The 115,343-nt window shown below is 65.6% G+C and carries 106 protein-coding genes, 1 tRNA gene and 3 pseudogenes (2 of these 110 cut by a window edge); 53 read left to right on the top strand and 57 right to left on the bottom strand.

Annotation, left to right across the window (positions count from 1 at the left end; translation table 11 throughout):
* Together ACZY1I_RS11055 and ACZY1I_RS11060 are read left to right on the top strand one after the other, a co-directional pair.
* A protein-coding gene (locus ACZY1I_RS11055; RefSeq protein WP_463754439.1) for an NAD(P)/FAD-dependent oxidoreductase crosses the window boundary here: on the top strand, positions 1-965 show its 3' portion. Its footprint begins 478 nt before the window's first position; only the last 965 of its 1,443 coding nucleotides appear in the window; its start codon lies beyond the left edge, outside the window; its stop codon occupies positions 963-965.
* Positions 966-974: 9 nt separating this feature from the next.
* Positions 975-1,160 carry a hypothetical protein gene (locus ACZY1I_RS11060; protein WP_463754440.1) on the top strand — a complete coding sequence of 62 codons (186 nt, stop codon included), beginning with the start codon at positions 975-977 and terminating at the stop codon, positions 1,158-1,160.
* Here the strand turns inward: ACZY1I_RS11060 and ACZY1I_RS11065 are convergent.
* The 3 genes from ACZY1I_RS11065 to purT are packed head-to-tail and all read right to left on the bottom strand — an operon-like array spanning position 1,157 to position 3,955.
* Positions 1,157-2,377 (bottom strand): O-succinylhomoserine sulfhydrylase, encoded by a 1,221-nt coding sequence (locus ACZY1I_RS11065; RefSeq protein WP_463754441.1) that lies wholly within the window; start codon positions 2,375-2,377, stop codon positions 1,157-1,159. The two genes, ACZY1I_RS11060 and ACZY1I_RS11065, sit on opposite strands and share 4 nt — an antisense overlap.
* 19 nt (positions 2,378-2,396) lie before the next feature.
* Entirely contained in the window at positions 2,397-2,813 is a 417-nt protein-coding gene (locus tag ACZY1I_RS11070) for a rhodanese-like domain-containing protein (protein WP_463754442.1), read from the bottom strand.
* Positions 2,810-3,955: a formate-dependent phosphoribosylglycinamide formyltransferase gene (gene purT / locus ACZY1I_RS11075; protein ID WP_463755084.1), complete on the bottom strand. Its 1,146-nt coding sequence runs from the start codon at positions 3,953-3,955 to the stop codon at positions 2,810-2,812. The genes ACZY1I_RS11070 and purT overlap by 4 nt, the downstream gene beginning before the upstream one ends.
* Before the next feature lie 439 nt (positions 3,956-4,394).
* Between purT and ACZY1I_RS11080 the strand changes: the two genes are divergently transcribed.
* Entirely contained in the window at positions 4,395-5,684 is a 1,290-nt protein-coding gene (locus tag ACZY1I_RS11080) for a PPE family protein (RefSeq protein WP_463755085.1), read from the top strand.
* Between the two features lie 8 nt (positions 5,685-5,692).
* Here ACZY1I_RS11080 and ACZY1I_RS11085 read toward each other — a convergent pair whose 3' ends face one another.
* The gene (locus ACZY1I_RS11085; RefSeq protein ID WP_463754443.1) at positions 5,693-6,343 is read right to left on the bottom strand and encodes a PaaI family thioesterase; all 651 of its coding nucleotides are present in this window, start codon (positions 6,341-6,343) and stop codon (positions 5,693-5,695) included.
* Complete coding sequence (locus tag ACZY1I_RS11090) at positions 6,340-7,638, bottom strand: adenylosuccinate synthase (RefSeq protein ID WP_463754444.1); 1,299 nt, start codon at positions 7,636-7,638, stop codon at positions 6,340-6,342. The genes ACZY1I_RS11085 and ACZY1I_RS11090 overlap by 4 nt, the downstream gene beginning before the upstream one ends.
* 120 nt (positions 7,639-7,758) lie before the next feature.
* On the opposite strand from ACZY1I_RS11090, the gene ACZY1I_RS11095 reads away from it, so the two are divergent.
* The 3 genes from ACZY1I_RS11095 to ACZY1I_RS11105 are packed head-to-tail and all read left to right on the top strand — an operon-like array spanning position 7,759 to position 10,156.
* Complete coding sequence (locus ACZY1I_RS11095; RefSeq protein WP_463754445.1) at positions 7,759-8,430, top strand: peptidase M50; 672 nt, start codon at positions 7,759-7,761, stop codon at positions 8,428-8,430.
* A 9-nt stretch (positions 8,431-8,439) separates the two neighbouring features.
* On the top strand, positions 8,440-9,219 hold the full coding sequence (locus ACZY1I_RS11100) for a site-2 protease family protein (RefSeq protein ID WP_463754446.1): 780 nt from the start codon (positions 8,440-8,442) through the stop codon (positions 9,217-9,219).
* Between the two features lie 40 nt (positions 9,220-9,259).
* Positions 9,260-10,156: a cation diffusion facilitator family transporter gene (locus ACZY1I_RS11105; protein ID WP_463754447.1), complete on the top strand. Its 897-nt coding sequence runs from the start codon at positions 9,260-9,262 to the stop codon at positions 10,154-10,156.
* 38 nt (positions 10,157-10,194) lie between these two features.
* On the opposite strand, the gene ACZY1I_RS11110 is transcribed toward ACZY1I_RS11105, so the two are convergent.
* Positions 10,195-10,608, bottom strand: coding sequence for a DUF3151 domain-containing protein (locus ACZY1I_RS11110; protein ID WP_463754448.1), 414 nt, complete (start codon positions 10,606-10,608; stop codon positions 10,195-10,197).
* Between the two features lie 81 nt (positions 10,609-10,689).
* On the opposite strand from ACZY1I_RS11110, the gene ACZY1I_RS11115 reads away from it, so the two are divergent.
* Entirely contained in the window at positions 10,690-11,499 is an 810-nt protein-coding gene (locus ACZY1I_RS11115; protein WP_463754449.1) for an Rv0361 family membrane protein, read from the top strand.
* A gap of 72 nt (positions 11,500-11,571) precedes the next feature.
* Here ACZY1I_RS11115 and fbaA read toward each other — a convergent pair whose 3' ends face one another.
* Positions 11,572-12,606: a class II fructose-bisphosphate aldolase gene (gene fbaA, locus ACZY1I_RS11120; protein ID WP_463754450.1), complete on the bottom strand. Its 1,035-nt coding sequence runs from the start codon at positions 12,604-12,606 to the stop codon at positions 11,572-11,574.
* Between the two features lie 63 nt (positions 12,607-12,669).
* Here fbaA and ACZY1I_RS11125 point away from each other — a divergent pair, with 63 nt between their 5' ends.
* Positions 12,670-13,365, top strand: a complete 696-nt coding sequence (locus ACZY1I_RS11125; RefSeq protein ID WP_463754451.1) for a DedA family protein — start codon at positions 12,670-12,672, stop codon at positions 13,363-13,365.
* Here ACZY1I_RS11125 and ACZY1I_RS11130 read toward each other — a convergent pair.
* Entirely contained in the window at positions 13,354-14,469 is a 1,116-nt protein-coding gene (locus tag ACZY1I_RS11130) for a glycoside hydrolase family 76 protein (RefSeq protein ID WP_463754452.1), read from the bottom strand. The two genes, ACZY1I_RS11125 and ACZY1I_RS11130, sit on opposite strands and share 12 nt — an antisense overlap.
* 44 nt (positions 14,470-14,513) lie before the next feature.
* Here ACZY1I_RS11130 and eat point away from each other — a divergent pair, with 44 nt between their 5' ends.
* On the top strand, positions 14,514-15,899 hold the full coding sequence (gene eat / locus ACZY1I_RS11135) for an ethanolamine permease (protein ID WP_463754453.1): 1,386 nt from the start codon (positions 14,514-14,516) through the stop codon (positions 15,897-15,899).
* Here eat and ACZY1I_RS11140 read toward each other — a convergent pair.
* The 7 genes and pseudogenes from ACZY1I_RS11140 to ttfA form a co-directional block, all read right to left on the bottom strand.
* Positions 15,865-16,335, bottom strand: a pseudogene (locus ACZY1I_RS11140) (adenylate/guanylate cyclase domain-containing protein); the annotation flags it as partial. The gene eat and the pseudogene ACZY1I_RS11140 overlap by 35 nt on opposite strands.
* Positions 16,316-16,732 (bottom strand): hypothetical protein, encoded by a 417-nt coding sequence (locus ACZY1I_RS11145; protein WP_463754455.1) that lies wholly within the window; start codon positions 16,730-16,732, stop codon positions 16,316-16,318. The pseudogene ACZY1I_RS11140 and the gene ACZY1I_RS11145, both read right to left, overlap by 20 nt.
* A 3-nt stretch (positions 16,733-16,735) precedes the next feature.
* Complete coding sequence (locus tag ACZY1I_RS11150) at positions 16,736-17,380, bottom strand: TrmH family RNA methyltransferase (RefSeq protein ID WP_463754456.1); 645 nt, start codon at positions 17,378-17,380, stop codon at positions 16,736-16,738.
* Entirely contained in the window at positions 17,377-18,273 is an 897-nt protein-coding gene (locus ACZY1I_RS11155) for a hypothetical protein (protein WP_463754457.1), read from the bottom strand. Before ACZY1I_RS11155 ends, ACZY1I_RS11150 begins: the two co-directional genes overlap by 4 nt.
* 10 nt (positions 18,274-18,283) lie before the next feature.
* Positions 18,284-18,817, bottom strand: a complete 534-nt coding sequence (gene pyrE / locus ACZY1I_RS11160; RefSeq protein WP_463755086.1) for an orotate phosphoribosyltransferase — start codon at positions 18,815-18,817, stop codon at positions 18,284-18,286.
* A gap of 7 nt (positions 18,818-18,824) precedes the next feature.
* Positions 18,825-19,598, bottom strand: a complete 774-nt coding sequence (locus ACZY1I_RS11165) for an SDR family NAD(P)-dependent oxidoreductase (RefSeq protein WP_463754458.1) — start codon at positions 19,596-19,598, stop codon at positions 18,825-18,827.
* 6 nt (positions 19,599-19,604) lie between these two features.
* Positions 19,605-20,465 carry a trehalose monomycolate transport factor TtfA gene (gene ttfA / locus ACZY1I_RS11170; RefSeq protein ID WP_463754459.1) on the bottom strand — a complete coding sequence of 287 codons (861 nt, stop codon included), beginning with the start codon at positions 20,463-20,465 and terminating at the stop codon, positions 19,605-19,607.
* 137 nt (positions 20,466-20,602) lie between these two features.
* Between ttfA and ACZY1I_RS11175 the strand changes: the two genes are divergently transcribed.
* The gene (locus tag ACZY1I_RS11175; protein ID WP_463754460.1) at positions 20,603-21,409 is read left to right on the top strand and encodes an enoyl-CoA hydratase/isomerase family protein; all 807 of its coding nucleotides are present in this window, start codon (positions 20,603-20,605) and stop codon (positions 21,407-21,409) included.
* Here the strand turns inward: ACZY1I_RS11175 and clpB are convergent.
* Positions 21,406-23,952 carry an ATP-dependent chaperone ClpB gene (gene clpB / locus ACZY1I_RS11180; protein WP_463754461.1) on the bottom strand — a complete coding sequence of 849 codons (2,547 nt, stop codon included), beginning with the start codon at positions 23,950-23,952 and terminating at the stop codon, positions 21,406-21,408. The two genes, ACZY1I_RS11175 and clpB, sit on opposite strands and share 4 nt — an antisense overlap.
* Positions 23,953-24,211: 259 nt before the next feature.
* On the opposite strand from clpB, the gene ACZY1I_RS11185 reads away from it, so the two are divergent.
* Together ACZY1I_RS11185 and ACZY1I_RS11190 are read left to right on the top strand one after the other, a co-directional pair.
* Positions 24,212-25,384 (top strand): FAD-binding oxidoreductase, encoded by a 1,173-nt coding sequence (locus ACZY1I_RS11185; RefSeq protein WP_463754462.1) that lies wholly within the window; start codon positions 24,212-24,214, stop codon positions 25,382-25,384.
* A gap of 14 nt (positions 25,385-25,398) precedes the next feature.
* The gene (locus ACZY1I_RS11190; RefSeq protein ID WP_463754463.1) at positions 25,399-26,289 is read left to right on the top strand and encodes an aldose 1-epimerase; all 891 of its coding nucleotides are present in this window, start codon (positions 25,399-25,401) and stop codon (positions 26,287-26,289) included.
* 235 nt (positions 26,290-26,524) lie between these two features.
* On the opposite strand, the gene ACZY1I_RS11195 is transcribed toward ACZY1I_RS11190, so the two are convergent.
* From ACZY1I_RS11195 to dnaK, 4 genes are read right to left on the bottom strand one after another with little or no spacing between them, the layout of a single operon-like run.
* Entirely contained in the window at positions 26,525-26,908 is a 384-nt protein-coding gene (locus ACZY1I_RS11195; protein WP_463754464.1) for a heat shock protein transcriptional repressor HspR, read from the bottom strand.
* The gene (gene dnaJ, locus ACZY1I_RS11200; protein WP_463754465.1) at positions 26,908-28,092 is read right to left on the bottom strand and encodes a molecular chaperone DnaJ; all 1,185 of its coding nucleotides are present in this window, start codon (positions 28,090-28,092) and stop codon (positions 26,908-26,910) included. The genes ACZY1I_RS11195 and dnaJ overlap by 1 nt, the downstream gene beginning before the upstream one ends.
* Before the next feature lie 36 nt (positions 28,093-28,128).
* Positions 28,129-28,803, bottom strand: a complete 675-nt coding sequence (grpE, locus tag ACZY1I_RS11205; protein WP_463754466.1) for a nucleotide exchange factor GrpE — start codon at positions 28,801-28,803, stop codon at positions 28,129-28,131.
* Entirely contained in the window at positions 28,800-30,680 is a 1,881-nt protein-coding gene (gene dnaK, locus ACZY1I_RS11210) for a molecular chaperone DnaK (protein WP_463754467.1), read from the bottom strand. Before dnaK ends, grpE begins: the two co-directional genes overlap by 4 nt.
* A gap of 350 nt (positions 30,681-31,030) precedes the next feature.
* Between dnaK and ACZY1I_RS11215 the strand changes: the two genes are divergently transcribed.
* The 3 genes from ACZY1I_RS11215 to ACZY1I_RS11225 all read left to right on the top strand — a co-directional run bounded on the left by ACZY1I_RS11215 (position 31,031) and on the right by ACZY1I_RS11225 (position 33,125).
* Entirely contained in the window at positions 31,031-31,756 is a 726-nt protein-coding gene (locus ACZY1I_RS11215) for a YoaK family protein (RefSeq protein ID WP_463754468.1), read from the top strand.
* Between the two features lie 71 nt (positions 31,757-31,827).
* Positions 31,828-32,466: a TetR/AcrR family transcriptional regulator gene (locus ACZY1I_RS11220; RefSeq protein ID WP_463754469.1), complete on the top strand. Its 639-nt coding sequence runs from the start codon at positions 31,828-31,830 to the stop codon at positions 32,464-32,466.
* A complete protein-coding gene (locus ACZY1I_RS11225) occupies positions 32,463-33,125 on the top strand; it encodes an enoyl-CoA hydratase-related protein (protein ID WP_463754470.1) in 663 nt (220 codons plus the stop codon). Before ACZY1I_RS11220 ends, ACZY1I_RS11225 begins: the two co-directional genes overlap by 4 nt.
* Positions 33,126-33,145: 20 nt before the next feature.
* Here the strand turns inward: ACZY1I_RS11225 and ACZY1I_RS11230 are convergent, their stop codons facing one another.
* Positions 33,146-34,057, bottom strand: coding sequence for a LysR family transcriptional regulator (locus ACZY1I_RS11230; protein ID WP_463754471.1), 912 nt, complete (start codon positions 34,055-34,057; stop codon positions 33,146-33,148).
* Positions 34,058-34,140: 83 nt separating this feature from the next.
* Between ACZY1I_RS11230 and ACZY1I_RS11235 the strand changes: the two genes are divergently transcribed.
* The 5 genes from ACZY1I_RS11235 to ACZY1I_RS11255 all read left to right on the top strand — a co-directional run bounded on the left by ACZY1I_RS11235 (position 34,141) and on the right by ACZY1I_RS11255 (position 39,779).
* A complete protein-coding gene (locus tag ACZY1I_RS11235) occupies positions 34,141-35,610 on the top strand; it encodes an aldehyde dehydrogenase family protein (RefSeq protein WP_463754472.1) in 1,470 nt (489 codons plus the stop codon).
* A 4-nt stretch (positions 35,611-35,614) separates the two neighbouring features.
* Positions 35,615-36,562: an amidohydrolase family protein gene (locus tag ACZY1I_RS11240; RefSeq protein ID WP_463754473.1), complete on the top strand. Its 948-nt coding sequence runs from the start codon at positions 35,615-35,617 to the stop codon at positions 36,560-36,562.
* A 109-nt stretch (positions 36,563-36,671) separates the two neighbouring features.
* Positions 36,672-38,129 carry an amino acid permease gene (locus ACZY1I_RS11245; protein ID WP_463754474.1) on the top strand — a complete coding sequence of 486 codons (1,458 nt, stop codon included), beginning with the start codon at positions 36,672-36,674 and terminating at the stop codon, positions 38,127-38,129.
* A gap of 153 nt (positions 38,130-38,282) precedes the next feature.
* Positions 38,283-38,852, top strand: a complete 570-nt coding sequence (locus tag ACZY1I_RS11250) for a hypothetical protein (protein WP_463754475.1) — start codon at positions 38,283-38,285, stop codon at positions 38,850-38,852.
* 72 nt (positions 38,853-38,924) lie between these two features.
* On the top strand, positions 38,925-39,779 hold the full coding sequence (locus ACZY1I_RS11255; protein WP_463754476.1) for a hypothetical protein: 855 nt from the start codon (positions 38,925-38,927) through the stop codon (positions 39,777-39,779).
* 270 nt (positions 39,780-40,049) lie between these two features.
* Here ACZY1I_RS11255 and ACZY1I_RS11260 read toward each other — a convergent pair whose 3' ends face one another.
* Positions 40,050-40,415, bottom strand: coding sequence for a hypothetical protein (locus ACZY1I_RS11260; protein WP_463754477.1), 366 nt, complete (start codon positions 40,413-40,415; stop codon positions 40,050-40,052).
* Positions 40,416-40,474: 59 nt separating this feature from the next.
* On the opposite strand from ACZY1I_RS11260, the gene ACZY1I_RS11265 reads away from it, so the two are divergent.
* Positions 40,475-42,259 (top strand): Hsp70 family protein, encoded by a 1,785-nt coding sequence (locus ACZY1I_RS11265; protein WP_463754478.1) that lies wholly within the window; start codon positions 40,475-40,477, stop codon positions 42,257-42,259.
* A 31-nt stretch (positions 42,260-42,290) separates the two neighbouring features.
* On the opposite strand, the gene iniC is transcribed toward ACZY1I_RS11265, so the two are convergent.
* From iniC to ACZY1I_RS11285, 4 genes are all read right to left on the bottom strand, one after another.
* Positions 42,291-43,778: an isoniazid-induced dynamin-like GTPase IniC gene (gene iniC / locus ACZY1I_RS11270; RefSeq protein ID WP_463754479.1), complete on the bottom strand. Its 1,488-nt coding sequence runs from the start codon at positions 43,776-43,778 to the stop codon at positions 42,291-42,293.
* Positions 43,775-45,667: a dynamin family protein gene (locus tag ACZY1I_RS11275; RefSeq protein ID WP_463754480.1), complete on the bottom strand. Its 1,893-nt coding sequence runs from the start codon at positions 45,665-45,667 to the stop codon at positions 43,775-43,777. Before ACZY1I_RS11275 ends, iniC begins: the two co-directional genes overlap by 4 nt.
* 98 nt (positions 45,668-45,765) lie before the next feature.
* Positions 45,766-48,921: an IniB N-terminal domain-containing protein gene (locus tag ACZY1I_RS11280; protein WP_463754481.1), complete on the bottom strand. Its 3,156-nt coding sequence runs from the start codon at positions 48,919-48,921 to the stop codon at positions 45,766-45,768.
* Positions 48,922-49,193: 272 nt separating this feature from the next.
* Positions 49,194-49,754: an Rv0340 family IniB-related protein gene (locus ACZY1I_RS11285; protein WP_463754482.1), complete on the bottom strand. Its 561-nt coding sequence runs from the start codon at positions 49,752-49,754 to the stop codon at positions 49,194-49,196.
* Between the two features lie 239 nt (positions 49,755-49,993).
* On the opposite strand from ACZY1I_RS11285, the gene iniR reads away from it, so the two are divergent.
* The 7 genes from iniR (at position 49,994) to ACZY1I_RS11320 (ending at position 61,109) form a co-directional block, all read left to right on the top strand.
* Positions 49,994-52,426 (top strand): isoniazid response ATPase/transcriptional regulator IniR, encoded by a 2,433-nt coding sequence (iniR, locus tag ACZY1I_RS11290; protein WP_463755087.1) that lies wholly within the window; start codon positions 49,994-49,996, stop codon positions 52,424-52,426.
* Between the two features lie 59 nt (positions 52,427-52,485).
* A complete protein-coding gene (locus ACZY1I_RS11295; RefSeq protein ID WP_463754483.1) occupies positions 52,486-53,151 on the top strand; it encodes an Abi-alpha family protein in 666 nt (221 codons plus the stop codon).
* Positions 53,152-53,153: 2 nt separating this feature from the next.
* Positions 53,154-54,416, top strand: a complete 1,263-nt coding sequence (locus tag ACZY1I_RS11300; RefSeq protein ID WP_463754484.1) for a DUF445 domain-containing protein — start codon at positions 53,154-53,156, stop codon at positions 54,414-54,416.
* Positions 54,417-54,425: 9 nt separating this feature from the next.
* Entirely contained in the window at positions 54,426-55,022 is a 597-nt protein-coding gene (locus ACZY1I_RS11305; protein ID WP_463754485.1) for a hypothetical protein, read from the top strand.
* Positions 55,023-55,026: 4 nt separating this feature from the next.
* The gene (locus tag ACZY1I_RS11310) at positions 55,027-56,430 is read left to right on the top strand and encodes a linalool dehydratase/isomerase domain-containing protein (protein WP_463754486.1); all 1,404 of its coding nucleotides are present in this window, start codon (positions 55,027-55,029) and stop codon (positions 56,428-56,430) included.
* Positions 56,431-56,585: 155 nt separating this feature from the next.
* On the top strand, positions 56,586-59,789 hold the full coding sequence (locus tag ACZY1I_RS11315) for a (Fe-S)-binding protein (protein ID WP_463754487.1): 3,204 nt from the start codon (positions 56,586-56,588) through the stop codon (positions 59,787-59,789).
* Between the two features lie 30 nt (positions 59,790-59,819).
* Positions 59,820-61,109, top strand: a complete 1,290-nt coding sequence (locus tag ACZY1I_RS11320) for a pyridoxal phosphate-dependent aminotransferase (protein ID WP_463754488.1) — start codon at positions 59,820-59,822, stop codon at positions 61,107-61,109.
* A 96-nt stretch (positions 61,110-61,205) separates the two neighbouring features.
* Here ACZY1I_RS11320 and rfbA read toward each other — a convergent pair whose 3' ends face one another.
* From rfbA to ACZY1I_RS11335, 3 genes are read right to left on the bottom strand one after another with little or no spacing between them, the layout of a single operon-like run.
* The gene (rfbA, locus tag ACZY1I_RS11325) at positions 61,206-62,072 is read right to left on the bottom strand and encodes a glucose-1-phosphate thymidylyltransferase RfbA (protein ID WP_463754489.1); all 867 of its coding nucleotides are present in this window, start codon (positions 62,070-62,072) and stop codon (positions 61,206-61,208) included.
* A gap of 30 nt (positions 62,073-62,102) precedes the next feature.
* Positions 62,103-62,477 (bottom strand): nuclear transport factor 2 family protein, encoded by a 375-nt coding sequence (locus ACZY1I_RS11330; protein WP_463754490.1) that lies wholly within the window; start codon positions 62,475-62,477, stop codon positions 62,103-62,105.
* An 11-nt stretch (positions 62,478-62,488) separates the two neighbouring features.
* Complete coding sequence (locus ACZY1I_RS11335) at positions 62,489-63,244, bottom strand: maleylpyruvate isomerase family mycothiol-dependent enzyme (RefSeq protein WP_463754491.1); 756 nt, start codon at positions 63,242-63,244, stop codon at positions 62,489-62,491.
* A 49-nt stretch (positions 63,245-63,293) separates the two neighbouring features.
* Here ACZY1I_RS11335 and ACZY1I_RS11340 point away from each other — a divergent pair, with 49 nt between their 5' ends.
* Positions 63,294-63,815 (top strand): hypothetical protein, encoded by a 522-nt coding sequence (locus tag ACZY1I_RS11340; protein ID WP_463754492.1) that lies wholly within the window; start codon positions 63,294-63,296, stop codon positions 63,813-63,815.
* Positions 63,808-65,058: a radical SAM protein gene (locus ACZY1I_RS11345; protein ID WP_463754493.1), complete on the top strand. Its 1,251-nt coding sequence runs from the start codon at positions 63,808-63,810 to the stop codon at positions 65,056-65,058. Before ACZY1I_RS11340 ends, ACZY1I_RS11345 begins: the two co-directional genes overlap by 8 nt.
* Here ACZY1I_RS11345 and ACZY1I_RS11350 read toward each other — a convergent pair.
* Positions 65,052-65,477 (bottom strand): tautomerase family protein, encoded by a 426-nt coding sequence (locus ACZY1I_RS11350; RefSeq protein ID WP_463754494.1) that lies wholly within the window; start codon positions 65,475-65,477, stop codon positions 65,052-65,054. The two genes, ACZY1I_RS11345 and ACZY1I_RS11350, sit on opposite strands and share 7 nt — an antisense overlap.
* Before the next feature lie 25 nt (positions 65,478-65,502).
* Entirely contained in the window at positions 65,503-66,204 is a 702-nt protein-coding gene (locus ACZY1I_RS11355; RefSeq protein WP_463754495.1) for an SDR family oxidoreductase, read from the bottom strand.
* Positions 66,205-66,301: 97 nt separating this feature from the next.
* On the opposite strand from ACZY1I_RS11355, the gene ACZY1I_RS11360 reads away from it, so the two are divergent.
* The 3 genes from ACZY1I_RS11360 (at position 66,302) to ACZY1I_RS11370 (ending at position 69,112) form a co-directional block, all read left to right on the top strand.
* Positions 66,302-66,808 (top strand): winged helix-turn-helix transcriptional regulator, encoded by a 507-nt coding sequence (locus ACZY1I_RS11360; protein ID WP_463754496.1) that lies wholly within the window; start codon positions 66,302-66,304, stop codon positions 66,806-66,808.
* Positions 66,809-66,900: 92 nt separating this feature from the next.
* The gene (locus tag ACZY1I_RS11365) at positions 66,901-68,388 is read left to right on the top strand and encodes an HNH endonuclease signature motif containing protein (RefSeq protein WP_463754497.1); all 1,488 of its coding nucleotides are present in this window, start codon (positions 66,901-66,903) and stop codon (positions 68,386-68,388) included.
* Between the two features lie 112 nt (positions 68,389-68,500).
* A complete protein-coding gene (locus ACZY1I_RS11370; protein ID WP_463754498.1) occupies positions 68,501-69,112 on the top strand; it encodes a TetR/AcrR family transcriptional regulator in 612 nt (203 codons plus the stop codon).
* On the opposite strand, the gene ACZY1I_RS11375 is transcribed toward ACZY1I_RS11370, so the two are convergent.
* Both ACZY1I_RS11375 and ACZY1I_RS11380 read right to left on the bottom strand, forming a co-directional pair.
* Positions 69,044-69,568, bottom strand: coding sequence for a hypothetical protein (locus ACZY1I_RS11375; RefSeq protein WP_463754499.1), 525 nt, complete (start codon positions 69,566-69,568; stop codon positions 69,044-69,046). The two genes, ACZY1I_RS11370 and ACZY1I_RS11375, sit on opposite strands and share 69 nt — an antisense overlap.
* Complete coding sequence (locus ACZY1I_RS11380; protein WP_463754500.1) at positions 69,555-70,127, bottom strand: hypothetical protein; 573 nt, start codon at positions 70,125-70,127, stop codon at positions 69,555-69,557. Before ACZY1I_RS11380 ends, ACZY1I_RS11375 begins: the two co-directional genes overlap by 14 nt.
* A 242-nt stretch (positions 70,128-70,369) precedes the next feature.
* On the opposite strand from ACZY1I_RS11380, the gene ACZY1I_RS11385 reads away from it, so the two are divergent.
* On the top strand, positions 70,370-72,145 hold the full coding sequence (locus tag ACZY1I_RS11385) for an N-acyl-D-amino-acid deacylase family protein (protein WP_463754501.1): 1,776 nt from the start codon (positions 70,370-70,372) through the stop codon (positions 72,143-72,145).
* Positions 72,146-72,334: 189 nt separating this feature from the next.
* On the top strand, positions 72,335-72,802 hold the full coding sequence (locus tag ACZY1I_RS11390; protein WP_463754502.1) for a VOC family protein: 468 nt from the start codon (positions 72,335-72,337) through the stop codon (positions 72,800-72,802).
* Positions 72,803-72,835: 33 nt separating this feature from the next.
* Here the strand turns inward: ACZY1I_RS11390 and ACZY1I_RS11395 are convergent, their stop codons facing one another.
* The 9 genes from ACZY1I_RS11395 to ACZY1I_RS11435 form a co-directional block, all read right to left on the bottom strand.
* The gene (locus ACZY1I_RS11395) at positions 72,836-73,768 is read right to left on the bottom strand and encodes a LysR family transcriptional regulator (RefSeq protein WP_463754503.1); all 933 of its coding nucleotides are present in this window, start codon (positions 73,766-73,768) and stop codon (positions 72,836-72,838) included.
* Between the two features lie 57 nt (positions 73,769-73,825).
* Positions 73,826-74,290: a hypothetical protein gene (locus tag ACZY1I_RS11400; RefSeq protein ID WP_463754504.1), complete on the bottom strand. Its 465-nt coding sequence runs from the start codon at positions 74,288-74,290 to the stop codon at positions 73,826-73,828.
* Between the two features lie 101 nt (positions 74,291-74,391).
* On the bottom strand, positions 74,392-74,736 hold the full coding sequence (locus ACZY1I_RS11405) for a metal-dependent hydrolase (RefSeq protein ID WP_463754505.1): 345 nt from the start codon (positions 74,734-74,736) through the stop codon (positions 74,392-74,394).
* A gap of 55 nt (positions 74,737-74,791) precedes the next feature.
* On the bottom strand, positions 74,792-76,123 hold the full coding sequence (locus ACZY1I_RS11410) for a UDP-glucose dehydrogenase family protein (protein WP_463754506.1): 1,332 nt from the start codon (positions 76,121-76,123) through the stop codon (positions 74,792-74,794).
* Positions 76,124-76,210: 87 nt separating this feature from the next.
* The gene (locus ACZY1I_RS11415; RefSeq protein WP_463755088.1) at positions 76,211-77,647 is read right to left on the bottom strand and encodes a DUF7159 family protein; all 1,437 of its coding nucleotides are present in this window, start codon (positions 77,645-77,647) and stop codon (positions 76,211-76,213) included.
* Positions 77,648-77,815: 168 nt separating this feature from the next.
* On the bottom strand, positions 77,816-79,558 hold the full coding sequence (locus tag ACZY1I_RS11420; protein ID WP_463754507.1) for a DUF7159 family protein: 1,743 nt from the start codon (positions 79,556-79,558) through the stop codon (positions 77,816-77,818).
* Positions 79,559-79,654: 96 nt separating this feature from the next.
* A complete protein-coding gene (gene dcd, locus ACZY1I_RS11425) occupies positions 79,655-80,227 on the bottom strand; it encodes a dCTP deaminase (RefSeq protein WP_463754508.1) in 573 nt (190 codons plus the stop codon).
* Between the two features lie 46 nt (positions 80,228-80,273).
* Complete coding sequence (locus ACZY1I_RS11430) at positions 80,274-80,945, bottom strand: hypothetical protein (RefSeq protein WP_463754509.1); 672 nt, start codon at positions 80,943-80,945, stop codon at positions 80,274-80,276.
* 130 nt (positions 80,946-81,075) lie between these two features.
* Positions 81,076-81,486, bottom strand: coding sequence for an SRPBCC family protein (locus ACZY1I_RS11435; protein ID WP_463754510.1), 411 nt, complete (start codon positions 81,484-81,486; stop codon positions 81,076-81,078).
* Positions 81,487-81,490: 4 nt separating this feature from the next.
* Between ACZY1I_RS11435 and ACZY1I_RS11440 the strand changes: the two genes are divergently transcribed.
* Positions 81,491-81,564: transfer RNA gene (locus ACZY1I_RS11440), tRNA-Gly, on the top strand.
* A 12-nt stretch (positions 81,565-81,576) separates the two neighbouring features.
* On the opposite strand, the gene ACZY1I_RS11445 is transcribed toward ACZY1I_RS11440, so the two are convergent.
* Complete coding sequence (locus ACZY1I_RS11445) at positions 81,577-82,062, bottom strand: DUF456 domain-containing protein (RefSeq protein WP_463754511.1); 486 nt, start codon at positions 82,060-82,062, stop codon at positions 81,577-81,579.
* A 58-nt stretch (positions 82,063-82,120) separates the two neighbouring features.
* Between ACZY1I_RS11445 and ACZY1I_RS11450 the strand changes: the two genes are divergently transcribed.
* Together ACZY1I_RS11450 and ACZY1I_RS11455 are read left to right on the top strand one after the other, a co-directional pair.
* Entirely contained in the window at positions 82,121-82,945 is an 825-nt protein-coding gene (locus ACZY1I_RS11450) for an endonuclease/exonuclease/phosphatase family protein (RefSeq protein ID WP_463754512.1), read from the top strand.
* A 93-nt stretch (positions 82,946-83,038) separates the two neighbouring features.
* Positions 83,039-85,618 carry a flavin-containing monooxygenase gene (locus ACZY1I_RS11455; RefSeq protein ID WP_463754513.1) on the top strand — a complete coding sequence of 860 codons (2,580 nt, stop codon included), beginning with the start codon at positions 83,039-83,041 and terminating at the stop codon, positions 85,616-85,618.
* A 15-nt stretch (positions 85,619-85,633) separates the two neighbouring features.
* Here the strand turns inward: ACZY1I_RS11455 and ACZY1I_RS11460 are convergent, their stop codons facing one another.
* The gene (locus ACZY1I_RS11460) at positions 85,634-86,110 is read right to left on the bottom strand and encodes a DUF3237 domain-containing protein (RefSeq protein ID WP_463754514.1); all 477 of its coding nucleotides are present in this window, start codon (positions 86,108-86,110) and stop codon (positions 85,634-85,636) included.
* Positions 86,111-86,122: 12 nt separating this feature from the next.
* The gene (locus tag ACZY1I_RS11465) at positions 86,123-86,863 is read right to left on the bottom strand and encodes a maleylpyruvate isomerase family mycothiol-dependent enzyme (protein ID WP_463754515.1); all 741 of its coding nucleotides are present in this window, start codon (positions 86,861-86,863) and stop codon (positions 86,123-86,125) included.
* Positions 86,864-86,961: 98 nt separating this feature from the next.
* On the opposite strand from ACZY1I_RS11465, the gene ACZY1I_RS11470 reads away from it, so the two are divergent.
* Complete coding sequence (locus ACZY1I_RS11470) at positions 86,962-87,588, top strand: winged helix-turn-helix transcriptional regulator (protein WP_463754516.1); 627 nt, start codon at positions 86,962-86,964, stop codon at positions 87,586-87,588.
* Here the strand turns inward: ACZY1I_RS11470 and ACZY1I_RS11475 are convergent.
* Positions 87,585-88,166: a TetR/AcrR family transcriptional regulator gene (locus ACZY1I_RS11475; RefSeq protein WP_463754517.1), complete on the bottom strand. Its 582-nt coding sequence runs from the start codon at positions 88,164-88,166 to the stop codon at positions 87,585-87,587. The two genes, ACZY1I_RS11470 and ACZY1I_RS11475, sit on opposite strands and share 4 nt — an antisense overlap.
* Positions 88,167-88,300: 134 nt before the next feature.
* On the opposite strand from ACZY1I_RS11475, the gene ACZY1I_RS11480 reads away from it, so the two are divergent.
* The 3 genes from ACZY1I_RS11480 to ACZY1I_RS11490 are packed head-to-tail and all read left to right on the top strand — an operon-like array spanning position 88,301 to position 91,169.
* A complete protein-coding gene (locus ACZY1I_RS11480) occupies positions 88,301-89,392 on the top strand; it encodes an alkene reductase (RefSeq protein ID WP_463754518.1) in 1,092 nt (363 codons plus the stop codon).
* On the top strand, positions 89,389-89,811 hold the full coding sequence (locus ACZY1I_RS11485) for a nitroreductase family deazaflavin-dependent oxidoreductase (protein ID WP_463754519.1): 423 nt from the start codon (positions 89,389-89,391) through the stop codon (positions 89,809-89,811). The genes ACZY1I_RS11480 and ACZY1I_RS11485 overlap by 4 nt, the downstream gene beginning before the upstream one ends.
* Positions 89,808-91,169 (top strand): FAD-binding oxidoreductase, encoded by a 1,362-nt coding sequence (locus ACZY1I_RS11490; protein ID WP_463754520.1) that lies wholly within the window; start codon positions 89,808-89,810, stop codon positions 91,167-91,169. Before ACZY1I_RS11485 ends, ACZY1I_RS11490 begins: the two co-directional genes overlap by 4 nt.
* Positions 91,170-91,177: 8 nt before the next feature.
* On the opposite strand, the gene ACZY1I_RS11495 is transcribed toward ACZY1I_RS11490, so the two are convergent.
* Positions 91,178-91,963, bottom strand: a complete 786-nt coding sequence (locus tag ACZY1I_RS11495) for a hypothetical protein (RefSeq protein ID WP_463754521.1) — start codon at positions 91,961-91,963, stop codon at positions 91,178-91,180.
* A gap of 82 nt (positions 91,964-92,045) precedes the next feature.
* Positions 92,046-93,611, bottom strand: coding sequence for a PE family protein (locus ACZY1I_RS11500; RefSeq protein ID WP_463754523.1), 1,566 nt, complete (start codon positions 93,609-93,611; stop codon positions 92,046-92,048).
* Positions 93,612-93,899: 288 nt separating this feature from the next.
* On the opposite strand from ACZY1I_RS11500, the gene ACZY1I_RS11505 reads away from it, so the two are divergent.
* The 4 genes and pseudogenes from ACZY1I_RS11505 to ACZY1I_RS11520 all read left to right on the top strand — a co-directional run.
* On the top strand, positions 93,900-95,000 hold the full coding sequence (locus tag ACZY1I_RS11505) for a ferritin-like domain-containing protein (RefSeq protein WP_463754524.1): 1,101 nt from the start codon (positions 93,900-93,902) through the stop codon (positions 94,998-95,000).
* Between the two features lie 224 nt (positions 95,001-95,224).
* A pseudogene (locus ACZY1I_RS11510) lies at positions 95,225-96,553 on the top strand (PE family protein); the annotation flags it as partial.
* A 261-nt stretch (positions 96,554-96,814) separates the two neighbouring features.
* The gene (locus ACZY1I_RS11515; RefSeq protein ID WP_463754525.1) at positions 96,815-98,215 is read left to right on the top strand and encodes a PE family protein; all 1,401 of its coding nucleotides are present in this window, start codon (positions 96,815-96,817) and stop codon (positions 98,213-98,215) included.
* 270 nt (positions 98,216-98,485) lie between these two features.
* Positions 98,486-99,793: pseudogene (locus tag ACZY1I_RS11520) on the top strand (PE family protein); the annotation flags it as partial.
* Between the two features lie 69 nt (positions 99,794-99,862).
* Here the strand turns inward: ACZY1I_RS11520 and ACZY1I_RS11525 are convergent.
* The gene (locus ACZY1I_RS11525) at positions 99,863-101,008 is read right to left on the bottom strand and encodes a sterol desaturase family protein (RefSeq protein WP_463755089.1); all 1,146 of its coding nucleotides are present in this window, start codon (positions 101,006-101,008) and stop codon (positions 99,863-99,865) included.
* 208 nt (positions 101,009-101,216) lie between these two features.
* Here ACZY1I_RS11525 and ACZY1I_RS11530 point away from each other — a divergent pair, with 208 nt between their 5' ends.
* Complete coding sequence (locus ACZY1I_RS11530) at positions 101,217-102,569, top strand: VWA domain-containing protein (protein WP_463754526.1); 1,353 nt, start codon at positions 101,217-101,219, stop codon at positions 102,567-102,569.
* A 14-nt stretch (positions 102,570-102,583) separates the two neighbouring features.
* Here ACZY1I_RS11530 and ACZY1I_RS11535 read toward each other — a convergent pair whose 3' ends face one another.
* The 3 genes from ACZY1I_RS11535 to ACZY1I_RS11545 are packed head-to-tail and all read right to left on the bottom strand — an operon-like array spanning position 102,584 to position 104,680.
* Positions 102,584-103,129 carry a chromate transporter gene (locus ACZY1I_RS11535; RefSeq protein ID WP_463754527.1) on the bottom strand — a complete coding sequence of 182 codons (546 nt, stop codon included), beginning with the start codon at positions 103,127-103,129 and terminating at the stop codon, positions 102,584-102,586.
* Positions 103,126-103,698, bottom strand: a complete 573-nt coding sequence (locus tag ACZY1I_RS11540; protein ID WP_463754529.1) for a chromate transporter — start codon at positions 103,696-103,698, stop codon at positions 103,126-103,128. Before ACZY1I_RS11540 ends, ACZY1I_RS11535 begins: the two co-directional genes overlap by 4 nt.
* Complete coding sequence (locus ACZY1I_RS11545; protein WP_463754530.1) at positions 103,691-104,680, bottom strand: phospholipase D-like domain-containing protein; 990 nt, start codon at positions 104,678-104,680, stop codon at positions 103,691-103,693. Before ACZY1I_RS11545 ends, ACZY1I_RS11540 begins: the two co-directional genes overlap by 8 nt.
* A gap of 97 nt (positions 104,681-104,777) precedes the next feature.
* Between ACZY1I_RS11545 and ACZY1I_RS11550 the strand changes: the two genes are divergently transcribed.
* Complete coding sequence (locus ACZY1I_RS11550) at positions 104,778-106,499, top strand: metallophosphoesterase (RefSeq protein ID WP_463755090.1); 1,722 nt, start codon at positions 104,778-104,780, stop codon at positions 106,497-106,499.
* Between the two features lie 20 nt (positions 106,500-106,519).
* Here the strand turns inward: ACZY1I_RS11550 and mug are convergent, their stop codons facing one another.
* From mug to ACZY1I_RS11565, 3 genes are read right to left on the bottom strand one after another with little or no spacing between them, the layout of a single operon-like run.
* Positions 106,520-107,044, bottom strand: coding sequence for a G/U mismatch-specific DNA glycosylase (gene mug, locus ACZY1I_RS11555; RefSeq protein WP_463754531.1), 525 nt, complete (start codon positions 107,042-107,044; stop codon positions 106,520-106,522).
* 59 nt (positions 107,045-107,103) lie between these two features.
* The gene (locus ACZY1I_RS11560) at positions 107,104-108,258 is read right to left on the bottom strand and encodes a PPE family protein (RefSeq protein ID WP_463754532.1); all 1,155 of its coding nucleotides are present in this window, start codon (positions 108,256-108,258) and stop codon (positions 107,104-107,106) included.
* Between the two features lie 43 nt (positions 108,259-108,301).
* Positions 108,302-108,601 carry a PE family protein gene (locus ACZY1I_RS11565; RefSeq protein ID WP_463754533.1) on the bottom strand — a complete coding sequence of 100 codons (300 nt, stop codon included), beginning with the start codon at positions 108,599-108,601 and terminating at the stop codon, positions 108,302-108,304.
* Between the two features lie 295 nt (positions 108,602-108,896).
* Here ACZY1I_RS11565 and ACZY1I_RS11570 point away from each other — a divergent pair, with 295 nt between their 5' ends.
* Positions 108,897-109,565: a YoaK family protein gene (locus ACZY1I_RS11570; RefSeq protein WP_463754534.1), complete on the top strand. Its 669-nt coding sequence runs from the start codon at positions 108,897-108,899 to the stop codon at positions 109,563-109,565.
* Here the strand turns inward: ACZY1I_RS11570 and ACZY1I_RS11575 are convergent.
* Positions 109,562-110,812 (bottom strand): hypothetical protein, encoded by a 1,251-nt coding sequence (locus tag ACZY1I_RS11575; RefSeq protein ID WP_463754535.1) that lies wholly within the window; start codon positions 110,810-110,812, stop codon positions 109,562-109,564. The two genes, ACZY1I_RS11570 and ACZY1I_RS11575, sit on opposite strands and share 4 nt — an antisense overlap.
* Positions 110,813-110,868: 56 nt before the next feature.
* The gene (locus ACZY1I_RS11580; protein ID WP_463755091.1) at positions 110,869-111,381 is read right to left on the bottom strand and encodes a M15 family metallopeptidase; all 513 of its coding nucleotides are present in this window, start codon (positions 111,379-111,381) and stop codon (positions 110,869-110,871) included.
* 117 nt (positions 111,382-111,498) lie between these two features.
* Between ACZY1I_RS11580 and ACZY1I_RS11585 the strand changes: the two genes are divergently transcribed.
* The 4 genes from ACZY1I_RS11585 to ACZY1I_RS11600 form a co-directional block, all read left to right on the top strand.
* Positions 111,499-112,263, top strand: a complete 765-nt coding sequence (locus ACZY1I_RS11585) for an alpha/beta hydrolase family protein (RefSeq protein ID WP_463754536.1) — start codon at positions 111,499-111,501, stop codon at positions 112,261-112,263.
* Between the two features lie 86 nt (positions 112,264-112,349).
* The gene (locus tag ACZY1I_RS11590) at positions 112,350-112,958 is read left to right on the top strand and encodes a TetR/AcrR family transcriptional regulator (protein WP_463754537.1); all 609 of its coding nucleotides are present in this window, start codon (positions 112,350-112,352) and stop codon (positions 112,956-112,958) included.
* A 98-nt stretch (positions 112,959-113,056) separates the two neighbouring features.
* Entirely contained in the window at positions 113,057-114,940 is a 1,884-nt protein-coding gene (locus tag ACZY1I_RS11595; RefSeq protein WP_463754538.1) for a S9 family peptidase, read from the top strand.
* 58 nt (positions 114,941-114,998) lie between these two features.
* Positions 114,999-115,343, top strand: partial view of an AbrB family transcriptional regulator gene (locus ACZY1I_RS11600; protein WP_463754539.1) — the 5' portion only. The gene runs 681 nt beyond the window's last position; only the first 345 of its 1,026 coding nucleotides appear in the window; it begins with the start codon at positions 114,999-115,001; its stop codon lies beyond the right edge, outside the window.

The following is a 115,343-nucleotide window of genomic DNA, read 5'->3' on the forward strand; positions in this document are numbered from 1 at the left end:
TCAGCACTGACCCGGCCGAGCGGGAACGTCGCCTGACCTTCGTCGTGGTCGGCGCCGGACCGACCGGCGTTGAGGTGGCCGGGCAGATCGTCGAACTCGCCGAACGCACGCTCGCCGGCGCGTTCCGGACCATCACACCCAGCGAATGCCGGGTGATCCTGCTCGACGCCGCGCCGTTGGTATTACCCCCGATGGGCGAAAAGTTAGGCGGCAAAGCACAACGGCGGCTGGAAAAGATGGACGTCGAGGTCCAGCTCAACGCAATGGTGAGCGCCGTCGACTACAAGGGCATCTCGGTGAAAGAGAAGGACGGCACCGAGCGCCGCATCGAATGCGCCTGCAAGGTCTGGGCCGCCGGCGTGCAGGCCAGCCCGCTGGGCAAGATGGTCGCCAGCCAGTCCGACGGCACCGAGACGGACCGCGCTGGACGGGTCGTCGTTGAGCCGGACCTCACCGTCAAGGGCCATCCGAACGTCTTCGTGCTCGGCGACCTGGCGTCGGTACCCGGGGTTCCGGGGATGGCACAGGGCGCGATTCAGGGTGCGCACTACGCCACCAAGTTGATCAAGAACGCCGTCAAAGGCAAGGACGACCCGGCGACTCGCGAGCCGTTCAAGTACTTCAACAAAGGCAGCATGGCGACGATCTCGCGGTACAGCGCGGTCGCGCAGGTCGGCAAGCTGGAGTTCGGCGGCTTCATCGCCTGGCTGGCGTGGCTGGTCCTGCACCTGGCGTACCTGGTCGGTCACCGGAACCGGGTTGCCGCCTTGTTCTCCTGGGTGATTTCCTTCGGGGGCCGCACGCGCGGACAGATGGCCATCACCAGCCAGATGATCTACGCGAGATCGGTGATCAATTGGATGACGGAAGCCCAAGCTCAGGGGGCACTGGCAGCTGCCGAAAAGGCCGAGCAGGCTGAACGGGCCGGCGAGGCCTTGCAGAGCGAACAGAAGGCGGCGGGTTAGCCAGCCCCCGTGCCAGGGCACCGCGGGTTGTTCGGCGACGGCGGGGACGGCGGCAGAATCGCCGGCGGCAGGGGTGGCGCGGGCGGTAACGCTGTCCTGTTCGGCAATGGCGGCCACGGCGGGGTGAGCGTTGGATCGCCTGGTCTCAACGGCGCCGGCGGAACCAAAGGGCTGCTCTACGGCACGCCGGGTTAACCCAAAGCCTGGTCGATATCGTCGATCAGATCGTCGGTGCCTTCCAGGCCGACCGAGATGCGCACCACGCCGTCACCGAGCCCGATGGCGGCGCGACCTTCCGGACCCATCGCGCGGTGCGTGGTCGTCGCCGGATGCGTAACAAGGGATTTCGTGTCGCCCAGATTGTTGGAGATGTCGATCAAGCGAAGTTTGTCCAGCACCTGGAAGGCGCGCTGCTTCGCTTTGCCTTCGGGGGCGTCCAGCTCGAAGGTGAGAACCGTACCGCCACCGGTCATCTGACGCTTGGCGAGATCATGCTGCGGGTGCGACGGCAGGAACGGATAACGCACCCAGCTCACCGCGGGATGGTCCTGCAGAAACTCTGCGATGCGCTGCGCTGAGTTGTTGCTGTACTCAACCCGAACCGCAAGCGTCTCAAGGCCTTTGAGCATCACCCAGGCATTGAAGGCGCTCATCGCGGGGCCGGTGTGCCGCATCAGCTTCTGCACCGGGCCGTCGATGTACTCCTTGTCGCCCAGAATGGCGCCACCGAGCACCCGGCCCTGACCGTCGATGTGCTTGGTACCCGAGTACACCACGACGTCGACCCCGAGCGGGAACCCTTGCTGCAGAAGGGGTGTCGCAAAGACGTTGTCCAGCACCACTTTTGCACCCGCGGCGTGTGCCATCTCGGTGACCGCCGCGATGTCGACCAACGATTGCATCGGGTTGGACGGCGTCTCGAAGAACACCGCCTGGGTGGGCACCGATAGGGCCTGCTCCCACTGCGAAAGGTCGTCACCGTCGACGAAGACGGTCTCCACCCCCCAGCGCGGCAGGATTTCGTTGCACACCACGAAGCACGACCCGAACAGGCTGCGTGCCGCGACCAACCGGTCCCCGGCCCCCAGCAAGGCGCCTAGCGAGACGAAAACCGCGGCCATCCCGCTCGCGGTTGCGAAGGCCGCCGGTGCTCCCTCGATCAGGCGCAACCGCTCCTGGAACATGTTCACAGTCGGATTGCCGTAGCGGGAGTAGACGTAGTGGTCGACCTCGCCGGTGAATGATTGCTCGGCGACGGATGCCGACGGGTACACGTAGCCCGACGACATGAACAGCGCCTCGGAGGTTTCTTCGAACCCCGACCGGGTCAGCCCACCCCGCACGCCGATGGTGGCCTGGCCGACGCCGTCGGGCAGTGCCTTGGGCGTGCGGATCGAGTCGCTGTCAGTCATTCGTGCTTCACCCCTGCTATCAGCCCTGTTTCCAGGGCAGCCCGACCGCGCGCCAGCCCGAATCACCGCGGTGCCCCTGCGCATCGAGTTGACCTTCAAAGCCGTCCAGCACGTTGTAAGACGGCGCAATGCCGGCCGCGGTGGCGACTTCGGCCGCGCCAATGGAACGGTTGCCCGAGCGGCACAGGAATACCACCGGCCGGTCCGCTTCACCGGAGGGGAGCTTGTCCTGCAGCTCGGCGAGGAAGTCGTTGTTGTGCTGTCCGTTCGACTTATTCCATTCGATGTAGACCACATCGCGGCCCAGACTCGACAGATCCGGGACTCCGACGAACCGCCATTCGGCATCGGTCCGCACGTCCACCAGCACGGCCTCTGGGTTGTCGGTCAACAATTTCCAAGCCTGGAGCGGCGTGATATCTCCTGCATAACTCACGCGCGAGAGTCTCGCACATTTAGCCGGGTGGCGACCTGTCGGGCGCGGTCACGGGCGGTGGACACGTCCGGCGCGGTGGCCAGCGCCAGCCCCCACTTCGGCGGCCCGTCGGTGCCTTCCGGGTCGAACACACGCAGGTCGCTTTCCGGCACGGCGAGCGCGGCGGCGAGTACGTCACCATTGGGCGCGGCCCCCGGCGCGGCCGGGCCATGGTCGATCACCCGCGCTGCCCCCGGGGAAACCATCATGGCGTCCACCGCTACCCCCAGGATGGCGCGGGCCTGCAATTCGAATGCCGAAAGTCGCTGGCTGCGCAGCGTCACCCAGGCGCTGTCCCGTGGACCCACGGCGACCTCAGCGAAGTACACCTCGTCGCCGTTGATCATCAACTCGACACTGAAAGCTCCGCGCCCACCCAGCGCCTTGACGATACGGGCGGCAATTGATTTGGCCGCATCAAGTGCCGCCGGGCTCATTTGCTGGGGCTGCCAGGATTCCAGGGCGCCCGTGTCGTCGCTGCGGTGCCCAATGGGGCTGCAGAACTCGATGATCGGACCCGACGAGCTTTCGCTGCGCACAACGATCAGCGTGACCAAAAACTCGACCTCGACGATCGTCTCCACCCAGACCCGACCACTCCCACCCGCAGTCACGCGTTCCCAGGCTCCCGCCACCTCACCGGCATCCCGAACCACGGCTCGACCCCGACCCTGCGGTCCGGTGGCAGGTTTGACCAACAACGGGAAACCCACGTGGGCGGCCACGGCCTCGAGTTCGGCGCGCGATTCGACAAACCAGAACGGCGCAGTGGGCAGGCCGAGTTCGTCGGCGGCCAACTTGCGCAGGCCTTCCCGATCGGCGGTCAGCCGCACACCGCGGGCACTCGGTACCAGTTCTGCGTCCCCGGCGTCGAGGCCGTCGACAGCAATCAGGTCGACGGCGTCGGCGAGGGTCACCACGAAGTCGGGTTGAAGCCCCTCCAGCGTTGCGGTGAGCTCGTCGGCGTTGGTCAAGCTATCGGCGTCGGCGGTGAACACCTCCGCGCCCAGTCGTTGCAACGCAACCGTCAGCTCCCGGCCGGACTCGTCGGATCCCAGCAGCAGTACTCGGGGCCCGACGTCGGCATCATCAACTTCGTCCAACGGCTCGAACGGCGCGGCGGGCGCCGGGGCGGGGATGGTCCCGACGGGGAAAACAGTGGTGGCGCCACCTTCAGCCGCCGCTGGGCGCTCTTGGTCGCCGGTCTTATCCTGCTGTTCAGCCAAACCGTCGGTCACCAGCTCACCCCCTCGCTCGGTAGTAGTCCGGCACTGGTCGAAGCCGCCTGCGGACTCAAGGATATGTGCGCCTGTGAGAACGACGCGTCTCGACTCATCAAATGAACTTTTGTGAAACTCTGCTTTACCGAGGGTGAACGAATCCCGTTCCAGAATTACTTGAGGAGAAGCTCATGTCATTCGTGACGACCCAGCCGCATATGCTGAGTGCCGCCGCGAGCGACTTCGCGAGCACCGGCTCGTATGCAGTCACCGAGTCCCTGAACACCGCCGAAGGCCCGGGAGGGGCGCCCCGATGTTAGGCATGGAGTTCAGCGCACTTCCCCCCGAAATCAATTCGGCCAGAATCTATTCCGGTCCTGGTTCGGCTCCGCTGATGCAAGCCGCGGCAGCCTGGGAGCGGTTGGCCAACGAGCTGAACGCGACGGCGCAGTCCTATGCCTCGGTGATTTCCAATCTCAACGGTCAGCAGTGGCTGGGTCCGTCGTCGCTGTCGATGGCCGCCGCGGCGGCACCTTACATGGCCTGGATGCGGGCGACCGCCGCCCAAGCGGAGCAGGCAGCTAGCCAAGCCCTGTCCGCCGCCGCCGCATACGAGGCGGCGTACGCGGCGACGGTGCCGCCAACGGCGATCGCATCCAACCGCACCACCACGAGGGCGCTGGCCCAGACCAATATTTTCGGGCAGAACACGCCGGCGATCGCGACCGGCGAGGCCGACTACGGCGAAATGTGGGCCCAAGACATCGTCGCGATGTCGAGTTACGCCGGGAATTCGGAAGCCGCCGCTCAGTTGGCGCCGTTCACCCCGCCACCGGGGACCACCAACGAGAGCGCTCTGGCCGTCGCAGCGCCCGCTGCCCCCGTTGCCGATGTGGCGGATGACATCGCGACAATCTTGAACGCGTTGCCAAATCCATTCGAGGATCTCGACATTCTGGTGCTCGCCACAGCGGGCCTCGCGGGCGCCAGCTTGATCGTCGCGTTGGGGCAGTTCAGCGAACAGGTACGCAGCGACGAAATGCAGGAAGAAGAACTCGAAGAGGGCAATGAGCTCGAAGAGGACGAGATCTTCGAAGGCAGAGGGAGCGCTCCCGAGCTGCCGCCGATTGTCGGCCGGGGTCAGTTCGCAACGAGGATGCCCGGCGCAGGGGCAGCTGCATTCTCCGGCACTTCAGCCGGTATCGGCGGCCTCTCGGTTCCGCAGAGTTGGTTCATGCCTCCGGCGGTGCGCCAAGTCGCCGCAATGTTCCCGGGCACGACTCCCATAGTGATGACAGGCGACGAGTCCGACGGCGGCTACGCGGCCATGGCGGTGGCCGGCTTGGCCGGCACCAGCCTCGCCGGCCTGGCGGCGAGGGGTTCATCGTCGACCCCAGCGGAGCAACCCACCCTCGCAGGCGGCAAGGGTGGAAGTCCGGCGGCCACCCGGCCCGCGGCCAACACCCCGGCGATCCCGGCCGCCGCCGCGGCAGCACAGTTTCCTGGCCTGCCCCAGGGACTACCACCCGGCGTGGTGGCCAACCTCGCGGCGACGCTGGCGGCGATACCCGGGGCGACCATCATCGTGGTGCCGCCGAATCCGAATCAATAGCCCGCCAACTAAGGCTGGCCGGGCAACAACCGCACCATCAGGCCGTTGCCTTCGGCCAGCACGGTTTCGTCACCGTCGACCAGTTCTGCGGACACGAACGCTTTGCGGCCCTCGGTGCTGGCGACCCGCCCACGAATGACCAGCGGCGTGTCGATCGGGGTGATCTTGCGGTAGTCGACGTGCAGGAACGCCGTTCGGCTGATCGGGCGATTGGCAGCGTGCGAGATCATGCCGAACATGTGGTCAAACAGCAGCGGCAGCACTCCCCCGTGCACGGCCATGTTGCCCCCGACATGGAACCGGCTGAAATATCCGGTCATCTCGACGCCGTCCGGCCCATAGCGGGTCAGTGTCCACGGCGGCATCAGCAGACTGCCCATGCCGGGCAGATCCGGCGTGCGCCCGGCGGGTGCCATGCCCTCACTGGCCTGAAACGGCCCTAACAACTCCACCAGCGCCGCCGCGTGTGCGGCCGCCTGGTCCCAGACGTCGTCATCCGGGTTGGCCGACACCGCCAGATCCTGCACCCGGCGCATGGACGTCACGAATTGGCGGAAACCCGCACCCGGATCAGCCGCGCCGTATTCCGGGAAACCGCCGTGGTGTTCGTAGTCGGGATCGAGTGCTGTGGGATCAGGGCTGGGATCAGAATCCGTCACGGCCGCGCTGCCAGGACATCGCGGCGCACAATGGTCTGGTCCCGTCCCGGACCGACGCCAATGCACGAAACATGCGCCCCGGCAAGCTCTTCCAGCCGCAGCACATAATCGCGGGCTTTGGCGGGCAGGTCGTCGAATTCACGTGCGTCGGAGATGTCTTCCCACCACCCGGGCAGTTCCTCGTAGACCGGTTCGGCGCGGCACAGGTCGCTCTGGGTCATCGGCATCTCCGGGGTCTGCTTCCCGTCGATCTTGTAGCCCACACACACCGGCACCGTCTCGAGGCTGGACAACACGTCCAGCTTGGTCAGGAAGTAGTCGGTGATGCCGTTGACCCGGGTGGCGTAGCGCGCGATGACGGCGTCGAACCAGCCGCAGCGGCGGCGCCGGCCGGTCGTGACGCCGAACTCACCGCCCGTCTTGGACAGGTATTCGCCGTTCTCGTCGAACAACTCGGTCGGGAACGGGCCGGAACCCACCCTGGTCGTGTAGGCCTTGAGAATTCCGAGCACCGCACTGATCCGGGTCGGACCGATACCGGACCCGACGGCGGCGCCACCAGCGGTCGGATTCGACGACGTGACGTACGGGTAGGTGCCGTGGTCAACGTCGAGCAGGGTCCCCTGCGAGCCCTCCAACAACACCGTCTCGCCGGCCTCCAGCGCGGAGTTGAGCAGCAGCCTGGTGTCGGCGATGCGGTGCTTGAATCCTTCTGCCTGCTGCAGCAGCGCCTCGACGATCTGGTCGTGCTCGAGCGCCTTGCGGTTGTAAATCTTCACCAGGATCTGGTTCTTGAGCTCCAGCGCGGCTTCGATCTTGTGCGCCAGCTGGTCGGGGTCGAGCACGTCGGCCACCCGAATCCCCATCCGGGCGATCTTGTCCTGATAACAAGGCCCGATGCCCCGCCCGGTGGTGCCGATCTTCTTGCTGCCCATGTAGCGCTCGGTGACCTTGTCGATGGCCACGTGGTAGGGCAGCAGCAGGTGCGCGTCGGCCGAGATGAGCAGCTTGGACGTGTCGACGCCGCGGTCTTCGAGCCCCTTCAGCTCGTCGAGCAGAACGCCGGGGTCGATCACCACCCCGTTGCCGACGACGTTGGTGACCCCGGGCGTCAGCACGCCCGACGGGATGAGGTGCAGGGCGAAGTTCTCGCCGGTCGGCAGCACCACAGTGTGGCCGGCGTTATTGCCGCCCTGGTAGCGCACGACCCATTGAACTCGGCCACCGAGCAGATCTGTGGCCTTACCTTTGCCCTCGTCGCCCCATTGGGCGCCGATGAGGACGATTGCCGGCATGACGCGCTCCCACCTGGTCTGGCGGGTTCCGCCCGCTTATTGTGGTCCAGCCGGTGACCAACCATACCCAGCAAGTAGCGGGGAGCCTGAGCAAAGGCATGCAAAAGCCATGAAAAATCTGTGAAAGCGGCCAATCAGGCGCCCAGCACGGCGGTATTGCAGTGCGGAGACGCACGGCTACCGCGTCCGTTGACGGATCTGCCCGCCCATCGCGCCGACGGTGACGAAGACGTCAAGGCCGTGGTCGACGCGCTGACGGGAAGCTATCGGCGGCTGGTAGTGGTCGGCGACGACGCCCAGCTGGCCATGGTGTTGACCCGGTTGTTGCGCACTGCTCGCCTCGATGTCGAGGTGGGTTACGCGCCGCGCCGACGCACCCCCGCGACCCGCGCCTACCGGCTGCCCGCTGGGCACCGCGCCGCGCGCCGAGCCCGGGGCGGGACCGCTCGCCGGGTGCCGTTGATTCGCGACGAGACCGGCACCGTGATGGTCGGCCGGGCCAGTTGGCTGCCGTCCGACGAGACGAGCTCGTTCCGCGGCGAGGCGGTGGTCGACGACACCGTGCTGTTCGACGGCGAAGCCACCGGTGTGTCGATCGAACCGACGTTGGCTCTGCCCGGCTTGCGGGCGGCACTGCACACAGGCCGACCGTTCCGAAGGTGGGTCGGTGGCCGCGCCGCCCAGTTGGGTACGACGGCCGCCGTTGTGGTGCGCGACGGCGTCGCCGTGCGCCGTCCGGTGCGACGGTCGACGTTCTACCGCAACGTGGAGGGCTGGCTGCTGGTCCGGTAGTTTTCGACCGTGAGCGGTAGGGGTGTGCACCAGTCAGTGCGACCCAGCCCGATCTTTCTCGGCCTGATCGGTTTGACGGCGGCCGGAGGGGTGCTGGCCTGGATGGCCGGATCCGCGGTGCGCCCGCTCGCCTACGCCGGGGTGTTCATCCTCGTGATCGCGGGCTGGTTGGTGTCGCTGTGCCTGCACGAGTTCGGGCATGCCTACACGGCGTGGCGCTTCGGCGACCACGATGCCGCGGTTCGCGGGTACCTCACGCTGGATCCGCGGCGCTACAGCAATCCCGGGTTGTCGCTACTGCTACCGCTGGTCTTCATCGCGCTCGGCGGGATCGGCCTGCCCGGCGCAGCGGTGTACCTGCGCACCTGGTTCATGACACCGACCCGGCGCACCCTGGTCAGCCTGGCGGGCCCGGCTGCCAATCTGGTGCTCGCGGTGCTGCTGCTGGCGGCAACCGAGGTGTTCTACGACCCGGCCCATCGAGTGCTGGCGGCCGGGTTAGCCTTTCTCGGGTTCCTGCAAATCACCGCGGTGCTGCTGAACCTGTTGCCGATCCCAGGCCTGGACGGCTACGACGCTTTGGAACCGCATCTGAGCCCGGAGACGCAGCGCGCGATCGCACCCGCCAAGCAGTACGGCGTCTTCGCTCTGCTGTTCCTGCTGTTGACCCCGGCAGTTAACCAGTGGTTGTTCGACATTGTGTACTGGCTTTTCAGCCTGTCCGGACTGCCGCCGACACTTGCGACAGCGGGCGGTGCTCTGACCCGCTTCTGGGGCGCCTGGTTCTGACCATTGCAATACATGCATAGATCCGCATATATTGCTTTCCATGGGAGCCGGACACAGCCACACCCCCGCTGAGGCGGACGCGTCGCGAATGATCCCGAAGATGATCGGCGCGGCGTGCATCCTGGCGACATTCTTCGTCATCGAGCTGACCACCTCGCTGCTGATCAACTCGATCGCGCTGCTGGCCGATGCCGGACACATGCTCACCGACGTGGTCGCGGTGTTCATGGGTTTGGTCGCGGTGATTCTGGCCAAGAAGGGCAGCTCATCGCCGGATCGCACCTACGGCTGGCATCGCGCCGAGGTGTTCACCGCGGTGGCCAATGCCGTGTTGCTGGTCGGGGTCGCGCTGTTCATCCTCTACGAGGCGATCGACCGGCTCGACAGTGGAGCGCCGGCGGTCCCCGGCGTACCGATGATCGTGGTGGCGCTGGCCGGCGTGACCGCCAACTTCGCGGTGGCCATGCTGCTGCGGTCACATTCCGAGGACAGCCTGGCGGTCAAGGGCGCCTACATGGAGGTCGTCGCCGACACGGTCGGCAGCATCGGCGTCCTGATTGCCGGCATCGTGACCGTCACCACCCGCTGGCCCTACGCCGACGTGGTGGTTGCCGTGTTGGTCGCACTGTGGGTACTGCCCCGGGCTGTCTCGCTGGCCCGCGCCGCACTTCGGATTCTTTCCGAGTCATCGCCGGCACACATCGACGTCGATGAGTTGCGGTCCGCGCTCGGCGGGCTGGACACCGTGAAAGACGTGCACGACTTGCACGTCTGGACACTCTCGCCGGGCAAGGACATGGTCACCGCCCACCTCACCAGCGACGGCGACTCCGCGCAGGTGCTGCGGGAGGCCCGTGCGGTGCTGACGGCGCGCGGGCTCGACCACGCGACCGTGCAGATCGACTGCCCGGACGGGCACTGCGAAGAGACGTTCTAGTGGCGAGCTAGAGGCCTTCATGGGTGCGCCGAAAGCTTCTAAAGACCCAGCGCCTCGCGGGCCGAGGTGTCGCAGTCGTCGAGCAGATCCAGGCAACGGCGATACTCGTCGGTCTCGCCGATGGTGTCCGCCGCCCGCGCCAGGGCCCCCACGCACCGCAGGAAGCCACGGTTCGGCTCGTGGGCATACGGCACCGGCCCGAAGCCCTTCCAGCCGTTGCGGCGCAACTGGTCCAGGCCGCGGTGGTAGCCGGTCCGGGCGTAGGCATAGGCGGTGACGGCCTTGTCGTTGTCCAGCGCCTCTTCGGCAAGCGCGGCCCAGGCCACCGACGCCGACGGGTGCGCAGCGGCGACGATGCTGGGGTTTTCACCGGCGCGCAGGCCGTCTTCCGCCTCTTTGTCGCCCGGCAGCAAGATCGGAGCAGGTCCCAGAAGATCACCCATCGGAGTCATGTCCTACATCTTGCCAATCCCGCAAACCCCGTCTCACTCCACGTTCGCACCAACGTCGTGGATGGTCGCTAAGCTCCATCCATGCCCAACGCACCCGAGCCCGAACGCGACGGCACCGGCCAACCGGGCGAACCCGGTACCGAACCAACCGAGGCCCAACCGCTGCTAGCCGGCGACTCAGAAACGGAGACCCTGGTGATCGCCAAGCGCGAACCGGAGCCCACTCCCGAGGCAGCCGCCGCGGACGCCGAACCCGAGCGCCGCTTCACCGCCCCCGGATTCGACGATAAGGAAACCCAGGTGATCGCCACCGCTCCGGAGGCGGCCACCGAGGCCTTCGCAACCCGCCCGGCACCGGCCACGCCGCCGCCCCCACCACCGCAGCCGTTGCCGCCGAAAACTGCGGTGCCACAAGCGATTCCGCCGCGCACCGGAGTCAAATCGGTTGCCAAGGGCCGCAACTTGGGCTGGGTGCTGGCGATCGTGGTGATCGTGCTGGCCCTGGCGGCGATCGCCATCTTCGGAACCATCCTGTTGACCGGCAAGAACAATTCCAAGCCCTCGCAAGAGGACCAGGTGAAGCAGACCATCCAGAACTTCGACATTGCGGTGCAGCGGGGCGATCTGACCGCGCTACGCAGCATCACCTGCGGCAGCACTCGCGACGGTTACGTCGAGTACGAGGAGAAGGCTTGGTCGGAGACCTACCAACGGGTGTCCGCGGCCAAGCAGTACCCGGTCATCGCCAGCATCGACCAGGTTGTGGTCAACGGACAGCACGCCGAGGCCAACATCACCACGTTCATGGCCTACGACCCGCAGCTTCGGTCGACCCGCAGCCTCGATCTGCAATTCCGCGACGATCAGTGGAAGATCTGCCAGTCCAGCTGACCCCGCAGACGGAATTTGCTGGCCGGTTACCGCCATTCAGGGTCTGTAGCCCCGCGGCGGGTCCTAAACCGCTTAGCCGGAGACGGACTTTCCGGAGCAGTGCAGGTCGTTGCAGGCCTCGATAACACGCTCGGTCATCGCGGCCTCGGCCTTCTTGAGGTAGCTGCGCGGGTCGTAGAACTTCTTGTTGCCCACTTCGCCGTCGATCTTGAGCACGCCGTCGTAGTTGGTGAACATGTGCGCGGCGAGCGGGCGAGTGAACGCGTACTGGGTGTCGGTGTCGACGTTCATCTTCACCACGCCGTACCGCAGCGCCTCTTCGATCTCCGACTTCGCCGAACCGGATCCGCCGTGGAACACGAAGTCGAACGGCTGAGCGTCGTCAGACAGGCCGAGCTTGGCCGCAGCCACCTTCTGGCCCTGGGCCAGGATGTCGGGGCGCAGCTTGACATTGCCGGGCTTGTAGACGCCGTGCACGTTGCCGAAGGTGGCGGCCAGCAGGTAGTGGCCGTGCTCGCCGTGGCCCAGCGCATCGATGGTCTTCTCGAAGTCTTCCGGGGTGGTGTAGAGCTTGTCGTTGATCTCGTTGGCGACGCCGTCCTCTTCCCCGCCGACCACACCGATCTCGATCTCGAGAACGATCTTGGCTTCGGCCGCCTTCTTCAGCAGCTCTTGGGCGATCTCCAGGTTCTCGTCGATCGGCACCGCGGAGCCGTCCCACATGTGTGACTGGAATAACGGATCGCGACCCGCCGCCACTCGTTCGGCAGAGATCGCGAGCAGCGGCCGGACGTAGGTGTCGAGCTTGTCCTTCGGACAGTGGTCGGTGTGCAGCGCGACGTTGATCGGGTACTTGGCGGCGATCACGTGGGTGAACTCAGCCAGCGCAACCGCCCCGGTCACCATGTCCTTGATGCCCAGGCCGGAGCCAAATTCCGCGCCGCCGGTCGAAAACTGAATGATCCCGTCACTGCCGGCATCGGCGAAGCCTTTGATGGCCGCGTTGACGGTCTCCGAGGAGGTGCAGTTGATGGCCGGGAAGGCATACGAATTCTTCTTGGCACGTCCCAGCATCTCGGCATAGATCTCGGGCGTTGCGATGGGCATGGAGGACTCCTCTTCAGAAGACTTGGTCTGATCAGTATTGCAACGCCGGTATGTTGAAGCACCATGAGCACCACCTTGGTGGCGTTGGGGGACATCCTCGACCCGATGTATTGGCTGGGCAAGAACGGTGTATTCGGGTCCGCCGTACTGCCCGGAATTCTGATCATCGTCTTCATCGAGACCGGCCTGCTGTTCCCGTTGCTGCCAGGCGAGTCGCTGCTGTTCACCGGCGGACTGCTGGCTTCACACCCAGAGCCGCCGGTCAGCATCTGGGTGCTAGCGCCGGCGGTCGCCCTGGTAGCGATACTCGGCGATCAGAGCGGGTACTTCATCGGCCGACGGATCGGCCCCGCGTTGTTCAAGAAGGAAGATTCCCGCTTTTTCAAGAAGCACTACGTGACCGAGTCACACGCCTTCTTCGAGAAATACGGACCGTGGGCGATCATTCTGGCCCGGTTCATGCCATTCGTGCGGACGTTCACCCCGGTCATCGCCGGCGTCTCCTACATGCGCTATCCGGTCTTCCTCGGTTTCGACATCGTCGGCGGCACCCTGTGGGGCGGCGGAGCAACCCTGGCCGGCTACTTCCTGGGCAATGTCCCGTTCGTGCACCAAAATCTGGAAAAGATCATCCTGGGCATTCTGTTCGTGTCGATGATCCCGGCATTCATCGGAGCCTGGAAGGGCTTGCGGTCGCGGCGGCGTGCGCCGAAGGATGAGGTGGACACCAAATCCGACCCGCTCCCGCTACCCGAGTGATTTGACCGCCGCCACGGTGTGGGCGGCTTCCATCAGCATCCAGCCCGACAACTGGACCGACAGGTCCCGCTCCGGGATCGCCGAGCTGTTCACCGCGCCCTCGATGAACTGCGCCTGCTGACCGCTGGCGGCGGGGACCTCGGCGTCGCGATCCCAGAACGCCCCGAACACCGGTAGCCCGTCCACCGTCTGGCGGTACTCCCACGCTGACTTCGCCGACGACAACACGATGTCGCGGGCCGTGTCGCGGGCGTGGGCGTCGTCGGTGGAGTCGCCGGGCAGATCGGTGGCGACCAGGGCCAGGTAGCGGGCGGTGATGCCGGAGAACAGGCCGCCGTCACCGCCACCGGCGCCCTTGAGCACACCGTTCGGTGCCATCTGCTCCTTGACGGCCGCGACCAGGCGGTGCACCCGAGGCGCGTGCCGGTCGTCATGCGTGCGCTTGGCCAGTTCGGTCTCCAGACCGAGCACCACGCCCTGGCAGTAGGTGTACTGCGCGCGCACCAGCGAACCTGCCTTGATGCCGTCGAAAACCAGATGCGTCTCGGGGTCGATCAGAGTCTCGTCGATCCAGTCGGCCATCTGCTGAGCCCGACGGAGGTGCCCCTCATACCTGGCCAGGAAGATTCCCGCCGGGCCGTTGCCGGGAGCGTTGAAGAACTGGTCCTGCTTGCGCCACGGGATCCCGCCGCCGTCTTCGGGCACCCAGGCGTTGACGAACTGCTTGGCGAGCGTGTGCAGGGCACGGCTGCGTTCCACGTCGACGAGGCGGCCCGCGCGCTCCAACGCCAGTGCCAGCCAAGCCATGTCGTCGTAATAGCTGTTGGTCCAGCGCAGCGTGTTGCGCAGCCGGTGCGAGCGGACCTGGCGGCTGATGCGAGTGCGCCGCTGCGGCTGCGGGTCGCGCAATTGGGCGTCGATCAGGCAATCCAGCAGGTGCGCCTGCCACCAGTAGTGCCAGGTGCCGAACAGCCGGTCCTTGCGCTCCGAAGGCCAGGCGACCACGCCCAGCTGGGTTCCGGGCAAGCCCCAGACCCGCGTCAGATTCCGTTGCGTGACGGCGGTTTCACAACTGCTGGCCCGGTTCGCCCATACCTGATCCATACCTGCTGATCCTGCCCTACGGTTTGCGGTGAGGGGAGGGCACCTTGACAGGTCAGGACAGCCAGCCGGATTCACGGACTTACCTCGACAAACGACAGCTGAAGACGGGTAGCGCGGGCTGGTTGCTGCTCGCGGGCCTGGGCGTCAGCTACGTGGTATCCGGTGACTATTCAGGCTGGAATTTCGGCCTGGCCCGAGGCGGCTTCGGCGGATTGGTAATCGCCACCGCGGTAATCGCCGCCATGTACCTGGCCTTGGTGTTGGGCATGGCCGAACTGTCGTCGGCGTTGCCGGCCGCAGGCGGCGGATACACGTTCGCTCGCCGGGCGATGGGCCCCTGGGGTGGATTCGCGACGGGTACAGCGGTGCTGATCGAGTACGCGATCGCGCCGGCGGCGATCGCCACCTTCATCGGCGCGTATGTGCAGTCACTCGGGCTCTTCGGCATTCGCGACGGCTGGTGGGTGTATTTGGCGATCTACGCCCTGTTCATCGCCATTCACCTGGCCGGCGTGGGCGAGGCGCTGAAGGTGATGTTCGTCATCACCGGCGTAGCCCTGGTCGGTATCGCGATCTTCGGCATCGCGGCGATCGGTCATTTCCAATCCGCGAATCTGACAGACATCACACCGTCGACGAATGCGCTGGGCTCTTCTGAGTTCCTACCGCACGGCTACCTCGGCGTGTGGTCGGCGCTACCTTTCGCCATCTGGTTCTTCCTCGCCATCGAGGGGGTACCGCTGGCCGCCGAAGAGACTGCGGACCCGGCGCGCAACGTTCCCCGTGGCATCACCGCCGCATTCGCGGTGCTGGTCGTCACGTGCGTGTTGGTGCTGGTGCTGGCCACCGGATCAGGTGGCGCACAAGCGATGTCGACCTCGGGCAACCCGCTGGTCGCAGCACTCGGACCGACCGGCGCGGCCAAGGCGGTCAACTACATCGGCCTGGCCGGCCTGGTCGCCAGCTTCTTCTCGATCATCTATGCGTATTCCAGGCAGCTGTTCGCACTGTCCCGGGCGGGTTACCTGCTGACGGCACTGTCGGTCACCAACGCGCGAAAAGCGCCGACGCTGGCACTCATTGTTCCCGGCGTCATCGGCTTCGCACTGTCGATGACCGGCAAGGGCGACCTGCTGCTGAACATGGCTGTTTTCGGCGCCACGCTAAGCTACGTGTTGATGATGGTCAGCCACATCGTGCTGCGCAGGCGGGCACCCGACATGGTCCGTCCGTACCGAACCCCGGGCGGCGTTGTCACCACTGGCTTCGCGTTGATCGTCGCCGCACTGGCACTCATCGCCACGTTCTTGGTCGACAGCGTGGCCGCGGTGTGCTGTTTGGGGGTGTTCGGTGCGTTCATCGGGTACTTCGGCCTCTACAGCAGGCACCGATTGGTCACCAACGCTCCGGATGAAGAACTGGCCGGGTAGAACTCCTGCGCTCCCCCGCCCTGGCGGCAAGGTCAGATGCGCGCTCGCCCACCAGAAACCAGGTGTGCAGCACTCCCTTACCCTTCACGGTCACCTCGCCACGTTCCTCGAAGACGAAGTCGCTGCTGAGCCGCTCGTACACCTCCGGCGCGACCTGAATCCGGCCCTCCAGGCAGGTCGACTCCATTCGCGAGGCCACGTTGACGGCGTCGCCCCACACGTCGTAGAAGAACCGACTGGTCCCGACGACGCCGGCCACCACGGGTCCCAGGGCCAGCCCGACGCGAATCTGTACCTGCTGACCGGCTTGATCGGTGAGGCCACCCGCTGATTCGGTGAGGTCGAGCGCAAAGCGTGCCAGCGCCTCGAGATGATCCGGCCGGGGCTGCGGCACGCCGCTGACCACCATGTAGCAGTCACCGCTGGTTTTGATCTTCCCCATTCATCAACGCGACGGGGCACATCCCTCTCGTCGCCACCTCGATCACGCTGAAACTCGCGCTGACCGCGGCGGCCATCCACGCAGCGATCGTCACGACTCGCCGGCGTCGGATCAAGCTGTCGGTATTCCGCCGCTTGCGGTCCGAAACGACCGACCGGGTACGCAGCATCGGGCCGCTGAAGGAGGGATTAAGGACATCCGCCACCGGCTTTGAGGACGCCAGACCGACGCCGTGTGCCACAGCGAAAAGCCTATCGAAGCGGCGCGTTTGAAGTAACCGGCTGACGTAGCTCGACGAATAACTGTTGCAGTCCTGCAAGCGAATTCGCGGGCAAGAGCAGGTTGCAGAAAGGTAGCGCAGCAGCCATCGTTGCGGCCAGCGCCGCAACATAATTCACCACGCTTGCGAGAGGTCACCGTGCTGGCGGACCCACGCGTGCATCGCGATCCCCGCTGCCACACCGGCATTGATGCTGCGGGTCGAGCCGAACTGGGCGATCGACACCGTCATCGACGCGCCCGTGCGGGTGTCGTCAGTGATACCGGGCCCCTCCTGGCCGAACACCAACAGGCATTCCCGCGGCAGCAACGCCTCTTCCAGTCGCGCGGCCCCGGGAACGTTGTCCACCGCGACGACGGTTAAACCGGCGGTCGCCGCGAAATCCATCAACTCCGAGGCGCTGTCGTGATGGCACAACCGCTGATAGCGATCGGTGACCATGGCCCCGCGGCGATTCCATCGCCGTCGACCCACGATGTGCACGGTCTCGACCGCAAATGCGTTGGCAGTACGCACTACTGAGCCGATATTGGCGTCGTGCCCGAAGTTCTCGATCGCGATGTGCAGCGGATGGCGGCGACGGTCGATGTCGGCGATGATCGCCTCCCGAGTCCAGTACCGGTAGGCGTCGACGACGTTGCGAGTGTCGCCGTCGCGCAACAGATCTGGGTCATAGCGGGGGTTGTCGGGGGGTTCACCCACCCAGGGGCCGACACCATTGGTCGGCGCACCCCATTCGGTGGGCCCCGGTTCGCTCACTTCGTCGTCCACACCGCAGCGTGGGTTCCGACGATCGCGACCGTCGCGACCAGCAACGCCTGATTGATCTCGCCTTGGGTGCACAGCGACACGTCGATCTGGACGCCGTCGCGCGACGCGTCGGGCAGCAGCAGCACCGACGACCCGTAGGCCGCGCACGCCGGATTCAGCCCGCGACCGGGCCGGGTCGGGCTGGCGAGCATCATCATGGGTCCGCCGCGGCGGGCGGAGTCATCGCTGTACCGGGCCGCGAGGGCGCTGGCATCGAGTCCCAGCAACATGTAGCCGTCACCGTTGAAAGCTGCCTGGTCGCCCAATTGCGCCTTGGTGATCGGCATGCCGTCGGCGCGCCACGCCGAGACGGTGGTCGACTTGACCACCAGTCCGGTGTCGTTGACGTTGGTCGGCAGCAGTCCCACCGGGAACGCCGCCGGATAAGCGGCCGCGGTGTCGGCGATCCGATCATGCGGCGAATAGGCGTAGACGCCCCGGACCGCGCTGCGGTCCTTCAGCGGGCCCAGACACACCGTGCCGGTGAGCCGATTGGGCGGCGCCGATAACGCCGCGGAGATGTCGTGCACCTTGGTCATCGCCTCGTCGCAGCTGCCTAGAGCCGTCGACTCCATCGGGTGAGACAGTGCGCCGTAGAGACCGAGGCGGAATTCCTCGGGCTTGGCATGCGGCTTGTTCGGGTCTGTCGGGGACGCATCGACGTCGACCAGCAGGTAGTCCTGCGACCAGCGCAGGTTCGAAACCGACATGTTCCAGCCCAGCAGCGCCAACGACTCGCCGAACCGGGCGCTCTGGGCTCCGTAGATGCGACCCGTTCCGCTCGAGCCTGAGCAGCCCACCAGGCACGTCAGAACCACGACGATCGCGAGGAGTCTGCGCACCGCCGGCGGCCTAGTCCAGCCCCAGCTCGGCAAGGCCCAACACGCTGCGGTAGGGCACACCCTCGGCCTCGATGGCCTCGGCGGCGCCGGTGGCGCGGTCAACCACGGTGGCCACCCCGATGACCTCACCGCCGGCATCTCGTACGGCACGTACCGCCGTCAGCGCAGAACCGCCCGTGGTGCTGGTGTCCTCGACCACCAGCACCCGCTGGCCGGACACGTCGGCCCCTTCGATGAGACGTTGCATCCCATGGGCTTTCACCGACTTGCGCACGACGAACGCGTCGATCGGGCGGCCTGGCGCATGCATGACGGCGGTAGCGACCGGATCGGCGCCCAATGTCAGGCCACCGACGAGCGCGTAGTCCCAGTCCTGGGTGACTTCCCGCACCAGCCGACCGATCAGCGCGGACGCCCGGTGATGCAGGGTGGCGCGGCGCAGGTCGACGTAGTAGTCCGCTTCCTTGCCTGAAGACAACGTGACGCGGCCATGCACCACCGACAGGTGGCGCACCAGCTCGGCCAGTTCGGCCAGTTCGGCCAGCTCTGGATTAGGTCCTGCCACTGCCACTGCCAATCCGTTTGGTGACCATGCGCGCCAACCGGCGCGGCATCGCACGACCCGTGGCGACCAGCAACTTGTACTCGTTGCCCGGCACGATAACCACCTTGCCGCGGGACACATCGGCAAGGCTCTCGCGGACTACGTCGTCGACCTCGAGCCACAGGAATGACGGCAGTGAGGTCATGTCGATCCCGGCCCGGCTGTGAAATTCGGTGCGGACATAACCGGGGCAGACCGCGTGGATGCCCACGCCGGTGCCCTGCAGACCGTTGGAGAGCCCTTCAGTGAAGGAAATCACCCACGCCTTGGACGCCGAGTACGTCGATCCGCGGCCTGGCAGCAGACCAGCGACGCTGGCGATGTTGATGACGTTGCCGGCACCCGAGTCGATCATGGCCGGCAGCGCGGCGCGGGTCAGGTGCATCACGGCCGTGACGTTGACGTCCAGCTGCTTCTGCAGTTCGGCGGGATCGGCCGACCAGAATTCGCCAGACGTGCCGAAACCGGCGTTGTTGATCAGAACCTGCACTCCCGCGGAGAGCCGCTCGGCAACCCTCTCCCGGTCAGCGGCGTCGGCCAGATCCGCGGGCAGTAGCTCGATGTTGCCGGCCTGGGCTTCCAACTCGCCGGCCAATTGCTTGAGACGCTCCACGTCGCGGGCGACCAGGACCAAGTCGTAGCCGTCATGCGCGTAGCGGCGGGCGAATCCGGCTCCGATGCCCGAGGTGGGCCCAGTAATCAGCGCAACAGGTCGGGGCATGTGCTCTCAGTGCTGGTAGTTGCTGGCCTGGTGGCCGTTGCGTCCCGATCGGGGTGGACGGGGAGCGCCCTCGGAGCGACTCTCGTCACGACGGACGGGCTCGGGTGCACGGCGAGCCGGGTCGGGCAGCACGCCGGCGGCCGGATCCGCTTGGGAACGCCGCGACGGCAACTCCGCGCGCGACGCGGAGGCCAGCGGACGGCTGGGAGACGTATTGCGGCGGCCCTCGGGCTCCGCCGCTTCCTGCGGGGTGTCGGCAGGCAGCGGTGGCAGCACCCGCAGCAAGTCATTGAATTGGCGGACGGTGCGCAGCCCCTCGTCCCATTGGGCGCGGGTGCTGGCTATCGGCATGGCGACCAACGTCCAGTTCTGCTCGTTCCACATGATCTCGGCGCAGTCCGGCGCGGTATGGGCGAAAGTAACCATCCGCCGGTCGCAAGCGCGTCGTGCGGCGTCGAGATTGGTCGAGTAGACCATCCGTGGCCCAATGGCGCCGAGCAGCCAGATGTCGCTTTCGCGAGGCTCCTTGAGGCCCTTGAGTCGGAGGTCGACCACGACGTTGGTGCCCACCTTGCGGTGCAGCGCGATCACGGTGGCGACTTCCTCGAGATCGAAGATGTACACCGCCTCGCCGCGGATCTGGCCCAGTACGACGTTGTGTGCCGGAACATTGCCGACACTCGACATCACGCCACGCTTCCAGCGGTGCAGGATGTCGGTCGATTCGCGCTCGTAGTCGAATCCATGCGATCTCGCCCACGACTTGCGGCGTCTGCTGCGGCCCCGGCGCCGGTCGATATCGACGTACAGCAATACCGCCGCACCGACGAAGCACAGTGCGGACAGCGTGAACCAGAGCGGGACCATCCCACACAGAGTATCGGTAGTCAGTACTGAATAGAGAATCCGAGCAGGTCACAACCCAATCACGGGACTCGATCAATCGGACATCTTCTAAGGTCGGCTCAAGACCATTTCGGTGACGAATCCGCAGGGGCGTACAGGTGTACCAGGACTACCAGTTCATTCGTATCTCCACCGCCGGCGGCGTTTGCCGGGCGACGATCGACAATCCGCCGATCAACCTGCTGGATGTGCCGTTGATCACCGAGATCAACCGCCTGCTGAGTGAGGTAGCGGGCGACGACGAGGTGCGGGTGTTGATCGTCGACTCCGCTGATCCAGAATTCTTCATCGCACACGCCGATGTCGGCCTGATTCTGGATCTACCGACTGACGACCTCGATCTGCACGACGAATTGTCGCCGTTTCACTCGACGATGGAGCGTTTTCGCACCCTTCCGAAAGCCACCATTGCCGTCATCGAGGGCATCTGCCGTGGCGGTGGGAGCGAGTGGGCGGCCGCCTTCGACATGCGCTACGCCGCGCTCGGCAAGGCACGTTTCGGCCAGCCGGAGGTGGCGCTGGGGATCATCCCCGGGGGCGGCGGCACACAGCGTCTGCCGCGGCTCATCGGCCGCGGGCGCGCACTCGAAGTGATCCTCGGCGGCATGGACGTCGATGCCGCGACCGCCGAGGCCTGGGGGTATGTCGACCGCGCGCTGCCCGACGACAAGCTGCGACGGTTCGTCGACAAGCTCGCCGCGCGAATCGCGGCGGCTCCGCTGGGCGCCATCGTCGCCGCCAAGCGCGCGGTCGATGCCGCCAGCGGTGACGTCGCCGCCGGCCTGCGAGTCGAGGATCAGCTGTTTCGGCAAACCCTGGCCCAGCCGCAGGCCCGCGCCCGGCTCCAGGCCGTCATTGACGCTGGAGCCCAGACGCGGGCCTTTGAGCTGGGCAACATTGGTTAGCCCAAAACGAGTCCGTCGCCGTCCGCACTGACGTTGACGGGCACGACGTCGCCGTCATGCACCTCGCCGGCCAGCAGCATCTTGGCCAACTGGTCGCCGATCGCCTGCTGTACGAGCCTGCGCAACGGACGGGCCCCGTACACGGGGTCGAAGCCACGGTGTGCCAGCCACTCCTTGGCGGGTAGTGACACCTCGAGCTGAAGCCGCCGCTGGGCAAGTCGCTTGGCCAGCTGGATCAGCTGGATGTCCACGATCTGCACCAGTTCCGCGGGGTCGAGCGCGTCGAAGACCAGTACATCGTCGAGCCGGTTGATGAACTCGGGCTTGAACGCCGCGCGCACCGCCGCCATCACCTGCTCCTCGGTACCACCGGACCCCAGGTTGGAGGTCAGGATGAGGATGGTGTTGCGGAAGTCGACCGTGCGGCCCTGGCCGTCGGTCAACCGACCCTCGTCGAGCACCTGCAACAGCACGTCGAACACATCCGGGTGGGCCTTCTCGACCTCGTCGAACAGCACCACGGTGTACGGCCTGCGCCGTACCGCCTCGGTCAGCTGCCCGCCTTGGTCGTAGCCGATGTAGCCGGGAGGCGCACCGACCAGCCGGGCCACCGAGTGCTTCTCGCCGTACTCGCTCATGTCGATCCGGACCATGGCGCGTTCGTCGTCGAACAGGAAGTCCGCCAACGCTTTTGCCAGCTCCGTCTTACCCACACCGGTGGGGCCCAGGAACAGGAACGAGCCGGTCGGCCGGTTGGGGTCGGCGACCCCGGCCCGAGAGCGCCGCACCGCATCAGAAACCGCCGTGACGGCCTTGCGTTGTCCGACAACGCGGCGGCCGAGCTCGTCCTCCATGCGCAGCAACTTGGCCGTCTCGCCCTCGAGCAGCCGGCCGGCGGGGATTCCGGTCCACGCCGACACCACGTCAGCGATGTCGTCGGGACCCACCTCCTCCTTGAGCATGACGTCGTTGCGAGCCTGCGCGCTGGGCACCGCGGCGTCGAGTTTCTTCTCGACCGCGGGGATGCGCCCGTACCGCAGTTCGGCGGCTTTGGCCAGGTCACCGTCGCGCTCAGCGCGCTCGGATTCGCCGCGCAACACCTCGAGCTGCTCCTTGAGCTCACGCACGATGTCGATGGCGTTCTTCTCGTTCTGCCACTTAGCAGTGAGCTCAGCGAGGGTTTCCTTGTGGTCGGCCAACTCGGCGCGCAGCTTTTCCAGCCGGTCCTTCGAGGCGGCGTCCTCTTCCTTGGCCAGTGCCATCTCTTCGATTTCCAGCCGGCGGACCAGTCGCTCGACCTCGTCGATCTCGACGGGACGGGAGTCGATCTCCATCCTCAACCGCGACGCGGCCTCGTCGACCAGGTCGATGGCCTTGTCCGGCAGGAACCGGGCGGTGATGTAGCGGTCGCTCAACGAGGCGGCGGCCACCAACGCGGAATCGGTGATCCGCACGCCGTGGTGCACCTCGTAGCGGTCCTTGAGTCCGCGCAGGATGCCGACCGTGTCCTCGACCGACGGCTCGCCCACGAAGACCTGCTGGAAGCGGCGCTCCAGCGCGGCGTCCTTCTCGATGTACTTGCGGTACTCGTCGAGCGTGGTGGCACCCACCAGGCGCAACTCACCGCGGGCCAGCATCGGCTTGATCATGTTGCCGGCGTCCATCGCCGATTCGCCGGTCGCGCCCGCGCCGACGATGGTGTGCAGTTCGTCGATGAACGTGATGATCTGACCGGCCGAGTTCTTGATGTCGTCGAGCACGGCCTTGAGCCGTTCCTCGAACTCGCCGCGGTACTTTGCGCCGGCCACCATCGAACCGAGGTCCAAAGACACGACGGTCTTGTCGCGCAGGCTCTCCGGGACGTCGCCGGCGATGATGCGCTGGGCCAGCCCTTCGACGATGGCTGTCTTGCCGACACCGGGCTCACCGATGAGCACGGGGTTGTTCTTGGTACGACGGGACAGCACCTGCACGACGCGACGAATTTCGTTGTCGCGCCCGATAACCGGGTCCAGTTTGCCCTCGCGGGCCCGCTCGGTCAGGTCGGTGGAGTACTTCTCCAGAGCCTGGTAGGTGGCTTCGGGGTCGGCGCTGGTGACCCGCGCGCTGCCGCGCACTTTTTCGAATGCCTCGTTTAAGGCCTGCGGTGAGGCGCCGTGGCCGGTCAGCAGTTTGGCCACGTCCGAGTCACCGGTGGCCAGTCCGACCATCAAATGCTCGGTGGAGACGAATTCGTCATCCATCTCGGTAGCCAGATGCTGCGCGGTGGTGATGGCGGCGAGCGACTCGCGGGACAGCTGAGGCTGCGAGCTCGAGCCGCTGATCGAGGGCAGCCGATCAATCAGTCGCTGCGCCTCGGCGCGAATGGTGGCGGGCTCGACACCGACAGCCTCAAGCAGCGGTGCAGCTATCCCGTCGTTCTGTGTCAGCAGTGCCAACAGCAGATGAGCGGGCCTGATCTCGGGATTACCGGCTGCCGAAGCTGCCTGCAGTGCCGACGTCAGGGCCGCCTGCGTCTTGGTCGTCGGGTTGAAAGAGTCCACGGAACCTCCGTTCGGGTACTAGCAATATCTTGTCTGGTAGTGCAACGCCGTCAAGGTTGAGTCTGTTCCGCTCAACTTTAACTTTTTTTCGTGAGCCTTGGTGCCCGACCCAATCCGATGACACGGATAACCATTAGACAATTCGGGTCGGGGCCTTCCGGCCAGGCGGCGGTGTGTGCGGCAACGGCGGATCGGGCGGGCCCGCCTGACGCGCGGCACCACCCGGCACTGATACAGAGCGGGCCTAGAATCGGCGACCGTGGGCTTGGACGATCGGGATGCGTTGCAGGTATTGCGCAACGCGTTCGAGCTGGACCCGGCCACCGGCACCAACCAGGTCGTGCATCGGTTTTACGACAACTGGTTCGCCCTGGACAGCTCCGTGCGGGACCTGTTTCCGCCCGAAATGCACGGCCAGCGAGCCGCTTTCGCCCAAGCGATGCACTGGCTGTACAGCGAACTCATCGCCCAGCGAGCCGATGAACCGGTGGCATTTCTGGCCCAACTGGGCCGGGACCACCGCAAGTACGGAGTGCAGCCGACCCAATACGTGACGCTGCGCCGAGCGCTGTACTCGGCGCTGCGCACTCAGCTGGGCAGCGCCTGGACCAAAGCCGTCCAGAAAGCCGCCGACCAATCGCTCAACCTGATCACCGGTGTGATGAGCGGCGCGGCGGACTCCGAGGACGTGCCGGCTTGGTGGGACGGCACCGTCATCGAACACACCCGGGTGTCCCGGGATCTTGCGGTGGTGCGACTGCGCCTGGACCGCCCGCTGCAGTACCTGCCCGGGCAGTACGTCAACGTCCACATTCCGCAATGCCCGCATCGCTGGCGATACCTCAGCCCCGCCATCCCCGCCAACCCCGACGCCGGAATCGAGTTCCACGTGCGGGTGGTTCCCGGCGGCCTGGTCAGCAACGCGATCGTCGGCGAAACGCGGCCCGGAGACCGGTGGCGGTTGGCCGGTCCGCATGGTGGCCTGCGGGTCGACCGCAACGGCGACGACGTCCTGATGGTCGCCGGGAGCACCGGCCTGGCCCCGCTGCGAGCGCTGATCATGGACCTCAGTCGCTTCGCCGAGAATCCGCGGGTGCACCTGTTCTTCGGCGCGCGTTATCGCTGCGAGCTTTACGACCTGCGCACGCTGTGGCAGGTAGCGGCACACAATCCTTGGCTGTCGGTCTCGCCGGTGTCTGAGTACGGCCGCGACCCGTCCTGGGCAGCTGACTATCCCGACGTGTCACCACCACGCGGACTGCATGTGCATCAGACCGGCAGACTCCCCGACGTCGTCACCAAGTACGGCGCCTGGGGCGACCGACAGATCCTGGTCTGCGGCGGACCCGCAATGGTCCGCGCCACCAAAGCCGCGCTGATCGCCAAAGGTGCCCAACCGGACCGTATTCAGCACGACCCGCTGTCGCGTTAACACCAGGAGGACCAGTGCACGTCGTCACATTGCGCGACCCAACGTCATCGATGGCTGCTGAATTCGTGCCCGACGCGGGTCTGATCGGCACCTCGCTGACCGACGACGGGGTGGAACTACTCGGCCAGCGACGTGGCCTGGACGCCTACCTCAGCGCCGGCAAGACGATGGGCATCCCCATCCTCTATCCGTGGGCAAATCGGTTGGGCAACAACACTTATACGGCCGAGAACGTTACGGTGACGCTGCGGCCGGGCGAGAACGGTGTACGTCCTGATCCCGCGGGGCTGCCGATCCACGGCGTGTTGGCCGCCTACCCGGACTGGCGGGTCACCCACGAATCGGCGAACACGCTGACCGCGGAGGTGGATTTCGGCGCCGATGCCCGGTTGCTCGCCAGCTTTCCGTATCCGCACGTGCTCGCGGTGACTGTGCAACTTGCGGAGCGGGCGCTGACGGTGCGCACCACGGTGACCGCGACCGGCGACCTCGCCGTGCCGCTGTGCTTCGGCTATCACCCGTATCTGCAACTACCTGGGGTGAACCGCGCCGACTGGGTGATCGAAACGCCGTCACTGCGCCATCTGTCTCTCGACGAGCGCGGCCTACCGACCGGACAGACCGACCAGCAGTCGGCGGGTTCGCAGGCGCTAGGCGATAGCACTTTCGACGATGCGTATGACCAGGTCGAGGACGGCGCGCGCTTCGCGGTGTCCGGCGGCGGACGGCGGTTGGAAGTGCGATTCGACCAGGGGTATTCCGCGGCGCAGATCTTCGCACCGCCCGGTGAGGACCTGGTGTGCTTCGAGCCGATGGCCGCACCCACCGATGCACTGAGCCGTGGCGGATACCGGAGCGCGCAGCCCGGCGAACCGGCCGTCGCGGTGTTCTCTATCCACGCCTGACGGGACTTCGCAAATTTCGTTTGGTGGCTAGCGTGGCGCCCTGACCGGGCACGCCCCACCAGTCACACGCGCCACCGCCAGGGTCGGCTTCACCGGTTGGAAAACACGATATCGCCGGCGATATCAGAGACTCTCGAAGCGACTTGATATCACCGGCGATAGCGCATTTCACAACGCATCATGCCGAGCTTTCCAGGTACACAAGTGACGCGTGTGATACCCGGCCAGCGCCTGCCTACCTTCGTGGCTGCCACACGACGAGGGCCGTGCTCTTCGGCACTACCGCGATCTCACGCCGCTGATTGGTACGCAAGACCGCGATCTCCTCGGCCATCTCCTGCAGCCTCGACTGCAGCGCCTCGACCTGATTCGTCAGTTCAATGATTCGTTTGATGCCGGCGAGGTTGACGCCCTCGTCCTGCGAGAGTCGCTGCACCTCGCGCAGCAGATCAACGTCGTGCTCCGAATAACGGCGCCCACCACCGGGCGTGCGGCCCGGGCTGACCAGGCCGAGCCGGTCGTATGTGCGCAGCGTCTGCGCGTGCATACCGGCCAGCTCGGCGGCCACCGAAATCAGAAACGTCCGCGACGCCTCATTCTTCTTCTGGTTCCCAGCCATTAGCGATTACCTGCCCACCCCGCCCTCGGGTCGAACCCGCTCGACCGCTCGGCCGCCGCATAGGCTTCCAGCGCCTCCTGGGCGGTGCCTTCCAAATTCGGAGGAACGGCGACCTTGACGGTGACCAACAGGTCGCCGCTGCCACCGCTGCGCTTGGGCACACCACGTCCGCGCACGCGCAGGATACGACCGTCCGACGTGCCCTTGGGCACTCGGACACCGACCTTGCCGTCCAGCGTGGGCACCGAAAGCGTTGAACCCAAAGCCAATTCGGTGAAGCTGACCGGCACGGTCACGGTGAGGTCGTCGCCATCGCGGTTGAAGACCTTGTCCGGACGCACGTGCACCGTCACATACAGGTCCCCCGATGGGGCACCACGCAATCCGGCCTCGCCCTGTCCGGCCAACCTGATTCGTTGCCCGTCCTCAACGCCCGGCGGGATCCGCACGTTGATCGTGCGGGTGCGGGTCGTGACACCGGTGCCTTTGCACTCGTCACAAGGGTGCTCGATGATCGAGCCGCTGCCCCGGCACTCGGTGCAAGGCTCGGAGAACCCGAACGCGCCCTGGTTGCGGTTGATCACACCGGCGCCGTTGCAGTTGGGACAGACCTTCGGGCTGGTTCCCGGACGTGCGCCGCTGCCATGGCAGTTGGTGCACGGCGCCGGGCTGGTCAGCCGCAGCGGCATAGCCACGCCCTTGGCGGCCTCGACGAAATCCAGCTCCGTCTCGGTCTCGAGGTCGTTGCCGCGGCGGGGCCGGCTGGGCCGGGTGCTGCCACCCCGCCCGAACAAGCCACCGAACAGGTCACCGATGTTGGCACCACCAGCCTTGGCGGCGGTGTCGAACAAGTCGTTCAGATTGAAGTCAGCACCGTCACCGCCTCCGCCGCCGAAGCCACCAAAACCACCCGTGTCGAAGCGACGTCCGCCGAAACCACCGCCACCGGCAAAGAGCCGGCGGGTCTCGTCGTACTCCTTCTTCTTGGCCTCGTCCTTGAGGACGTTGTAGGCCTCCGAAACGGACTTCATCCGCTCTTCGGCGGCCGCATTATTCGGGTTCTTGTCGGGGTGCAGCTCGTTCGCCAACTTGTAGTAGGCGCTCTTGATCTCCTTGGTGCTGGCATCGGAGGAGACGCCGAGCTCCTTATAGAAGTCCTTCTCGACCCACTCACGCTGAGCCATTTCACGTCACCTCCTTACCTACTTGTTGATTGTGTCCTAAACACCGGAGTCGTCGGCGTTATCGCTCGTGTCGGCCGGCCTGATTTCGGCACCGGTCTCGTCGATCACCATGGGGGCTGCCCCGGCTTCGCCTTCGACTGTGTCGACGACGCCGACCATCGCGTGCCGCAGCACCTGCTCGCCGAACTGGTAGCCCTGACGCATGACAGTGCCGATCACCGGCTTGGAGCCCGGCCCACCGTCACCCTCGTGCTGCACTGCCTCGTGCAACGCCGGGTCGAAATCCTCGCCCTCGACGCCGAAAGCGGTGAGCCCAAGCCCGGTCAACGCGTTGGTCAGCTTGTCGGCGACCGACTTCATCGGTCCCGATTCCAGGTCGCCGTGCTTGCGCGCCCGATCGAGATCGTCCAGGACGCCCAGCAATTGGCTGACGACGTTGGCCTTGGCCCGATCGCCCGCTGCCTGCTGGTCACGCAGAGCGCGCTTGCGGTAGTTGGCGAAGTCGGCCTGCACCCGTTGCAGGTCGGCAGTCAGCTCCGCGACCTTCTTGGCCGCTTCGCCGGACGCGCCCGCACCGGGCCCAAATGGCGGGGGGAGACCCTCCCCCGGCGCCTGAGCGCCGGGAGAGGACTGCCGCACTTCACCAGTTTCGGGATCGATCCGCCGCTTGTCGGTGACCGTTACCGGCTCCTGCTGGTTTGGGTCGGTCACTTGGACTCCCGGTCGTCCTCGACCACCTCCGCGTCCACGACGTCATCGGCCGAGCCGGCCGAGCCGGCCTGGTCGAAACCACCGCCGGGCTGGCCACCGCCAGCGGCGGCACCCTCAGCTTGAGCGGCTTCGTAGATGGCCTGTCCGAGCGCCTGCGATTCCTGACCCAGCTTCTCCATCGCCGACTTGATCGCACCGATGTCGTCGCCGCCCAATGCCGACTTGGCGTCTGCGACCGCTGCGTCCACCTTGTTCAGGGTGTCCTCGGGGACTTTCGATCCGCCCTCGGCTTCACGCTGTTCCTTGATGAACTTCTCGGTCTGGTAGACCAGCGTCTCGGCCTGGTTGCGAACGTCAGCTTCCTCGCGACGCTTGCGGTCTTCGTCCGCGTGCGCCTCGGCTTCCTTGATCATCCGGTCGATCTCTTCCTTGGAGATGCCGGAGCCCTCCTGGATGCGGATCGTGTTCTCCTTGCCGGTGCCCTTGTCCTTGGCCGTCACGTGCACGATGCCGTTGGCGTCGATGTCGAACGTGACCTCGATCTGCGGGACACCACGCGGAGCCGGAGCGATACCGGTCAGCTCGAAGCTGCCGAGCAGCTTGTTGGCCGAAGCGATCTCACGCTCACCCTGGAAGACCTGGATCTGCACGGACGGCTGGTTGTCGTCGGCCGTGGTGAAGGTCTCCGACCGCTTGGTCGGGATGGTGGTGTTGCGCTCGATGAGCTTGGTCATCACGCCGCCCTTGGTCTCGATACCCAGGCTCAGCGGCGTAACGTCAAGCAGCAGAACATCTTTCACTTCACCCTTGAGCACGCCGGCCTGAAGGGCCGCACCAACCGCGACGACCTCGTCGGGGTTGACGCCCTTGTTGGGCTCCTGGCCGCCGGTCATTTCCTTGACCAGGTCGGAGACCGCGGGCATACGGGTTGAGCCGCCGACGAGCACCACGTGGTCGATGTCGCCCACCGAGATACCGGCGTCCTTGATCACCGACTGGAACGGCTGACGGGTGCGATCCAGCAGATCTTGGGTGATCTTCTGGAACTCCGCGCGCGTGAGCTGCTCGTCGAGGAACAGCGGGTTCTTGTCCGCGTCGACGGTGATGTACGGCAGGTTGATCGACGTGCTGCCCGAGGAGGACAACTCGATCTTGGCCTTCTCGGCCGCTTCCCGCAGCCGCTGCATCGCCATCTTGTCCTTGGTCAGGTCGATGCCGCTGGTGCCCTTGAACTTGTCGACCAGCCACTGCACAACGCGCTCGTCCCAGTCGTCGCCCCCAAGGTGGTTGTCACCACTGGTGGCGCGAACCTCGACCACACCCTCGCCGATCTCGAGCAGCGAGACGTCGAAGGTGCCGCCGCCGAGGTCGAAGACCAGGATGGTCTGTTCCTTCTCGCCCTTGTCCAGGCCGTAGGCCAGCGCGGCCGCCGTCGGCTCGTTGACGATGCGGAGCACGTTGAGGCCGGCGATCTGGCCGGCGTCCTTAGTCGCCTGACGCTGAGCGTCATTGAAGTAGGCGGGCACGGTGATGACGGCGTCCGCAATGTCCTCACCCAGGTAAGCCTCGGCGTCACGCTTCAGCTTCATCAGCACGCGAGCGCTGATTTCCGGGGCGGTGTAGTTCTTGCCGTCGATGTCTACCGACCAGTCGGTGCCGACCTGTCGCTTGACCGAACGGATGGTGCGGTCAACGTTGGTGACCGCCTGATTCTTGGCGGGTTGGCCAACCAGCACCTCGCCGTTGCGCGCGAACGCGACGACGGACGGAGTCGTCCGTGAGCCCTCGGAGTTTGCGACGACGACGGGGTCGCCGCCCTCAAGAACTGCGACGACGGAGTTGGTGGTCCCGAGGTCGATACCGACCGCACGAGCCATGGTGATTCCTCCTGAATGTGTTTGCTTGTTTTACTGCACTATGCTGAGTGGACCCCGCTCAAGACTGCTCTGGTCGACATCTTCCTGTCAACCCAGACTTGAGCCTGTGTCACTCAACTTATCGATCATGCTAACGGTACGGGTGCGCACTTTGTTCCCCGGGGTCCGCCGGCGGCATCGCCCGAGGCCCACCGAGGTGCCGCAAACCAGCCGATTTCGGCCTATGCAGTGTCTATGAAATCGCCGACAATCGGCGCTTCGTCTTGTGACCCGATTGTTAAACTCTCCGAAGAACTGGCTGGGGGAAGCGAGTCAGCATGCCGTTGACCAATCGAATCCGTGAGGGCGCCATGACCTCACAGAGTCGCATGCTCGTGTACAGCTCGCTCCTCGCGATGAACGCCGGCTGGGTAAACGCGGTGGCCATCATGATCATGGCCGTTCCGGTGGGCAACCTCACCGGCATTACCACCCAGATCGGCATGGACCGGGCACACCCCTGGCGGTATGAGAGCCACGTCCTACTGGCAATCCTGCTGGGATTTCTGATTGGAGCAGCCATCGCCGGGGCGCTACTCGCGTCGAAGAAAATCCACATCGGCGGTCGGCATGCCGCCGTCCTGGCGATACAGGCCTCGTTGCTGCTGCTCGCCGCCGCCGGTATTGAGGAATCCGACATCAAGACCGCGATCATGGGATCCGGCATCGAGGAAACCGCGGTGCAGGCGTTCATGGCGGCAGCGGCTCTCGGCTTGCAGAACGGCCTGACCTCGAGCTTCCGCGGAATGCCGGTCCGCACTACGCACTTCACCGGCACCGTCACCGACCTCGGGTTGATGCTCGGCCGTGCCCGTCAGGAGGGCATGGATAAGTGGAAGGCCGCGATCCTCACCTCGACGCTGTTGTTTTTCCTGAGTGGAGCGATCGCCGGCCTCATGGTCGGAGCCGAGATCGGCGGACACGCACTGATCGTGCCGGCCTCCGTCTGCCTTATCTTGGCCGCCGTCAGCGTCACACGAGCCCGCCGGCGGCGCACCCAGGAGGAGCCTGCGCCCGCACTAGCGGTACCCGCCTAGCCCATTGCCCGACTCCGATCGCGTTCCGCATACTTGAATAACAGAGCACTCGCTCTGTTATCATGGACGCCATGCCACGCCCGCGGATGTACGAGCCCGACCGGGTGCTCGACGCCGTCGAGTCGCTGGCCGTCTCGTCCGGGCCCGCCACCGTGACCATTCGGGCGATCAGCGCCGCCGTCGGCGTCTCCAACGGCGCGGTCTATCACACCTTCGGGTCGAGGGCGGGCCTGCTGGCCCAGGCCTGGCTACGGGCCGGTCGCCGGTTCCTCGAAGCGCAGAACGCTTCGGTTGATCAGGCCCTGGCCGCGCCCGGTCGCGAGGCCGGCATGGAGGCCGTGGCAGCCGCCGCCGATGCGCCGGCGGCTTTCGCCGAACAGCATCCGAATTCCTGCCGGCTGCTGCTCACGATGCCTCGAGTCGAGCTGCTCGACCCCGAGTTGCCCGACGAAATCACCACTGAGATACGCGAACTCGAAGCACAGCTGATCGGCCTGATGATCCGGCTGGCACGTAGCGTCTGGGGTCGCAAAGATGCCGCCGCCGTGGACACGATCACCATGTGCATCGTCGACCTGCCAACGGCAATCCTGCTGCGGCGCGACCGCCTGCACAGCAGGACCGCGCGTGAACAACTGAGTGCCGCGGTGCGCGCTGTTCTCGAAATCGAGCCCGACCCCATTCGCCAAACCGAAAGGAAAACATCATGACCATCAGCCTCAGCTACGACGAGAAGATCGCCATCCTCGAACTAGGCGACGACGAAAACCGTTTCTCGCCAGACTTTCTCGACGCCATCAACGCCCACCTCGACGAGGTCGAGGCCAGTGGCGCACACGGCCTGGTCACCACCGCAGCCGGCAAGTTCTACACCAACGGCTTGGATCTGGACTGGCTGGGCGCACACGGCGATCAAGCCCAGTGGTACGTCGGGCGGGTCCAGGGCCTGCTCGCACGCGTCCTCACGCTGCCCATCCCCACCGCTGCGGCGGTGGTGGGTCATGCGTTCGGCGCCGGAGCAATGCTGGCCACCGCCCACGACTTCCGGGTGATGCGCGCCGACCGCGGTTTCTTCTGCTTCCCCGAGGTGGACATCCACATCCCGTTCACACCAGGCATGGCCGCGTTGATCCAGGCCAAACTCACTCCGCAGGCGGCGGTGGCCTCGATGACCACCGGCCGACGCTTCGGCGGTGCCGATGCCGCCGGCCTCGGAATTGTCGACGCCAGCGCCGGCGAAGGAGCCGTGACAGCCGCGGCGGTGGAGTTGCTCCGGCCGTTGGGCAGCAAGGACGCCGGCACGCTGGGCGCGATCAAACAGACCATGTTCGCCGAGGCGGTAGCGGCACTGACCTCGATCCGCGCGTAGCTCGATGGCCGCGATCGCGCCTAACTTGTGGCCGCCTCAGGACCGGGCACCCGCTCCTCGATCAGTGTCAGCAGGGCGCGCACCGCGGCATTCGGCGACCGGTTGCCCAACGTCGTGACATACAGCCGCCAGATCAGCTGATAGTCGGCGATCGGAACGGTGACCAGACCGGCGTCGTCGCTCTCATCGAGGATCGACCAGCTCAGAAAACCGATGCCCAACCCGTTTCGGATGTAGGCCGCGGCGGTGCCGAGGTCGGCGACCTCCAAAGTGACGGTGCGTTCGACGCCGGCGGCCGCGAAAGCGTTGTCGATGACAATCCTGGTGCCGTAGCCCGGCGGCGCATCGACGAACGACATTCCGGCAAGCTCGACCAGTCGCACCGATTCTTGGCCGGCCAGCGGATGGTCGGCGGGCACCACCAGGTGCAGCGGGACGGCGGCGACGAGCCTCGCGTGCAGATCGGGCGGCGGGGCTCCGGTGAACACCAGGAAGGCGATATCGAGCAGACCGTCGCGGAGTTGGCGGGCCAGACCCGTCGTGCCGGCGCGGGCGGCCCGCAACCGGACCTGCACGTCGGGGTGACGGTCATGAAGCTCGACCAGGATCGCGGGCAGATCGATGACGTTGATCGACGTCAATATGCCGATGGTGACGGTGCCCCGGACCGCCCCCCGGGTCGCGTTCACCGCATCCTTGGCCGCGTGCGCCGCGTCGAGCGTCGCGCGGGCATGGGGACGGAGCTCCTCCCCCGCGGGAGTCAGTCGTACCCCCGCCGGACCGCGGACGAACAGATCGGTACCGAGTTCACGCTCGAGCGCCCGGATCGTCGCCGATACCCCGGACTGGACGACGTGCAATCGTTTGGAGGCTCCCGTGAAGCTCAGGTTGTCGGCGACGGCGAGAAAGTACTCCAACTGGCGAAGCTCCACCCAGCCATTATCACCATCGGTGCTGATACCTATCAATAAGTTTCGCTGGTCGTGATCGCACCACTGGGCGTACCTTCGGCGCAGTGAACGTCGCGCGAACCCGCTGGTCCTCGCAATCCGCGGACCACCAGTTCTTCGTCGAGAATCCCGCCACCGGCCGACCGGTGACGCTGGTACACGGCGCCGGACCGGACCAGGTCGACCAGGCCGTACGCGCTGCCCACGCCGCCCAGCAGGACTGGCAGCAACGTCCGGCGCGCGAACGCGGCCGCTTCCTGCGCCGGGCCGCCGAGGTCATCCGCGCCCACGCCGACGAAATCGCCGCATTGGAATCCCTCGAAATGGGCAAACCGGTCACCCAGGCCCGTCACTTCGATGTCGAGGCGGCGATAACGATCTTCGAGTACTTCGCCAGCGTGGTCGAGGTGCTGCCCAGCCAAGCGCGCGACTACGGACCGGTTTTCGACGTCACGACCTTGGAGCCCTACGGCGTGATCGCCGGCATCGTGCCCTTCAACTGGCCGCCCATCCACACCGCCGGCAAGACCGCCCCGGCCCTGGCGGTGGGCAACGCCATCGTGCTGAAACCGCCGGAGCAGACACCGTCCGTGGTGATCCGCATGGTGGAACTGATCAATACAGTGCTGCCCGAAGATCTGGTTCACGTGGTACCCGGCGGCGGCGCCGTCGGGGCAGCGCTGGCCGGGCACCCGCTGGTGGGCAAGGTGTCGTTCACCGGGTCCCCGGCGACGGCGACGGCGGTGCTGCACACCACCGCCGACAACCTCACCCCGGCGCTGATGGAACTCGGCGGCAAGAACCCGTTACTGGTCTTCGACGACGCCGACATCCCGCGGGCGCTCGAGGCCGCGGTCGACGGCGGGTTTTTCAACCAGGGTGAAGCGTGTACAGCTTCGTCACGAATCCTGGTTCAGCAGAACCTCTTTGATGAGTTCGCCGACCGACTGACGACGGCGGTCAAACGCCTCAAGGTCGGTGACGGAGCCCACCCGGAAACCGACGTCGGGCCGCTGGTCACCGCCGCTCAGCAACGACGGGTCCTGGATTACCTCGACATCGGCGTCGCCGAGGGGGCCCGCATTGCAGTGCAGGCGCCACTGCCCGACGATCCCCGCCTGGCCGAGGGCTTCTTCGTGGCGCCGACCGTGCTCACCGGCGTCACCGCGGACATGCGGGTGGCGACGGAAGAGATATTCGGCCCGGTCGTCACACTGATCCCGTTCGCCGACGAGGACGAGGCGGTGCGAATCGCCAACGGCACCAAATTCGGTTTGGTTGCAGGCGTTTTCACTCAGGACACCGACCGCGCGCTGCGGGTGAGCCGGCAGATCCGGGCCGGAGCCGTCTTCGTCAACAACTACGTCCGGGTCGCCGTCGGAACCGGATTCGGCGGAGTCGGACACAGCGGGTTCGGACGCGAGCACGCCCAGGAGACGCTGGCCGAATACGGCTACAGCAAGACCATCCGGCTGGCCGGCAATCGCGACGCACTGCCGCGCTGGACCGCAGCCGCCCGAGTGCTGGGAGACTGACCGCATGCGCACGATCGCCCTCGAAGAGCATTTCGCCACCGAAGAAGTTCTGCGGGGCCCGGGCAGTTGGCATAGACAGTCGGGCATCGCCGAACAGCTTGGCGACGTAGGTGATGCACGCATTCAGGCGATGGATGACGGGGGCATCGACCTGGCCGTGCTCTCGCTGGCGGCCCCCGGCGTCGAGCAGTTGGACGGACCGTCCGCCGTCCGTCTCGCGCAGAACTGCAACAACGAACTCGCCACCGCGGTGCAGAAGCATCCCGATCGGTTGGCCGGCTTTGCCGCCCTGCCCATCAGCGAGCCCGAAGCGGCGGCCGACGAATTGGAGAGGGCGGTGCGCACGCACGGCTTTGTCGGCGCGGTGATCAACGGCCACTGTCGGGGCGTCTATCTCGACGATCCACATTTCGAACCGATTCTCGACCGTGCCGCCAGTTTGCAGGCACCTATCTACCTTCACCCGACAGTCCCGCCGCCTGCCGTGATCGAGTCCAGCTACGCCGGATTTTCCGAACAGGTGACGCAAACGCTCGCGACGGTGGCCTGGGGATGGCACATCAACACCGGCACCCACGTCCTGCGCGTCATCCTTGGCGGCGTGTTCGACCGTCACCCGAATTTGCAGCTGATCATCGGGCACATGGGCGAGGCGATCCCGTTCATGATGCCGCGGCTCGACGCCAAGCTGCAGCCCGAACTGACCGGTCTCAATCGTCCGATCAGCGCCTACCTGCGGGAGAATCTGCACTACACATTCGCCAACTTCAACACCCCGGCAACGTTCGCCAATCTGGTGGCGAACGTGGGCGTCGAACGGGTGGCGTTCTCCACCGACTACCCGTTCGCCTCGATGCGGGAGGGGCGCGACTTCCTCGACAGTCTGCCGCTGAGTCGCCACGACCGGGCCCGCATCAGCCACGGCAACGCGGAGCGATTGCTGGGCCTGTGAACTGACTTGCACCGCCGCGCCTTGCGGGGCAGGCTCGCAAGTCAGCTGTGGGATAGCCTTTCTCTCGATCTCGCGGCGTTCCGCGCAAGCTACGGCGATAGGGAACTTCATGACACCGCCCGCACGTGCGCTGGACCGCGAAGACGAGGGTTATCACAAGGCGCTGAAGAATCGCCAAATCCAGATGATCGCCCTCGGGGGCGCCATCGGGACCGGACTGTTTCTCGGCGCAGGCGGCCGGCTCGAGTCGGCAGGCCCGGGGCTGTTCATCGTCTACGGGCTCTGCGGCATTTTCGTCTTCCTTGTCCTGCGGGCGCTCGGTGAGTTGGTGCTGTACCGGCCGTCGTCGGGATCGTTCGTGTCCTATGCACGCGAATTCTTCGGCGAGAAGGTGGCTTTCGCCGCCGGCTGGATGTACTTCCTGAACTGGGCGATGACCGGGATCGTGGACACCACCGCGATCGCGCAATACTGCCGCTACTGGAACTTCTTTCAGATCATCCCTCAGTGGGTGCTCGCGCTGGTCGCGCTGATCGTGGTGCTGTCCATGAACCTGATCTCGGTCAAGCTCTTCGGTGAGATGGAGTTCTGGGCTGCCTTGGTCAAGGTGCTGGCGTTGGTCACCTTCCTGGTGGTCGGCACGGTCTTCCTCGCGGGCCGATACAAAGTCGACGGACACGACACCGGTTGGTCACTGATAAGCACCCACGGCGGACTGTTACCCAAAGGCCCGCTGGCACTGGTGCTGGTCACCGCCGGGGTGGTATTCGCTTACGCCGCAGTCGAATTGGTCGGCATCGCGGCCGGGGAGACCGCGGAACCCGAGAAGATCATGCCGCGCGCGATCAACTCGGTGGTGCTCCGTATCGCGGTCTTCTACATTGGGTCAACTGTTCTGCTGGCGCTGCTGCTGCCCTATACCGCCTACCACGATGGCGTCAGCCCGTTCGTGACCTTCTTTGACAAGCTCGGGATCTCCTGGGGCGACGACGTGATGAACCTGGTGGTGCTCACCGCGGCACTGTCGAGCCTTAACGCCGGCCTGTACTCCACGGGCCGAATCCTGCGGTCGATGTCGCTTGCCGGAAGCGGCCCGAAGTTCACCGGTGTGATGTCGAAGAACGGCGTGCCTTACGGCGGAATTCTGCTCACCGCCGGGATTGGCCTGTTCGGCATCGCGCTCAACGCCTTCACTCCGAAGCATGCGTTCGAAATCGTGCTTCATATTGCTGCCACGGGCGTCATCGTGGCGTGGGCGACGATCGTGGCATGCCAGCTTCGATTCCATCATCTGGCGAAGGCCGGCCAGTTCGAACGGCCCAGCTTCCGGATGCCGCTGTCTCCCTACACCGGCTATGCCACGCTCGCCTTCCTGGTCGCCGTACTCGTGCTGATGATGTTCGACGAGGTCTACGGCAAGTGGATGATTGCCGCGATGGTGGTCGGCATACCCGCGCTCATCGGCGGCTGGTTCGCCGTGCGCAACCGGGTGCGGGATGCCGCCGCCCAAGCCGCCGCCGAAGCCGAGGGCGCGGAGGCTGCGCCGTCCTTGGAGCCGGGCGACTGACGTCGGTCACGGTCGAGATCGACGAGATCCACAACGATGCAAAGTGATAACGCTTTGCCATCGGCGCCGTTCCAAAACCGCGTCACTGCGCTTTCTCGTGCCCTTGCGTGGCTAGTCTGACTCCCTGATATCTCAGATCTGGGGAGTAGCGCGTTGCGGTTATTGCCGAAGGCCCGTGGGATCCTGGTCGCAGGTGCCGTGCTATTCGCCGGATGCACCGCCTGCAGTAGCACCATTGACGGTAAACCGATCGCCGGCCCGGGAGCAGGTCCGACCGAACCGACCTTCCCGACCTCCAGACCGACGGCCGCGCCGCCGTCATCTGCGCCGTCCTCCCCTACTCCGGCTCCGCCGCCGGCGACGCCCAGTCCTACCCCCGGAGCGATACCGCTCAAGCCCGACCACAGCGGCTACGTCTTCATCGAGACCAAGTCCGGCCTGACCCGCTGCCAGATCAATAAGGACAGCGTCGGCTGCGAGGCACCGTTCACCAACTCGCCCATGCAGGAAGGCGAACACGCCAACGGCGTCCACATCACTTCCGGCGGCAACGTCCAGTGGATTCTGGGCAACCTCGGCGCAATCCCCACCGTCACCATCGACTACAAGACCTACGACGCGCAGGGCTGGACCATCGTCGCCAGCAAGGACGGCACCCGCTTCCAGAACAACGGAACGGGCCACGGCATGTTCGTGAGCATCGACAAGGTCAGTACGTTCTGAGCGATCCACGGCGGCGCGGCACATCCTCGCGGGGGTGCCTCGACCGCAGGCGCGACCTATACGATCTATGCCGTGGCACCATACGGACCGCCGGACGACTTCAACGACAAGACCACCCAGTTCGGCGGCCCCGGCAAATATCCGCCGCAGGGCCCACCACCTGGGGGGCACCCGCACGGCCCACCTCCGCAGGGTCCACCTCCGCAGGGTCCGCCGCCCCAGGGACCGCGCCCGCAAGGGCCGCCGCCGTACGGTCGCCCTCCTCAGGGCCCGCCCCCCGGCCCACAGCATCAGCCAACCGTGGAGGGCCCACCGCCCCCCGGCGGCACACCCCTGCAATTTCAACCCACGGTTGAGGGACCGCCGCCCCCCGGCCCGCCCCTGCAATACCAGCCGACGGTCGAGGGCGCACCTCCCCTGCAATACCAACCGACGATGGAGGGCGCACCTCCCCTGCAATACCAACCGACGATGGAAGGCCCACCGCCGGAGCAGTACGCGCCGCTTGATGCTGACGACGACCACGACGCCGAGCCGCGACCCTGGTACCGCAAGCCGGCAGCGCTGATCGGCTGGGCTCTGCTTGTCCTGATCCTGCTGGCGCTTATCGCGTACGGGGTGAGCCAGCTCCTCGGGGACGGCACGAGCACGCCGGCCCCAACGACCAAGTCGTCGACCAGTTCGACGACCACGACTGAACCGACCACCACGACCACGACCACGACCGGATCGACGACGACGATCACAAGCTCCGCGGCACCGTCGACCTCCACCACGGCGGCTCAACCGCCACCCAATCCTCCCCGGAGCCAACCGCCGAACCCGCCCCAGACGCAGGAACCGACCACTCATCGACACCTGCCTCCGCTTCCGTCGACGATCACGGTTCCTGGCGGGCCCACGATTACGGTGCCGCACCTGCCCTAACCAGGTCACCGATCGGCAACGGGCCCGCGTGGCGGCAATCTGGGGATAGCTGTCGCTACTAGCATCGGCGCCCGTGACAAGGTACGACCCGCCTGATTACGGCGCCAGCGACCCGGGCTATGGGAACTACGGCTATGGCGCCGGAGGTGACGGACCGGGCGGTGGCGGTTACGCCCAGCAGCCAGAACCCGAGCCCACTCCCGGTTGGCGGAAACCGCTGGCGCTGGCGGGGTGGGGCGTGCTTATCGCCGTGCTGATCGGACTGATCATCTACGGCATCATCCTGCTGTCCCACGGCCGTCCCAGTCCTGCGACGGTCACCACCACCGTGACCAGTGTCGCGCCCACTACGACGACTACGACCACCACTGCGCCGTCGAAGACGACGACCACAACAACGACGACCACCACCACTACGACGACGACGACGACTAGTACGACGCCCACCACTTCCGCACCGACATCAACCCCGACGACGCCGACGACCACGACAAGCGCCTCACCGACCACCACGCCGGCCAATGCCCCTGCAGAAGGGGCCTTTTCCCGGATGCAGCCGCAGATCACGGTGCCGCAGATTCCCACCGTCATCAATTTGCCGCCGGGTGTTTGACCCGGCCCCACCGTGACCTTCACGGCTATCGTGGGGAACGGCCGCCGACCGCCAGCAAAACAATGAACACAGGGGTACGTATATGAGCGAGTCGCTCGGGTTGTCTATCGGCGTGGCCAACCTGGTGGCGGCACGCGCGGGAAGCGTCCCGGTAGCCCGCACACCCGTGCTGACGTTGTTCGAGCACCGGCAAACCGAAGTCGGCCTGCCCGAAGAGAACTCGAACCTGACCGAACCCGGACTGGTGCTGCGCGGATTTGTCGAACGCGTCGGCGACCCGGCCCCGCTCGTTGCGGCCGACGGCACCAAGTATCTGGGTCAGGCACTGACCATCGAGGCGCTCGAGGCGATGGCGCGCACTGTCGGCTACGGCACGCCGATCACGATCACCGTGCCGGCGTATTGGTCGGAGACCCAGGTTGCTGCTCTGCGCCAAGAGTTGTTCGCGCAACCGGACTTGGCGGCAAACGGCACTCCAACACTGGTCTCGGATGCAACGGCGGCGCTGGCTGCGCTGAACGCCAGGCCCGGATTCCCGCGGGCCGGCGTCGTCGCACTGTGCGACTTCGGCGCCGGCGGCACCAGCGTCACCCTCGCCGACACTGGGTCCAATTTCCAGCAGGTCGGCGGCACTGTTCGCCACAGCGAGTTCTCTGGCGACGATATCGACCAACTCGTCCTCAATCACCTGCTGGCCGCCGCACCCAGCGTCGACAACAGCAATGTTTCTACCACCGCAACATCGATGGGCTCGGTGACACGGCTACTCGGTGGATGCCGAGCAGCCAAGGAACAACTCTCGGCCGCGACGGTGGCCACCATCGCGACCGGTGCGTCCGGCGGCGATGTGCAGTTGTCCCGCAGCGAGTTCGAGCAACTCATCTCGGCAAGACTGGACCGATTCATCGCCGCCGTCGGAGAAGTTCTGCAGCGCAATGGAATTGGTCGACTGGCCGCAGTCGCGACCGTTGGCGGTGGCGCCAACATTCCGCTCATCAGCACGAGAATTTCGGACCGCCTGCAGGTGCCCGTGTTCGCCACGCCGCAACCGCTGTTCAGTGCCGCCATTGGCGCGGCGACGCTCGGCACCCTGCAATCATCGGCGGCCGCGGCGGCGACCGGTCTCGCCCCCGCCGTCAGTCCCCCTACCGTGGCAGCCCCGGTCGTCGGTGGCCCCCCGACACAAGCCACGACGGCTGCGGTACCCACCGAACAGTTCCCCGACGACGCCCGGCAAACCACCGATCGTGCGCTGGCCTGGTCCGAGGACAGCGGTACCGGGCAGGAACCGGTCCCCTACACCGGACCGGCCGACTACACCGGCCCGGTCGAGCCGCCACCGGCGCCCGTCGCCCCTCCGCCGCAGCAAGACCCCTACCCGGCGGAGTCCGACCCGCCCGTCTGGTATCGACGCCCAATCATCTTGGTGAGCCTCGCCGGTGCGGCCGCGGCTATTCTCGTCGCCGTGGTGCTGGCTTTGACTATGGGCAACACCAGCACCAAACCGGTCGTCACCACTTCGCAACCGCCTCCCATCACCACCGAGGTGATCGGGACGGACAACAGCCCCACCCAGACGGTGATCACTCCACCGCCCGTCACCGTCACCACCGAGGCGCCCGCGACCACCACCACTGCGCCAACCACCACCTCCACGGCGTCGACGACATCGACTACTTCAACGACGTCGACGACCACCACAACCACTCAGCCGACCACCACGACCACCGCACCGACGACGACGCAACCGACCACTCCGCCAACCACCACAGCGCCGCCGACAACCACGCAGAAGCCGCCAACGACAACCGCGGCGCCGGTTACGCCCACGACCGCTGCGCCTACGTCTGCAGCGCCCGGGGGCTAGCGACCGCGCCCAACGTGAAGGAAGCGCGGGGCTAGCCGGGAAGCTCCGCCAGCATCGCCTCCGCACTGCGCACTGCGGCACGGCACGCCCCGGTGGTGAACGGATCGTTGAGTGGATGCTCGGCCCGGCGGCGCCAGCGTTGCACCGCATCGAAAGCCGCCCGCGACACTAGTTGGGGATTGGCCCGGCATGCCTGGGGATCCAGGCTCAGCCGACTGGCCGCAGTGGTGCCCGACCCCCCGATGAGTCGTCGCAGCGCCGCGAGCTCTTCACCGTTGAGAGTCGTTGTCCGCGAGGACAATTGACTCAGCAAGCGAAGTTCCTCGAAGCCGTGGGTGTCAGCCAGCAGTGGGTCGATATCCGCGATGACGTATGGGGTGGCCATAACCGGATGGGCTTCCACGAATCTGCGCAACGACACCAGCGCGGTGTGCGCTTTGAGCATGTCGGAGCGCTGCGCGAACTGCTGATCGATGACCTCGCGCAGCGCCACCAGGCCGCTGCGCTCCAGCAACTCGGTCGCCAGACTCGTCGCGTCGGCGACGCCCGCGGCCAACATCGCAATAGAGATCCGGATGCCGAACATCCCGAACCGTTCCAGCAAATTGGCCCGGGTGGCCGCATCCAGCGGTAGCGGGCTGTCCGGCCGGACAAAGCGGTCGACGCTCAACAGCGCCCTGTTGAGTTCGGCGCTGTCGGAGCCGGCGAGCTTTTGCAGCGCACCGAACTCGGCCTGGCGCAGTGTGCGGGCGGTCATTGCCAGCAGTCCAGACACCGGAACCACCGCCTGGCAGATGCCCGTCTGATTCATCTCGCTGGTGAAACGCTTGGCGACGTCATTCGCTGACAGCATCGCGTCGATGCGGCCCGCGCCGATCTCGTCGGCCCGTGCTGCCACCCCGATGATGCCCAACGCCCCCGCCGTGCCGCCCACCAATCCGCCGATCTGCTTGAGCAGCGCGATGTCAGGAGCGTTGAGGGTGCGCAGCAAGAACACCACCGCATCCACTCTGGGCACGCCGTCGGCGGGGATCAGCAATCGCAAGGTCCGCTCGGAGGCTTCGCGATTCAGCGACGATGTTCCCGGCGTGTCAATGATGGTCGCCTGGGCCAGTTCCTCGGCGGGCCACTCGACGTCCAGGTCCACCACCTCCGCCGGATTGAGCCTGCGCAGGTCGAAACTCAGCCCCTCACGATGCGTGATGGGCACGTTGGTGCGCCGCCCGCCGCGGTGGTTGGCAGTGACCTTGGGGGTTGGGCCGTGCCGGAACCAGGTCACGATTCTGGTGGCCTCGGTCGCGTCGGTCGGCGCGATGTCGTCGCCGACCAGCGCATTGACCAACGTCGACTTTCCTGCTTTCAGGGTGCCGGCCAGAGCGATGCGGATGGGTTCGTTGAGCCGGGCCCCGATGCGTTCGAGTTCGTGGAAGACATCCGGGCGCTGACGGTAGGCCGGTTCACCCCGGTAGGCCTCGATGGTGCCGCCGAGAATCGTGCGGACCCGGTCGCTGGTGCTCACGACGGCCCCGGTCGATGGTGGCGACCCGCTGCGCCCGCCTCCGCCGCGGCGATCGCCACTGGGGCCGCCCGAGGCCTCAGCTTGTCGAGGTTTTCGATGACCTGCCGCAGGATGTCCAGTTGCCGTTCCAGTTCCCGCACCCTGGTGTCGCGCTCGATGTCTTCAAGATGCGCGGCCGTGACGGTGGCCTGCAGTGACTCGTTGAGCGACCGACTGAGTTCATTGGCAATGTCACGGTAGTGGTCGCGCAGCTTTCGATGGATCGTCTTGAGCCGGTCGCGGGACTCCTTGCCGACGACAAAAGAGACCTCGTCAACGAAACGCCGGACGTTGGACTTGGCCTCGGCGCGGGCTCGCAGCAGCCGGTTCTCCTTCTCCTCCTTGTAAGCCATCCGGCCGAGCAACAAGCCGGCACCCACCGATACCGGGTTGAACAGTCCCAGGCCGGCCACCGACGACAGCATGCCGATCATCACCACACCGCCGTAGGAACCGCGCAACCCGGACAGCGCTTTCTGGCCTTTGCCTTGCGGTTTGGCCTCCAGCTCGGCCAACGCCTTGAGCTGATCGAAGTTGCCGGCCATCAAGCGCGAGGTCAGCTCGGGCGACATCACCGAGTCCAATCCCGCGTCATTGAACGAGCGAGCGACATCAAGGGCCAGTACCTCGGCGCGCTGGTAGGCCCAGACAAAGTTGTCCCCGACCGCCGTCGCAACAGCATCCTCCGCGTCGGCGCCGATCTCGGCCCAGTGCAAAGTCGGGTCGCAGGAATCGATTTGACGCTCGATGTCGTCGGTCACTGCGCGGAAGCGGGCCCGCAGATCGTGATCCACGTCGTTGCTCAGATCAGTGAATCCATCGTTGAGAACCTGCTGCCACAATGCGGTCGCTTGCATCGCATTCTCGGCTTCGCGCTTGCGCCGATCGAGGTCGTCGGCAAGCCGGTCACGTAGCTTCGGATCGTTGACGGCGGCCAGCTCTGAACCCGACGTGACAGTCAATTGTTCTGCAGCAGAACAAATTTCACTGAGAACCTCGTCGCGGATTCGGTCGTTTTCTCGGGTCAGCACCTTCTCGCTGAGAAATTTGACGATCGCCGGGAAATTGGACTCCTCGTTGAGTTCTTTGTCATTGAGACTGACGGCGTGACTGCGCAGCAACGACGAGACCGGGATGATCGGTGTGGGAACGCGGTTGCGCTGCAGGTGATTTGCATTGGTGTTGACGATCTGGCGCCAGTGCGGATACAAGTCGGTCTTGGTGGCCACAATCACCCCGACCGGACAGATCTGATGCGCCTTGCGCAGGAACCACATCTCCGGTTCGGTGAACTCCTGGCTGGCATCGCTGACCATCAGGAGCGCGTCCGCATCGGGCAGAAGTCCCAGGGTGGCTGACAGATGCTGCTGGCGGTGGCCGCCCACCCCGGGTGTGTCGATGAACACGAGTCCGCCCTGCAACAGCGGACTGGGCGCGCCGATCTCCACGCGCAACACTTCGCGTCCACCCGCCTGTGGTGCCCGGCGCAGATCGACGTTGACCGCCTCTACCGGGATATCGACGGTGGCGGTTTCGCCATTGGGGCCTGCGACGACGACGAGCCGCGCCGACGGCTGCGCGCTGTAGCTCACGATCGTGATCACCACGGTGGCTTCGTCATCGCCCACCCGCGCCACCGGCAAGTTCAGCAATGAGTTGAGCAGCTGACTCTTGCCCTGCTTGAGTTGTCCGGCGATCACCACCCGGATCTGCGGGTCGGTGATCCGCACCCGAGCCCGCCGCAACCGCTGCACCAGATCATCACGTGAATGGAGTTCTGCGATAGCGATGGTGTGATCGATCAGTTCCACGATCACGCTGACCCGACGCGGGTCATCAGGTTGGGCCATCGTTTCGCTCCTTTCTCCATCGCTTGGGATCACGGTATGCGCAGAACCGGCGGGGACCGTGCAGGTCCCCGCCGGTTTCTGGTCAGGTTTCTACCGGATCAGAACCCGAGGTGGCCGGTGGGGCCGTGCGCCGCCGGTGGGTCGGTGTGCGCGGGCGGCGTGTGCGCCGGAGCCGGGTCATGACCGAATACCGACGGGCTCTGCGGTTGGTGGGTTGGTTGCGGCTGCTCGATCGGCTGGTGCTGCTGTGGGGTGAACACCGGGCCGTGGTCGGCCGGAGCGGGGTGGCTCGGTGCCGGGGTGTCCACCTGCGGGGCAGGTGTGTGCGGCGCCGGCGCATTGATCACCGGCGGGGTCGCACCGCCATGGCCGCCCGGGTCGACAGGAGTTGTTCCTGGCGTCTGGATGACGGGACCGTGGCCACCGGCCGCCGGAGGTGTGGTGCCCTGACCGCCGGCGCCCGTTCCTGGCGTCTGGATGACGGGCCCGTGGCCACCGGCCGCGGGAGGAGTGGTGCCCTGACCGCCAGCCCCCGTTGCGGGGGTTCCGGCGACGGGACCCTGGCCCGACGGGAAGGTCTGCCCGTGATCGCCCGGCGTCACGCCGCCTCCCGCGCCAGCACCTCCACCAGCACCTGCCCCACCGCCCGCACCACCGGGGCCAGTACCGGCGCCTGCGCCGGGGTTGAGCGTTGTACCTTCCTGACCGAGGATGTCGCCGTGCCCGCCGGCGCCGGTCGTACCGCCGGCGTTGGGACCACCGTGTGCGCCGGGTGCGGTCGCGACCCCACCGGGTCCGGTGGCCACGCCGCCAGGTCCAGTAGCCACAGTGCCGCCACCAGCTCCGGTGGCTGCGACGCCCCCGTGGGCGGGTTGAACGCCGGCGCCGGCGCCGGCTCCTGCCCCGGCCCCACCGGAGATCACCGCGGGCTGCGGCGCGGGGTTGCCCGCCAGCGGGGTGTTTCCACCGCCGCCGATACCTAGCCCTGCCCCGCCGGCAGCGCCGGCCTGACCGCCAGCGCCGACGCCCCCGAGCGGGCCCCCGACATGCGGAGTGGCAGCGCCGTTGAGCGCCGCGCCCTCACTGGCGATCAGTCCCGCTTGGCTGCCGGCACCGGCGCTTGCGCCGGCGCCAAGTGCGGCGTTAGCGCCCACATTTCCGAGTGCACCGACGTTGCCTGCACCGGCAAGACCGCCCGCGGCAGCAGCGTGTCCGCCCAGAGCCGCTTGGCCGGCAAGACCGCCTTGACCTGCCAGACCAGCCTGGCCAGCCAGACCGCCTTGGCCCGCGAGACCAGCCTGCCCGGCAAGACCGGCTTGGCCAGCAAGACCAGCTTGGCCGGCAAGACCGGCCTGCCCGGCAATGCCGGCCTGACCGCCGGCAGCTAGGCCGGCTTGACCGCCTGCCGCAATGCCGGCCTGACCGCCGGCAGCTAGGCCGGCTTGAGCTCCGACAGCACCACCGACCTGGCCACCTGCCCCGATGCCGCCACCAAGACCGCCACCGATCGCACCGCCAGCCTGACCACCAAGACCGATGCCACCGCCAGCCTGACCACCGATGCCGGCCTGGCCACCGACACCGACACCAGCGCCGACGCCGCCACCAAGACCGCCACCAACCTGGCCACCAATGCCACCGCCGATGCCAGCCTGACCACCCAGGCCACCGCCGATCGCACCACCAGCCTGACCACCCAGACCGACGCCGCCGCCGACCTGACCGCCGATTCCGCCGCCAATGCCAGCCTGACCACCGACGGCACCGCCGACCTGGCCACCAACACCGACACCAGCGCCGACACCGCCACCAAGACCGCCGCCGACCTGGCCACCAATGCCTGCCTGGCCACCAATGCCACCGCCGATGCCAGCCTGACCACCCAGGCCACCGCCGATCGCACCACTAGCCTGACCGCCCAGACCGACGCCGCCGCCAACCTGACCGCCGATTCCGCCGCCAATGCCAGCCTGACCACCGATGGCACCGCCGACCTGGCCACCAACACCGACACCAGCGCCGACACCGCCACCAAGACCGCCGCCGACCTCACCACCGATACCTGCCTGACCACCTACGGCACCACCGATGCCGCCACCGATCCCGGCCTGACCACCGATCGCACCACCGACCTGGCCACCAACACCGACACCAGCGCCTACGCCACCACCAAGACCGCCACCGATGCCAGCCTGGCCACCGATGCCGCCACCGATTCCGGCCTGCCCACCAATGCCGCCGCCGACCTGGCCACCAACACCGACACCAGCGCCGATGCCACCACCAAGACCGCCACCGACCTGACCGCCGAGACCGAAAGCACCGCCAGCCTGACCACCAATGGCGCCACCGACCTGGCCACCAACACCGACACCAGCGCCGATGCCGCCACCGAGACCGCCACCGACCTGACCACCCAGGCCGAAGCCACCGCCTAAGCCGCCACCAAGCCCGCCGCCGATCCCGCCACCGAGACCACCGCCAAGACCCAGCCCGAGCCCACCGCCGAGACCAGCACCGCCGCCCAGACCGATTCCGGCCTGACCACCAATTCCGCCCACGATCCCGGCCTGCGCGCTGATACCGGCTTGCACCTCGAAACCAAGACCCGCTTGCGCACCCAAACCAACGCCGGTGCCCAGACCCAGGCCGGCGCCCACTCCTGCCTGGGCCTCAATCCCGGCTTGCACACCGAAGCCGACCCCGAGGCCGGCCTGACCGCCCAAGCCAACCCCTGGACCGAAGCCCCCGGTCGGTCCGATGAACGCCGGGCCGGGCGCGAAGGCCGGGCCAGGAGCGAAGGCCGGGGGTCCCACGTACGTCGGGCCGACGAGTCCGGCGTTCATGCCGCTCGCCAGACCCTCGCCGATCCCCACACCGATGTCCGTCGCGACGACACTGGCCAAGCCAGCTCCAACGTCACCCGCGACCAGGCCGGCATCATTCGCGACGAAGCCTGCGTCGTTGATGAAGGGGCCAGCATCTTGCGCAACGTAGGAAGACACGAGTCCCGGCTCCGACAGCGGCGGGGCAAAGCCGTACTGGTTCGCAACCACCTGCTGCAGGCCGGCGATCGGATCACCCGGCGGCAGTTCCACGCCGGGCATCGCGTTCGCCGCGCCCGAGACGAATTGCGCCGGCGAAACATTGACCAATCCGGCATTGGTGAGTGCCTGGCCCGGCGCGTCGACGAATGACCGCGCCACCTCTTCGTCGCGGAACAGGCTGAGGATGTAGTCGATAAGCGAAGTCATCTTCGTTTCCCTTCAATCGGATTGTGAAGCTGTTCGCCGAACAACCCGGCGCTCTGTCATCAACGGTATGGATTTCGCGACCCACCCAAATCGGGGCCACATCCCCCACCCTGGGGGATACCCACCGGGATGTACCGGGCCACCGCGTTAGGGGATTAGGGGAAATCCTGATACCCCTATAGACATGCTTCGGCAACCTTGAATTTGCACCACTTATGCACGTCAACCGCGAAGACCCAGCCAGGACTGGCTCCAAGAGAAACGCAGAAAGTTCAGCCGTTGACTCCGAAGCTACCGAAACCATGGTGGTCGGGTTGGGCTTCATGCGGATGTGCGTCCGGGTGAATGACGGAGTGGTCCCAGATCGCTGGATCGTGGGCCGGGAAGCCCCCGTGGTCGAAGGCCGGGTCCGGCAACTCAGCGCCCGTGATCAGCGCTGATGGATCAAGGTGGCTGAGTCCCACCGGCTGAGGATTCGCGGGGACTTCGCTCGCTATGTGCGGAGTGGGTTGATTGATGACACCACTCACCGCACTGTGCTGGATCACCGGAGCAGCGGGAGCATGGGGGGTGAACGCGTCAAACGCCGCGGTAGCCGCACCGCTGGCCCACACGTTGCCGTGATCAGCGGCCTGCACGCCTGTGGCCGCACCCATCGGGCCCGCCATCGACAGTGAATCCGACACCATAGGAATCAGATTGTTCACATCGACGCTGGTCACGTTCGTGAGGTGAGCATCGGCAATGGCTTGGGCGGGGTTGGCGGCATAGCGTGCAGCTACGTCAGGATCGCGCACCAGTGAGATGACAAAATCGAGCAGCGAGTTTGCCATCGGTCACCTCCTCGCCACGCACCATCAGATACTCCCGCGCAACAAAATGCTATCCGTTGCATCAACGTCTTCGTTCGGTGCGAATCCCGACCGCCCCAGAGCATCATTAGGGGGTGCCCCATTAGGGGAATGTCGGGGTTGTGGGGCTATGGTGAGAAGCCGCTGCTGACCACCCGTGGAGTACAGGGGGTATGCGATTTGAGCAACTCGCTGACACGGGTAACCGCGGCGCCACGGCCATGACCGATACGGGTGTGATACGACACGCGCGCGGTCTCATCGACGACCTCGCGAACACTCCGACGACACCGGTGAAGGCGCTGATCGCCGGCGGGATCGGTACCGGCAAATCAACCCTCCTCGCCGCCGTCCGCGACAACTTGAGCCGGGCAGGTCAAACAGTGCTGACCCGCCCGCCGCGAAACGACGATCCACCCGAAGCTGCGCTGGTTATCGACGATGCCCACTTGCTCACCGATGACGAACTGCTCCAAATCACGCAGCGGGTAGCCCAGGGCCAGGCCACCGTCGTCGCCGCCGCCCAAGTCCATGAGCAACGTTCGGCGCTGAGGTCACTGACCGTCGCCATAGAACGCGACAGGCCACGGATATCGCTAGGCCCGCTGCCAGTGGAGGAACACTTACTTGACGTCACCGCGGGTCTGCCGTTCCTGATCGACGCGACGACCCAGGACGACCGGTCACCAGCAGACGCCGCCAGACTCGCGCTCCTGCCGCGGTTACGGCGGATGGACGAACCCAGCTTGGATGCGCTGCTCATCATGACCCTGGCCCACGAGTTGGGCACCGCCGATGTCGCTGCTGCGCTGAGTATTTCGGTGCCGGACGCCGGCACACTCGTTGACCGGGCACGGGCCGGCGGCCTCACCGAGCCGTCGCACCCACCGGCGTTTTTGCGACTGGTCCATGATGCCGTTGCCCAGACCGTCGGCAATGCGCACCATCACGACGTCGAGACCGCACTTATGCGTGCACAACTCGACAACTCAACGTTGTCGCCCGACCTGGCACTCCGACTGGCCGAACACGGCCTGCACAACGACCGGTTGGCCGCCATCCTCGCGGGTCATGCCGCACAAGCTCGCGACGACTTCGTCCATACCGCGCGGCTATACCGGGCCGCGGCACAAGCCGGCGCCTCGGGGCTGACGTCGAAGTTGGCTGACGTGCTCGCTCTCGCCGGTGATTGTTCGGAGGCTGCGGTATTGGCCGACGATCTGCTCAGTTCACCAGAAGCCGCGGAACGTGCCGCGGCCGTGCGCATCGCGGCCGCGGTGGCGAGTCACGACGGCAACGCCGGCCAGGCTGCCGAACTGTTCGGCTGGCTGGGCCCGTACCCCGATGCGGTGGTGGGCTCGGCGGCCGCGATCTCACTCACTGCGACAGGTGATTTGACGACGGCACGAGCAGCCCTGCGCCTTGAGCATTCCGGGCCGCCGACAATCGCTGCGCGCGCATCGCGCGGCTTGGCCGAAGGGCTGCTCCTCAGCATGGAGCAGCCCTATCCGGCCGCGATGGCAAGGCTGAGTCAGGCCATTGCAGTCGAACAGTCGATCGGTGCGGCATTTCCGGACAGCCCTCCCGCGCTGGTCGCCCTGGCCGCGATTCACGGCGGCGATCCCGTCCGCGCCCACAGCGTCATCAGCCGGGCGCTGCGCGCCGGCGGGAGTGTGGCCTTCGAGCATCGGCATCTGCTGTTGTCCGGCTGGATCAAGATGCTTGACGGGCAACTCCCGTCGGCGAGCGCGGACGCCGCGGCGGTGCTCTCGGGTTCCGACGCCGGCGCGAATCTTCATCGCCGTGACGCGTTGTGGGCCGCCGCGCTGCAGACCGCCGTCGCGCGTCGCAGCGGCGACGCCGGTGCCCTTCAAAAGCATTGGTATGCAGCCATGGAGGTCCTGGCCGAATACTCCGTGGATCTGTTCGCTTTGCTGCCATTGGGCGAGTTGTGGGTCGCCGGCGCCCGAATTCGTCAGGTTGAACAGCTACAGCACCCGCTCGGTCAGGCGTTCAGGCTGATTAATTCCCTGGGCAATCCTGCGCTGTGGTCCAACCCCCTGCATTGGGCCGGCGTCCACGCAGGAATCCTGGCCAACTCGCCGGAGGCCGTCGCCCCGCACGGGCAAGCCCTGAGCGCGGCGGCAGCAAACAGCACCCTCGCGCATGTTCTGTCCGGCGCCGGTCGGACCTGGCTACGTGTGCTCGCCGATCAGGTCGATGCCGACGAGGTGACGGCGGCGGCACGATCGTTGTCCAAGGTCGGGTTGACCTCCGACGCGACCCGACTGGCCGGTCAGGCCGCGCTGCAGACTCCGGACGCCCGAGTGTCGGGGGCGATGCTCCAGCTGGCTCGGGACCTGAAGTCGGGCAGCGGTTTTGGTGAAACACCCGGCGCGCAGGTGAGCGTCGAATCAGATCCGAGAGCGCCCGCACCGCGTCAGCCTCCGACGGGCTCGTCGTTGTCCGATCGCGAGCGCGAGGTTGCCGAACTACTACTGCTGGGCATGCCCTATCGGGACATCGGCGCCCAGTTGTTCATCTCACCGAAGACCGTCGAGCACCACGTTGCCAGGATCCGCCGCCGGATCGGTGCCGAATCCCGTTCCGAGATGCTGTCAATGTTGCGCGCAACCCTCGCTCCGCAGAGTTGAGGCGCGGACTGCCGCGTTGACACTAGGCGAGCAGCACTGTCACTGAGTACGGTGCAGCAGTGGGAATTCCTTTGGATCCGCGTTCGCTGCTCGGAATCGCGGCCGACGTGACGTCATTCTGGCTTCGCACCACAGTTTGGACCGAGAAAAAGCTCATCGGGCTGCTGCCGTCTATACCCGAGCCGGAGCCGGCTCCCGTGTTGCCCGCACCCGCTGCTCCTCCCCCACCGCCCAACTCGCTGAACAGCAAGATGCGCGCGTTGCTCGACCGGGCGCTGGACCAGAGCACCAGCGGCAGCCAGACGGAGCTGTTCCACCACATACTCGACCAGTTGGTCGCCGACGAGGCCCGCATCATCGGCGCGCTGTCCGACGGCTCGACGTCGCCGGCCGTCAATGTCTACGACTGGACCCGCCGTCGCACCACAGGACGCGCGGTTCTCGAAAATGCGTCGCTGATCGGCCGCAGCGCCAATGTGGCCCTGCCGGAAATGGTCCCGACCTACGTCAGCCACCTGCTCTCCCTGGGTCTTGTCGAAATGGGTGCGGAAGACGCGGATCTCAAGGATGACTACGAGATCCTGCTGGCCGAGACCGCGGTGCTGCGCGCCATCGCGGAAGCATCCCGTGGTCCGCTCCCCGCGCGAGTCGAAAAGCACACACTGAGACTCTCGCCGCTGGGCCGCACATTGTGGAAGGCGACAACACAAGGCGAACGGGGTTGACCATGACGACTGTCGTTAACGCGTTGCAGTCATGGAGTGAGATCGCGAAAGACGCCTCCGCCAATTGGCTCATCTATGCCTCGATGCCGCTGATCGCCGCCTTCGTCGGGTGGAGCACCAAGATCGTCGCGCTGGAAATGATCTATGTGCCACTCGAGTTCAAGGGAATCGGACCGATTGGCTGGCAGGGCATCGTCCCCCGGCGAGCAGGCAAAGTCGGGTCCAAGACAATCGAGTTGTTGACGACGAACCTGCTCAAACCCGAAGAGTTGGTCGAAAAGATCGACGCGGCCGAGGCGGTCGAGGCGCTGCGCGCCCCCCTGGCACAGGCGATCGACGACATTTCGCGCGACCTCGCCGAGCAGATTCGGCCTGGCCTGTGGGATTCGCTACCGGCAGCGGGCCGCAAAGCGGTGCAGGCACGCATCAATGCGCAGGTACCACGGATCACCGAGAACCTGCTCAACGAGTTGAAGTCGGATCTGAGCCGCTATGTCGACGTGCAGTTCCTGGCCGTCACCACGCTGGTGCGCAATAAAGACAAGCTCGTGAAATTGATGCGCGGCATGGGTGACAACGCCATGGCGTTCGTCCGCCGCAGCGGGATCTACTTCGGTTTTGTCATCGGCCTGGTGCAGATGGTGGCGTGGGGGCTGTTCAAGAATCCGTGGATCATGCCGGCATTCGGCTTCGGCGTCGGCCTCGTCAGCGACTACATCGCGCTGAACATGTTGTTCCGGCCGATCAGGCCGATGAAATTCCTCGGCCTGTTCAAATTTCAGGGCCTGTTGCACGCTCAGCGCGACATTGTCACCGCCGACTACGCCCGGATCCTGGCCGAAGATCTGTTCACTCCGGAGACCCTTTTCGACGGCCTCCTCAAAGGCCCGGGTTCGGACAAGCTGTTCGCGCTCGTCGCCAAGGAAGTCGAAGAGGCCATCGATGCGCAGACCGGTATCGCCCGCCCGCTCGTCGTCTTCACCGTCGGGACGCAGCGCTACCGCGAACTCAAAGATCGGGTGGTGAACCTGGTCCTCGAGCGTCTGCCGTCGACGCTGCTCGAGGCCCAGGACTACGCCGTCAGTGCGATCGATCTCGAGCACACCATCGTCGACAAGATGAACCAGCTGACCGACGAGGAATACGAGTCGATCCTGCGGCCGGTGTTCAAAGACGACGAACCGTTGATGATCGCGGTCGGCGCGGTGCTCGGCGGTTGCGTCGGTGAACTACAGGTCCAGATGATCGAGCTGTTAGGACGTTAGGCTGGTTCGGTGGCCTGTTGCGTCGTCGCCGCATTGGTGTTGGCGATCCTGCACGGGCTCACTCCATGGCGTCGACGCACTCCGGACGTTGCGGGGTTTGCTCCGCCGGCCAGCAGGCCGGGCCCGGGAGAACCGCGGGAGCTGGTTCCCGCAGTCGAGCTGCCCCGCCAGCCCGCAGCGCTGAGCCGACCGGCCGCCGCTTTGGGCTGGGTCGCCAGGTTCGTCGCCCTCGGCGCCCTTGCCTATATCGCGGCGATCGCGGTGTTGGTGCGATGGGGTGCGGCGCACTCGATGGCATCCGGACCCCAATGGTTGGCCCGAACCCTCGTCCTCGTGGCCGCGGCGGGAGTCGCCACGGCATTGTCCGTGATCGTTTTTCGGCGCGGATTTGACCGATCATCCGGCCGTGAAATCATCGGTTACGCGGCAATTGGACTCGCGCTCATGGCAATCGAGGGAATGGCCTTCGACATGCATCTGCTGTCGATCTTTCACCTGATGAACCCAGCACTGCACGACGGCATCCATATCGCCGCGTTCACCGCGCTCATCCTGGGCTTTGTGATTGCGCTGCCCATGCCGCGGCAGCCCACCAAGGCGGTGTGAAGCGATGTCGCAATCCGTTGGTACAACAGTCGAAGTTGCCGAATCCAGCCCGGAAGACCTTGCTACGCAACGCTATCTGCTCGACCTGGCATTGCAGCCGCTCGATCGATTCGACGGATTCACCCACCTCGAGCAGATCGGCCTCAGCGCCCTGCGTTACCAACTCAACTACGTCTGCTACGCGCTGTCGATGGCCCAGTACACCAGGACACCGGCGTTCAGCGGGTACCTGGCCGAAGCGCAGGCGAACACCATCCGCAAGATGTGCGACAGGCGGGTCTGGGGCTACTGGGCATCCGAACGGCTGATTGGGTACGGGCGATGGAACCCGGATCCGATGGTGTTCGGAAACGTCATGTACACCGGCTTCTTCGCCGCCATGCTCGCGTTCTACGAGACGCTCAACAGCGACCGCAGTTTCGACGCCGACGGAGCACTGCCACTGGTGTGGAACTCCCGCCGCCGCTACGACTACGGGTTCACCAAGATCGCCCACGCGATACAGCACAACATGCACAACAGTCCGGCGACGCTGTATCCCTGTGAACCACACCTGATTTACCCGATGTGCAACACCATCGCGCTCAACGGCCTCACCGGTTACGACAGGCTGCATGATTGCGACCTCACCGGGCACCTGGCGGCGAACATGCGCGAGTCCTTCAGCCGCAATCAATACCTGTTGCCCGGCGGCCGCTTTCGACTCGGCCTGGGTCCGATGGGGATCAAATTCCCGCCTGCACTGTCCAACGACGCGGTGATGACCTACTGGCTCGACGGGGTGATGCCCGATTTGGCCGAGCGCACCTGGTCCATCCTGCGGGAGCAGCGACTGAGCATCGAGGACGGCGCGGCGCAGTTGAAGACGCAAGCGATCGATCACGTCGACGTCGGGTCATATCGCAAGAGCGATGTGTGGACCTGGGTCAATATTTTGTGCGCCGCACGGGAAATGGGCGACGACGACGTTGCCAAATCCGTGGACGCCGTCATCGCCGACCGCTTCGCAATGGATCACTCCGAGTCCGGCGCGCGCAAGATCGCCGGCGTGTCGACGTGGGCCAACTGCGTTTTCGCGTTGGCCCGGTTCGTCAAAGAGGGCAGTCTGCGTGGCCTGGCCAACGGCACAGTGCCGGACGCCTGGAGGACGGGACCGCAGTTGACCCGCGCGGCCTACCCCGCGGTGTTGGTTGCCAAAGCGGTGAGCGACGGCAGTAGACTTGAACTCGTGCTGCGGCCTGGTGCCGGGCCGGTGCGGACCGCGCTGGAGATATCCCGGCTGCGACCCGGCGGCAGTTACCGGGTCACCGGCGCCGACGAGGAGAACGTCGCCGCAGATTTGCACGGGCGCGCCCTGGTGCATGTGTTACTCAGCGAAAGACTCGAAGTACGAATTATGTTCGACTGATCACACCGAAACCCCTCTGGGCTGGTGATCTGCGCAAACTTAGGTTTGCCTATCTCGCGGCGAGTGCCACCAAGGTGTCAATATGGGCAGGTTAAGCAGCAAAAGGATCAATAGCCCGCTGATTTTTCAGTGACGATGAATTGGGGTGACCTGCCGTGACCACGCAGACAATCATCAGGCTCGTTATCGGCCTGAGTGGGACTGCGATCGTAGGCGTGTTGGCTCTGCGACGTGTCTGGTGGCTGTACAGGCTGGTGACGTCCGGACAGCCGGTCACCGGACGCACCGACGACATCGGCGCCCGGGTCTGGGCTCAGGTCTCCGAGGTGTTCGGGCAGCGCAAACTGCTGAAGTGGTCGATCCCCGGGTTGGCGCACTTCTTCACGATGTGGGGCTTCTTCATCCTGATCACGGTCTACATCGAGGCCTTCGGGGTGCTGTTCGTGCCCGACTTCGCCATCCCGATCGTTGGCCACTGGGACGCGCTGGGCGCACTGCAGGACTTCATCGCCCTGTCCGTCGTAGCCGGCCTCGCCACCTTCGCAGTCATCCGATTGCGCTCGGAGCCCAAGGAATACGGCCGTTCCTCACGGTTTTACGGTTCGCATACCGGCGGCGCGTGGCTGATCCTGTTCATGATCTTCCTGGTTATTTTCAGCTACGCGATATTCCGCGGGGCCGCTGTCAATACCGGAAACTTCCCCTACGGCGGGGGTGCGTTCTTCTCGCACTTCATGGGCTGGACCATGCATTCGCTCGGTCCCAACGTCAACGAGTGGATCGAGACCGTCGCGCTGCTGTCGCACATCGGTGTGGCGCTCGTCTTCCTGCTGATCGTGCTGCATTCCAAGCACCTGCACATCTTCTTGGCGCCCATCAACGTCACGTTCAAGCGGCTGCCCGACGGCCTGGGCCCACTGCTGCCCGTCGAGTACAAGGGCGAGCCGATCGACTTCGAAAACCCGCCGGACGACGCCGAATTCGGCCGCGGCAAGATCGAGGACTTCACCTGGAAGGGCATGCTCGACTTCGCCACCTGTACTGAGTGTGGGCGTTGTCAATCGCAGTGTCCCGCTTGGAATACCGGCAAGCCGCTGTCGCCCAAGCTCGTCATCATGGACCTGCGCGACCACTGGATGGCCAAGGCCCCGTACCTGCTGGGTGAGAAGAAGGCCGAGCCGCTCGAGGGTCTCGACCTCGAGACCGTCCACGAAGATGGCCACCACGTGCCGGAATCCGGCTTCGGCCGGGTGCCCGGACACGGGCCCGAGCAGGCCGCCCGCCCGTTGGTCGGCACCGCAGAACAAGGCGGCGTCATCGACCCCGACGTGCTGTGGTCGTGCGTGAACTGCGGCGCCTGCGTGGAGCAGTGCCCGGTGGATATCGAGCACATCGATCACATCGTCGATATGCGCCGATACCAGGTGATGATGGAGTCGGAGTTCCCCTCCGAGCTGGGCGTGCTGTTCAAGAACCTGGAGAACAAGGGCAACCCGTGGGGCCAGAACGCCTCCGACCGCACGAACTGGATCGACGAGGTCGACTTCGACATTCCGGTCTACGGGCAGGACGTCGAGAGCTTCGACGGCTTTGAGTACCTGTTCTGGGTGGGTTGCGCCGGCGCCTACGACGATAAGGCGAAGAAGACCACCAAGGCTGTCGCCGAACTGCTCTCCATCGCCGGGGTGAAGTTCCTGGTGCTCGGCACCGGCGAGAGCTGCAACGGCGACTCCGCGCGCCGGTCCGGTAACGAGTTCCTGTTCCAGCAGCTGGCCCAGCAGGCTGTGGAAACCTTGGACGGCGTGTTCGAGGGCGTGGAGACCGTCGACCGCAAGATCGTCGTCACCTGCCCGCACTGCTTCAACACCCTCGGCAAGGAATACCGCCAACTGGGTGCCAACTACTCGGTGTTGCACCACACCCAGCTGCTCAACCGGCTGGTGCGCGACAACAAGCTGGTGCCAGTGAACTCCGTCTCCAAGAAGGACATCACCTACCACGACCCGTGTTTCCTGGGCCGCCACAACAAGGTGTACGAGGCGCCTCGCGAGCTGATCGGTGCCGCGGGAGCCAAACTCGCCGAAATGCCCCGTCATGCCGAACGCAGCTTCTGCTGCGGGGCCGGTGGCGCGCGCATGTGGATGGAAGAACACATCGGTAAGCGCATCAACCACGACCGTGTCGACGAGGCGCTGGCCACCGGCGCCGACACCGTCGCCGTCGCGTGCCCGTTCTGCCGGGTGATGATCACCGACGGCGTCAATGACCGGCAGGAAGAAGCTGGTCGCAGCGGCGTGCAGGTGCTGGACGTGGCCCAGGTGCTGCTCGAATCACTCGACCTCGAGAGCGTGAAACTGCCGGAGAAGGGCACCGCAGCCAAGGAAGCCGAGAAGCGGGCTTCCGAGGCGGCTGAGGCGGCGGCGAAGGCCGCCCCGAAGGCTGCCGCGCCGACAGCCCCCGCCGAGGTCGAGGCGGAGGACGAGGAGCCGGCAGAGGCACCCGCGGCCGACGAGAAGCCTGCCGCAGCGGCGCCCGCAGCGCCCGTTAAGGGCCTGGGCATGGCCGGCGGCGCGAAGCGTCCAGGAGCCAAGAAGACCGCAGCGGCTCCTGCCGCCGAGGCAGCAGCTGCCCCGGCCGCGCCCGCTGCGCCTGTCAAGGGTCTGGGCTTGGCCGGCGGCGCGAAGCGCCCCGGAGCCAAGAAGACCGCCGCTCCCGCCGCTTCGGCTGCGCCAGCAGCCGAGACGGCCGAAACGGCCGCACCCGAGGCACCTGCGGCGCCTGTTAAGGGCCTGGGCATGGCCTCGGGAGCAAAGCGGCCCGGCGCCAAGAAGGCGGCGCCCGCAGCCGCCCCCGCGGCGGCACCCGCTGCAGAGGCCAAAGCAGCCGAGGCGGCCCCGGCCGAACCGGCCAAGCCCGCGGTGCCCGTGAAGGGCCTCGGGATGGCCAGCGGCGCCCGGCGCCCCGGCGCCAAGAAAGCCGCACCCGCCACGGCCGCTGAGCCGGCTGCGGCCGAGGCCGAACCGATCAAGGCTGAATCCCCCGCGGCCACCGAAGCCCCGGCCGAACCGGCAGAAGCGGCAGCACCGGCCAAAACCGAGCCGCCGGTGAAGGGTCTGGGTATTGCGGCCGGTGCCAGGCGTCCCGGAGCCAAGAAGAGCCCCGCCGCCGCACCTGCCCCGGCCGCTGAGCCGGAGCCGGAGCCAGCCGCCGAACCCGAAGCTGCACCGGAGCCGCAGGCAAAGTCCGAACCCGAACCGTCGGCAGAGACCAACGGCGACGCGACCGAACCCGCAACACCTGCATTGCCGGTCAAGGGCCTCGGACTGGCCCCCGGAGTACGCCGGCCGGGCAAGCGCTGATCACGCTTTAGCACCGATCAGCAAATATCAGTGGACAGCGATGGGAGCATGGTTGACGTGACTACTCATCAGCTGCCCGCGCATACCTCCGGCCATCACCGGCAGCGTGCGTTCGCACAGTCGTCCAAGTTGCAGGACGTCCTGTACGAAATCCGCGGCCCTGTGCACCAGCACGCCGCACGGTTGGAGTCCGAGGGGCACCGCATCCTCAAGCTGAACATCGGCAACCCGGCGCCGTTCGGCTTCGAGGCGCCGGACGTGATCATGCGCGACATGATTCAGGCGTTGCCGTACGCCCAGGGGTATTCCGACTCCAAGGGCATTTTGCCGGCCCGCCGCGCGGTGGTCACCCGTTACGAGCTGGTACCCGGCTTCCCCCGATTCGATGTGGACGACGTCTATCTGGGCAACGGGGTCTCCGAGCTGATCACGATGACGATGCAAGCGTTGCTGGACAACGGCGATCAGGTGCTGATCCCGGCGCCGGACTACCCGTTGTGGACCGCGACGACCTCGCTGGCGGGTGGAACGCCCGTGCACTACCTGTGCGACGAGACCCAGGACTGGCAACCCGACATCGCCGATCTCGAGTCCAAGATCACCGAGCGCACCAAGGCGCTCGTCGTGATCAACCCCAACAACCCAACCGGCGCGGTGTACGGCCGCGAAATCCTCACCCAGATGGTGGCTCTGGCACGCAAGCACCAACTGTTGCTGCTCGCCGATGAGATCTACGACAAGATCCTCTACGACGACGCCCAGCACATCAGTCTGGCCACCCTCGCGCCGGACCTGCTGTGCCTTACCTTCAACGGCCTCTCGAAGGCCTACCGCGTGGCGGGATACCGGTCCGGCTGGCTGGCGATCACCGGCCCCAAGGAGCACGCCAGCAGCTTCATCGAGGGAATCAGCCTGCTGGCGAACATGCGGTTGTGTCCAAATGTTCCGGCGCAGCACGCAATTCAGGTAGCGCTGGGCGGCCATCAGAGCATCGAGGACCTCTTGCTTCCCGGCGGCCGCCTCCTCGAACAACGCGACGTCGCCTGGAACAAGCTCAACGAGATTCCCGGCGTCTCATGCACCAAACCGGAGGGTGCGCTCTACGCGTTCCCCCGGTTGGACCCCGAGGTCTACGACATTGCCGACGACGAGCAACTCGTCCTCGACCTGCTGTTGCAGGAGAAGATTCTGGTCACCCAGGGCACCGGATTCAATTGGCCCGCACCGGATCACCTGCGGATCGTGACGTTGCCGTGGGCACGTGATCTCGCGAAGGCGATCGAGCGCCTGGGGAACTTCCTGTCCAGCTACCGACAATAGCCCGCCGAATGTCGGCGAGCAGACGCAAAGTCCCAATATTCCAGTACGAAATGCGGGCTTTTGCGTCTGCTCGGCAGGTCGGCGCGACCGCCGAAATCAGTCCCGCTGCAACAACTCCAGCAGATAGCCGCCATATCCCGACTTGGCCAGCGCGTGACCACGCTGCTCCAACGTCTCGTCATCGATCCAGCCCAGCCGCCACGCGACTTCCTCGGGAATGCTGACCTTCAGCCCCTGCCGAAGTTCAAGCGTCCGAACGAAATCGGCGGCGTCCAGCAGCGAATCGAACGTCCCGGTGTCCAGCCATGCCGTCCCGCGGGCCAGCACTTCGACTCCGAGCCGACCGCGGTCCAGATAGATCTGGTTGACCTCGGTGATTTCGTACTCACCGCGCGGAGACTTTTTCAGCCCCTTGGCGATCTCGACCACATCGTTGTCGTAGAAGTACAACCCCGGTACCGCGTAGTGCGACTTCGGCTTTTGCGGCTTCTCTTCCAGCGACACCGCCAAGCCATCGGAGTTGAACTCCACCACACCATAGGCCGACGGGTTGGCCACCCAATAAGCGAAAACGGCTCCGCCGCTGATGGATTGGAATCGCCTGAGACTGGTACCGAGACCAGGTCCGTAGAAGATATTGTCGCCCAACACCAATGCCACCGAGTCATTGCCGATGTGGTCGGCGCCGAGCACGAACGCCTGCGCCAGGCCGTCCGGATTGTCCTGGGTCACCCAGGTGATGTTGATCCCGAACTGCGAGCCGTCACCCAGTAGCCGATGAAACCCGGGCGCATCATGCGGCGTCGTGATCATCAGAATGTCGCGGATGCCGGCCATCATCAGCGTGGTGAGCGGGTAGTAGATCATCGGCTTGTCGTACACCGGCAGCAACTGCTTGCTGATACCCATGGTGATCGGATACAGGCGGGTGCCCGAACCCCCGGCCAAGATGATCCCGCGCATGCTGCAGCTCCTGTCGCCTTGCGATGTGCCCTAGTCGACCCGGTCGCCGTCCGTGAGCTCAGTCGCGGCCAAAGCCGACGCCAAGTCCTTATGACGGAATACCGAGGTGACGTGGTCATGAACCACCCGAAATGCCGATGCGCCGGTTGACGCATCGAAGGGTTTGTTGCGATCGCCGATCGTCTGTTCGACCACCACGATGCCGTCGTGCACGAACATCCGTCCCAACTCCGCGGTCGCGCTCAATGAGGCGGCCCACCTGCGCAGTGCATCGTGCCCCTGAGCGGCTCCGTGCGCGTCACCGATTTCGATGTCCTCGCTGGACAGAGCAGTCAGGGTTTCGATGTCGGAGCTGTTGAGTGCGTCGTGCCAAGCCAGCACGGTGGCGATCTCCGATGTTGTCATGGTCAGCAAGTCTAAAGAGGCGTGCGATCCAGCCATCGTTGCCATACGGCATCGTCGCCGAACAGCGTGATCCCGGTATCGCCGAGCGGGACTCTGCGGGTCATTGCCAACAGCAAATCGCTGACCCCGCCGCGCAAAGCCACGGTGCCCTTACCGTGCTGGTGTGACCAGTTGAGCGTGCCGCCATCGAGGGCGACGGTCCACTCACCCGCCTCGCCGAGTCCAGGATTGGTGGCGTGCAGATGCACGGTGTCGTCGCCTTCGAGGGGTAGCGGAGCGCCGTCGCGCCCCGCCTGAATCACGATTCGCTCGAAGAACTCGTCGATCCCGTCCGCGGCGACGTGCGCATCAAGTGCGATGTCGCTGCCGAGCGCGATCGCGGCATCCGCTCGATGCACGGCGTTCTCGTGCAGCCGCCGCCGGATCCACCAGTTGGCGGACCGCGGCCCCAGGAATGTCCAGACCGAGGTTTGCGCGCCGATCTGATGGACCGCGTCGACGAGCAACTCTGCTCCACCGTTCAACCAGGCGATCGCGTCGTCGATGCCCGGCGGCGGCTTACCGTCTTCGACACTTCGGAAGTCCAGGAAACTGTCTCTGCGTTCGCGAACAATCTGCGCGGCCCAGCGGTCGCCTCGCCCGACGTGGCGGAACAGCTGGTCGATGCTCCAACCGGGGCAGGTCGGCACCGGCGTCGATTGATCGGCGTCGCGGACGAGTTCCCCGAAGGCGCGGGTTTCGTTGAGGTAGGCCGACTCGAAGTCCACGCAACTGACGCTACTGCGCATCCGCCTCTCGAGCGTCGATAATTGTTTGATGACGTCTGCACCTCATTTCATCGTCACGTTCCGGGGCATCGAGATCGGCCGCTACGAGACGGCCGAACGGGCAATGGCCGCCGCAAGGTCGGTAATCGACACCGAAGTGGGTGTTCAGCACGGACGGGCCGAGTTGTCCCCGGGTGCGGTCCCGGCTGAGCTGCCGCGAATCGAATGGCAGCCGCCCCGCGTGCCATTCCCGTTCGACGGGGCCGGGTACTGGAACTGGCGCGCGCAGTCAGTGACGTCGGAACGGCGGCCACCCACGGCGCCACGACCCGCACCACCCCCGCCCCCGGCACCCCCGGGACCCGAGCCGGTGCTGCCACGAGGGCGCGACGACCATGCGAACTTGGGCCCGTCGACCGTGTATGGCGGTCCGGTGCCACTGCCGGCCTCGCAACAAGCAACGACGATCGTTCCCGTCTACGGCGGTCCGCCACAGCGGCCCGAACCAGTCGATCCACCGGAACCACCGGAACCCGGACGCAAGCGATGGTTCGGCAAAGGCCATGACTGACACTTCCCGGCGCAGCACCTATGCGGTCTGGGAATTGACCCTGGCGTGCAATCTCGCCTGCGCGCATTGCGGGTCGCGAGCGGGCCAGGCGCGACAGCACGAACTGTCTACCGCCGAGGCCCTCGACGTCGTCGATCAACTCGCCGAGGTCGGGATTCTGGAAGTCACGCTCATCGGCGGCGAGGCATTCCTGCGACCCGACTGGCTGGAAATCGCTGCGGCGATCACGCGCCGTGGCATGCGCTGCACGGTCACCACGGGCGGCTACAAGCTGAATTCGGTCACGGCGCAGCGCATGCGCGCGGCCGGCATCGCGCAGGTCTCCATCTCCGTTGACGGAATGGCGCAAACTCATGACGCACTGCGCGGCCGGAAGGGCTCCTGGCAGTCCTGCTTCCGCACCGCCGAGCATCTGAGGGCCGCAGGCATTCCCATTGCCTGCAACACCCAGATCAACCGGCGCTCGATCGTCGAACTTCCGGAGGTCTATGAAGCCCTACTCGGCGCCGGGGTCAACGCATGGCAGCTGCAGCTGACCGTGCCGATGGGCCGCGCTGCCGACAATGTCGACCTGTTGCTGCAGCCCAGTGAGTTCCTTGTGGTGTTTCCCGTCCTGGCACGCATTGCCGAGCGGGCGGCAGCCGACGGGATCCGTATCTACGCGGCGAACAACCTCGGCTACCACGGCCCGTACGAACAATTGCTGCGCTCGCCCGAGGGCGATCTGTCCTGGCAGGGCTGCCAGGCCGGTCTCTCCACCATCGGCATTGAAGCCGACGGCACGATCAAGGGCTGCCCATCCCTACCGACGGCCGACTACACCGGTGGCTCGGTGCGAACCCGCCGCATCGCCGACATCCTCGATGCCCCGGAACTGACGTTCAACTTGCTAGCTGACCATTCCGAACCCCGCGACGACTTGTGGGGCTATTGCCGCGCGTGCGAACACGGGGCCACGTGCCGGGGTGGCTGTTCGTGGACAGCGCACACCCTGTTCGGTCGACGCGGCAACAATCCCTACTGCCATCACCGAGCACTCATTTTTGAACAGCAGGGCCGCCGTGAGCGCCTGATCCCGATCGAAGCGCCGACCGGACGCCCGTTCGACCATGGCCGCTTCACGTTGGTCACCGAAGCCATCGACACCCCATGGCCGGACGGCGCCAGACCACCATTGTCCGTCGACGACATTCACTGGCCGGTCGACTGGCCGACCCCGGTCGGCGCCTCAGGCGGTCAGTAGGCGGATACCGAGTTGGTTTGCGCCCAAGCCTTTTCGGCGTCCGAGCCACCCGGCGGTGGCACCATTCCGTTGATCATCCACAGCTCTTCACTGGTCTCGTCGACATGGAACTCCCAGTGCAACTCTGGATGCCTTTCGAGCGACGGAGTCAGTATGTTCTTGATCCAGTGCGCGATTCGTTGGCGACCAGCCTTGTCAGCGGAATGTCGGGCGATGTGTTCGATGACCACCCGAACGCCGACCGGAGTGGGTTCGCCGCCGACGTAGAAGTCGGCGGGCCTGGTCTCGTTGAAGACGGCGACCACGTAGAACCTGGGTAGTCCGGCCTTTTCGTAGTGGTCGGTGATGCGGGCGGCCAGCTGCCGCTTCTCGTCATCGGTGAAGATTCCCGGCGTGTGGTGAATTGTCCACAGAGGCATGGCAGTTCAGCTCCTTCGTTGTCTACTAGTGCGAGAGCGCGAACGCGAGATTCTCGACCGGGCCCGAGAGCGCGGCCTTGACATTCACAGTGGCGTCGTCGGTGAGCACCTCGAGTGCACCGGCCTCCAGTCCGTCGACGATGCGCTTGGCAATCTCTGCCGGGGTGGTCTTCGGCAACGGGATCTCCGAAACCATGTCGGTGTCGATGAAGCCGGCGTGCACGCCGACCACCTGCGTGTTCTGCGACGCCAGTTCCACCCGCAGCGAGTTGGTCACCGACCAGATCGCAGCTTTGGAAGCACCGTAGGCGCCACTGCCGGCCAGCCAGGACAGCACCGAGTGCACATTGACGACGGCGCCACCGGCGTTGGCAGCCAGGATCGGCGCGAACGCCCGCGTCACCCGCAGCGGCCCAAATACGTTGGCGTCAAAGGTCTCGGTGAAATTGTCGAAGTTCCCGGCCAGCAATGAATCCGGGATCAGAATGCCGGCGTTGTTGAACACGATCTCCGCGTCGCCGGCGATAGCGGCAAGTGCGGCGACCGACTCGGCGGAGGCGACCTCGAGTTCGTGGGTGACCACCTGCGGGCGGTCGTCACTGAAGGCGGACCTGGCTGTCGAGTACACCTTGCGCGCCCCGCGGGCCAGGACCTCGTCGACCAGCGCCGCGCCGAGTCCGCGCCGACCTCCGGTCACCACCACCACCTTGCCTGCCACTGCAACCATCTTCTTGCCTTCCCGCGCTAGCTGGATAACGATCTCGTTAGTGAGATATAATCATCCCAAGCTGAGTAATGCAAGCGTTAGTTACGTGAGGTGCGCCATGGAGTTCGAGAAGAAGTTGAGCGACCGGCAGAAGTGGTCGATCGGCGACGCGTGCTCGATGGCGAAGGTGCTCGACCTGCTGAACACCAAGACCACGTTCTTGGTAGTTCGCGAATGCTTCTATGGCACAACTCGATTCGAAGACTTCATGGAGCGGATCGGCACCTCGGCACCGGCGGTATCTCGAGCGATGAAACAACTCGAAGCGGCCGAGATCATCGCCCGGGTGCCCTACCAGGAACCAGGTAAGAGAGCCCGGGACGAATACCAACTGACCGCAGCCGGAAAGGATTTGCTGCCGGTGTTCCTGTCACTGATCCAGTGGGGCGACAAACACCTGCAGGACGGCAAGGGCCCGCTGCGCTTCGTGGCCACCGAATCCGGTCGCCCACTCGGCGTGCGGGTTACCGACGACCCTGACGGTCCGTCCGCGAATTCGGACGGCATCGAGATCCGATCCAATGCCGCATTCAGACCTCGCCGCGCAGCGTCAGGCACATCCTGAGTGTTGCCGACTCATCCACAGTTGGCGATCTATCCACAACCGGGGCTTTCGGGCACCACACCCGCCAGCGCACCGCATTAAACTTCGAAAGTATGTTCGATGATTTGGTGGAGGTCGGTGATCCCGCGCTGATCACCGCCATGGATGCCGCCGCGCGGACCGAAGCCGCTGCAGCCGCCCGCCGGTTGGCTTCGATTGCCGAACTGGTAGTCCGTCACGCCATCGGGCCCACGGACAGCGCGCACTGGTCCTGCGACAACTGGGATTTCATCGCCTCCCAAGTCGCTGCCGCACTCACCATCAGCCAGAGTCTCGCCTCACACCAGATGTATCTGGCCCTGGCGCTGCGCAACCGCCTGCCCGCCATTGCGGGCCTTTTCGCGCAAGGCCAGCTGAGCCTGCGGCTCGTCACCACCATCATCTGGCGCACCGACAACATCAAGAACCCCGCCGTCCTGCGCGTGGTGGATGCCGCCTTGGCCAACGACGCCACCAGCTACGGGCCGCTGTCGCTGTCCAAGACCCAACTCGCCATCGACGAAATCGTCGAGCGCTGGGACCCCGCGGCAGTGCGTCGCTCCCACGCCAAAGCCGAAGATCGCCAGGTCGTCATCGACTCCGCCGATCAGGACTCGGGCACGGCAACCATCTACGGATCGCTACTTTCCGCCGACGCCATCCTGCTGGACCGCCGACTGCATGAAATGGCCCATCAGGCCTGCCCCGACGATCCCCGCACCGTGGCTCAGCGCCGGGCCGACGCCCTAGGCACCCTCGCCGGCGAAGGCAAGCGCCTGGTCTGCCAGTGCTCCAATATGGACTGCCCCGCGCGTACTGACACCGACCCGCGTGCCGCCGCAGTCGTCATCCACATCGTCACCGAACCGGCCAGCCTGGTCGTGACGCCTGACACAGACATTTCCAACCAGGCCGCACGCCCGAGCGGCCAGATCATCGGCGGACCGCGCATACCCGCAATCCAACTGGCCGCCCTGGCCGCTACTGGCGCGAGAATCGCTCCGCTCAACTACCACGCGGATGCCGCCCCCGCTCCGCGCTACCGGCCCCCCGCAGCCATGGAGTGGTTCATCCGTTGCCGCGACATGACATGCCGGTTCCCGGGGTGCGATCGCCCCGCTGACAAAACCGACATCGACCACACCATCGCCTACCCCTACGGGCCCACCCACCCATCCAACCTCAAATGTCTATGCCGAAAACATCACCTGCTCAAGACATTCTGGAGCGGCCCCAAAGGCTGGCGCGACAGTCAACTACCAGATGGCACCGTCATCTGGACCTCCCCAACCGGGCACACCTACACCACCCGGCCGGGTAGCCGGCTGCTCTTCCCCACTCTGAGCCTGCCCGCCCACCCCCTACCCTCAACACCGGCGGTGCCTCAACACATCGCAGCCCGGACCCTGATGATGCCCACTCGCGCCCGGACCCGCGCCCAAGACCGTGCCAGGCGCATCGACAGGGAGCGAGCAAACCACTGCCGAGCCCGCACCGCCCGCCCAACGCGACCGGCCACCGCAAGCGCTCCCGCCACCAATGACGATCCACCTCCATTTTGAGGCGGCGGACCTCGATACCCAAGGCCGCCAACGCGTCCCGGATCGCCATCAGGTATTCGCCTCACGGCCCCGAAAACGGGCCAGTTGCGATCCAACCGGTAACGTCTCAGCCATGCGCACCCATGGGTGGGGCGGTGCCAAGCCCGCGACCGACGAAGAAGCCGTCGAACGCATCCTCGATGCCGCAAGCGAAGCCATCGCCGAACGCGGCGGCGACATGCGGATCGCCGATGTGGCACGAACGCTGGGCGTCTCGCGGCAGACCGTCTACAACTACTTCCCCGGAACCAACACGCTGGTCGAGGCGGCCGCCACCCGGTCCGGCATCAGGTTTCTGGAGCGACTGGCCGAACACTTGGCCGGCATGACCGATCCCGTCGACGCGCTGGTAGAGAGCCTGGCCTTCACCCTGGAGTGGTTGCCGGACGACAAGCACGTGCAGTTGATGCTGGTCCACGATTTCACCAAAGCCTCGACCGGGGTCACCTCGGAGATGGGTATCAGATTCGGCCACGGAATCTTGGCGGGACTCGATGTCGACTGGGCGGAGTTGGGACTGCATGACGCCGACCTGGACGATCTCGCGGAGTACATGCTGCGGATCCTGCAGTCCTTCATGGTCGATCCCGGGCGCCCACCGCGCACCGGTCAGGTACTACGCGCTTACCTGCGCCGCTGGGTTGCGCCGGTCCTGATCGCCGAGTTCGCCACTCATCGCGTCTGACGATCGCGTGAAACAGCGCCACATCAGATAGCCCAAAAAGCCATAGCAGCCAACGACATACGGCACGCAACCGTTGTCGTTGCCCGGACTATCGAATAGGGCAAAGGTCCACAGCGCAGCAAACACTGCCAGATGCACGATCGAGTAGACGCCTTCCAGGCTGCGGATCGGAACGCGATTCAGCGGCCCGCTCTGCAGCGCCCGGATGGTGGCCACCCCGAATCCGGCGACAATGCCGAAGCAGATCACCTCCGCGACAACGTGATACGCCGTTCCCTGTCCGGAAAGCACCGACAGCCCCGCGATCGTGGATATCAACATGCCGAGCAACGCCGTGCTGGCCACACCGGCCAGCAGCGCCCGACCCACCGTGGTCCCGCCCGTCAATCTACGAACGCAAAACGCAAAGGCGAACGGGCCGAGCATCGAGAAGCCGACCAGGCTATCGATCGGCACCGAATCCAGCCGCAGCTGCTGATAACCGGCATCGTAATTCCAGACCCCACCAATGATATTGGGGCCCATAGTGATCGAAGATCTCATAGAACGCGTGGTGCACGAATGCCACGCACACCGACCCGATCAACACACCGTTGCGGCGGTCGAAGATTCCCAGCCGCTCCACGATGTTGAACGCCAACGGTAGCAGCGACAAGTACAGCGCGATGATGTACAGCGGCATCCGCTCGAACAGGAAGCCGATCGTGAATTTGTTGTGCACGAAAGCCAGATCGGGCATGCCCAGCTTGTCCAGGAAGTAGGCCGGTACCTCCAACGTCAGCATGTACGTCAGCGCACTCGCCAACAAAATCAACTGCCCCGACCGGCGGGCTCTGGCACGCCCGATCGCACGCCAGAGATAGGCGCCGGCACCCCCGATCAGCAGGATCTCGATCACTGCCATCGTCGGATGTTGCAGATGCCGGTTCCAGTACACGACTGGTTGCAGGTGCGCACAATCGGCGAAATCCATCTGTCGGGCGAGCTCGAAGGACGCGTCGCTGCAGGTACTCATTGCTGCACCACCGTGATCGGGACATCGTGCTGCCACGGCTGACGACAGGCGGTGTCGGACACCCGGAAGGTCCCGCGCTCGAATTCGCCGGTGGCAAGTCCCACGCGGCACACCGCCCCTCAGATGTAGACTAGACAGATATCCTAAAACGTCCAGCCCGGAATCTAGCACTGAACCGGCGCCCACGACAGCGATTGGATTTACGATCTCGGTAGGCTGTCCAGTCAAGTGAGGTGATTGCGTTGACTTTCGACACAGTGGTCGCAAACGGCAGGTGGTTCGACGGCACCGGAGGTCCGTCGGCCATCCGTAACGTCGGCATTCGGGACGGCCGGGTGGCCGCCGTCTCCCCGAGTCCCCTGGACACGACCGGGTGCCCGAATGTCATTGACGCCGAAGGCAAGTGGGTGATTCCCGGCATCATCGACATTCACACCCACTACGACGCCGAGGTGCTGGCCGCCCCGGAACTGTCGGAGTCGGTGCGGCACGGCGTCACCACGATCGTGATGGGTTCATGCTCGCTGTCGACCGTGCACGTCGACGCGGGCGAGGCCGCCGACCTGTTCGGGCGGGTGGAAGCGATCCCACACGAACATGTGGTCCGCATCGTCGGCGAGCACAAGTCGTGGAACAGCGCCCGGGAGTACGTCGACGCACTGGAGTCCCTGCCCCTCGGACCTAATGTGACAGCGTTCATCGGGCACTCCGACATGCGGACCTCGGTGATGGGCCTGGACCGGTCGACCCGTGCGGACGTGAAGCCCACCGCGGCCGAGCAGACCCGCATGGAGCAGATGCTGGCCGAAGCCCTCGACGCCGGCTTCCTCGGAATGTCATCGCAACAACTTCTTTTCGACAAGATCGACGGCGACACCTGCCGGTCACGCACCCTGCCGTCGACGTACGCCAAAGGCCGCGAGCTACGCCGTTTGAAGAACCTGCTGCGCAGCGCCGGCCGCGCCCTGCAGTCCGGTCCCGACATCAGCCATCCGCAGAACATCGTGTCGCAGGCATTCCAGTCGCTGGGGTTCCGGCGGCCGCACCTCAAGACCAGTCTGCTGGCGGCAGCGGACATGAAGTCGGCACCGGGCAGCGTGTGGCTGACGAGCGTTCTTGCCGCCGTGGTGAACCGGTTGGGCGGCGACTTCCGCTTCCAGCACCTGCCGGTCCCGTTCGAGGTGTACGCCGACGGGATCGACCTGGTGGTGTTCGAGGAGTTCGGCGCGGGTGCGGCCGCGTTGCACCTCAAGGACGAAATCGAACGCAACGAACTGTTGCGCGACGAAGAGTACCGGCGGCAGTTCCGCAAGGACTACGACGCCAAGTTCGGCCCGCGCGCCTGGCACCGTGATTTCTTCGACGCCGAAATCGTCTCGTGCCCTGACCAATCGGTGGTCGGCAAGTCTTTCGGCCAGGTCGGAGTGGAGCGCGGCGGTCTGCATCCGGTCGACGCGTTCCTTGACCTGGTGCTCGAGCACGGTACCGCAATCCGTTGGCACACTACGATTTCCAACCACCGGCCCAAGATGTTACGTCGACTGGCCCGCATGAACGGCCTGCAGGTGGGCTTCTCGGACGCCGGCGCGCACCTGCGCAACATGGCCTTCTACAACTCCGGCCTGCGCCTGCTTCGCCATGTGCGCGACGCCGAGATCGAGGGTCAGCCTTTCCTGACGGCCGAGCAGGCGGTGCACCGACTCACGGGTGAATTGGCCGACTGGTACGGACTGGATGCCGGACACTTGAGGGTGGGCGACTGGGCCGACCTGGTGGTCATCCACCCGTTGCGCCTCGATGACTCACTGGACGCCTATCACGAGGCCAATATTGATGCCTACGGCGGACTTTCGCGGATGGTGAACCGCAACGACGCGACCGTCGAGGCGGTGTTCGTTTCGGGGCGGGCGGTGTTCCGCGACGGGCATCCCACCGAGATCCTCGGACGCGAGCGCACCGGCGGTTTTCTTCGTGCCGACGGCCGGCCCAGGAATGTGCCGCGGGCCGTTCCGGCCTGAGCATTCGGCCCGTAACCGACGGGCAGATTGAGGTATTTTCTCGATTGCATGTCATGCAATCGACGATTCGATAATCGTTACTGGCGGGCACTCGACTTCCGTCCTAGCGTGGGTTACTACAACGACCCCAGGGATTGCCCCCTCGATCACGCTGGGAGTCAACCGGATACGACAATTGGAGAATCAAAAATGGCTCAGTTGACCGAAACCCGATGGACGCACGTGGCGCTACCGGTCAGCGACCTGGATCGGTCCATTGCGTTCTACGAGTCGGTGACTCCACTGGTGCTGGTCCGCAAGAACGAGGATGCGCTCGGCCGGGGTGCTTGGTTGTCGCATGAAGGCCAAGTTGATCCGCCATTCGTGTTGGTGCTGGCCGAATTCGGGCCTGACCTCGCCGGTAGGTTCGACATCGAACCCGGTGTGAGAATTCCGATTCTGCGTCGGTTCGGCCATCTGGGCATCGAGGTGCCGCACCGCAAGGACGTCGATGCTGCCGCAGCACGAGGTCGCGACATGCACGGCCTCGCCTGGGAGCCAATGGATATGGGCGCATACATCGGCTACACATGCGCGATCAAGGACCCGGACGGCAACACCATCGAGTTTGCGCACAACCAATTGGTCTATGACACCATCCAAGATCTCTGGGGCTGAACGCTTTTCAGCGTCCGTTACCGACTGAGACCGTCACGGGCTGTCGATTGTTGCCGGCGGTGCCGACACCGCTGCCCGGACGCGGTCACGGAGCCAGAGGTGTTCTGGGTCGGTGTGGCTGCGGTGGTGCCAGGATTGCTCGATGATCAGATCGGGGAGTGGGACAGGACTCGGCCAGGTTTTCAGATCGGTTCCGCGCATCTCCCGGGTCAAACCCTCAGGTCCGAGGCAGATGAGGTCGCCGCGGCGCACCATCGCGAAGGCTGCGGCGAACCCCGGCGCGGTGGCGACCACCTCGCGCTGACGTCCCGCTTCGGCCAGTGCGGCGTCAGCGACGTCTTGCCACGAAGACCATGGTACCCGGTTCACGTGCGGGTGCACGGCCAGGTCGTCGACTGTGGGTTTACGGCGGCGACAAGCACGCGCGAACGCACCGTCGGCACGAGCGACAATCATGACGGCATCGACCATCAAGGTCTCGCGGTGCAGCGTTTCACGTTCTGCCGCAATGGGACTGCCCAGGTTCAAATCAATCAGACCGTCCCGCAGCGCGGTGGCAGCACCCTCGGCATCGCCCACCAGATTCAGTCGCACCAGGGGCGCCCTGCGGCGGATCTCGTCGAGCAGTGCCGGTCCGAACCCGCCGGCATTGTCTGGGCCGACGCGAATCGTGAAGGCCCGATCCAGCGTCGCTTCCAACTCCCGGTCCGTTGGCGCCGGGATCGGACTGAGGACGTCGTACACCTCGGCAAGCACGTCATGGGCGCGTTCCCGCAACCGCAACGCAGTTGGTGTCGGGACCAGATTTCGTCCGGCCCGAACCAACAAGGGATCGCCCGTCAGCGTGCGCAACCGGCCCAGACTTCGACTGACCGCAGGCGGCGACAAATGCAGACGACGCGCAGCCCCGACGACACTCCCCTCCTGCAGCAAGGCATCCAGAGCCACGAGGAGATTGAGATCCACCGATTGCACAGAACGCAACCTATCGGTAACGAGATACGGCGCCAATCCCCGACCGGGTCAGACAGAAACGCCGTAGTAGTGCGCCATGTCTTCACCCGCGGCATGGCTGTCCATCCACGTGTGGAACCAGGCCGGTACCGCGACGTCGGCGGGATGATGCGTCGGCCATTGCGACCGTGCCAGTCCCGCAACGAGTTTGAGCAATCGCCAGCCCGAGATGTCCCGGAATGCGGTCGAGTATCCGGGGTTGAAGAACTTCTTGACGACGGGGAGATGCTGCCGCAACTCGATGGTCCACATCGCGACGGTCGCTGCCTCAGCCGGCACGCCGATGTCGCCCGCCGGAACTGCGTCCCGGATGCCGTCGGCGATCAGGGTCGCCACCTCACTGACGTGACTCATGGACGTTCGCAGCGCACGTAGCCGGTACCACCTGCTCCCGACCACACCGTCGAAAATCAGATCGGCGGAGCTGCGATGTTCGATCTCTTCGATGTAATGCCACAGGAATAGCGATGCCACCCGGCAATCACCTTCTTACAGCAGATCTCGCTTCTCGATCATGAAGGTGAACAGCGGCGGAAAGGTGGCTTCCAGACTGGCGATGTAGGCCAGATGGAAGTTCAGCGGCCTGTCCGCATAGAGGTCTTCGTAGGACGCGATGACCCGGGGTCAAGCGTTTCTTGCAATCCGGGGTACTGCGCGATGAGCGAATTGACGTGCTTTCGGTGAGCCGCGGAATGCTGGGCCTCCTGGGCCAGGAACACCTCGGCCTGCGCTCTTAGGTCCGAGTCCTCGATGACCTTCAGCGCATCTTTGACCACCAACACGATGTATCGCTCGAAACCGACTGCAAAGAAGGAGATTACGTTCGACATCAGCGCGGAAGCCGGATTGGTGGAGTTCCACCGAAACGGAATCGAAGCGTCGATGTCGAAACGCATCTTGCGAAACGTCACATCGGCCACAAGGCCTATCGTATGAATCGACTGGACATGCAGTCAATAGTGTCCAGTCAAATTGTCAGCGTCCGGGTCGCCGAGCCCCCAATCGGAACACCCGCCAGCCGGCCTCTTCCCAGCGGCCAACATCGAGGCAGTTGCGGCCGTCGACGATGACACGGGCCCGGACCCGGCCGGCCAAGTCCTCCGGCTTGAGTTCGACGAACTCCTGCCACTCGGTCAGCACCAGCACCGCATCCGCACGCTCACACGCCTCCTTGACCGAAACCGCGTAGTTCAGTGTGGGGAACAGTCGGTTGGCGTTGTCCAGGGCCTTCGGGTCGTACACGTTGACCGCGGCACCGTTGAGCTGCAACTGGCCGGCGACATTGAGCGCGGGCGAGTCACGCACATCGTCCGATTCGGGCTTGAAGGCGGCCCCGAGGACCGCGATGTTTGCGCCCAGCAGGGAACCACCGCACGCGGCGGTGGCCAGTTCGACCATCTTGGTCCGCCGACGCATGTTGATGCTGTCAACCTCACGCAGGAAGGTCAGTGCCTGGTCGGCACCCAGTTCGCCGGCACGTGCCATGAAGGCGCGGATGTCCTTGGGTAGGCAGCCGCCGCCGAAACCCAAACCGGCATTGAGGAATTGGCGTCCGATGCGGGGGTCGTAGCCGAGTGCGTCGGCCAACAGGCTGACGTCGGCGTTGGCCGCCTCGCATACTTCTGAAATCGCGTTGATGAACGAGATCTTAGTTGCCAGAAAAGCATTCGCAGAGACCTTGACCAATTCCGCCGTCTGCAGGTCGGTTACCAGCAATGGCACACCGTCGTCGAGCAGCGGCCCGTACAACTCGCGCACGGCGGCCTCGGCACGAGCTGAATTGTGCTGCAAGCCAAGCACAATCCGGTCCGGGTGCAAGGTGTCGTGCACGGCGTAGCCCTCGCGCAGGAACTCCGGGTTCCAGGCGATCTCGACATCGACACCCTTGGGAGCCAAAGCAGCGGCCCGGTGGCCCAGTTCGGCTGCGGTGCCCACCGGCACCGTTGACTTGCCGACGAGGACGGATGCCCTGGTCAGCCGCGGCACCAGCGCATCGATGACGGCGTGTACATGCCGCACATCGGCGCCGTACTCGCCCTTCTTCTGCGGTGTTCCAACGCCGAGGAAGTGTACGTCGGCGAAGTCGGCCGCCATGTCGTAGTCGGTAGTGAAATGCAATCTTCCGGCAGCGAGGTTGGCAGTCAACAACTTTCGCAGGCCCGGCTCATAAAAAGGGATGTCGCCGCCGGCGAGCTTGGCAACCTTGCCCGGGTCGATGTCGACCCCAACTACTTCGTGTCCCAGCTCCGCCATTCCGACGGCATGAGTGGCACCGAGGTACCCGGTGCCGAATACGGTGCATCGCATACCACCGTGTGTAGAAGGCCGCGATGAGCGGACACCATCGCGACACTGAACAGCAGGTGACGGCTACCCGGCGAAATCAAATGCCGGTCAGATGCCCGGGATACCAGGAATATTGAACCCGCCGCGGCCACCACCGCCGCCGGGGCCCTTACCAGGGCCTCTACCGCCGCCCGGGCCCCTGCCACCGCCGTTACCAGGCGCCTTCGGGCCTGGGAACTGGCCGGCGCCCGGGGGCTTGCCCCCGCCCCGACCGGGCTGATCAAAGGGAAATTGCGGCGTGAGGATCGGCGGTATCAACGGGATCGGGATGGGAACGGGAACCGGAGCCACTGGCGCCGGAGCTGGTAATGCGGGCACCGGAGCCACTGGCGCCGGGGCCGGCGCATCCGGCAGCGGCGCGGGGGCCTGAGGTACCTGTACCGGCACGTCGGGCACCTGCGCGGGTGCCTGCTGAACGGGAACCTGTTCAGGAGCCGGTGCCTGCGCCGGAACTTGCTCAGGCGCGGGCGCTTGCTCTGGGACTGGTGCGGGTGCCTGTGGCGCCGGGGCCTGTTGGCTGGGTGCGACGACGGCCTGGCCGGGTTCGGGCCGGGTAGCTGGGTTGCTGCGAATGCTGACAGCGAGCGAGACGACCAGCGACGCCAGGCCGATGATGAAGACAGATGCCAAAATGCTGCCGAGCAGCGCAAACGGCTTGCGATCGTCGTGGTCTTCTTCGACGGCGCTGTAGGCCAGGGCGCCGGACTCGACGTTCTCGAAGTAGCCGGGATCGAGCCCATACCGCTGGTGGGCTCCGGTGCCGAGGTCCTGCGCGTACGCCTGCGCAGTAGTGGGGGCGGCCAGTAGTGGCGCATTCGCCGAAGCCAGTGCGGCTCCCAGTGCGAGCGCGGTCTCCGGCTCCTCGGGCATGGTCACCGGAAGAACGGTTGCCGCCTCGAGCGTCGGTTTGATCATCGGAACGTCGACACCGGAGCCGACTACAAACACCGCGTCCGGCTGCGCCGACAGCTGCTCGGCACCCGAGACCAGTTCGGCCAGCCGAGCGACCGCGGCGTCGTCGTCATCGGGAAGCGGTTGGCGGTGAATGTCGGTGATTGATCCATCGGCACTGTCCACGACCGCGAGGGTTGCGGTATCGGGCTCGATGAACAGCAGCGCGGTTTGCGCGTGATGGGTCTCGTTGCCTGCCGAGTGGGCTAGCGCGGCCGCGGCCAGGAAAGCCGAGACCAGCATGACGTTCTCAACTTTGCGGTGCGCCAACGCGTCGCGGAGCGCGTCAGCCTGTTCAGGGTCTCGCCAGGTGACGCCCGTCGACGCCAATTGGTAGCCGCCTTCGGCCGCACCCTCCCGAGTTCCCAGAATCGCCGAGATCACCTGCTCGGCTGCGCTGTAGCTGCCCGAATCCGGGTCGTCGTCGACGTCGAACTTCTCTTCCTCAACCAGTGCGCCGTCGCCGTTTTCGCCCTCTACCAGCACCATCCGGACTCCCGTTGGTGCCATCGACACACCAAGAACGGTGTCCACCACTCCCCCAATCGACAAGCCGGATCCCCCGACCCGTACTTACCAAGGTACCCACGGCGGGGACAGCTCTATCTTTGAGTTTGCTGTGTCACACCCGCAGCATTGACTCTGCGGTGACGGCGCTAGGTTCTCGCGATTTCGCGCCGTAGACGCAGAGTCAACGCCGAACTAGTGGTGACCGTGGCCACCGCCGCCACCGCCGAAGCCGCCGTGCCCGCCACCGCCGAAGCCGCCGCCGGGACCACCGCCGCCGAACGGGCCGTGCCCGCCGCCACCGCCGAAGCCGCCGCCGCCACCGCCGAAGCCGGGCCCGCCACCGCCGAATGGTCCGTGGCCACCGCCACCACCAGGGCCGTTGCCGCCGAACGGACCGTGGCCGCCCGGCATACCTCCACCGCCTGGGCCTGGCCCACCGCCGAACGGGCCTTGGGCACCCGGGCCGCCACCTCCGAAGAGACCGTTACCACCGAACGGTCCGCCGCCGAAGGGGCCGTGACCGCCTGGCTCATTGCCCCCGCCGGGTCCGCCTGGTCCAACGCCGGGGATGCCCCCGCCGCCCGGACCACCTCTACCGGGGCCCTGACCGAACGGGCCCCGACCCGGATTCGGCGACGGACCGAGCTCAGAAGGAGCCTGGATGACAGGAGCCTGCGGCACCGGCGCGCGCGGTACCGGCAGCTGCGGTTGTTGCCGCGGCACCTGAACCGGAGCCTGGGCAATCGGCGGACGTACCAACGAGCCGGGTCCCGGGGCCTGAATTATGGGCACCAGTGGCGGCGCGACAATCGGTTCGGGCAACCTCGGGGCTGGCAAAGCGGGAACCGGTAGCGCCGGCGCCTGCGGCGCAGGCAGCACGACGGGCGCCTGCTCCGGCAGTTGCTGCGGCGCTATGGCCCTGGGCACCACAGCCGGACCAGGCAAGTTGAGCTTGGGCTGCGGCGCCGCTGCCTCGACGGGCGCGGGTGGTTTCGGTACCAATTCGAGGAAATGGTTCTGGCTGGGCGTGGGCTGCAATGCGACCGTCGGGCGGATGCTGATCGCCAGGGCAACTTCGAGCGCCACCACAGCGACGACGGCGACCACCGCGATTGCGCTCCCGACCAGCAATGCGGGCCGACTCTTTGGGGCCTCGTCGGCATCGTCCGACTCGGCGTAGGCCTCGTCCTCGCCGTCCTCGTCCTCGGCGTCGTCATCCGAGTCCTGCGCGTAGGCGAACGCGGCTGTCGTCGCGGCGAAGAGCGGTGAATGGCCCGACGCCAGTGCCGCGCCCCGGGCGAGCGCCATGTCGGGTTCCTCGGACACGCTGACGGTCAGCGTCGTGGCCGCTTCCAGTGCGGGCTTGATCAACGGCACATCAACGCCGGAGCCGACCACATAGATGCCGTCCGGGCGGGCTTCCATCGTTTCGACATCTGAAACCATCTCGGCCAGTTCGGCGACAGCAGTGTCGTCGTCGTCCGCCAGTGACTGGCGTCGCACGTCGCACAGCGAGCCGTCGGCGGTGTTCACCACGGCCAGCGTCGCGTTGTCGGGCTCGATGAATAACACGCCGGTCCGCTCGTAACCGACAGCGCCACCGACCGCCTGACCCAACGCAACGGCCGCCAAGAACGCCGAGACCAACATGACGTTCTCGACCTTGCGCGCGGCCAGCGCGTCGCGCAGCGCTGCCGCCTGCACTTGATCCGTCCAGCTGACACCGATCGAGGACAGCCGGAGGCCAGCGTCAGCCGCGCCTTCACGAGTGCCGAGGATCGCCGAAATTACCTGGTCAGACGCGCTCAGAGCCGCAGCGTCGCGGGCGAGACGAAAACTGTCTTCTTCGACGATGAGGCCTTCAGCGTCTTCGCCCTCGACCAACGCTATGCGGACAGCCGTCGGCGCCATTGAAACTCCGAGTACGACGTCCAAAACCCCTCCCAAGGTTTTGCAACCAGCCACAAGTTCTGCGGAGGGAACACGGCGTGATCGCCAGATTTGATTGTGGCCCCAAAAGCTATGCGGCGGCTAGGTAGACCTTATGAAATTCTGGTACGACCGCGACGGTGTCGGGCCCCGCTGGCCCTGATATTTCGAGCCTACCTGCGAACTGCCATACGGATGTTCGGACGGACTGGTCAGCCGCAAGATGCAGAGCTGCCCGATTTTCATGCCGGGCCACAGGGTGATCGGCAGGTTGGCGACGTTGGAGAGTTCCAGCGTGATGTGACCGCTGAAGCCCGGGTCGATGAATCCAGCGGTGGAGTGCGTCAACAGTCCCAGTCGGCCCAGCGACGACTTGCCCTCCAGCCGTCCCGCCAAGTCTTCGGGCAGCGTGCACACCTCGAGTGTGGAGCCGAGCACGAATTCGCCCGGGTGCAGGACGAACGGTTCGCCGTCTTCGGGTTCCACCAGGCTGGTCAGCTCGTCCTGCTGCTTGGCAGGATCGATGTGGGTGTAGCGGGTGTTATTGAAAACCCTGAACAGCGAGTCGAGCCGAACGTCGATGCTGGACGGCTGGACCAGGGTGTCGTCGAACGGATCGAGGCCCAGTCGACCTGCGGCGATTTCGGCCCGGAGGTCGCGATCGGATAGCAGCACCCGACGAGCGTAGCTGTCGGCGCGGGGCCGGCTTTGTCGCCTGGGCTCAGCGAACGTAGATCTCGTTGCCAGTGGGGTAGCCACCACCGGTGGTCGTGACGTGGACGTGGTCGTAGTGTCCGTATCCGCCGGATTGAGCACCGCCGCCAGGGGTGTAGTAAGTGCCGCGCCAGATGGCGTCCTGGATGCCAAACCGGTCGGCGTTCCCCAAGACGAACGTGACGATGGCGTTGCCCAATTCGATGCCGGCGGCAGAACCCGGGTCCGGAATCATCACGTCGAGCGCCAGACCATTGGGATGCCACCGCAGCGCATCGGGCCGCACGCCACCGATCTGGTGGATTTCAGGGAACAACGCACTGATGCTGCGTGACACCAAGATGGTGTTGACCTGCAGGCCCTGTTCGAGCGCCACCCCAGCGGGCAAGGCAAGGCTGCCACGATCGGCCCGTGATCGGTCGGCGCGCGACCGCGTTTCCGGGGCAAGCTCTTGGATGTCGAACCTCATTTGCGAGGTGTCGATCTTGGCGGCCACCGCTGCGGCCGCGATCTGAATGCAGCACGAGGACATATCGGTGACGGCGGGCTTGGTAACTTCGCGTGCGGCGACTGGATTGACGTCTGCTCCCACCGCGAAGTACACGGCGACCGACGCGATGCCTGCTGCCAGGACAGTAGGCGATTTCCGCCGCTTCCTAGCTAACTCGTGTCTGCCCACGAATGGTCACAATAGAGGGTTATTCATGATAACGAAAGGGTAAACACTGTTATTCAACATGTGAATTACATATTCGCACCCGAATAGGGGGGATAACTACAGGCGTGTAATTTAGCTCGGGCGCTACCGATCAGTCGACGAGCCAATTCGATAGCTCCTCGAGCATCTGCCGCGCATCACCCCGCCAGAACCAGCCGAACGCCGGCATTACCGCTGCCGCTGGTCGGGAACGCGGAAAAATGTTGTAGCGCCACGTGATTCGGGTGCCGGTCCCCGCGGGATGGAACAGGAATTCACCGTCGATGCTGGTCAGCAAGGCGGTCAGCGGGCCCTTGAAGTCGGTGATTCGGTAGACCCAGGAGTGCGGTTCATCGACGCTGACCACGGCCTCCCTGATGCTGCCGCAGTCGGCCAGTTCAAGCACCCTGGTCTGGCCCACGGTTCCGGTCCAGTGAGTTCCATCACGGCCACTCACTCGACGGATCGGCGGGATCGGCCCGTGCCATGTCCACCGGGGGCCGGTGCTAGCCTTCTTGGGCAACTGTGCCGATGTAGTTCAATGGCAGAACATCAGCTTCCCAAGCTGAATACGCGGGTTCGATTCCCGTCATCGGCTCCACGAAATTGCACTTCAGTGGGTTAGAAACACCCCGGCCACCCATACGGCGGTAGCGAGCAGTGCGGCAGCCAACTCGACACCCATCGACAACGCGACACCTTTCACGGCGTGCTTCGTCGAGGTCCATGCCAGCCGCTGGTCTCCGCGCGCGGCCAGCTCCGCCAGGTAGACACCCAGCACGAAGCCGATCAACAGGCCGATCACCGGAATTACGAAGAAGCCAATGATGCCCGCAACCGCGCCCGCTGCCAGACTCAGCTTGCGCACGTCGGCGGCCCGCATCCGCTTCATGGGCCACGTGTATTTGATGAATGTCGCCACACCGAGCAGCGCGGCCACCACGCCGAGCGTCACCCATGCGGTGATGTTGTTCTCGACGACGGCCCACACCACGATCGCGGCGAACACCAGCAGCGTGCCGGGCAATAGCGGCACCACGATGCCGATGATTCCGACGGCGATCGCGAGTGCCACGAGGACGATGCCGGCAGCACTCATGTTCTCAACGTATCTCTACTGGCCGCGACCCGGAGGTCGTGCCGCATAGCATCGAGGTGTGACGTCCCCAGATCAGGACGATGTGCTGACGGTGCTGACGTTAAACATTTGGGGCGATCACCTTTGGGAGGAGCGTAAGCACGCGCTCGTCGACTGGTTCACCGAGATTCGCCCTGATGTGGTCGCGTTGCAGGAGGTGACTCGGTCACCGGAGTTGTGTGAGGCGACGTGGCTGGCCGAGCAGACCGGCATGGACGCGGTGTTCGCCGCGGCGTACGTCCGCTCCGGCCGCAGCGATTTCGGCAACGCAGTCCTGAGCCGCTGGCCGATCGTCGACTCGCGGTCGCTCCAGCTGACCCTGGCGGGAGCCTCAAATATCGAGCCTCGCGGCGCGCTGACCGTCGATGTCCGCGTTCACAACCGTGTCGTGTCGGTCACCTCAACCCACTTGTCTTATCGGTTCGACGAGGGCTGGGTGCGCGAGGCGCAGGTCCGTCAGCTCGCCGATTTCGTCGGGAGCGGCTCTGGCGACTTCCCCCCGATTCTTTGTGGCGACTTCAACGCCGTCCCGGGATCCAACGAGGTGCTATTCATCGGCGGCCGGCATGCATTGGGCGGTAACAGTTTTCACCTGGTCGACGCCTTCGAGGCGATCCATCCTGGTGAGCTTGGCTTCACCTGGAACAACACCAACCCGTACACGGCGCAGGACCCGACACCGGATCAGCGCATCGACTACGTCTTCGTAGGCGTGCCAACCGCTGACGGCGCGGGCAAGGTGCTCGACGCGGCCGTCGTGTGCAACGCGCCGCGCCGCGGTGTCTGGCCCAGCGATCATTTCGGTGTCGTCGCCCAATTGGCGTGCCCTGGCCCTGGGCAGTAATCGGGCCGAACCATTTTGTGGGTTCCCTCGCGTTCGCCGGCCGTCACGAAAATTCGTCTACCGAAACGTGCGTAGGTGGCCGATGATTACGACATGAGTGACCCCCATCACACCGATGTTGTGGTCGTGGGCGCAGGCCTCGCTGGACTCTACTGCGCGTATCGCCTGCGCTCCGCCGACATTTCAATGCGCATATTGGAGGCCGGCGACGACATCGGCGGCACATGGCACTGGAACCGCTACCCCGGTGCACGCGTCGACATACCCAGCCTCGATTACATGTTCAGCTTCGACCCGCAGTGGTCCCACGATTGGCAGTGGTCGGAAAAGTACGCCACGCAACCTGAGATCCTGCGTTACCTGAACCACGTCGCCGACAAACACGGGCTTCGTCGCGACATCCAATTCCGCACCCGGGTCACCCATGCGCATTGGGACGACAACCCGTCGATGTACCGAGTGCGCACCGATGGCGGCGACGAAGTGACGTGCCGCTACCTGGTGATGGCGACGGGTTGCCTCTCGATGCCCAAAGATCTCGACATCCAGGGCGTCGAAAACTTCACCGGCGAGGTGTATTTCACCAGTCGCTGGCCGCACGAACTCGTCGACTTCACCGGTAAACGGGTCGGTGTGGTGGGGACGGGATCCTCGGGAATCCAATCGATCCCCCTGATCGCCGCGCAGGCGTCAGAGTTGACTGTTTTCCAACGCACGCCGTGCTTTTCGATCCCCGCCCATAATGGTCCGATCTCGCCGGACAGGCTCGCGGAACTCACCGACGACAGCGCCTACCGGCACGCGGCGAAATACTCATTCGGCGGGGTGCCACTGGAGCGCACGATCACTCCGTCGTGCTCGGTGCCAGCCGAGGAACGCCAGCAGCGATACGAACGGGCTTGGCAGCGGGGCGAATTGCTCGAGGTGCTCAATCTCTACGCCGATACCATGAGCAATCCGGTGGCCAACACCGAGTTCGCGGAATTCATCCGGGGCAAGATCCGCGGGATAGTGCACGATCCACAGACCGCGGAAGCGCTGTGCCCCACCAGCTATCCGGTCGGCGCGAAGCGGCTATGCCTGGACACCAATTACTACGCCACGTTCAATCTGCCCCATGTCCGACTGGTTGACTTGCAGAAACAGCCGTTGCTGGGCGTCAACGAGACCGGAATCGACACGGCCGGGGAGTCTTTCGAGTTCGACGCGATCGTTTTCGCTACCGGCTTCGACGCGATCACGGGCGCCGTCGCGGCGATTGACGTCGTCGGCCGACACGGGCGCGTGTTGAAAGACAAATGGTCAGATGGCCCATCCACCTATCTCGGCCTTACCACCGAGGGGTTTCCGAACTTCTTTCTCATCGCCGGCCCCCATAGCCCCTCGGTGCTCTCGAACATGGCGGTTTCGATCGAGCAGCACGTCGACTTCGTTGCCGACACACTGACATACCTGCGCGACCACGGCTTCGAACAAATAGAACCCACTGAGATGGCCGAGGCCGGCTGGATGCAGCACGTGGACGACGCGGCATCGATAACGCTTTTCCCACAGGCGAATTCGTGGTACGTGGGCGCCAACGTGCCAGGCAAGCCCCGCACATTCATGGCATACGCTGCCGGCGTCGACTTCTACCGGTTGGCCTGCGAAGAGGTCGTCGCGCGAGACTATCTGGGATTCAAGCTGTCCGGCCATGACCGCTCACACTGCAACGACGGCGTGGTGCGCCGCCTGCAACCGGACGTTCAGATGGTGCTCGAGCAGATGGCACTGCTGAATCTGCCGCCTCTCGAGACGCTGGGGGCCGACGGAGTACGTGCGTTCATGAACGAGGCCAACCTCGCCCGCCCACCGGGTCCGGATGTCGGCGAAATCGTCGACGGAACCCTGCCCGGCGCTGCGGGACCGCTGGCCTACCGCCTCTACCGGCCAGCGAGCCAAGGTCCGCACCCTGTGGTCGTTTATTTCCACGGCGGCGGTTGGGTGATCGGCGACGCTTACTCGGACGATCCGCTGTGCCGCGACCTGTGTGCGCGCAGTGACGCGATCCTGGTGTCCGTCGACTACCGGCATGCCCCGGAGCATCGATTTCCGGCCGCGCTTGACGACGGCTGGGCGGCATTGCAATGGGTCGCCGATCACGCTGAAGAACTCGGCGGGATCTCCGGACGGCTGGCCGTATCCGGGTGGAGTGCGGGCGGCGGCATTGCCGCGGTCTTGTGCCAACTCGCCAGGAATGCGGGTGGGCCCACCATCGTCGGCCAGGCGTTGCTTACTCCCGTCACCGACGGCGACTTGGCCTACGATTCCTTCGTCGAGAACGCCGACGGCTACGGTCTGACCACCCCGCTGATGCAATGGTTTCTGGATCAATACGTCGACCCGGACGTGCGGCATGACCCGCGGATCGCGCCGCTGCGAGCAGCGGATCTGTCGGGCCTGCCGCCTGCGATTGTCGTTGCCGCAGAATTCGATCCGCTGCGCGATCAGGACGTCGCGTATGCCGAAGCGCTTGCCGCAGCAGGGGTTCCGACCGAGCTGGTGCGAGCCCGCGGTCACACCCACTTATCGGTGTCAATGGTCGACGTGGTGGTCTCCGGAGCGCCGATCCGGGCCCAGATCGCCGACGCCCTGAGCGGATTCTTTGCATCCAGCAAAGTCGAGTCCGCGTAGTTGCACGCGGATTTCTCAGCGGACCGCAAAAACCCGGTAGCGGACCTCCGATAGCGACACTTCGTTGATCGCCACCGTGTGGATCCCGTTGATCCAGCGGTAGCGCGGATCGTCGGTATCGAATAGTGGACTCGAGCGGGCAATCATCTGGTCATGGCGGATCAGTTCACCGGCCGCAAACCGATCGGCAGCCTCGCTACCCATCTGGACCCTGCCGGTATTGGTGATGTGAATGTATGCACCGTCGTCGGTCCGCAACGTGCCGCGTACATCGAGGCGCGCAACGCGGTCCGTGCCGAACAGAATCCAGTCGCCGCCGCCGGGCAGGATGTCGCCGGCGATGCGCGGGCCCTCGCAGCGTCCGCGCTTGACGACGTAGGTGAACCGGGTGCCGACCGGCGTAGGGAAGATCTGGACCGGATCGAATTCGATGTGGATGTCGAGCAAATGTTCCAGCGACGGGCGTGCGTCGATATCAACCAGGCTGGCCATGGCCTGTCCTCTCTACAGGGTGCGGATGGCATCACCGAATCGATCGGCGATCCCGGCGGGATCGTCCACAGCAAGACGTTCGTCGGTGATAGCGGCGCGGCGGAGCATCAGGCGGGCGATCATGTCGTCGGAACCGGTTATGCGGCAGCTGATTTCGTTGTGGCCGCCGCCCGCGTTCCAGTGGGCGCCGTCCCAGATGATTGACATGGTCGTCGATTGCGCGACAAGCGTGAAGCTCAGTGGGCGTTCGTCGAGGGGTTCGGCCTGCAGCAGTAGATAGTTCGATCCGAAGCCGAACAACGCCGCCAGGGTGGCCGCACTGAAACCTGCATCGGGATCGGCAACTGCGACTTCGAGGTCGTTGCGATGCACGCCGAACTCAATGGTCAGCATTTGCAGGGCGGGCGCGGCCGGATATCGGCCGAAGGGCAAGGGGATGAGCGGCCACTTCTCCGGGCCGTGGCGTATCGCCGATCGCAAGTGGTCGATGGCCAAGCGGATGCTGTCAGAGGTTCGCGCTGATTCGGCGGACAGGACAAGCTCACCGGGTCCCGAGGCCGTGCCGAATCGAGCCCGATGAAACGCCTCGGCGTCGCGGAAAGCCCCGGTAGCGACATGCGCCGCGAGATCATCGACGCTCCATCGGGCACACGGCGTCGATGCGGTCCGGTGACTCGTCGGCACCGTGTCGAGCAGGTCGGCGAAGGCGCTCGCTTCGACGATCGCGGCATCTGCCAGTTCGAGAAGGCTCATCTCCGTGACGCTACGACTAACACTTGGAAATAACAAGTGGCTGCTTGGATAACAAGATCAGAAAGTTGGATTACTCAAGTGCTTGGTATCATCCCGAGGTGGCCTCGAAGTCGTACGGCCAGCACTGCGCGCTGGCGAAGAGCCTGGATCTGGTCGGCGACCGCTGGACCATGCTCGTGGTGCGGGAACTGCTCGACGGCCCGCGCCGCTACGTCGATCTGCTGAACGGGCTGTCGCCGATTGCCACCGACATGTTGGCCTCACGGCTACGGGATCTTGAGAAGAATGGACTGGTCTCGCGCCGCGATCTACCGCCGCCCGCCGCGGCGAAGGTCTACGAATTGACCGACGAGGGCCGTGCGCTCGAGGACGTGATCAACGCTTTCGCGCGGTGGGGCCGTCGACTCTTGGAAACTCGGGACCCCCAAGACTCGGTGCGCCCCGAGTGGCTTGCCCGGGCGGTGCGCGCGTATGTGCAGCCCGACCGACCCGGAGTGGATGTGGTGCTGCGACTTGTGACACCGGAGGGTTCCACCACGCTGCACATCAGTGAGGACAGCGTCGACACCGTAGCGACCGAACCCGAAGTCACCCTCACAGGATCGGCGGAAACGCTTGCGGCGGCGATGGATTCGATGCAGTTTCAAAGACTGCTTTCGACCGGGGCACTCACAGTCGAGGGAAAGCGCGCTGCGGTGCGCCAACTCGCGAGGGCCTTCGGCTAGCTGCGAGCCCGGATACCCCGGACGAAAACCGCGATATGGCGCCTCGCCGCCGTCGACCAATCTGGACCATGCGGCAGTGGCGTAGCGATCAGCGTTCCGCATACCGCAATGTCGAAGGCCGTCACGTCAGGCTGCAGCGAACCATCGGCCTGCCCTTCAACCAGGAAGTCCTCGATCGCTCGAATAACCTGCCGTCCGGTATCCAGCGATGCGTCGTCGGGAAGTTGCTGGACGCCGCGCAGCGGTAGGGCTACCAACTGATCCGCGAGCTCCAGACAATCGTCGAGATACGCGCCGATCGCGTCCGCACCCGTGAGACCGTCAGCCCTGATCCGCGCGAGCGATTTCAGCAACAAGTCATAGCCGCGTCGTTGCAATTCGGCGAGCAACGCCTCGCGGTCGGGGAATCCCCGATACAGGGTGCCGACGCCGACGCCGGCCGCGTCGGCAATCTCGGTCAGCGGCACGTTGTGACCCCGACTGTTCATCAGGTCGGCCGCGGCCCGAAGGATCTTCTCGCGGTTTTCGACCGCGTCGCGGCGCACCGCCCTGGTTCGGCCCTGGCCGACAACTGGCATCAATCGAGTGTGGCACCCTTCGTTCCTTTCCGGCTTGACGGACGGCGGCGGTGCGGGAATGCTAGTCATAAGCGGAATAATACTTCCACTTAATCCGTTACCGAGATCGGACCAACGATTCGAGGAGCGTGACAATGAGCAGCATCTGGGACCCGATCACTATCGGCCGCATGCGTCTGCCGCAGCGGATCACCATGTCGCCGATGACCCGCAGTCGAGCGCTCGACGACGGCACGCCGTCGCCGCTCGCAGTGCAGTACTACGGGCAACGTGCATCCCTGGGGATGCTGGTGACCGAAGGGACGCAGCCATCGGCAGACGGACAGGGATATCTGAGAACTCCGGGGATTTATACGGAGCAGCACGTCGAGGGTTGGCGCCGGGTTGCCGACGCGGTGCACGACGGGGGTGGCCACCTGGTCATTCAACTGATGCATGTCGGCCGAATGTCACACCCCGACAACACGCCTCATCACCGCATCCCAGTGGCACCGTCGGCCATCGCCCCGGGCGAACGGATGCATACCGCCAATGGCAAGAAACCCATACCCACGCCGCGGGCTCTCACTATCAACGAAATAGAGTCGACCATAGATGATTTCGCCCATGCGGCCGAGATGGCGATCAGCGCCGGGGCAGACGCAGTGGAGATACACGGCGCCAATGGGTATCTGCTGCAACAGTTCCTGGCTCCCAACGCCAACCATCGCACCGACGAATACGGTGGCTCCATCGAGAATCGGTCGCGGCTGACGCTGGCAACGGCGAAGTCGGTCGTCGACCGAATCGGAGCCGACCGCGTCGGCATCCGACTATCGCCGGGCGCCACTCTCGGCGGACTTGACGAAGGCCCAGAGAGCGACGACCTGTACCGATACCTCGTCGCAGAACTGGCCTCACTCGACTTGGCGTTCCTCGATCTCTATTCGTTCGAGGACCACGGGTTGCTGAGCGACATCCGGACGTTGTGGCCCAACCCGCTACTGCTGATCCGCGAGGGCCGCACGATCGACGAGCTTGGCGACGAGGTGCAGGCCGGTCGCGCCGACGTCGCTCCCGTTGCCAAGTGGGCGCTCTCCAACCCCGACTTCATTGCGCGACTGCGACTCTCGGCTCCGCTGAACGATCCGGACCCGACGACCTTCTACGGCGGAGATGCCCGCGGCTACACCGATTACCCCACGCTCGACCAGAACGAGACCGCCGAAACCGAGGAGGCATCATGAGTGACACAGACGAATTCAACCGTCGCAACATCGAAGAGTTTCGGGCCAACCACGGCCGACTAGGCGGACAATTCGAGGGCGCACCAGTTCTTTTGCTGCACAGCAAGGGAGCACGCAGCGGCCAGGAACGGATTAGCCCGATGATGTACCTGGCCGACGGCGACCGATTCCTGGTATTCGCGTCGGCGGCCGGCGCCGACCGCAATCCGGCTTGGTATTGGAATCTTCTCGCTCATCCCAACGTCCACATCGAAGTGGGAGACGACACCATCGACGTCCGTGCCGTCGAATTGCACGGCGACGAGCGCGATGCCAAGTACGCCATTCAGGCCGAGCGGTACCCGGGTTTCGCCGAATACCAGCGCAAGACCACCCGCACGATCCCCGTCCTTTCACTGGTCCGCCGGGAGTCATCATGAGCAAGGTGGCCGCGCGACTGCGTGCCGAGTTGCCTGACGTGGTATTACTGCCTCGCGATGACAAGTACGCGCAGTCGACAAGCCCCGACAACTCAAGCTTTCCGCAGCGGCCGTCCGCCGTCATTCGACCGCGCTCGGCCGAGCAGGTAAGCCAGGCGGTAAGAAGCGTTTCGCGCTCGGGTGCCACGGTCGTCGTCCAAGCAACCGGACACGGCACCGGGGCTCCGATCGACGAAGATCAGTTGATTCTCGACACTTCGGCGCTCACCGGTGTCTCGGTCGACCCGGCGACGCGTCTCGCGCGAATCGAGGGTGGATCGACGTGGCCGGCAGTGCACTCCGCCGCCTACCCACACGGCCTGCTCGGGTTGAGCGGAACGTCGCCAACGGTCGGAGTCGCGGGATACACCTTCGGCGGCGGAATCAGCTGGTTCGTCCGGAAATACGGCCTCGCTTCAGCCGCGCTGCACGCGGTGGAGTACGTCGACGGAACCGGCAGGCTGCGCCGCGCCGCCGAGGACGCGACCGATCCGCTTGATCGCGAAGCGCTCTGGGCATTTCGTGGCGCAGCGCCCGTCGGTGTCGCGACCGCAATCGAGGTCGGCCTGTTCCCTGTACCCGAATTGTGGACGGGCTACCTGCTGTGGCCGGAAAGTGCACTGCCCGAGGTGGTCTCGGCGTGGACCGCCGCAACCGGTTCAGCCAGTCCATCGCTGACCAGCACACTCGGGTTGCTGCAGCTGCCACCCGAAGGTCCGTTCCCCAAGGAACTGCTGGGCAGCGCCGTCGTCCACCTCTCGTACGTATCAACGGACGGCGCAACACACCTCGATTCGATGCGCGACGCGGTGCGCGAAGCGGCCGTACCGGTAGTGGACACCACCGCGCCCGGAGACTTGCAGTCCCTCTCGGCGATTCACCTCGATCCGCCCGCAGCGGTACCTGCGCGCGGAATGGGACGCTGGCTCGGGGCCCGCGCGACCGACGTTGCACGGGCCATGTTCGAGACCGCGAGGATCGGGCGGGCCGACGGATTGAACATGATCGAATTGCGCCACACCGATTCTGCGGCAGATGGTTTCGACGGCGCATTCACCTCGGTTCCGGCGCCGTTCCTGGTGCACGCCGTGGGTGCAGCCGTCGACGATGACGCACGAAGTCGCGTAGACCGGGCCCTCGGTGAGGTCGAAGAAGCCGGTCGAACCGCCGATACCGGTAGGGCGGCGCAGTCTTTCCGTGAGGGGCAACCCGACGTGGCCGACGGCTGGACGTCGTCCGAACTCGCCCGGCTACGCGCCGTCAGGGCCACGCTGGACCCGGACGGTTCACTCGCGTTCCAGCGGCGGCCCGTTGCATAGCTGGAAGGCTAAACGAGGCAACGCAATTGAGCTCGATCGCTAGGCAGACCGAGGGTGTGAAGCCAGCTGTAAGGGTTGGAGATGACGCCCCAGCATTCGTCGTTGTCGACGATCGTCGCCAGGAACCGGCGCTGGTTCTCGGACAGGGCCTGGCCGGATACGAAGCCCTCCGGGAACGTCCGGACAAGCAGTGGCCCCCAATCGGAGGCGACAGTGTGGGCATTTGTCATCCGGGCCACCGCGACCGCCTCCGCCACGATCTCGTCGAATGTCGTGGTTCGCCGCAACAGTGTCTCGATCAGGGCGAACCTCATCTGGCCCCAGATCTGAGGTGGATTTTCCTCGAACATCGCATCCGCGGCGCGCGGGTCGCGCAGCGCCGACCGGACCTCATCGAGGGCGCCCGGCGCACCGTCAAGCGCAGCGGTCAGCGCCGCGCAGACCCGAACCCCGGGGTGCTCGTCGGTCATCAGCGCTTCGGGCGAAATGTCCCAGGCGCCGGTCGTCAAAGCGATCCCGGCACGTTCCACCGGAGGGGCGTCTGACACTTGCCGCAATAGGCGCTCGGCGGTCGCGGGACGGAACTCCGCCAACTCGGGGGCTGCCAGCAGGTGGGACACGGCATCGATGGCCGCTTGGCGCAACGTCGCATCCGTGTCGTCGAGAAATGTTGCGACACAAGCGTGTACGTCAGCCCGGATGGCTCGGCATGCGAGGACCGCGGCTGGCTCCTCGTCGTCTCGGTCCGGCCCCAGTTCGCGCCATGCGGCCGCCGCAGGCGTCGGCCGGGCCATAGGCGTGGTCGAGTCTGGCCCAGTCGGTGTCCTCGATCAGCTGCCGCGGCGACCGCATGGAATTCACGGGCTGGACCGCCGGCTACGGCAGCCCGGGTGACCCGTCCAGGCCGAGCAGCTGCCCGCCGGTACCGCCGTCACCGCCCTTGCCCGGGGTTACGCCAGTCCCGCCGTTGCCGCCGTCACCACCATTGCCGATCTGCCCGGCGTTGCCGCCCTTTCCACCGTTGCCGCCGGTGGTGAGGCCGATCCCGCCGGCTCCGCCGGTGCCGCCGTTGCCGATCAGCCCGGCCGTGCCGCCGGCCCCGCCCTTTCCGCCGATGACGTTGGAGGTGCCACCGCCGCCGCCGGCACCGCCATCGCCGAAGATCATGCCCGCCTGGCCGCCGGCACCACCTTCCCCGCCAATCGCGGCATTGGAGGCGGCCCCGCCGGCACCGCCAGCGCCGCCGGCACCGAAGAGCATGCCCGCCTGGCCGCCGGCCCCGCCCTTACCGCCGATAGCACCCGCGGTGCCGCCGGCGCCGCCAAGTCCGCCCGCGCCGGAGAACATGCCGCCCTGGCCACCGGCCCCACCATTGCCGGCAATAGAGCCGCCACCGCCGCCGGATCCACCGGCTCCGCCGTCACCGAAGAGCAGGCCGGCCGCGCCGCCAGCCCCGCCGTTTCCGTTGATTGCGCCACCGCCGCCGCCGGTGCCGCCGGCCCCACCGTCGCCGAAGATCATGCCCCCGTGGCCGCCGGTCCCCCCGGGCCCGCTGATTGCGCCGGCGCTGCCGCCAGCGCCGCCAAAGCCGCCGGTGCCGCCAGTGCCAAACAGCCCGCCGGCGCCGCCGGCTCCGCCGGCACCACCTGTGGCCTTATCGGAGTACCCGCCGATGCCACCCGCGCCGGCGTCGCCGAACACCCCTGCGGCGCCACCGACTCCACCGGCCCCGCCGTTACCCGCGACGCCGTTGCCGCTGCCGCCGACGCCGCCGGTGCCGCCCGAACCAAACAATCCGCCGGCCCCGCCGGCCCCACCGTTCCCGCCGAGGCCGGCGACGTTGAAGCCACCCGCACCGCCGCTGCCGCCGGCCCCGAACAGCAGCCCTCCAGCCCCTCCGGCCCCGCCCGTGGTGGTGCCCGCACCGCCGGCCCCGCCGGCCCCGCCAGCGCCCAGCAGGCCTGCGGCCCCGCCGGCGCCACCGTTCTGGCCGACCCCGCCGGACGCGCCGTCGCCGCCGCTACCGATCAAGATTCCACCCGCTCCACCGTTGGCCCCGCTGCCCGGAGCCCCTCGGGTGCCGTTGCCGATGAGTGGACGCCCGGTCAGCGCTAGGAATGGCGTATTGATCGCGGTCAGGGGTTGCTGCAACGGCGTGACGGCAGCGGCCTCAGCACCGGCATACGAGCCCGCGCCGCTGGTCAACGCCTGCGCAAATTGATTCTGCAACGCCGTCGCCTGCGCGCTGAGCGCCTGATATCCCTGGCCGTGCCCGGAGAAGGCCGCCGCGATGGCCGCCGACACTTCATCGGCGCCCGCTGCCAGCACCCCCGTCGTGTGAGCCTGCGCGGCCATATTGGCTGCGCTGAGAGCCGATTCGATCCCGGCCAAATTCGCCGCCGCCGCGGCCAATGCCTCCGGCGCCGCAATCAGATACGACATGTGACACCTCCCAGTGCCTAGTGCGTCATGACGATTGCGTCATGACGACTACGTCGTGCCCCCGAGCATCGCCGAGCCCATCACCAGGCGATATGTGTACACATCATCTCCCTCCAGGCGCCGCATTGTTTGGTTTCGCCGAATCTTCTCCAGCTTTTCGGCTTCAGATCTGGACCGGGCCAGTTAACCGCCTGTCAGGGTTGACGCGATGTCGCACCGGGCGCACTGTGGTACTCGACACGCGACAAATGACCCACCTGGTCACATCGGGCAGAGAGGTGGCAGTTCATGACTACCAGGGACAAGTACACGGAAGTCCCCGAGCCGTACTCGCGGGAGTTCCGCAGTGCCGGCGATGCTCGTTTCACCTGGGAGTATGACGACGGGCGTGCCCGCCTCCTCTCCCTGTATCAAAAGGGCAAGGACAAGCAGTGGGATGCCCAGTCCCGCATCGACTGGGCGCAAGACGTCGATCCCACGAACCCGGTCGGCCTGCCCGACGAGTTCCATCCGCTGTTCGGCAGCCCGATTTGGGACGCGGCAGACGAGAAGCGCCGTGCCGAGATGCGCATGCACTCTCAGGCCTGGCAATTCTCGCAGTTCCTGCACGGCGAGCAGGGAGCAATGGTGTGCTCGGCCAAGATCGTCGAGGTCGTCCCGGATATGGACGCGAAGTTCTACGCGGCGACCCAGACCATGGACGAGGCCCGGCACGTCGAGGCGTTCTCCCGGTTCCTGCAGGAGAAGATCGGCATGGTCTACCCGATCAACAAGAACCTGACCGCCCTGCTGGACGACACGCTGCGCGACTCACGTTGGGACATGCCCTATCTCGGCATGCAGGTCCTCATCGAAGGGCTCGCACTCGCCGCATTCGGGGTGCTGCGCGACATTGCGCCACCGGAGTCGCTGTCCAAGCAGTTGCTGGCCTACGTGATGCAGGACGAGGCACGGCACGTCGCCTTCGGCAGAATCTCGTTGAAGGACTACTACTCCGCGTTGACCGACGCCGAGCGGGCCGACCGGGAAGAGTTCGTCGTCGACGCCTGCTACCTGATGCGAGACCGGTTCCGTGGCGAAGAGGTTTTCGAGACCCTTGGCCTCAACGTCAAAGAGTGCGTCGAATGGGTCGACACGTCGCCGCTGATGATTCAGTTCCGTTCGCACTTGTTCAGTCGCATCGTGCCGATCGTCAAGGACATCGGGTTGTGGGGCGACAAGGTGCAGAAAGCCTTCGCGGACATGGGCGTCCTCGAAATGGGCTGCTTCGACATCGAATCTCTGATGAAGGCCGATGAGGATCAGGCCGATGCGCTGGATAAGGCACACGCCGAAATGGCGGCGCGGGCCGTTGAGGTGGACCAGGTGATCACCGCGGGCGCGAGCTGATTCTGCGAGATCGGTACACCTCCCGCCGCAAAGAGAAGTACCTCGACCCAGCGCCAACTGCAGGGCTCGCATTTGAATCAAGTCTGCATAGACTATGACCGACGGCGTCGCTTACGCTGACGACAATAAAAAAGTCTTCTGAGCTGCAGATATAGGCGCTAAAATTCCGCCGCAGAGGGTTCAACTTGGCTGGGGGGCCAGCCCACTTCAGTGGGAGGTGTCAAGTGTCGTTCGTATTCGCGACTCCTGAGTTAGTCACAGCGGCAGCAAATGATCTAGCCGATATCGGCTTGTCTCTTCGCGCCGCCGCCGGTGCCGCGGCGGCCCCTACGGTGAACCTCCTGGCGGCGAGCGCCGACGAAGTCTCAGTGACCGTCGCGGCCTTTTTCGGGGCGCACGGAGAGAACTTCCAGGCAATCAGTGCGCAGGTGACCGAGTATCACGCCCAGTTCGTGCAAGCGGTCACGGGAAGCGCAGGTGCATATGCTTTCGCCGAGGCCGCCAGCGTCGGACCGTTGCAACCGTTGCTGGACCTGGTCAACGCGCCCACCCGAGCGCTTCTAGGCCGGCCCCTTATCGGCGATGGCAACGACGGTGCCACCGTCGGCGGGGTCGGGCAGGCCGGTGAGGCGGGCGGGCTTTTGTTCGGCAACGGCGGCGCGGGTGGCGCCAGCACCGGTGCCGGCGCGGCGGGCGGCCGAGGTGGTGACGCTGGGTTGTTCGGCATCGGCGGCGCCGGCGGGCGAGGCGGTGTCGCCGGCGGCAACGGCGGCACGGGCGGGGCTGGTGGACTGTTGTTCGGCAATGGTGGTGCCGGCGGGTCAGGCGGCGCCGGTTCCTTGACCACAGTCGGAGGGGTTGGCGGTGCAGGCGGTGCGGGAGGGCTGTTGTTCAGCGCGGGCGGGGCCGGGGGTGCCGGCGGGGGCGGGGCCTTCGCTCTCTTCGGCTCCGGTGGCAATGCGGGCAGCGGAGGCGCCGGAGGTGCCGGCGGACTGTTCTTCGGTAACGGAGGAGTCGGCGGTGCTGGCGGCCTCGGCGGTAGCGGTAATGATGTCAATGCCAATAACGCCGGTGGCGGCGGCGGCAATGGTGGTACCGGCGGAACTGCTGGGCTATTCGGGACCGGCGGTCACGGCGGCGCCGGCGGACATGGCGGAAACTCCGCCACTACCAACCTGGGGGCTGCGATCGCTGGGCCAGGCGGCGCTGGCGGCGCCGGCGGCACCGCCCATCCGCTCCTTGGGAACGGCGGCAACGGCGGGACCGGCGGTAGCGGCGGAAACGCATCGGGATTTACAACCAGCGGGGGTACGGGAGGCGCCGGCGGGACCGGCGGGGCCGGCGGGGCAATCGGCAACGGCGGTGCCGGCGGCAACGGCGGCGACGCGAACGTCGCCCTCGCGACAAACGGCCCGGGCGGTAACGGTGGCAACGCTCAACTGATCGGCAACGGCGGTGCCGGCGGTGCCCGCGGTGCCGGGGGCGGCTTCGACGCGGTTGGCGGCGCCGGCGGGGCCGGGGGCAAGCTGTTCGGTCAACCAGGAACGCACGGCTAGCTGCGCGTCGTACCCAAACTCCGCCACGGCACGGCCCCAAGTACGGCGCTCTCGCGCGCCAGCTAACCCAGACATCCGATCAGCCCGGACGCGCATCGGAGCGGCATGTGAGCCCGGTGTGAGTTAGGCCGAAGCAGAAAATGCCATTGTCGTCGACGACAATAAAAAAGCCATCTGAGCTGCTGCAATTGGCGTTAAACTGCGCCCACAGCGGGTTCGACTCGGCTGGGGGGCCAGCCCACTGCGTGGAGGTGCCAGATGTCGTTTGTGATCGTGACTCCGGAATTCATGACGGCGGCAGCAAATTATTTGACCAACATCGGATCGTCGATCAGCGAGGCCACTGGAGCTGCCGCGGCCCCGACAACGAACGTCTTGGCCGCTAGCGCCGACGAAGTATCGGTAGCGGTTGCAGCATTGTTCGGCGCGCACGGACAGAGCTTCCAAGCACTCAGTGCGCGGGCGACCGAGTGTCACGCCCAGTTCGTGCAAGCGCTCACCGGAGGCGCTGGCGCATACGCGGCCGCCGACGCCGCCAGCGTCGGACCGTTGCAACCGCTGCTGGACCTGATCAACGCACCCACCCGAGCGCTACTGGGTCGGCCCTTGATCGGCGATGGCAACGACGGCGTCACGGTCGGCGGGATTGGTCAGGCCGGCGAAGCAGGAGGGCTGCTGTTCGGCAACGGCGGGGCTGGTGGCTCCAGCACCAACATGAATGTGGTCGGTGGCCGCGGCGGGGACGCCGGGCTGTTCGGCGTCGGCGGCGCCGGTGGGCAGGGCGGATTCTTCGGCGGAAAGGGTGGCGCCGGCGGTGCTGGTGGACTGTTATTCGGCAACGGTGGTGCCGGCGGGACAGGGGGGTCAGAGGGCCGCGGTGGTGCCGGCGGCGCAGGCGGTCTGTTTTTCGGTGCCGGCGGAGTCGGCGGGGCGGGCGGGGCCGGCACTGTCTTTGCTCCCGGCGGTGGCGGCGGTGCGGGTGGCGCCGGTGGCCTTTTCTTCGGTATCGGTGGCGCCGGCGGGGCGGGTGCAACCGGTTCCACCGGAATCCTTGGTGGCGCCACTTCCGGCGGATTCGGTGGTGCGGGCGGCACGGGCGGGCTGTTGTTCGGTGTCGGCGGTGCCGGCGGTGCCGGGGGCGCCGGCGGTTCCGGCACCGACGGTTTCTCCGCGGTCGGCGGCAACGGCGGCATCGGTGGCGCCGGCGGAGCAGGCGGGATATTCGGCACCGGCGGCCACGGCGGCGCGGGTGGATTCGGCGGAAACGCCGACAGTTCGTTCGACCCCGCCGCCTCCGCCTACGCCGGTGCCGGCGGCGCCGGCGGTGCCGGCGGCACCGCCCATCAGTTGTTTGGCGGCGGTGGGGACGGTGGTGCTGGAGGAAAGGGCGGGAACGCAGTTGGGTTTACCAACGGCGGAGGCAACGGCGGCGCCGGCGGGGTGGGCGGCACAGCAGGGACGATTGGCAACGGCGGCGCGGGCGGTAACGGTGGCGCCCGTGGCGTCAGCGCCACCGCGGTCAGCGGCGTGGGCGGCAACGGTGGCAACGCCCAACAGATCGGCAACGGCGGTGCTGGCGGGACCGGCGGCGTCTTCGCGGCTGGCGGCGCCGGAGGAGCCGGAGGGAAACTATTGGGCCTGCCAGGGGCACACGGTTAGCCACGCCCCTTATCTCAAGGCCGCGACGGCACGCTACCCAAGCCTCTCATCGCACCAGTTAACGATGCCGCCGTCACCGCAAATGAGGACTTGAGAATCCGGTCTGATTAAGATCCGGATCAGCCTCTCGGCAGTCTCATGCCTAGCGCTCACACGGCTCTAGCGGGGGGCATTTACAAAAATTGTCTGACCAGTCAAAATCGTCGCTACACTTCGCGCACTGCGGGATCGACTCGGCTGGGGGGCCAGCCCACTGGTGAAAGGCATTGAATGTCGTTTTTGATCGCGACTCCGGAATTCGTCGCTGCAGCAGCAACAGATTTGGCAAATATCGGATCGTCGATCAGCCAGGCCACCGGGGCTGCCGCGGCCCCGACGACAACATTGCTGGCCGCGGGCGCCGACGAGATCTCCGTGGCCGTTGCGGCACTGTTCGGCTCGCACGCGCAGAGCTATCAGGCGTTGAGTACGGAGGCGACCGCGTTTCACGACCAGTTTGTGCAGGCGCTCACTGGCGGAGCGGGAGCCTATGCGACGGCCGAGACGGCCAATGCGGGTCCGCTGCAACCGGTGCTGGATTTGGTGAATGCCCCGTCCCGAGCGTTGTTGGGGCGCCCCCTGATCGGCGACGGCAGAAACGGAGGAACGGTCAACGGTGTGGGCCAGGCCGGTGAGGCCGGTGGCCTGTTGTTCGGCAACGGCGGGTCCGGCGGCGCCAGCACGAATGTCTCTGCCGTCGGCGGACGGGGCGGGGACGGCGGGATCTTCTTCGGGAATGGTGGCGCGGGCGGCGCCGGCGGTATCGGCGGCACCGGTGGTGCCGGTGGTGGGGGTGGGCTGTTGTTCAGTGCCGGCGGTGCCGGCGGACTTGGCGGACTCGCGAATTCCACTCTTATTGGCGGCAACGGCGGCGCAGGCGGCCTCGGCGGGCTGTTCTTCGGTACCGGTGGCGCGGGCGGGGCGGGTGGAGCAGGGATAACTACGCCTGGTGGCGGCGGCATCGGCGCCGGCTCCGGTGGTGTAGGCGGCGCGGGCGGATTGTTCTTCGGTAACGGCGGCGTTGGCGGTGGCGGCGGCAACGGGGGTGGCGGCTTCGGTGTCGCGTTTGCGAGCGGTGGCGCGGGCGGCAACGCGGGTGCTGGCGGTGCTGGCGGGCTGTTCGGTGTCGGCGGCGACGGGGGTGTTGGCGGAACTGGCGGTGTCGCCACTGCCGACTTCATGACCGGCGTCGCCTTCGCCGGGCAAGGCGGCGCCGGCGGCGCCGGCGGCGCGGGCCATCAGCTGATCGGCAGCGGCGGGCACGGCGGAGCGGGCGGGACGGGCGGTCCCGCCGGCGCAAAAACCCCATCCGGAGGCGTCGGCGGTGCAGGCGGCGCCGGCGGAGGGGCAGGGGCAATCGGCAACGGCGGTGGCGGTGGCAACGGCGGTGCCAGCGGGGTCTTCAGCTCGGCTGGCGGCCCCGGCGGTCAAGGCGGCAACGCCCAACTGATCGGCAACGGTGGGGGCGGTGGGGCCGGCACACCTGGCGGTGCCGGTGGGTCCGCAGGCAAGCTGCTCGGCATTCCCGGGGCAAACGGCTAGCCGATAGCGAAAAGTCCCCGCCGCCACACCAGGTGTAACAGCGGGGACGGGCGTTCGGTGAGAAACTCAGGCTGCGCGGGCTGACAGCAGTCGCTGGAACGGGAACAGCTGCTGGCGGATGAAACCTTCCGGCATGTAGTTGCCGACCACACCGTAGTTCTGCGGGAACTGCTGCTCGGACTTCACGGCGGTGCCGAACAACCGGTCCAGGAACGAGAACTGGGTGGCGTAATTCTTGTCGATCGCTTCGTCGTCCGAGGAGTGGTGCCAGTGGTGGAAGTCCGGCGTCACGACCAGGTGGCGCAGCGGCCCCCAGGGCAACTTCACATTGGCGTGGATTAGCACTCCCCAGAAGCCGATGACGGCGATGTAGGTGTTGAGCACGCCCTGGGTGAAGCCCAGCAGGTACAGCGGGGTCAGCACGCACACCCGGGTGGTGACCAGTTCGAAGAGGTGCAGCCGCGAGCCGGCCAGCCAGTCCATCGTCTCGGTGCTGTGGTGCACGGCGTGGAATTTCCACAGGAACGGCACCTCGTGGTAGGCGCGGTGTGTCCAGTATTCGGTGAGGTCGGCCACCAGGACGCACAGCAGGAGCTGCGGCACGAACGGAATGCTGCGAACGAAGACGTGCACGGTGTCGTTCTGCAGCCAGCCCAGCACGTCGAAGATGAGGAAGTTGACGGTCACGACGCTCACGCCGATCAGGATGTGGGTCATTGCGAAGTGCGCGAGGTCGGTCTGCCAGGCGCGGCGGAACACCGCCTTGGTCTTGTCCAGCGGGACACCCTTTTCGATCGCGACGAACATCAACCCGGACAGCAGCAGGTCGACGACGAACCAGTCCAGTCCGATGAACGGCGTGTGCTTGGAGAAGTTGCCGACGGGCACCTCAGCGCCGCCCCACGCGGCTGCCGCGGCGACCAGGCCCAGTGCCAGAGCGTTGAGATTCCGCCGCCGATTCCGCACCAGGTTGAAGATGGCCAGAGCGCCGGCGACGACCAGTGCGGCAAACAGGACGTAACGGAACAATTCGACCGGGTACTTCGGGCGCAGGTCCGGCGTGGTCAGGTACTGCGGGTAGTGGAACACCAGCACGCCCAACAGGCTGAGCGCACCGAGGCCGAGCGCCATTACGGTCGTGACGCCGCGGCCGGGCTTCAGTTCTCCGCTGCTACGCAGCAGGGTGTGGGTGTCGCGGACCACGCTTGTCATGCTGATCACGACTACCTCCTAGGTTCAAAGAAACTCCATATGGAACGTTGGTAAAACGTTCTCAACGCGCTCTTGCGTATTCCTTGCGAATCTCTCCTGGAGGTCGAGTCGCTCGCTTGAGGTGGTCACGAGCGCTTGAGTCTTGCCACTCGCAAACGTGCCGTTCGCCCGACTACGCTGTTGCCACGATCGGACGAATCGGAGGGTCATGCCCGAGCTGACTAAGGGCGCCAACGCGCCGGTGCCCACTGCCGAACTAGTCGTCGAAGTTAGCTGGCAGGCCGTCGGCGGCATCGACGCCGACGCCAGCGCACTGCTGTTGACCAGCGCAGGCAAGGTGCGCGACGACAACGACTTCGTCTTCTACAACCAGCCCACTTCGCGCGAGGGATCGGTGCGGCACGCTGGTTCGATCCCCTCCGGCGGCGACCGCCTCGTCGTCAACACACCCGCTGTACCCGACGTGATCGATCGGGTGACATTCGTGGCATCCATTCACGACGCCAAGGCCAAGCGCCAGTCGTTCGCGCAGCTTTCGGGCCTGTCGATCAGGGTGTTGTCCGGCGGTGCGCCGGTGGCGAGCTATTCCATCTCGGGCCTGACCACCGAGACCGGCCTGATCTTCGGCGAGTTGTATCGCAGGCAGGGCTCGTGGAAGTTCCGTGCCGTCGGGCAGGGCTACGACTCGGGGCTGACGGGAATCGCCACCGACTTCGGCATCTCGGTCGACGACGCGCCCGCGGCGCAGGCACCCCCGCCACCGCCGCCCCCGCCGCCACCGCCACCGCCACCGCCACCGCCACCGCCACCAGCGCCGAAGATCGACCTCAATAAGCAGCGCCAGATCAACCTGCGCAAGACCGTTTCGGAAAAATCGCCGGTACTTCTCAAGAAGTTCGACGCCGCCAGCGTCTCCCTGGAGAAACGCGGCTTCCTCGGCGAACGCGCCGAGGTGATCCTCGTGCTCGATGTCTCCGGTTCCTCGTATCCGCTGTTCCAAAACGGCAGTTACCAAGAACTCATCGACCGATTCCTCGCTATGGCCTTGCTTTTCGACGACAACGGCACCGTCGACACCATCCTTTTCGACCACCGCGTGCACGAAGGCGAACCCGTCACGCTCGCCAACCGCGAAGGCTGGACCGACCGCGCTATCAACCGGAAGGGCATCTGGGGCGCCACCGCATACGCGCCGCCCATCAAAAAGATCACCGAAAGTCTGGCGCGTGGCGCGGCGTTACCCACGTTCGTCGCCTTCATCACCGACGGCGGCAACGCCGACCGCAAAGCCGCCGCGGACGCGGTCCGGCGCGCGTCCAGTTTTCCGATGTTCATCCAGTTCATGGCCATCGGCCGCGAGGATGACTTTCCTTTCCTGCAGAAACTCGACGAGCTAGCTGACCGGGAAATCGACAACGCGGGGTTCTTCGCCATCGAGCAGGTGGCGAAAATGAGCGACGAAAAGTTCTACGACAAGGTCATGACGGAGTTCCCGTCCTGGCTGGCCTCGGCTCGCGAAATCGGTATCGTCCGCGGGGCGGCTCAACCACGGCGTTATTAGCGCAGATCCGCGGCTCACACCACGCCGAGGTAGCCGAGCACACCTGCCGCTCCCACGACGATCAGTGGGTTGGTTTTGCTGAACACGAAGATCAACGTGCACACCGCGGTGAGCAGGTAGGCCCGCCAGTCATGGTCGGCAGCGCGGCCCATCACCAGCGAGGTGGCCAGGATCAGCCCGACGGTCAGCGGCGCGAATCCCTTCTCAACAGCGATGCGCAGCTTCGACTCCTGGGCCTTCTGCCAGACCAGCGTGATCACGTAGACGAAGGTCGCTGCCGGCATGACCATCGCAAAGGTCGCGATTACCCCGCCGAGGATGCCGCCGAGCACTCCCCCGACATGCAGGCCGGCGCCGTAGCCGACGAGTGCGACGATCAAGATGCTGGGCCCTGGCGCTGCCTGCGAGATGGAGAACAAATCGGCGAACTGGGAATCGGTCACCCAGTGCCTTTCGTTCACCGCCCGCAAGTGCATCTCGGGCAGCACCACATTGCCACCGCCGATCGAGAGCAGTGACAGCATGCCGAACAGCGAGATCAGCTGCAGGTAAGTGCTCATGCGGCAGCGGGGCGCGGGCGCCTGGGCCACGCCCAGATCAGGCTCAGCGGCGCCAGAATCGCCAGGGTGCCCAACAGCGGCCAGCGCAGCAGACCGTTCAGCGCGAAACTTGCCGCGAACAGCAGTACCGGAACCAGCCCCTTCAGACATTGTCGCCCGGTCTTGATGACCATCGCCACCGTCATCGCCACAGCCGCGGCGGAGGCTCCGCGCAACACACCTTTGACGGCGGGGACCTCCTTGTAGTGGAAGTAGATGAAGGCCATCGTCAATACGAACACCAGCGGCATCAGACAGAGCCCGACCAGAGCGGCTGCCGCACCCGCCATGCCGCGCATCTTGGTACCCACGAAAACGGCCATGTTGACCTGGTTGGCGCCAGGCATGATCCGGCACATGGTCATGGCACTGAGAAACTCCGCTTCACCCATCCACTTCTTTTCCACCACAAGCACTTCGCGCGACCACGCGGACAAGCCGCCGCCAAACGACGCCAGCGCGATGTGGTTGAACGTCAGGCCCATCTCGACCAGGGAAACCTGTTCGGTCGGGGCGCCCGCGTCATTCATGGACGAGTTCTTCATCGTGCGGGAAGTCGTCTTCGACGTGTTGCGACGGATCGAGTGGGTCCGGCGGTTCGTAGTGGTGGGATAGTTCCCAGTCGGTATCGAAGACCTGCTTCAATCGGCCGACCACTGTCGGGTCGCTGGTGGTGATGCCGAGTTCACGCCGCAGATCGAAGGCGCTGCGGTCGATGTTCATCGAGCCAACCAGGGCCTGCTCGTTGTCCACGATCAGAAGTTTCGCGTGCACCCGGAGGTTCTTCTGCTTGTGCACTTTGACACCGAAACGTCTCAGGGTGCGCAATGAGGCAAAGGTGTCGAGGATGTCCCACTCACTGATGCCGTGTCTGCCGCCACACAGAACATGGACCTTGACGCCGCGGTCGGCGGCTGCCGCGATGTGATCGAGAATCACCGCGTCGACATATTTGGGATGTTGGACATCGAGGCGATGAGTGGCCTGGTCGATGAAATGCGCCATGTGCAGGCGTGAATTCGAGTTGCTCCACAACAGCCCCTCGTTGGCCGATGGGTGCCAGTCACGGTGTTCCCAGTCCGCGTTGAAAACTTCGACGATCTGGGCGACGTGCTGTGGGTCGTGGGTGACGACGCCATAGTCGCGGGTAGCGGTGAAATATTTGGTGCAGAGGTTGAAGGTCGCCACGAGAGCGGCTTGTTCGTCCGCCACCATCGACTTCTCGTGGGTGACGTAGAACTTCGGGTTCGACCATTGCACACTGATTCCCGCATTCGAGAACCGTTGGTACGTATCGTCATTGGCGCGGTCGCCGCCCGACCGCGCGGGGTTGAGCATGACCCGCACATCGACGCCCGCGGCCCTGCGTTCGATGACGTCGCGGATCAGTTCCTCTTCGGTGAAGGTGAACTGTTTGATGAACAGGCTGCGCTGCGCGCCGGCAATGAATTCGCGAACCGGCTGCAGTCCATCATCTGGTTCGACAATCAGGCTGGGCGGGTAGGGAGGCACAAGCTCAAAAGCTAGCACCGCGGCGCCAAATTACGGGGTGCGAGATGTTCACCGACATTTCCCCGACAGTACGATCCGTCAGGTGGCTGTTCGGCGCATGGCAGGACAGCATCCCTTGGTGGCCTCTGACGGTTGGACTCCCCCGGGCGAAATTCCTGATAACGGAATCCCGCAGCGGTTGGCCGCCCGCATGACGGCGACCGAGCAGTACGAGTGGCTGCAGGACTACCTGCGCCGGCACCGTGTGTCGAGACGGAACTTTCTCGGCGGATCGGCGGCGTTGGCCGCCGTGGCAGCGGTGGGCGTTTCGCCGTTCGGGTACCGCGCGTACGCCCAGGATGCGCCCATCGCGGTGGCGAACCGGCGAGTGGGATACGGCGCCGATGCGTCCAGTCAGTTGCGGCTGGCCGCGCAACTATCCCGAAACCCGAACAGCATCAAAGTATTCGTCGACCATGGCCCGACGCCGGGTCTCGGCGCCACGGTCGAGGCGGAAATCCGCAACCTGGTCACGCAAATCCCGGACAGCCGCGGCGGCGTGCTGGCTGCCGAACAGTTCTACGCCCACGTTCCACTGGATGGCCTGCCCGGCCACACCCCGCATTTCTATCGGTGGCGCACCGACGACGGCTTCGTCACCGACGTCCGGTCGGCGGCAACGGCGGTGCCGAACGCACGAAATGCGTTGGTCCCGTTCCGGTTCACCATGATGGGCGACCAGGGGACGGATGAAACACCCACGCTGCCAACAGGACTCCCGCCCGGCGAGTATGACGACAGTGGCTACAAGTCTGACGACGCTCCGGCCGTTGCGCATACAGCCAACGTGCTGAGTCAAATCATCGCTTCCCGTCCTGACTTCCACGTGCTGGCCGGCGACATTGCCTACGCCGACCCCTCTGGACGGGGAAAGTCGCCGCTGTTCGTTCCGTCGGGCGACGCCCCAGAAGGTCTCGACAAATTCAACCCGTACGTCTGGGACGTTTATCTGGGGTCCATCGAACGCAGCGCCTCGACGACGCCGTGGATGTTCGCCACGGGCAACCACGACATCGAGGCCGCCTACCCGGCGCACGGTTACGGCGGACATCTGGCTCGTTTCGATTTTCCCGGCAATGGTCCTGCCCCGTGCCCGTCGGTGTATTCGTTCGTCTATGGCAATGTCGCCGTGCTCTCACTGGATGCCAACGACGTCACCTACGAGATCACGGCCAACACCGGCTACTCGGATGGAGCCCAAAACGGTTGGGTCGAGCAGACATTGGCTGCCCACCGCGCCAATCCCGCTATCGATTTCATCGCGTGCTTCTTCCACCACTGCGCGTACTCGACGGTCGACACTCACGCCAGTGACGGCGGAGTGCGGGCGGCCTGGAACGACCTCTTCGATCGGTACCGTGTCGATCTGGTGCTGCAGGGCCACAACCACGCGTTCGAACGCACCGATCCGATTCGGGCGGGCAAACCGACCAGGGTCGCTGCCGACAACGCGATCGTGTACCCCGACACCGACGGCACCGTCTATTACACGGTCGGGTCCGCGGGCCGGCCTCGGTACAACTTTGCGCCCGGTGAGCAGGAAAGTTACCGAGGGAATGTAGTCGCTGACACGTTTGTGCCGAACTCCTACGTCTGGACCGCGGACGGCGGGAAGCAGGACGAGGCGGTCAACTGGTCGCGGGTGCGGTTCCGCGACTACGCGTTCATCCGCATCGATGTGCGCCCGGGGCATCTGCTCAGCGAAATGGACGTGGTGGCCATCGACGAATACGGCCGGGAATTCGACAAACTGACGTTCCGCCGGCCAGTCCGCGCCTGACGTTCGGCATCCGCGGCTTGCTAGACCAGCGAATGCCGAAGTTCGGCGTAGGCAGCCACCAGGGCATCAAGATTAAAAGCTCTGTTGAGCCCACTCGGATTGGGCAGGATCCAGGCCGTTGTCCCGGCGAATTCATCGGGGCACCGACCCCAGTCGACATCGGCCCTGCCCATCATCGCCGAGAATGCGCGCTTGCCCAGGAAGGCGATGACGCGAGGCGCGTACTGGCGCATCTTCGCCTCAAAATCCGGCCGCGCCTGCCGAAATTCCCGCAGCGACACCTCATCAGCCCGCGCTGTTGCGCGCGCGACCACAGCGGTTATGCCACAACGGTATTCGAGCAAACGTCGTTCATTCTGTGGGCGCAGGCGGGTGTCGGTGAAGCCGGCGAGGTGCAACACCGGCCAGAACCGATTACTGCGGTTGGAAAAGTTGTGGCCGTCCGCCACGGCAGTGGCGGCCGGATTGAGACCGCAGAAGACTACGTCGAGGCCCTCGGCCAGGATGTCTGAGTCATATTGGCAAGTCCCCGATGCTGAGTCCACCTGATCCGCCCCCGCTCGCACGCCGCGTCGCCGATGCTACCGAGGTAGCTGACGCGGCGTCAGCCGGCCGCGAACGGTTTGGCCATCACTGACGGACGGAATCCGTAGCGAGGGACCGCTCCGCCGAATTGGCCGGACGTCTGGCCCAGCGCCCCCAAAGGTGCACCGCCCATGGGAAGTCCGGACACGCCGGCTTCTGCTGCGGCCGAGGGAACGGTCAGGCCAGTGCTCATGGCGGCGGCGGGGTTGGCCACCGGGGCCGCGGCGGCCCAGCTTGCCGGTGCGGACAGACCACCCACGGGCAGAGCCTTGCCCAACGCTGCGGAGATGCCGGTTCCCGCGCCGTGCATGCCCGTGCCGGCGGCGTTTCCGAGTGCCTGAACACTGTTTTCGAGGGCCTTAGCCGCAGAAGCTGCCGCGGGGGCCAGACCTTTCATGAATTGGGTGACCGCGACGACGGCGTTGGTGGCCTGCGACGCCGAGGTCGGCAGGGACATGAACGGGTTGACGTACTTGCCCCACATGGCCAGTGTCTGGTCGATCGAGGTGGGGATCGGCGGCAGGCCCAAGCTGTGCAGCGTGGCGGGGATGGCGGAGCTCACCTTGGAGAGCACGTCTTGCGCAGCGACCTGAGCTGCGTTCGCGGCAACAGCGGCCGTTGCGGCTTCCTGGCGGGCCAGGCCCGACGGGGTGGCGACCTGGGGTGCGGGCTGGAAGTCGCTCAATTGCGTGGCCACTGCCGAGGATGCGGCGTAGCCGTACATGGCGGCTGCGTCCTGAGCCCACATCTGACCGTATTCGGCCTCGGTGGCCGCGATTGCCGGCGTGTTCTGACCCAAGACGTTGGTGGCGACCAGTGCCGCCAACAGGGCGCGGTTGGCGACGACCAGCGGCGGCGGCACGGTCATGGCGAACGCCGCCTCGTGGGCGGCGGCCGCGGCGTTGGCCTGCGCAGCCGCGGACTCGGCCAGTGCGGTGCTGGTGTGCAACCAGGCCACATACGGAGTGGCAGCAGCCGTCAGGGCGACCGCAGCCGGCCCCAGCCAAGGTCCGCCGACCAGAGCGCTGATCGCTGACTGGTAAGCGGTCGCGGTGATGTCGAGGTCAGCAGCCAACCCGCCCCAGGCGGTAGCGGCGGCCAGCAGCGATCCAGGACCTGGTCCGGCGTACATGCGTGCGGAGTTGATCTCCGGCGGCAACATTGCGTAGTCCATGTCAGTGACCCCCTTCTTGCTGTGTTCTCCGGTGGAAGTTCGATCAGAGGGCAGCCGCGGCGTTGGCGGCTTCGGTGAGCGCGTAGGAGTCGGCGCTGCCGGCCAGGGTGGCCACGAACAGTTCGTGGATAGCGGTCGCATGCGCGCTGATGGCTTGGTAGTGCGCGCCGTAGGCGGCAAAACGGGCCGCGGTCAACGCCGAAACCTCATCAGCTGAGGGCGGCACGACAGCGGTGGTGGGGACAGCGGCGGCGGCATTGCCGGCAGCAAACCCGGCACCGATCGCGGTCAGGTCTGCAGCAGCGGAAGCCAGCAACTCCGGGTGTGTGGTGAGGAAAGACATTGCGCGCCCCTTTGCTCTTACGTTCTTCACCGGAATGCGTGGTCACTCACGGTATATATGCACGCTAACGGGCACGTGAAGGCCGGGACATCCCCCTGTCGAGGGATTTCAACACTCCTGATGATTTTAATTGACACCCTGTTGACAGCAAATCAACAATTTCGTAGAAGTTGATCGACAGCATGTCGATCGATGACACGAACGACTTGCGATCGGCACACCGCCGCGCCTTAATTGGTAGCGGTGTACGAGCGCCCCGCGCTGCGCGTGATACTCACCAGGCAAAGGGGAATGCGTGAGGCAGACCAAGACCACCCTGCCGCCCGCGCTCATCCTCACGCTCGCCAACGGGTTCCTGGACGCTCTTACCTATCTCGTGTTTGGCGGGGTATTCGCCAATGTTCAGACGGCGAACGTGATCTTCTTCGCGCTCAACCTGGTTCAAGAGCACTGGCTTTCGGCGTTCTCCCGACTCTGGCCGATCTTCGCGTTCATGGCCGGTGTCGCCATCGCCGCGCACCTCAAATCCGGACGTGTCGAACGGGTGATCTCGCATCCACTGCGCTGGACGATAGGCATTCAGGCCACCTTCTTCCTCGGGGTCGGATTCCTCCCTGGCACCTTCCCGGCCACCGCCGTCACAGTGCCGATCGCCTGCCTGGCGGGTACACAGATCGGCTTGTTCCGCAATATCGGTGAACTCAACTACCTACCCGTCGCCACGACGGGCAACCTGATGCGCGTGGTCGAAGCCGGGTACCGGGGGTTCATCGACGACGAGAGCGGCCAACGTCAGGCATTTCGCGTGTACTCGACGCTGATCGCAGCATTCACCACCGGCGCCGCACTAGGTGCGGCAGCCACCAAGGCTTGGGGTCATCACGCGATCTGGATACCGGCAGGTTGCCTCGTGATCGCGTTGGTGGTGGAGATTCTCGACGAGCGCGCCGGCAAATCCGGCTAGCTCACCTGCGCAACCCTGTCACCGATCTCGATGGTGACCTCTGACTGCATCGGCGCATCCCGTTGCGAGGACGGCTTAGCGTTGGCGATCTTCTCACGGACGGGAATCGACTCCGCCAGTTCGGTTTCGAGCATCTTGTTGATCGACTCGTCGATCGAATCGAAGGCTCCGATGAATGCGGGATACTCGACCCGCGCTGGCGTGAAAGTGCGGAAAGTGACAGCACGTGCGTATTTGGGTTGCGCCTCAACGACTTTGACATGCAGCTTTTCGGTCGGAAGTTCGCCGATCACCTTGCCCGTTTCGGGATCGACGATCTCGTCCCCGCCGTCCGCCATTACGGCGAAAACCATGTCAATTACCACGCCGTGCTCAGACCCGCGGTTGATGACTACGGTGTATTGGTCCTCTACGCGGGCGATGCTGCCGGCAATGTGTTCGCCGGTTGCCGCCTGAGGACTGCCGCCAGAGATTCTCGGTCTTGCCGGACCGCCGACGTCGAAGACGGGCGCGACCGCGCCCGAGACGGACTCCCATTCGCGTGCAGCCTGTTCCGCGGTGCCCAACGACAACTCCGCCGCGGTCCTGGCGCGGACCACCTCGATGAGACCACTGTCAGTGCGGCCGTTCTCCAAATGAGACTGCGCCTCGGTGAGTCGATCGTCGACATAGCGAACAGATCGTTGCAGATGCTGCGTGGCGTGAATCGCGTTCTGCGTAACCGTTGCCGTTTGATGGTCGAAACCTTGCTTGCCGTACCAGCGATTGCCCAGAATTCCTAGAGCAACGCAAAGCCCCGGCACGAAGGCGATCACGCACGCCTGGCCAAATGCATTGCCCGGGAAAGCAAGAGCGCCGAAAATGCTGGCCACGGCGAATCCACCGAGTATCGCCAGGGTCTGCAATGGAGACGGCCTGACTTCGCTGAGCCGCACCAGCCATCTGCCGAGGCCGGTCAGCCAGCTACCGAAGTGGGTCAGCGCCCGACCCAGGTGGGTCAGCCCGTTGCCGAGTCGGGTTTGCCAAGTTGCGAAATGGGCCTGCCAGTCGATCTTTTTCCGAGCTGCCTTCGGTGGCCGTGGGGCCGGCGGCGCGGGTGGCGCGGGAGGCCAAAGCAGCGCGGAGGGTTGCGCGCTGGCCGCTGTCTGGCCAGTCGCTGCCTGGTCTGCTTCCGCCGGCGGCGGCTCAGGTGGTGGCGGGCCGGCTGCAGCATTCAGCTCGGTCGCGGGTGGTTCGCCGTCAGCCACCTCAACATCATCCCATCGCTCGGGCAAACTCGACCACTTCGCCGCACCCGGACGGCTCAACCAGCCGCGTTAGGCAGCAGCGCCGGGCAATTGCCCTCCGCGTCGGTGGCCAGCTCGAAGTGCCACAGTTCGTTGGCGTAAATCCGGCACAGCCCGAAGCGGGCCCCATTAGCGATCAGCCACTGATCAGCCCCGGTACCGCCGACGTCCACGGCCTCGCCGATGACGTGTTTCGACATTGCCGGGGTTTCCACGTACTGACGCGCTACCGCCATGCTGCCGTAGGTCTGCACTGCCTGGTCCAGCAGCTGTTGCTGAAACGCCGCCGACCGCCAACCCGAGTTGATCGTCATGGTGATGCCGCTCTGGCCCGCGGCGGTGGCGGCACTCTGGATCGCGCTCAACAGGGCCGGGTCCAGACGCCCGATCGCCGGATTCTGGACATCGAACGGCGTCAGCGTCTGACCGTCGGCCAAGGAACCGTCGCCGGATTCGGGAGCGGGGTCCATCGGGAAGGTGCGATCGACCAGCCGGATCGGCGTGTCCGTCGGGTTGGGCGGTGTCGCCATGCAAGCCAAAGTCGAAGCCGCGGCAACCGTCGCAAGGGCCAATCGCGCGTACCAACTGGCATTCGGTGTTCTCACGTCGGCCCACCCTAGTCAACTGCCCTGTGGTACATCTCCACCATGGGTGAACGTGTCACATTCCCGAGTTCGACGGGCCCCGACCTGTGCGGGGTCATCGACGTGCCGGAAAAGTCGGTGCGCGGCTGGGGTGTGTTCGCCCACGGCTTCACCCTGGGCAAGGACTCGCCGGCCGCGGCGCGCATCTGCAAGCAGTTGGCCGCCGACGGGATCGGCATGCTGCGCTTCGACGCGCTGGGCCTGGGCAAGTCAGAGGGAGACTGGGGCGACGGCTCCTTCACGGTCAAGGTCAACGACATCGTCAAGGCCTGCGAGTTCATGGCCGAGCGCGGGACTGCGGCCGACATCTTGGTCGGGCATTCCTGGGGCGGCGCAGCCGTATTGGCCGCGGCCCGGGAGGCCCCGGGGGTCCGATCGGTCGTCACAGTCGCGGCGCCGATCGACGTCGGCCACGTGGAGAAGCATTACGACGCAGTAGTCGATCGCTGCCTGATCGACGGCAGTGCCGAGTGGATGGTCGGCGGGCGGACACTCACCCTGAAACGGGCATTCGTCGAGGATGTCCGCGGGGCCCACCTGCACGACAAGATCAAGAGCCTGCGAATGCCCTTGCTGATACTGCACTCACCGACCGACAACACCGTCGGCATCCAGAACGCGACTGACATTTTCCGGCTGGCCCGCCACCCACGTAGTTTCGTCTCGCTGGAGGGGTCGGATCACCTGCTCACGGCCCGCGGCCAGGCCCATCGGGCGGCCCGAATCATCGGCGCCTGGGCCGACGCCTACCTCGACGACGAGGCCTGAGACCGCCCCGCGCTTGACGGCCCTGTCACTTAGTGACAATGTGGAGCTGTCACTAAGTGACACGCAGACGCGACAGGGGGCCTTCGATGTCACAAGCCCAGGCACGGCTTGAGGTATCGCGTCACGCCTGCGCATTGTTCTGGCAGCACGGGGTTTCGGGAACCAGCGGCGACGAGATCGCCGCTGCGGCAGGACTTTCCACGCGCACGATCTGGCGGTACTTCCGCTCCAAGGAGAGTTGCGTGGAACCGCTGCTGGCCAAGTCGGCACACCGGTTCATCGCCGTCCTGGACCGATGGCCACCGGAGTTGTCGCTGGGTGAGCACATGGCCGCCGACGCCGTCGCACACCCGTTCACCGAGCAGGACATCGCCGACGAGTTCAGCGCGATGCGGATCGCCAGCATGACGGCATCGGAACCCGCACTGCGCACCGCGTATCTCATGGTTCACGACGAACTCGAGCGCGGCTTCATCCCGGTGATCGCCAAGCGATTGCGTTTGCCGGCAGACGATCTCACCGTTCGACTCTGCGCGGCCGCCGTCACCGGTGCGCTGCGGGTGATCGACGAGGACGTCAGCACCGCGGTGGTGGTCCACGGCCAGGAGGTGAGCGCGCAAGAAACATTGGCGCTGATCGACCGTGCCATTCTCGACGCCACCAACGGCAGACTTGGCCGGCCAGTGTCGGACTAAGCCGAAATCCATTCCACAACAACAGAATAACTACCACTGCCCGGATATCTGACCCGAGTGGTGCGGATAAGTCATGCCACAAGCCGAAGGGACGCCACATGGCACACCACGATCCGAAGCCCGATCCGATCTCCGTCGAAGACCTTTTCAAACCACCTGCCCGTGCCGGCGCGACGATCTCGCCCGACGGCACCCGGATGGCCTTCCTCGCGCCGTGGAAGAACCGCCTGAACGTGTGGGTGCAACCGCTCGACGACGACGAGCAAGCGCGCTGCGTCACCGCGGACGAGACCCGCTCGGTGCTGAGCTTCGAATGGACCGACGACCCACGCTGGATCCTGTACCTGCAGGACCGCGGCGGCGACGAGAACTGGCACGTCTTCCGCGTCGATCTGGACGATCCCGATGCGCCCGCCGTCGACCTCACTCCGTTCGACGGCGCCAAATCGATATTCGAGCTTCCCGCCGGCCTACCCGGGAAGGCAATCATCCATTCCAATAAGCGACACGTCGAGCAGATGGACGTCTACGAACTCGACATCGCCTCGGGCGAACTCACCATGCTCGCGCAAAATCCAGGCAAGGTGACGGGTTGGCTTGCCAGCCGTAGCGGCGAGTTGTTCGCGATGGCGCTGACCCCAGACGGCGACGTCGAATTGTTCGAGTGGGACGCGGGGTCAGAATCGTTGCGCTCCATCGCCACCTACGACGGCGCCGACTACACCATGGGCATCTTCCCGATGGTCGTCACCCCGGACGGGACCGGCATCTGGATGGGCTCCAACGTAGGCACCGACCGGACGCGCCTGGTTCGGCTGGAGGTGGCGACCGGCACGCAGACCGCCGTCGACAGCCACCCCACGTTCGATCTGGACTCACGCGGCCTGGTGTGGCCCACGATCGCCCAACCACTCATCCAGCACCGGCGCACGGGCGAACTCCTCGGGGCACGGTATCTGGGTGAGCGACAGGTCATTCGGCCGTTCGACCCTCACTTCGCCGACGTTCTGGCCAACCTCGAGAAGCTGTACGACGGCGATATCGGGGCGCTGTCGTCCGACCTGAGCGGCCAACGGTGGATCGTCAGCTTCAATCACGACCGCAAACCCGGGCACACCTACTTCTATGACCACAGCACCGGCCAGAGCAGGCTGCTGTTTCGGCCGTTCCCGCACCTCGACCCCGAGCAGTTGGCCCCGATGACACCGGTCACCATCACCTCCCGCGACGGCCTGGACCTGCATGCCTACCTGACGTTGCCCCTTGGGGTGGAGCCCAAAGGGCTGCCGCTGGTGTTGGTCGTGCACGGCGGACCGTGGGCCCGGGACTGGTGGCGGTTCGACCCGGAGGTGCAGCTATTGGCCAATCGCGGATATGCGGTGCTGCAGGTCAACTTTCGCGGTTCGACCGGGTTTGGCAAAGCCTTCGTCAAGGCCGCGATCGGCGAGTTTGCCGGCAAGATGCACGACGACCTCATCGACGCGGTCGACTGGGCCGTCGAGCAAGGCATCGCGGACCCGCAGCGTGTGGCCATCTTCGGCGGCTCCTACGGCGGCTACGCCGCGCTGGTCGGCGTCACCTTCACCCCGGACGTGTTTGCGGCGGCCGTCGACTATGTCGGCATCTCCAGCCTGGCCAACTTCATGCGCACGCTTCCCGCGATAGCGCGGCCCCACCTGGCCAATAACTGGCACCTGTTCGTCGGCAATCCCGACGACCCGGCGCAGGAGGCCGATATGCTCGCACGCTCGCCGATCACCAAGGTCGACCAGATCCGCACCCCGCTGATGGTGGTCCAGGGAGCCAACGACACGCGCGTCGTTCAGGCGGAGTCCGACAACCTGGTCGAGGCACTGCGGGCCCGCGGCGTCGAGGTCGAGTACATGGTCAAACACGACGAAGGTCATGGTTTTCTCAACCCCGAGAACGTCATCGACATGTATCACGCCGTGGACCGGTTCTTCGCCGCGCACCTTGCTTGACCTGCATAGCAAGAAGGGAGCAAGAATCCGACAAGCCATGCGCTGAAATCTCTACCGCATGGACATGATCGACCTTCTCATCGTGGGTATTGGCTGCGGAGTCTTCTCTTGGGCACTCACCCGTCGCGCGCATCGCGCGGTACCCGGAGCGGGCCTGGCGGCACAGGGCGTGCTCGGCGTTTACACCGGTCTGATGGTGCGCGACATCTCGTTGACCGCGTTGGGCTCGCACTGGCCGATCGTCATCGCGGTCGCCGTCAGCACGCTGATCCTCAGCGTCGCCGGCGGCGCACTGCTCGGCATGCACCGCGACGTGAGCCCGCTGACGGGCGGCCTTGCGCTCGTGGCCGGCGGCTCGTCCGGATTGGTGGCCATCGCACGCGACCTCGGTGGTGACGATCGC

This window comes from Mycobacterium sp. IDUB_37, from assembly GCF_055419245.1.

Excerpts from the sequence above, each read along its gene's own strand:
- ACZY1I_RS11460 (WP_463754514.1), bottom strand. The coding sequence starts at position 86,110 with ATGGCCAGCCTGGTTGATATCGACGCACGCCCGTCGCTGGAACATTTG.
- ACZY1I_RS11350 (WP_463754494.1), bottom strand. The coding sequence starts at position 65,477 with ATGCCTCTGTGGACAATTCACCACACGCCGGGAATCTTCACCGATGAC.
- ACZY1I_RS11475 (WP_463754517.1), bottom strand. The coding sequence starts at position 88,166 with ATGCCAGTTGTCGGCCAGGGCCGAACCAGGGCGGTGCGCCGCGACGCG.
- ACZY1I_RS11265 (WP_463754478.1), top strand. The coding sequence starts at position 40,475 with ATGAGCGAGTCGCTCGGGTTGTCTATCGGCGTGGCCAACCTGGTGGCG.
- ACZY1I_RS11275 (WP_463754480.1), bottom strand. The coding sequence starts at position 45,667 with ATGGCCCAACCTGATGACCCGCGTCGGGTCAGCGTGATCGTGGAACTG.
- ACZY1I_RS11565 (WP_463754533.1), bottom strand. The coding sequence starts at position 108,601 with ATGTCTTTCCTCACCACACACCCGGAGTTGCTGGCTTCCGCTGCTGCA.
- ACZY1I_RS11365 (WP_463754497.1), top strand. The coding sequence starts at position 66,901 with ATGTTCGATGATTTGGTGGAGGTCGGTGATCCCGCGCTGATCACCGCC.
- ACZY1I_RS11505 (WP_463754524.1), top strand. The coding sequence starts at position 93,900 with ATGACTACCAGGGACAAGTACACGGAAGTCCCCGAGCCGTACTCGCGG.
- ACZY1I_RS11390 (WP_463754502.1), top strand. The coding sequence starts at position 72,335 with ATGGCTCAGTTGACCGAAACCCGATGGACGCACGTGGCGCTACCGGTC.
- ACZY1I_RS11285 (WP_463754482.1), bottom strand. The coding sequence starts at position 49,754 with ATGGCAAACTCGCTGCTCGATTTTGTCATCTCACTGGTGCGCGATCCT.
- ttfA (WP_463754459.1), bottom strand. The coding sequence starts at position 20,465 with ATGGTCCCGCTCTGGTTCACGCTGTCCGCACTGTGCTTCGTCGGTGCG.
- ACZY1I_RS11165 (WP_463754458.1), bottom strand. The coding sequence starts at position 19,598 with ATGCCCCGACCTGTTGCGCTGATTACTGGGCCCACCTCGGGCATCGGA.
- ACZY1I_RS11465 (WP_463754515.1), bottom strand. The coding sequence starts at position 86,863 with ATGAGCCTTCTCGAACTGGCAGATGCCGCGATCGTCGAAGCGAGCGCC.
- dnaJ (WP_463754465.1), bottom strand. The coding sequence starts at position 28,092 with ATGGCTCAGCGTGAGTGGGTCGAGAAGGACTTCTATAAGGAGCTCGGC.
- ACZY1I_RS11195 (WP_463754464.1), bottom strand. The coding sequence starts at position 26,908 with ATGGCTGGGAACCAGAAGAAGAATGAGGCGTCGCGGACGTTTCTGATT.
- ACZY1I_RS11525 (WP_463755089.1), bottom strand. The coding sequence starts at position 101,008 with ATGACAAGCGTGGTCCGCGACACCCACACCCTGCTGCGTAGCAGCGGA.
- fbaA (WP_463754450.1), bottom strand. The coding sequence starts at position 12,606 with ATGCCCATCGCAACGCCCGAGATCTATGCCGAGATGCTGGGACGTGCC.
- ACZY1I_RS11580 (WP_463755091.1), bottom strand. The coding sequence starts at position 111,381 with ATGGCGACACCGCCCAACCCGACGGACACGCCGATCCGGCTGGTCGAT.
- ACZY1I_RS11300 (WP_463754484.1), top strand. The coding sequence starts at position 53,154 with ATGACGACTGTCGTTAACGCGTTGCAGTCATGGAGTGAGATCGCGAAA.
- ACZY1I_RS11245 (WP_463754474.1), top strand. The coding sequence starts at position 36,672 with ATGACACCGCCCGCACGTGCGCTGGACCGCGAAGACGAGGGTTATCAC.
- rfbA (WP_463754489.1), bottom strand. The coding sequence starts at position 62,072 with ATGCGCGGGATCATCTTGGCCGGGGGTTCGGGCACCCGCCTGTATCCG.
- ACZY1I_RS11495 (WP_463754521.1), bottom strand. The coding sequence starts at position 91,963 with ATGGCCCGGCCGACGCCTGCGGCGGCCGCATGGCGCGAACTGGGGCCG.
- ACZY1I_RS11145 (WP_463754455.1), bottom strand. The coding sequence starts at position 16,732 with ATGTTGCGGCGCTGGCCGCAACGATGGCTGCTGCGCTACCTTTCTGCA.
- ACZY1I_RS11330 (WP_463754490.1), bottom strand. The coding sequence starts at position 62,477 with ATGACAACATCGGAGATCGCCACCGTGCTGGCTTGGCACGACGCACTC.
- ACZY1I_RS11560 (WP_463754532.1), bottom strand. The coding sequence starts at position 108,258 with ATGGACTACGCAATGTTGCCGCCGGAGATCAACTCCGCACGCATGTAC.
- ACZY1I_RS11500 (WP_463754523.1), bottom strand. The coding sequence starts at position 93,611 with ATGTCGTATCTGATTGCGGCGCCGGAGGCATTGGCCGCGGCGGCGGCG.
- ACZY1I_RS11485 (WP_463754519.1), top strand. The coding sequence starts at position 89,389 with ATGAGTGACACAGACGAATTCAACCGTCGCAACATCGAAGAGTTTCGG.
- ACZY1I_RS11490 (WP_463754520.1), top strand. The coding sequence starts at position 89,808 with ATGAGCAAGGTGGCCGCGCGACTGCGTGCCGAGTTGCCTGACGTGGTA.
- ACZY1I_RS11360 (WP_463754496.1), top strand. The coding sequence starts at position 66,302 with ATGGAGTTCGAGAAGAAGTTGAGCGACCGGCAGAAGTGGTCGATCGGC.
- ACZY1I_RS11105 (WP_463754447.1), top strand. The coding sequence starts at position 9,260 with ATGGGAGCCGGACACAGCCACACCCCCGCTGAGGCGGACGCGTCGCGA.
- ACZY1I_RS11065 (WP_463754441.1), bottom strand. The coding sequence starts at position 2,377 with ATGACTGACAGCGACTCGATCCGCACGCCCAAGGCACTGCCCGACGGC.
- ACZY1I_RS11445 (WP_463754511.1), bottom strand. The coding sequence starts at position 82,062 with ATGAGTGCTGCCGGCATCGTCCTCGTGGCACTCGCGATCGCCGTCGGA.
- ACZY1I_RS11550 (WP_463755090.1), top strand. The coding sequence starts at position 104,778 with ATGGCAGGACAGCATCCCTTGGTGGCCTCTGACGGTTGGACTCCCCCG.
- ACZY1I_RS11130 (WP_463754452.1), bottom strand. The coding sequence starts at position 14,469 with ATGGATCAGGTATGGGCGAACCGGGCCAGCAGTTGTGAAACCGCCGTC.
- ACZY1I_RS11110 (WP_463754448.1), bottom strand. The coding sequence starts at position 10,608 with ATGACTCCGATGGGTGATCTTCTGGGACCTGCTCCGATCTTGCTGCCG.
- ACZY1I_RS11530 (WP_463754526.1), top strand. The coding sequence starts at position 101,217 with ATGCCCGAGCTGACTAAGGGCGCCAACGCGCCGGTGCCCACTGCCGAA.
- ACZY1I_RS11310 (WP_463754486.1), top strand. The coding sequence starts at position 55,027 with ATGTCGCAATCCGTTGGTACAACAGTCGAAGTTGCCGAATCCAGCCCG.
- ACZY1I_RS11340 (WP_463754492.1), top strand. The coding sequence starts at position 63,294 with ATGACGTCTGCACCTCATTTCATCGTCACGTTCCGGGGCATCGAGATC.
- ACZY1I_RS11590 (WP_463754537.1), top strand. The coding sequence starts at position 112,350 with ATGTCACAAGCCCAGGCACGGCTTGAGGTATCGCGTCACGCCTGCGCA.
- ACZY1I_RS11345 (WP_463754493.1), top strand. The coding sequence starts at position 63,808 with ATGACTGACACTTCCCGGCGCAGCACCTATGCGGTCTGGGAATTGACC.
- ACZY1I_RS11480 (WP_463754518.1), top strand. The coding sequence starts at position 88,301 with ATGAGCAGCATCTGGGACCCGATCACTATCGGCCGCATGCGTCTGCCG.
- ACZY1I_RS11535 (WP_463754527.1), bottom strand. The coding sequence starts at position 103,129 with ATGAGCACTTACCTGCAGCTGATCTCGCTGTTCGGCATGCTGTCACTG.
- dnaK (WP_463754467.1), bottom strand. The coding sequence starts at position 30,680 with ATGGCTCGTGCGGTCGGTATCGACCTCGGGACCACCAACTCCGTCGTC.
- ACZY1I_RS11225 (WP_463754470.1), top strand. The coding sequence starts at position 32,463 with ATGACCATCAGCCTCAGCTACGACGAGAAGATCGCCATCCTCGAACTA.
- ACZY1I_RS11215 (WP_463754468.1), top strand. The coding sequence starts at position 31,031 with ATGACCTCACAGAGTCGCATGCTCGTGTACAGCTCGCTCCTCGCGATG.
- ACZY1I_RS11595 (WP_463754538.1), top strand. The coding sequence starts at position 113,057 with ATGGCACACCACGATCCGAAGCCCGATCCGATCTCCGTCGAAGACCTT.
- iniR (WP_463755087.1), top strand. The coding sequence starts at position 49,994 with ATGACCGATACGGGTGTGATACGACACGCGCGCGGTCTCATCGACGAC.
- ACZY1I_RS11240 (WP_463754473.1), top strand. The coding sequence starts at position 35,615 with ATGCGCACGATCGCCCTCGAAGAGCATTTCGCCACCGAAGAAGTTCTG.
- ACZY1I_RS11280 (WP_463754481.1), bottom strand. The coding sequence starts at position 48,921 with ATGACTTCGCTTATCGACTACATCCTCAGCCTGTTCCGCGACGAAGAG.
- ACZY1I_RS11125 (WP_463754451.1), top strand. The coding sequence starts at position 12,670 with ATGAGCACCACCTTGGTGGCGTTGGGGGACATCCTCGACCCGATGTAT.
- ACZY1I_RS11115 (WP_463754449.1), top strand. The coding sequence starts at position 10,690 with ATGCCCAACGCACCCGAGCCCGAACGCGACGGCACCGGCCAACCGGGC.
- ACZY1I_RS11455 (WP_463754513.1), top strand. The coding sequence starts at position 83,039 with ATGAGTGACCCCCATCACACCGATGTTGTGGTCGTGGGCGCAGGCCTC.
- ACZY1I_RS11090 (WP_463754444.1), bottom strand. The coding sequence starts at position 7,638 with ATGCCGGCAATCGTCCTCATCGGCGCCCAATGGGGCGACGAGGGCAAA.
- ACZY1I_RS11370 (WP_463754498.1), top strand. The coding sequence starts at position 68,501 with ATGCGCACCCATGGGTGGGGCGGTGCCAAGCCCGCGACCGACGAAGAA.
- ACZY1I_RS11410 (WP_463754506.1), bottom strand. The coding sequence starts at position 76,123 with ATGCGATGCACCGTATTCGGCACCGGGTACCTCGGTGCCACTCATGCC.
- ACZY1I_RS11585 (WP_463754536.1), top strand. The coding sequence starts at position 111,499 with ATGGGTGAACGTGTCACATTCCCGAGTTCGACGGGCCCCGACCTGTGC.
- ACZY1I_RS11540 (WP_463754529.1), bottom strand. The coding sequence starts at position 103,698 with ATGAATGACGCGGGCGCCCCGACCGAACAGGTTTCCCTGGTCGAGATG.
- ACZY1I_RS11380 (WP_463754500.1), bottom strand. The coding sequence starts at position 70,127 with ATGAGTACCTGCAGCGACGCGTCCTTCGAGCTCGCCCGACAGATGGAT.
- ACZY1I_RS11515 (WP_463754525.1), top strand. The coding sequence starts at position 96,815 with ATGTCGTTTGTGATCGTGACTCCGGAATTCATGACGGCGGCAGCAAAT.
- ACZY1I_RS11080 (WP_463755085.1), top strand. The coding sequence starts at position 4,395 with ATGGAGTTCAGCGCACTTCCCCCCGAAATCAATTCGGCCAGAATCTAT.
- ACZY1I_RS11355 (WP_463754495.1), bottom strand. The coding sequence starts at position 66,204 with ATGGTTGCAGTGGCAGGCAAGGTGGTGGTGGTGACCGGAGGTCGGCGC.
- ACZY1I_RS11220 (WP_463754469.1), top strand. The coding sequence starts at position 31,828 with ATGCCACGCCCGCGGATGTACGAGCCCGACCGGGTGCTCGACGCCGTC.